Below are 112,375 nucleotides of genomic sequence, written 5' to 3' on the forward strand. Positions count from 1 at the left end.
ACCCGATCGAGACTCCCGTTCGACGCCCACCCCTCAAGATCGGAACGACAACAGCTACTCAGATATAGGTGGCCGTTGAGCTGGACGGGAGCGTACGCGTCCACGAGGGTCTGGTAGTCGGTCGGCAGCCGGATGCCGAGTTCTGCGTGGAGGCGGTCCCAGGCGGCGGGGTCCGCGTAGTGGTTCTGGGCCGGGCCGAGCATCGCCATGACTGCGGGCAGGTAGTCGGTCATGACGCTCCTCGCTGCTGTGTCGTTTTCTACAGCAGGATCATCCCAGTTCGGAGATCATGGATCAGGCTGTCAGCCTGCGATAGCAGATCAGGGCCGCGGCGATGCCGGCGAATGCCACGAACACGATGGCAGCCACCACATCTCGGTCCCGGAACGACGTCGCCCTCCGCCTTGCGGTCGCACCGGTGGCACCGGAACCACCCGTTGGAACAACTCGCAAAAAGCGTCTGGCACCAGCCGCTCCGCCATGGCCATCATGACGTTCAGCCTGGTTTCGGGTCAGTTGAGACGCCCCCTAAGCACCCGGACTCCAGGGCTCCATGGGCTCCACGGGCTCGACGTCTCGGGTCAGCCCTCCGGACGGGCGTTCGCCACCCGGTCGAGCCACTCCCTCATCAGTGCCGCCTCGGCGGTGCTCAGCCCAGCCCCGTGCTCCTTTCGCAGCAGGGCACTCAATCGGGCCGCCGCCGTGGGGACTTCGGCTTCCGCCGGGGCGCGCGGCGATTGTTCCTGCGGCAGTTCCGGCGTGAGCACCGTGGCGTGGAGCGCGTCACGCACCCGGTGGGACACCTCGATGTCGTCGAACGTCGCCGGGCGGGACACCAGCATCAGCGCCACGCCCACATTGGCCGACATGATCATCTGGGCGGCCAGCTCGGGCGCCACTCGCATCCGGCCCTGGGCGGCGGCCCGTTCGAGGTCTCCGGTCAGGATCCGGTGGGACTCCAGCGCCGCGGCGGGCGGCGTGCGCATCGCCGGCGAGTTCATCAGGCGGTAGAGATTGCGGTTGTCGAGAGCGAAGGCGACGTGACTGTCCCACCCCTGCCGCAGGTCCTCCACCGCGTCCGTCGTCTCGCCGCGCTCCCTCTTCGTCGCCAGGTACTTCTCGAAGCCGTGGTCGACGACGGCCGACAGCAGTCCCTCCTTGTCGCCGAAGTGGCGGTAGAGGGCCGGTGCGCCCACCTTCGCCGCCTCGCACACGGCGCGCGTGGAGATGTCGCCGTCGGGCGATTCCCTCACCAGGGCGGCGGCCACTTCCAGGATGCGTGTCCGGGTACTCGTGCTCACCGGACGGACGCTATCAAGCGCCACGGCGGCCCTCAGACGATGCCGCCGTTGGCCCGCAGCACCTGCCCGTTGACCCAGCGGGCCGGGCCGGCGAGGAAGGAGACCACCTCGGCTATGTCCTGCGGGGTCCCCAGCCGTTCCAGCGGCGGCTGGGCGGCCATCCGTGCGACCGTCTCCTCGTCCTTGCCGTCCAGGAAGAGAGCGGTGGCGGTCGGCCCCGGCGCCACGGCGTTGACCGTGATGTCCCGGCCGCGCAACTCCCGGGCGAGGATGAGGGTCATGGCCTCGACCGCGCCCTTGGTCGCGGCGTACGCGGAGTAGCCGGGCAGGGACAGCGACAGCACCGAGCTGGAGAAGTTGATGATGGCCCCGCCCGCCCGCAGCCGCCGCGCAGCCTGCTGGTCGACGACGAACGTGCCCCGGATGTTGGTGCGGTGCATCCGGTCGAGCGCGTCGAGTTCGAGCTCGGCCAGCGGGGCGAGCGCCATGACCCCCGCCGCATGCACCACCACGTCGATCCCGCCGAACTTCTCCTCGGCGGCGTCGAAGAGCGCGGCGACGGCCACCTCGTCGGCCACGTCCGCCTGCCGGGCGATCGCCTCCCCGCCCGCGGCGGTGATCGCGGCGACGGCGGCTTCCGCCTCGGTCCGGTTGCCCGCGTAGTTCACGACGACCGCGAAGCCGTCGGCGGCGAGACGTTCGGCGCTCTCGCGGCCGATGCCCCGGGACCCTCCGGTGACCACGGCGACCCGGCGAGGGGCGGAAGTCGAGGCGGACGTGGACTGCGTCATGGACTGTTCGGTCATGGCTTCGCTCCTGGCGACTGGGGTCGCGGCCGTTCCGTGAAACCCGGTGACATCAACGCTAACACCAATACGTTAGCGATGCTACCTCAGGATGGTAGCGTCGCTAATAAGCATCGCTACCCGCCTCCGCACCAGCCCGCACACGGCAGAACCCGCCGGGTACTCCCCGGCGGGTTCTGTCGTACAGGTCCCTAGGTGCGCGAAGTGCGCGCGTCGGTGAGCGCGGGCTCAGCTCATCGCACCCGCGGTGTGCGGTGCCGCCGCGCGCGTGGCAGGCGTCAGGAGCCGTTCCGTGAGATGGCCGAAGACGATGCCGAAGGTGCTCCACAGCGTCGCCTGGACCGCCAGCGTCGAGAGCCGGAACTCCCACAGCAGCGTCGCCGGGACGTCCTTGCCCACCTCGTCGAAGGAGGGCAGGAAGGCGTAGGCCAGACCGATCAGCACGACGAATCCGGCGACGGCCGCGATGCTCGCGTTCCAGTTGCCCAGGCGGGGTGCGAGCCGCTTGCCGATGATGACGGCGGCGACGGCCAGCAGCACACTGAGGGCGACCATCAGGAAGAACAGGGTGGTGCGCCGGCCGATGGTGTCCGGGTTGCCGACGGCGGGCGGGTTCGCCGGGTACTTGAGGAACGGTACGACGTAGACCGTGAGCAGGGCGGCGCCCGCGACCAGCGCCGCGGTGGCCCGGGGGCCGAAGGCGCCGATGCGGCCCAGGGCGTAACAGAACACGAGGGCGGCGATCCCGCCCGCCGCGACTCCGAAGACGAGGACGCCGGTGGCGAGTCCGCCGGTGGCTTGCATGGTGCGGCTGACCAGCTCTTCGCCGCCGCCGTGGTCGTGGCTGTGGGCCTCTTCGAGGGCGATGGCCGCGTCCACCTGGGACTCACCGAGGAAGTAGGCGACGACGAGCGCGAGCCCGCCCGCGACCAGGCCCGCGAGCATGCCGCGCACGAGCAGGGCTCTGACAGATAGGGAGTTCACAAGGGTTTCCTGACTTTTCTGGCTTGCCGCTGTCGGCCGCGCCGCCATTCCCCGGCGGGGCCGTTGTTCCTCAGGTGTCTCAGTGGCAGGGGAAGCCGAGCAGATGGCGGCCGTCGTGAACCCACTCGTGGACGCCTTCGCCCGAGATGAGTGCGGTGGCGCCCTGTTCGGCGCCGACGAAGTACAGCAGGACGAGCATGAGAATGCCGAAGAAGACCGCCCAAGGGGCCAGGGGCTTCGCCGAGATCGGAGTGATCCCGGACGCCTCCGTCGCGGGAACGGCGGACTGAGCCATGGCAGAACCTCCTGTGGGAACACGCGTCCCTGTCGTGGTGCCTCGGACGAAGGTGGCGGGTCTGACTTCCCCGCCCGGAGGCGGGTTCACAGTGGCGCGACCGTGCCGGACTCTCACCGGACTTCCGTCCCACCCTCGTCATGGTCGAGGTGACCATACCGCCTCTCCCCAGGCACCGCCATGGTCCAATGTGCAGCGTCACGGCGGACGGATCCCTTGGGGCGACAGGGCTGCGGGGCCCCTGGTGCGAAGGTGAGAGCAGGGACATGACAGTACGGGTGATGTTGATCTCACCGGCGATGAACGCCGCGCTGCGGGAGGCCCGTTTCGACGGCGACTCCCCTCTGGACCGTTCCGGCCGGGAGCGTGCGCGGGCCGCCGCCGGCGCGGTGCCGGTGGCCGGGCTCGCGCTCAGCGGCCCCTCCGGCCGGTGCCGCGAAACCGCCGGGGCCCTCGGTCTGGGGGCCCGCACCGAACCGGCCCTGGCCGGCTGGGACCTGGCGGGCTGGGCCGGCCGCCGTCTCGACGAGGTGGCCGCCGCCGAACCCGCCGCGGTGGCCGCCTGGCTCGGCGATCCGTCGGCGGCTCCGCACGGCGGCGAGTCGCTGCGCGACCTGGTGGCGAGGACCGGGGCGTGGCTGGACTCCCTCGGCGGACCGGACGCACCCGGCGCGAGCTTCCTGGCGGTGGCCGAGGCCGCGTCCGTCAGGGCGGCGGTCGTCCACGGCCTGCGGCTGCCCGCGGAGGCGTTCTGGCGGCTGGACGTCGCCCCGCTGACGCTGACCGAACTCAGCGGGCGCTCCGGCCGGTGGAACGTGGCGCTCGGACGCCCCCTCACCGCTCCCCCGCTCGGCTGACCTCCGCGGCCCGCCCTTACCCGGCCGACTGGCCGTCACATCCCTTCGCGCTCCCGCCAGTCGGGCCTGACCAGCACCGCTGTGACGACGATGTCGTCCTCGACCCGCCAGCGCCCGTGCAGCGTCGTCGGCAAGGCCGGGTCGGTGAGCAGCAGGCGGGCGGCGAAGGCGCCCTCGGCCGCGACCGGGCCCGGGGACCCCTCGCCACTCCCCGGAGCGTCCGGGCGATGGAACGTCAGATCCGCCTCGACGAAGTCGAGTTCCACACCGGTGACCGGATACCAGGCCTTGAAGACGCTCTCCTTGGCGCTGAACAGGATGCGGTCCCAGTGGATCTCGCCCGTGCCCTCCCGCGCGGGCGGGCCGATCCGCTCGCGTTCGGCGGGCAGGGTGACCAACTCCCTCACGCCGGTGGGGAGCGGGCCGTGCGGCTCGGCGTCGATGCCGAGCGACAGGACGTCCGTCGCACGGGCCAGCGCGGCCGCCCGGTATCCGGCGCAGTGGGTGAGGGTGCCGACGATTCCCTCGGGCCACAGAGGTCTCCCCCGGCGACCGCTGAGTACGGGCACGGGGGGCAGGCCGAGTCCCGCCATGGCGCGCCGGGCGCAGGCGCGGGCCGTCGCGAAGTCGTTCCGGCGTTTGGCCACGCTCTTGGCGACCAGCGCCTCCTCCTCCGGGAAGAGGGTTCCGTCCGGGACGGTCTCCGCGCGGGTGGCCGCCGAGGAGACGTCGGCGGGCAGCAGCAGTTCGATCACGACGCCCCTCCGGTGGTGCGCGGCTGGGCGGACGGTCCGGTACCGGCCCCCTCCGGTGGGGCGGGCTCACCCTCGTACGGGAGGATCTGCCGCAGCAGCCCGCGCGGGTGCCCCCGCTTGCGCCACTCCCTGGGATAGCCGATGGAGACCTCCTCGAAGCGCACCCCGTCGTACCAGGTCGTACGGGGGATGTGGAGGTGGCCGTAGACGACGGCGGTGACGTTGAAGCGGCGGTGCCAGTCGGCGGTCAGTTCGGTGCCGCACCACTGGGCGAACTCCGGGTACCACATCACCGACGTGGGTTCGCGGACGAGCGGCCAGTGTCCGGCGAGGACGAGGGGTATCCGCCGGTCGTGCTCCGCGAGCCGGCGGGCGGTCTCGGCGACGCGGGCGCGGCACCAGTCCTCCCGGGTCGGGTAGGGGTCGGGGTGCAGGAGGTACTCGTCGTTGCAGACGATGCCGCTCTCGTGCGCGACGGCGAGCGACTCCTCCTTCGTGTGCGTTCCCGGGGCGCGGAAGGTGTAGTCGTACAGGAGGAAGAGCGGCGCGATCGCCACCGGTCCGTCGGGGCCCGGCCAGAGCGGGAAGGGGTCTTCCGGAGTCGTCACGCCGAGCTCCCGGCACAGTGCGACGAGGTGGTCGTAGCGGGCCTGGCCGCGCAGTTGGACCGGGTCCTTGGACACGGTCCACAGCTCGTGGTTGCCGGGGGTCCAGATGACGTGTGCGAAGCGTTCCGCGAGGAGCCCGAGCGCCCACCGGATCTCCTCGGGCCGTTCCGCGACGTCGCCCGCGACGATCAGCCAGTCGGCGTCGGACGTCGGGTGGAGGGACTCGACGATCGGCCGGTTGTCGGTCACCGCCGCGTGCAGGTCGCTCACGGCCAGCAGACGGCCCCCGCCCCGCTGTTGGGATCCGGCCCCGGGGGACGGTACGTCGGCGGGGGCACCGTGCGGTGCCGGGGCGCTCGGAGGAGTCATGGGCACGGGCATCCTGATCTGTCGGCAGTCGTCCGGCTCCGTCCGCACGGTGAGGAGCCCCTGGGTACGTAGCCTCTCACGCCCCCTCCCCGGCCTCCCGGGGGTTTTGGGGTGCGGCCGCGTCGGCGGCGGCGCGGGGGCGGTTGCGTCAGTCGTCCTGTGTGCGGCGGGAGTTGAGTTCGTTCACCGCTCCGAGCGCGTCGCCGATCGTGGTGTAGTCGACGGCGATGAAGGTGACCGGGCTGCCGCGCTCCGCCTCGCAGGCCCGGGTTCGTTCCAGGACCCGGTCGCGGGTGTTGACACGTCCGGCGTCCAGGCGGCTGCCGCCGGCGTTCGTGATGAAGTGGTTGAGCAGGAAGAGCTGTTTCCCGGTGCCGCCCCGGTGGGGTGCGCAGGTCATCTCGGAGGGGCTCCGGAAGGCGAACGGGGTCTCCATGCCGTACCGGTAGAAGTTGCGGTACCAGGGGGCCGGGCCGTCGGCCTTCTCGGCGAACACCACCAGCCTGCGGCCGCTGTCGATCATCTCCTCCAGGGTGGGCCACGGGGCGTTCGGGTCCGCGTCGGGGGTGTACAGGAGGTCGTCCAGGCCGGCCGCGTCGAACGCCTCCTCGGTGTCCTCGGGGCTGATGTCGTCCTGGACGATGAGGGTCACGATCTCGGTGGGGTGGGCGCGCAGCCAGTCGCCGATGTCCTCCAGGGCCGGGACCAGCTGGATGGCCCCGGCGCGGCAGACGCCGTGGCAGAGCCACAGGCCCTCGCGGGGTGGATTCGCCTTGTCGATGGCGCCGGTGATCAGGCGCCGCTGCTCGGCGGTGAACTCGGGGGAATCGAGCCGTGCGGCGATGTCCTCGGGGCTCTCCCAGCGGTACGTGTCGAGCTGGAGGGCCCGGACCCCCGTGTTGAGCTGGGTGGTGATGTCGGGGTCCTGGAGGGGGCCGATGAACCGGTCCGCGGTGGTGGACATGGCGTTGTGCGAGGTGAGGTAGGCGGCTTCGTCGTAGCGTAGGTCGCACAGGCGGCTGCTGCCCTGGCACTGGCGGGGTGCGGACGGGCCGAACACGGGTGGAACGACCAGGACGCCGGCCAGTGCGGCACAGGCCACGCCCGCCGCCGCCGTCCGCACTGCCGTCGGGGTCGGCGTCGGCATCCGGTCCGGGCGCACCAGCAGCGCCCAGCCCGCGCCGGTGAGGAGTACGCCGCTGACGAGGCCCGTGAGGGCTGCGCCGAGACCCGTGGCCACCGCCTGGCTCACGGCGTTGCGCTGGAGATCGTCGACGAGGGAGGTGACGCTCGGGGCCCACGAGGCCGGTGTGCCGAAAAGGCGTCCGCCGGTGATCAGCCGAGCGAGAAGCACGACCGCGGCGGTCAGCACACCCGCGCAGGCCAGCGCCTGACCGAGCCGCATCAGTCTGCGGGCCGGGGTGGCGGGGCCGGTGAACCAGAGCGTCACGAGGGCGGCGAGCGCGAGGGTGAGGGCGAGGACCTCAAGGAGCGTCAGGAACCTGATGGTGTCGCGCGCCTGTTCCAGAGCGGTCAGGTCGGCCCCGGCGGCGGTCAGGGTGGCGGTGAGGTCCCACGTACCGTCCTGGAGGATGCCCCGGAGGTCGGCAGCGGCGCTGCGGGAGCCGTCGGAGAGCGCGGCGGCGGCGGTGGCGGCCAGGGCGGTCGCCACGTCCCCCTCGCCCAGCGCCACCTCGATCTCGGGGCGCAGCGCCGTCCGCTGTCGCTCCGGTACGGCCGTGAGGAGGGCGTCGGTGGCGCGGTCGGCCTGGTCCTCGGTGAGCGGCAGCCTGGGCAGTTCGGGGGCCCGGCCCTCCTTGAGGTCGTCGAGCCCCGCGGCCAGGTCGGCGGTGAACCGTTCGAAGTCCGGCCGGTCCCGGCCCTGGACGTCCGCCACCAGGTCGCCGAAGTAGACGCGGGCGAGATCGGCGAGGTTCTCCAGCACCGGGGCCAGGTCGACGGTCAGCCGGAGCTCGTCGCGGTCGCCGCGCAGATAGCCGGTCACCGCGTCGATCTGCTGGTCGGTGAGGGCCCGGACCGTGGCGGGTCCCAGCACGACCTTGATGTTCGAGGTCACCAGCGCCTCGGGCACGGGCAGATGGGCGAGGAGATCGCGGGTGACGGGTGAGATCTCCGGGTCGACGAGCACCTCGCTGTAGAGGCGGTCGTAGGCCGACTCCTCGTCCAGCACCGCCTGGTAGAAGCCGGGCGAGACGACCGTGGAGCGGAGGGTCGCGGTGAGCGCGACCGTGCTCACGCACAGCACGGCCAGCAGGAAGGCGAGCACCGGCACGAGGCGGCCGGACCGGCGCGGGGGCGTGGGGCCCCGCACGGGCCCGAGCGGGTTCGCGATCGGTTCGGCGCTCACCCACCCAGCCTATGCGGAATATCAGCTTTTATGCATGAATGATGAGACCTGAGGAGCTGAGGAGCCCGCCGTGCACTCCGTCCACCTGGCCGTGCTGATGACGAGTCACGACCACCGCGCGCGGACGCTGTCCGCCCTGCGCGCCCTGGAGGAGCAGCGCGCTCTCCCCGCCGGGACGACGCTGGGCGTGCATCTCGTGGACACCGGCAGCTCCGACGGTACGCCGGAGGCGGTGCGGCTGCGTCATCCCGCGGTGGAGGTCATGCCGGTGGGCGCCGACGTCTCCCGCAACCAGGCGCTGCGCATCGCGAGCCGGAACAGCCGCAGTGGCGGCGGGGGCGGCGGCCCGCTCGGCGGCATCCCGGGCGGACCGAGCCACGCGTGGACACATCAGCTGTGGCTCGACGACGGCGTGGAGCTGTTCCGGGACGCCCTCGCGACGTTGTTGCGCACCTCGGACGCGGCCGGTTCCGACGCGGTCGTCGTCGGCGCGGTGCGCAACGCGTACGGGGGCACCGTGTACTCCGGACGACGGGGCCGTTCCCTGACGCTCGTCGAGCCGGGCGCGCACCGGCCGGAGCGCTGCGACACGTACGACGGACGGGTTGTTCTGGTACCGCGTGCCGTGTACGACGTCGTCGGCGACCCCGACAAGGTCTTCCGTCATCGGATGGGCGACTACGACCACGGTCGGCGCGCGCGGCGGGCCGGGGTGGTCGCGCTCGTCGCCCCGGGCCACGCCGGCGCGTGCGTGGAGGGACCGGCGGCTCCCGGCAGCCAGGAGCCGGGCATCGGCGTCCGGGAGGCGCTGCGCCGGGTGACCTCCGTGCGGGAACTGCCGCCGCGCCAGTGGTGGGCGTACTGCCTGCGGCACACCTGGCCGTGGGCTCCGTATCTGATGGTCTCCCCGTACGCGCGCACCGCGGCCCGCGCCACGCTCGGGCGGCTGCGGGGGTGATCGCGGACCGGGCGGTGTCAGCCCCGTTCGGCCGCGGCCGTGGCGGCTTCGGCGGGGCGGCCGTTGGGCGGGGGCGGCACGGTGGGGCGCCCCGCGGCGGTCCTCGCCGTGGCGGCGGGCGCGCCGTTGCCGGGAGCAGAGCCCTTGGCACCGGTCGCGGGGGCCGCGGCAGGGATCGCGGCACCGGGGGTGGACGTCTCGGGGCGTCGGGCGGTGTTCGTACGGGCCTGGTTCGCGCGGGACGTGGCGGTACGGGACGGAGCCGCGCCGGACGGGGTCGTGCGGGAGGAGCCGGTACGGGTCGGTTGCGTGCGGGGCGGGGCGTACGGCGGGATCCTCAGCAGGGCGTACACGGCGGCGGCCGTCCCGGCCAGCGGCAGGAGGAGGAACGCCGGGTGCAGCAGCTTCGCGTACACGAGGGTCCCGGTGGCCACGGGCACCGCCGCCCACAGCGCGGTCAGGACCGCGGCGCCCGGCACGGTGACGCGGACCCGGCGCAGCCGGTGCGCGATGTGGTCGTCCGTGTCGCGCAGCGGGGAACGCGCCGCGCGGCGGCGGGAGATCAGGACCAGGGCGCTGTCGGCGAGGGCCACCGTGGCCAGGGCGGGCAGCGCGGCCCACGCGGCGCGGCCGGACGGGGCGGCCGCCAGGATCAGCGCACCGGAGGCCGCCAGGGCGAATCCGGTGAACTGCGCACCGGCCGCGCCGAGCCGGAGCCGCGCGGGGTGCCAGGTGTGGAGGAGGAAACCGGCCAGGCCCGCGACCAGGGTCGCCGGGAGCAGCGCGAGAGCGGGGTCCCCGCCGGCCAGGGCGCACGCGAGCAGTCCGGCGGCGGTGACCAGTCCGACGGCGGTGAGCAGCCCGTCGGCGTGGTCGAGCAGGGCGAACGCGTTGGTGACGAGGACGATCCAGAGCACGGCCAGGATGCTCCCCGCCGGTGAGAGGCCGGCCAGGCAGACGACGAGGACCGCGGCGGCGACCTGGACGGTGAGGCGCAGGGCGGCCCACAGCGGCTTCAGGTCGTGGACGAGACCGAGGGCCGCCACGAGCCCTGCCCCGGCGAGCAGCCCTGTGACGGAGCCCGCCGCGTCGGCCCCCGCGCCGAGCCACAGGGCCGCGCCGGTCGCCGTGCCGACGCCGAGCACGGCCGTCGCACCGCCGGCCCTGCGCAGCGCCTCGGCCCGTGGCGCACGCCCGCCCGGTTCGTCCGGGACGCGGGGGCGGAGCGCCACGCGGCGGACACTCTTGGCGAGTGCGACCGTGATGAACAGCGCGGCCACACCGGAGGCGATGATCCCCAGCACGTTCACCTGCCCTGCCTTTCCTCGTTCATGACCTGCGGCGCGGGTGCCGGGCGGCCGGCGGAACTGCGGCCGCCCGGTCTCCAACCTACGGGCCAATGCCCGGATTCCCCCTAAATAACACGAAAAGGGCGACGTATTGTTCTGTCGCCCGCTCGCGCGGCGACCCGCGCCGGTCAGTCGACGGACCCCAAGGGGACTCGGCTCGGCAGGGGTTGTGAGGCGATGTGGACAAAGGGGCCGTCAGCCGCCGGGACGACGTGCGGCGTTGCGCTCGGCGGCGGCGTGCCACCAGCGCGGCGGAGAGGGCGCGGTGATCACGGAGGTGGGCTGATCGGGGTGCAGGCCCAGGGCGTGCAGCGCGGCGGCGTCGACCCGGACGGCGTACCGGCCGCGCCAGTGGCCGTCCGCGCCGATGCCGCAGGCGAGATCGCAGCGGATCAGCTCCCCGGCGAAGGGCATCCAGTCGATCCCGCGGTCACGCAGTCAAGCGCGCAGCGCCGCCGGGGGCCGCGGGCAGCCCGGCAGGTTCTCGTACGACACGACGGTCACCCACGCGGTGCCCGGCCTGCTCCTCGCCGTCTCCCTGCTCTCCGTGCGCATGGCGTCGAGCGTAGCCGTCACCCCGCGGCGCGGGTGTCCCGGCCGTCCACGTAGGTCCGGACGATCTCGATGTCCCCGATCCGGGAGGGGTCCACGCGGTGCGGGTCGTCGCCCAGCACCACCAGGTCGGCGCGCATCCCCGGTGCGAGGGCACCCGCCGCGTCCTCCCAGCGGCAGGCGTGGGCGCCGGCGACGGTGTAGGCCCGCAGCGCCTCGTCGACGGTGACGGCCTCGTCCGGGCCGACGAGGCGGCCCGAGGCGGAGGCGCGTTCGACCATGAACTGGATCGCGCGCAGGGGTGCGCCGTCCGCGACGGGGCGGTCAGAACTGCCGACGAGCGCGACGCCGTGGTCCAGGAAGCCCCTCCCGCGGTACATCCAGCCCGCCCGCTCCCGGCCCATCACCGTCGCGTAGTCGTCGCCGAAGCAGCGCAGGAAGTTGGGCTGGATCACCGCGCTCACGCCGAGCGCGGCGAACCGGGGCAGCTGGTCGGGTCGGATCAGCCCGGCGTGTTCGATGCGGTGGCGCGCGTCCGGGCGGGGCCGTAGCTTCTGGGCCCGCTCCAGGGCATCCAGGGCGAGGTCGGCGGCGCGGTCGCCGATGGCGTGAACGGCGAGCTGCCAGCCGGCGAGGTGGCCGTCGACGATGAGGGCGGCGAGGCGTTCCGGGTCGTCCTGGAAGCGGCCGACGTTGTCGCTCGTGCCTTCGTACGGTGAGGTGAGCGCCGCCGTCCGGGCCATCATCCCGCCGTCGGTGTAGATCTTGAGAGCGCCGAGCGACAGCCAGTCGTCGCCGAAGCCGGTGCGCAGGCCGAGATCCAGGGCCTGGGTGAACCCGTCGTCGATGTGCGCCGCGCGGGGGCGCAGGGTGTCGCCGGAGGCCATGAGCTGGACCCGCAGGGGCAGTCGACCGCGGTCACGGAGGAGTTGGTAGGCGCCCAGTTCGACGGGGCTGTGACCGAGGAGTCCGCCACCGATGCCCGCCTCGGCACAGGCGGTGATCCCTTCGTCCAGGCAGGCGCGGGCGGCGAGTTCGATCGCGTCGGCCAGCTCTTGCTGGGAGTACGGGAGCCGCAGCCGGCGGGCGGTGGTCATGGCGCTCTCGGCGAGGAAGCCGTCCTCGTGCGGGGTCCCGTCCGGCAGCAGGTCCAGCACGGCGGTGTTGACGACGCAGGCGTGCCCGGAGTCGTGCATCAGGAAGACCTTGCGACCGTGGCTGACCCGGTCCAGTTCGGCGGCGGCCAGGTGCCGGCCCAGGGCCCGCTGGTCGTATCCGGCCACGTCGACCCAGGCGCCGGGAGGGGCGGGCCGCCGGGCCGCCGCGTCGACGACGGCGAGGATGTCCTCGATCCGTTCGCACGGGGCGACGCTCGGAGTGCCGGCCTTCAACCCGGCCCAGGCCAGGTGGACATGGCTGTCGATGAAGCCGGGCAGCACGGTCGCCCCGCCCAGGTCGACGACCTCGCGGGCGGGCAGGGAGGTCACGGCGTCGTCCACGCCGACGATCCGGCCCCGCCAGATCCCCAGGTCACGGGCGACGGGATGGCGGGGATCCATCGTGAGGACGCGCGCGTTCGTCAGTCTCGTGCAGAGCACGGGCGGTGCCTCCCCGTCGCGTTCGGACCCACGGCCCGCGGCCGGAGAGCGGGCCGGGTCAAGTTAACCCGCTCGCCCCCTCCTGTCGACGTCAGGGGATGTTTCCAGCCGTCTTCCGCTGTCAACATCCCGGTGAAGCATGGGGCGTTGTGTTATTAGGTAAGCCTTGCTTTACTGATGCGCGCCGGTCATCGCTTTCCAAGGAGGCACCTTCATGCGGGTCGTCATGTTCGGATACCAGACCTGGGGCCATCGCACCCTGCAAGCCCTGCTGGACTCCGAGCACGACGTGGTGACCGTGGTGACCCATCCCAGGAGCGAACACGCCTACGAGAAGATCTGGGGCGATTCGGTCGCCGATCTCGCGGAGAAGCACGGCGTCCCCGTGATCATCCGCAACCGGCCGGACGGCGAACTCGTGGACCAGCTCAGGGAAGTGGCCCCGGACATCATCGTGGCCAACAACTGGCGGACGTGGATGCCGCCGGAGATCTTCACCCTGCCGGTCCACGGCACGCTCAACATCCATGACTCGCTGCTGCCCGCCTACGCGGGTTTCTCGCCACTGATCTGGGCGCTCATCAACGGCGAGCCGGAGGTCGGTGTCACGGCCCACATGATGGACGAGGAGCTGGACGCCGGTGACATCGTCGTCCAGCGGGCGGTGCCCGTGGGACCGACGGACACCGCGACCGACCTCTTCCACCGCACGGTCGATCTCATCGCACCGGTCACCGTCGAGGCCCTCGGGCTGATCGCCTCCGGGCAACGGGAGTTCACCCCGCAGGACCGGTCGAAGGCGAGCTTCTTCCACAAGCGCGCCGAGGAGGACATCCGCATCGACTGGAACTGGCCCGCCGAGGACCTGGAGCGCCTGGTCCGCGCCCAGTCGGCCCCGTACCCGGCCGCCTTCACGTACCACCGGGGGCGCCGGATCGAGGTCGTCTCGGCCGTGGTTTCCGAGGGCCGCTACGGCGGCACCCCGGGGCGCGTCTTCTACCGCGAGGGCGACGGCGTCGTGATCGTCGCCGGAGCCGACGCCCGCACCGGCCGCAATCGCGGTCTGGCCATCACCCGCGTACGGACCGAAGACGGCCGCGAGCTGCCCGCGACCGAGTACTTCACCTCGATGGGCGGATATCTCACCAGCCGCCCCTGACGATCGGGACCCACCCCTATGCGTACCGCACGTGCCCGGCACTACCTCATGTGCCGGCCCACCTACTTCGACGTGGTCTACTCCATCAACCCGTGGATGGACCCGGCGAAGCCCGTCGACACTCCGCTGGCCATCGCCCAGTGGGAGCGGCTGCGCGAGGTCTACCTGAGCCTCGGGCACACCGTCGACACGATCGACCCCGTCCCCTCCCTCCCCGACATGGTCTTCGCCGCCAACGGCGCCACGGTCGTCGACGGGCGGGCCCTCGTGGCCCGGTTCCGCGACGCCGAGCGCATCGCCGAGGGCCCCGCCTACCACAACTGGCTGCGCGACAACGGCTTTCCGGCGCCGCGTACGGCCGCCTTCGTCAACGAGGGAGAGGGCGACTACCTCCTGGCGGGCGACTGGCTGCTGGCGGGCACCGGCTTCCGCAGCGACCCCCGCTCGCACGACGAGGCGCAGGAGTACTTCGGGCGCCCGGTGATCGGGCTGACCCTCGTCGACCCCGACTACTACCACCTGGACACCGCCCTGACCGTGCTCGACGAGACGACGGTCGCCTACTACCCGCCGGCCTTCTCCCCCGGCAGCCGGGCGGTCCTGGAGCGGCTGTTCCCGGACGCCCTCCTGGCCACCGCCGCCGACGCCGAGGTGTTCGGGCTGAACGCGACGTCGGACGGATACAACGTGGTCCTGCCGCAGAACGCGACGGAGTTGGCCGGGCAGTTGCGTGAGCGCGGGTTCAACCCGATCGGCGTGGACCTCTCGGAACTCCTCAAGGCGGGCGGCAGCGTGAAGTGCTGCACGCTGGAGCTGCGCCGGGACGCCTGACGCACGAACGGACGGCCTTCCCGCGGAAACTCCGCGGGAAGGCCGTCGGCGCGCCGTCGGCTCGGGCGCACGACCACCGGGCCGAGGACCTTCCCGCCCCGCCCCCTGACGCGAGGTCAGAGCAAGGAATCCGGGCCGCGGGCGCCCCGCCGCTGTGAAGTGGCTCACGATGTCGGGGACTTCAGGGCGGGCTACTCGATCATGACCGGATGGACACTCGATTCCTCGGCATCCCCGAGCTGACCGAAACGCCCTCCGTGGCGGTCGTGGTCGACGTCATGCGCGCCTACACCGTGGCCGCCTGGGCCTTTGCCCGGGGAGCGGAGAGGATCGTCCTCGCCGAGTCGCTGGACGACGCCCTGGCGCTCAAGGCACGTCATCCGGACTGGGTGGCGCTCAAGGACGGCGCGCCCGCGCCCGGCTTCGACGCCGTCAACTCCCCGGGCCTGCTGCGCTCCGCCCACCTGGGCGGACGGACTGTCGTGCAGAAGACCACGGCGGGGACGGTGGGCGCCCTCGCGGTCAAGGAGGCGTCACTGGTGCTGTGCGCCGGCTTCGTGGTGGCGGAGGCCACGGCGGAGCTCCTGCGCCAACGCGGGTGCGAAATGGTCACGTTCGTGGTCACCGGCGAGGACGGGAGCGCCGAGGAGGATCTGGCGTGTGCCCAGTACATCGCGGGGAGGGCCACGGGGAAGGGGACGGACGCGACCGCGTTCGTGCGCCGCGCCGCGAAGTCGCGCGCCGCCGCGGAGCTCGATGAGGGCATCCGCGAAGGAGCCCACCGCGACGACGTCGCCCTCTGCCTCGAAGTCGACCGGTTCCCGTTCGCCATGGTCGCGACCCAGGAGGACTCGCTGATGGTTCTCCGTCCGCACGGCGTACCCGCGTCGGCCGACGCGGGTACGCCGGCCTGATCGTCCGGCGAGGCGGCCCCCGGCCCGCTCCAGGACGGCAGACCGGCAAGCCGCAGGGAACTTGGTGTTGACTATCGTTTTCATATAGCGTTCGAGCTCAACGACGAAAGGTGGTCCCTCATGGCGGTTCCCAAGCGGAAGATGTCCCGCAGCAACACCCGTCACCGGCGCGCCCAGTGGAAGGCCACGACACCTCAGCTCGTCCCCGTGACGATCGAGGGAACCGTCCACCACGTGCCGCAGCGGCTGGTGAAGGCCTACGAGCGCGGGCTCCTGCGTCCGGAGGGCTGACCGGGCCCCCTCGGGCACACCGCGTTCCGCGCATCCGGGACAATGGGGCGTACGGCCGCGGCACACCGCTGCCGGCAGCGCACGCCACCAGGAGTCAGCGTCTTGTCCCAGCGCACCTCGTACGCCGCCCAGCCCGACCTGCAGTCCGACTGCGGGAGCTGCTTCGGGCTGTGCTGCGTGGCGCTGCCCTTCTCGCGCTCCTCGGACTTCCCGGTGGACAAGTCCGCCGGCACTCCCTGCGGAAACCTCCAGGAGGACTTCCGCTGCGGCATCCACCGGCGGCTGCGTGACACGGGGTACAACGGCTGCACGGTGTTCGACTGCTTCGGGGCGGGACAGAAGGTCTCCCAGGTCACCTTCAAGGGCGTCAGCTGGCGCGAGGAGCCGGATTCGGCCCGCGTGATGTATGAGGTCTTCCCCGTCGTGCGGCAGCTCCAGGAGCTTTTGAAGTACGTCGCGCAGGCCCTGGACCTGTCCGCGGCCGCGCGTGTCCACCGCGACCTGCGTCGCGCGTACGAGCGGCTGGACGCCCTCACCCGGGACCCGGCCGAAACCCTGCTCGCCGTCGACGTGGACGCGCTGCGCGGCGAGGTGAACCCGCTGCTCCTGCGGGCCAGCGAGCTGGCCCGGGCGGACGTGCCGGGGCGGAAGAACCACCGGGGCGCCAACCTCATGGGCTCCCGGCTGCGCGGTGCGAAGCTGCGGGGCGCCAGCCTGCGCGGTGCCCTCCTCATCGCGGCCGATCTGTCCGACGCCGACCTTCGCGACGCCGACCTGATCGGCGCGGACATGCGGGACACCAACCTGTGCGGGACGGATCTGCGCGGGGCGCTGTTCCTCACCCAGCCCCAGCTGAACGCCGCGCGGGGCGACGCCCGCACGAAGGTGTCCCAGCCCCTGGAGCGCCCGGCCCACTGGGCGGCCTAGAGTTTCCCTGCGCCGCTTGCCCGGCGGCGCCCTGCCGCTGGCTGCCGGCTGCCGGTGACCGCCGTCTCAGCGCGGCGGGGACGTCCCCATGGAGCGCGGCGGCCCCAGACGCAGACGGGCGAAGATCTCCGGACGGGCGATGCCCGGCATGACGAGCGCCCACATGGCGCTGACCTGCTGGTGCAGGGCGTCCCGCTCGGCCAGGGCGAGGGACAGCATCTGTACGCCGCTGTAGCAGCCGACGAGGGTGCGCGCGGTCTCCACGGGCTCGACGTGGTCCTGGAGTTCCTCGGCCTCGCGCGCGGATTCGAGGGCGGCGGTGACAGCGCCCAGCGAACCCGCGTAGCTCTCCGCGGTCTGGTACGGGCCCGGCTCGATCGAGAGGCGCACGGCGGCCCGCAGGACGGGGTCTTCCAGGAGGCCGGCGGTGTAGTGGTGGCTGATGTCCACCAGGGCCTGGAGCCAGATCTCGGGGGCCGGGCCCGCCGCCATCTGCTCGGAGACCTGCTGGAAGTACGTGTGCTGACGGGCCAGGATCTCGTCGCCGAGATCCTCCTTCGACGCGAAGTGGTGGTAGAAGCCACTGCGGGAGACATTGGCCAGCCGGAGGATCGCCGGGGTCGAGGCACCGGCGTAGCCGTCCCGGTCGATCACGATTCCGGCGGCCTGGACGATCCGCTGAAACGTCTGCTCCCCGCGATCCTGCGTCATGGCCAGCCACACCTTCCTCAGCCGCGTCCGACGTTACCCGGGGTCCCGGCGGTGCGCTCCCGGGACACGGCCGTATGCTCTCGGACCGGTCGCCGCCGAGCAGGTCGTCGCCGGGCGCGTACCCGCGCCGGGCCAGATGCCCGGCGCCGACGGCGTACGACGCCCGGTGGGGGGCGAGGCCGGCCGGGCGGAGGGTGAGGGGCTCGCCGCGCACGGTCGGGGCGGCGGTGGCCGCACCTCGATGGCGGCGGACATCTCGACGAAGGCCCGGTCGCCCCCGATGCGCGCGCCGGGCGGGAAGAGGCGGTGGACACGGGCGTCGCCCCGGTCGCGTCCTCGGCGTTGTGGCAGGACCATCTGGGTGACGACGTCGATGTCCGTCACGGGTTGCTCCTCGCTGAGCGCTGCTCGGGACCGGACCTCTTCCGGAAGGCGGGGGCGTGCCGGGTTCCCTCGGCCACGCGACGCTCGGCGAGTTCCCGCGAACGGCAGCCCGATCTTCGGCAGCCCGAGCCGCTGTCCGGTTCGCGCGAAACCCTCGGCCACCGGGGGGCGGGAGCTCACGGCACTGCCCCATCGGGGGCGGCCGTCGAACATCACGGGGGTGGCTGTGGACGGGAGTCCGGCGTACCGGCGGAGTGACGCGTCGGCGATGTGATCGACGGCCGCTACCGGGTCTCCCTGGTGCACGGGCGCGGCGGGACAGGAGGGGAGCCTCCACTTCTGGGACCTGCACAGAGCCCGGGCGCCGATGACGCTGGAGGCCGGGCGCGGACAGGCGGACACAGACGGAGCCAGCGACGGCCGGCGCCTCGTCGCCCGCCGGGGGACGCCGCGGATTCCGTCCGGTGGCGGTCCCGGACAGCGGCCAGGGCATGCTGACGCTGCGGGAGCACGCCGAGCGGCTGACCTCGGTGTGCCTGAGCGCCGACCAGCGGACCGTGCTCTCCGACGAGCGGACCATCCGGCTCTGGGACACGGCGAGCGGGCAGTGCCCACGGGTGTCGGACGAGCGGCCGGGCCGGGCGAACGCGGTCCGGCTCGGCGCGGACGGCCGGTTCGCGCTGTCCGGCCACAGCGGCTCCCCCGTCCGCCTGCGGGACGTCGGGAGTGGACGCCGCGTGCGCGTCCTCGACGGTCACCGTACGGGCGTGGTCGGCGTCGCCCGGACACCCGACGGCCGGAAAGAGGCGGCGGTGAGCGGCGCGGCGGCCCGGTCCTCCCCCGTCGGGTTCCAGGCGGCCGCGCACAGCGATTCGGACACGGCGGCCGAGTAGCGGGCGGCTGCCAGCCAGTACGCGGCGAAGCCGTCGGTGTCGGCGGGGAGCAGACGGCCGAAGTGGTCGCGGTCGCGCTGGGCGGCCGAGGCGCACAGGGCGGTGAGCAGTGCGGCGGCCGTGGGGAGACCGCCGCGGCGGATTCGGCGGGTCTCCCCGGTGATGTCGCCCAGCATGCCGAGGGCGGCGCGGCCCGCCGGAACCGTCTGCTCCACCCGGCGCTCCAGGAGGTACAGGGGCGATGATGCGCCGGGTCCCGCGGGCTGCGGCGCGGCGACGTGCGCCGGGGCGGCCGGGTCCGGGAGGTCGGCGCGGCGCAGCCGATCGAGGCCGAGGTCGATCGTGCCCTCGCCGGTCGGGTGCGAGCACGCGAGGAGCGTGAGCCGGGGGTGGTCTGCGGGGATCAGCCGGCCGATGATCCTCAGCCGGGTCCCCGGCGCCGCGGCCAGCAGGGACAGGTTGTCGCGGTGGGCCAGCGCGGGGTCGTCGTCGGCGGCGGTGAGCCGGACGGGCACGCCTCCCTCGCACAGCGCGAGCAGGCAGGTGCCGCCCGGTTCCCGTACGGCGCCGAGAAGTTCGATGTCCAGGAAGAGCAGGTCGCTGCCGCTGCCGTCCGGGTCCGCGTAGCGGGAGGTGGACCGCAGGGCGCGGGCGGCCTGCTCGGCCGGTGGTGTCTCCCACAGAGCGGCGAGGGGTGGCTCAGTCCACGCGGCACCCCGGGCGGTGACGGCCTTGACGCTCTTCCCAGCACCGAGTCTGCCGTCCGGCGAGACCGTCGCGCCCGAGACCGCCAGACCGGCCCGGCCCAGCTCCCGGTGGGTGAGCGCGCTGTCGCCCAGGCGCACGGCCCGGTCGGCCACGCCGAGGGCGCGCCCCGCCCCGCCGGGCGCCACGTCTCCGACCGTGAAGAGACGGCCGTCGGCTGCGGCGACCCAGGTGCGGACGCCGCCGTGCCCCGAGTCGGTGACCACGGGTTCGGTGAACAGGCCGTACAGGCGGAGCGAGCCGTCCGGGCTGTACGGGCGGCGCACCCGGCCTCGGACCGCGGCCAGCTCCGCCCCGGACGCCGTCGCCACGCGACGGGCGGTGCCGAGGAGTTCGGCCAGGACCGTGACGAGCTCGGCGGTGCGGTACGACGGATCTCCGGCGCGGGCGGCGCGCAGCAGCGTGACGACGGAGAGCGCGGCGCCCGCGGCACGGGGCAGGTGCCGGAGCCGGGCGGTGTGCGCGGCGCGCAGGAGGGCCGACTGGGCGACGGCCCCGGCCCCGTCGACCCCGGCTTCCAGCACGGCGGCGCCCGCCGCCCACAGGGCGTCGGCGGCGGCACGCTGGTCCGGGGTCGCGGTCTCCGGCGGGGTGGTGTCGGGGGCGTGGGCGGGGGTGGACTCGGCGTCGGGGGTGCGGCCGGGTGCGAGGCCCGGGCCGGGGGCCGGGCCCGTCGTTGAGGTCCGGTGCGTGGCCGGGGGCGGGTCTGTGGCCAGGGCCGTGGCCGGGGTCGTAGTCGGGTCCGTGACCAGGGTCGTGGCCGTGGCCGGAGTCGTGGCCGCGATCGACGCCGGATCCGTGACCGGATTCGTGGCCGGGCCGGGGGCTTTCGGGGCGGGCTCTCCGGCGGGCTCCGGCGCCAGGTCGGCCGTGGGAGCGGCGCAGGCGGCGGCCGCGCGGTGGACGCAGGCCGGGGCGAGGAGGCAGCCGCAGGTGATGTCCTCCACCTTCGCCACCACGCCGCCCGGAGCGTGCAGGCGCAGCTCGGTCTCCTCGTCGACCTCGATCGTCGTGGTGTCTGCGTCGCGGTGTGCCGGGCGGGCGGCGAGCTTGGTGACCGCGGCGTCGAGCCGCTTGCGCAGCCGGGGCGAGAGGCCCTCCACGAGCGTGGCCGTGACCTCGGGTGCGACGGGCGGCAACCGATCGGCGTTCATGCGGTCTTCTCTCCTATCCAGCGGGCCAGTTCCAGCGGGCTGAGGGCCGCCACGGGCATGCCGGCGGCCACGAGCTGCCCGGCGACGCCCGTCGAATAGCGAGGGCGGCCGGCGTCGTCGAGACTCGCGCACCCGAGGACATGGCAACCGGTGTTCACCAACGCCCGCACCTCGGCCAGCAGTCCGGCGAGCGGCGCCCCCTCCTCGAAGTCGCTGATGACGACGACGAGGGTGCGCGAGGGCACCTCGATCAGGCCGCGGGCGTGCCGGAGCCCGGCGGCGATGTGCGTTCCGCCGCCCACGCTCACTTCCAGCAGGAGCGAGAGCGGATCACGCACATGGCCGGTGAGGTCGACGACCTCCGTGGAGAACGCCAGGAAGTGGGTGCTCAGGGTCGGCACCCCGGCGAGCACGGAGGCGGTCAGCGCGGACCAGATCGTGGAGGCCTCCATGGATCCGGAGACGTCGGTGACCAGGATCAGACGCCAGTCGGCCGATCTGCGGGCGCGGCTGCGGAAGACGGGCTTCTCGGGGATCACCTGGACCGTGCCGTCGGCCGTCCGGCGTGCGGTGGCCAGATTGGCATGCAGGGTGCGCGGCAGGTCGAGCCGGCCGCCGGGGCGGCGGGTGGGCCGGGCCGTCGTCGTACCGGTCAGCGCGGGTCGCAGCCGGGTGGCGAGCTGCCGGGTCAGTTCGTCGACCAGGTGGCGCACGAGCGGGCGGAGGGCCGCGAGGCGGGCTTCGGGAAGGCCGCCTGCGTACTGCAGGATCGTCCGGAGCAGTTCCACGGAGGGGGTCGCCGCCGCCGGGTCGAGTTCGGCCAGGACGTCCTGGCGGCCCGTCACGGCCGCGGCGGCGAGGACCTCTTCGCGGACGCCGGGGCCGAACAGCGCGGCCAGCTCCTCCGACCATTCGCGGACGCCGGGGAACGACGGCTCCCGGCCGCCGCCCGCTCCGGAGCCGCCACGACCGGGGAGGCCGCCCCGGGAACCCTCGCCGTGTCCCGCGCCGTAGAGCTCGTCCAGCGCGGTCGCCAGACGGGCGGCACCGGGCGGCAGTCGGTCGGCGCTCCGGCCGAGCACGAGCCGCCAGCGGTCGGCGGGCGCGAGGGTGCGGGAGAGAGCCTGCGCGGGGGCAGCTTCGGCGAGGGGCGCGGACCCGGGTGCGGTGGGGTGGCCGGACGGCGGTGGGAGCCGGTCGTCGTCGTGGGCGGGCGCCGTGACCGGAAGGCCGAGTGCCGTCAGCAGCTCGCGGGCCGCGAGGTCGGCGGCCGTACGGCGGGCCAGTTCGGCCGGATCATCGGCGTCGAGGTCGTCCACCCGTTCGCCCAGCCGCTCCTCGACGGTGCCCAGCAGCCGTTCCCGGGCGGCCGGGCTCAGGGTGTCGAAACCACCGCGCAGGGCCGGCAGGCGGGCCAGGAACGCGGAGTCGTCCAGCTCGACGACCCGCTCCAGCAAGGGGTCCAGGGCTCCGACACCGACGGTCAGGAGCGGGCCCGCGACCGTCAGGACGCCGGAGAGGCGGGCGGTGAGCGTGGCCCGGGAGGCGCTGTCCACGGCTCCGTCCACCCAGGAGGCGACGCGCTCCCCGAAGGCCTCGGCCTCGTCGTGGCCGGTGAGCACCCTGACCGCTCCGGCGGCCGCGGCGATCAGCGGGGCGCCGTCGGCGGCCAGCCGGGCCAGGGCGTCGGTGAGCCGGATACCGCCCAGCCGGTCGGCCCGCTGGGCCAGTTCGAGCAGTGCGCGGGCGTCCTCCGGCTTCTCGGAGCCGGTGAGGCCCTCGACCTGGCGCACCGCGGCAGCGGTCAGCAGCTCCACCGCGTGCGCGATGCGGGCGGCCCTCGCGGTAGGAGCGGTGCCCGGGGCCGCAGCGCTTTCGGCGCTTTGGGGCAGGTCCCCGGAGCCGTCGGGCCGGCTGCCGGGGCCGTCGGGCCGGGTGTCAGGACCGTCGGGCCGGGTGCCGGGGCCGTCGGGCCGGGTGCCGGGGCCGTCGGGCTCGGTCAGGCCCGGCAGGTGGCCTGCGTCGATGCGGTCCAGCAGGTCGAGCCCGGCGAGGAGTTCGGGAAGGGTGCCGCTCGCGGGGAGCACGGCCGCGAGTTCGGTCAGCCGTTCGTCGGCCGGGGCGGGCAGTCCGCACGCGGCGGCCGCCGCGAGGCCGCGCACGACCTGGGCGGCCGTCGGACCGCCCTCCGCGCGCTCGGCCGCGTGGCGCTGCCGCAGCACGCCCTCGGCCGCCTGGGCCGGGGTGACGCCACGGGCACCGGCCGCGGTGAGCATCGCGGCCGTCGCCGGGGTCCACCGCACCTGCCAGCGCGTCGTCAGCCCTTCGCCGCCCGCCGCGCCGGTGACCTCCTGCTCCTGCCCGTAGGGGATACCGCACACGGTCAGCCTGCGCAGCAGCAGTTCGCGGCGGCTGTCCAGTGCCGAGCGTGCCGGGTCGAGCCGGAGGTCGCGCGGTGCCTTCTCGTGTGCGTCCCCCGGGCCGGGGAGCCCCAGCGCCGCGGTCTCGGCCTCGACGGCCGGGCTCAGTCCGCTGCGCGGAGCGGCGGGTGCGGGCCGCCCGGTGCGCGCTCCGACGAGGACGCGTTCGAGGGCCTGGGCGACGGCACGGCCCGTGCCGTAGGTCTCGCCGCGCCCCAGCACGGTCTGCACGGCTTCCAGGAGTTCGCCGCGGCCCGGCGCGGGCAGATCGCGCAACCGGGCCAGGTCACCGGCGACCCGGACGATCTCCCGGCCGTCCGCCGGGCCGTAGGGGTGGCCCTGTTCGCGCAGGGCGGCGCAGAGGCGTACGGCGGTGCGGACCAGCGCCTCGTGGATCACCTCCGGGTCCCCGGCGGCCTCCAGGACGGTGTGCTGCCACTCCGGGTCCCGGATACCGGCCGGGTAGCCGGAGCGGGAGTCGAGCAGGGGGTACGTGTACGGGATCAGGGAGACCGTGCACGTACCGGTCCCGGGAGCGGCGTCGGCGCGCTTGCCCGCGCCCGGCTCCGGCACGGCGGCCGGGTCGGGTGCTTCCTGTTCCCGCGCGGTGGCCGGAGCCGGGTCGGGTGCTTCCTGTTCCCGCGCGGTGGCCGGAGCCGGGGCTGCCGGCTCCGGCTGTCCGGCGCTCCCGGCGGGCCCGGCCGCCCCCGCAGCTGACGGCAGCAGCGCCGGGGTGTGGAAGGCGCCCACCACCACGGCGGGCCGCCGTCCGTTCGCGAGGGCCTCGGCGACGTGCCCGCGCATGCACGCCTCGCGGACCAGGTCCGTGCGCTGCACCCCGCCCCGCGCCTCGGCCTCGTAACGCAGGGCCCAGCCGGTGAGCAGGGCGGCACGGCGCAGCGCCTCGGGGGTCGAGCCGGGCGCCCGGGCCTCCACCAGCCGGTCCCACAGGTCGTCGCCGTCCCGGCCGGTGAGCCGGGACCGGAGTGCGGTGGACAGCCCGAGTCCCTCGCCCGGCACGGGTGCGGAGGCGGCGCCCGGAGCCGGGGCGGGGGTGACGCCGCCCTCCGCCCACGCCCGGTCGGCCAGGGGCAGATCGCAGGCCACGGCCGGGATGCCGTTCTGCGCCGCCCAGCGCAGCGCGACCAGTTCGGGCGAGAAGTCCGCGAACGGGTAGAAGGCCGGGCCCCGTTCACCTCCCGGTCCGGCTCCGGGGCCGTCGGGCACGGCGGCCAGCGCCACCGGGGCCTCGGTCTCCTCGTGGGCGAGCCAGCCCAGCCAGGGCTGGAACTCGGCGGGCAGTTCGACGAGGAGGAGGTCGGGGGCCGCCGCGTCCAGCAGCGCGGGCAGGGCCGCCGCCAGCGAGGGCGCGTGGTGGCGCACCCCGATCAGGAACGGCTCCCCGGGACCGGACGCCGCGAGGGCCGCCACCGCGGCCTCCGCGGTGGCGGGTCCGCCCGCCGAACCCCGCACCGGGGTGGCGGCGGGAGCGCCGGCGGCCGACGGCGCCTCGGCGGCGTCGGCCTCCGCCGTCGTCCCCGCTCCCGTCCCGGCACCGGCCTTGTTCGTTTCGTTCATCGGTCAGCTCTCCAGCACCGAACGCAGGTCCCACAGCGCGCGCCAGGTGGCCGAACCCTGCTCCGCACGCCTGCGCACCGGCCCGTCCCAGTACCCCAGCAGCCGTGCCGCGTCGGCGGGGTCGTCCTTGCGGACGACGCCGAGCAGATGGCCGGGCAGCAGGGAGAGCACGTCCCGGTCGCCGGGGAAATAGGCGGCGGCCAGGCCCAGGGAGCCCGCGACGGAGACGGCCTCCGCCGTGCTCATCACCGTGGAGGGGCGCTCGACCTCCCAGCCCTCGACGGAGCGGCCGTCGCGCAGGTCCCGGAAGGCGGTGACGAGGGCTTCGAGGACCGCGTCGTCCACCTGGTAGGCGGCGCCCACCCGTTCGACCGCGGCCCGCGACTGGCGCCGGACGAGCGCGGTCTCGGCGTCCACGTCGCCGATGGGGCCCACCGTCTCGAAATTGAAGCGCCGCTTCAGTGCGGCGGACATCTCCGAGACGCCCTTGTCCCGGAGGTTGGCGGTGGCGATGAGGGTGAAGCCGGGGGCCGCGTGCACCTGGGCGCCGTCGCCGCCGGCCAGCTCGGGAACCGCGATCCGCCGTTCGGAGAGCAGGGACACGAGAGCGTCCTGGACCTCCGGCAGGCAGCGGGTGACCTCCTCGACACGGGCTACGGCGCCCCGGGTCATGGCGGTGAGGACCGGGGAGGGCACGAGGGCCTGCTCGGTGGGGCCCTGGGCGAGCAGCAAAGCGTAGTTCCAGCCGTACTTGAGCTGGTCCTCGGTGGTGCCCGCGGTGCCCTGCACGGTGAGCGCGCTGGTCCCGCAGACGGCCGCCGACAGCAGCTCGGAGAGCATGGACTTGGCGGTGCCCGGTTCGCCGACGAGGAGCAGTCCGCGTTCCCCGGCGAGGGTGACCACGCACCGTTCGACCAGGGCGCGTTCGCCGACGAACTTCTGCTCGATCACCAGACGGCGCGGCACCCCGGCTCCGGGCCGGGCGCCCTTGGGCAGGCTCAGTGCGTCACCCGCGCTGCCCATCACGAAGGTGACGACGGCACGGGGGGTGAGCAGCCAGCCGGGCGGGCGGGGCCCGGAGTCGTGCGCGGCGAGGAAGGCCAGCTCGGTGGCGTACCGGTCCTCGGGCGGGGTGATCTGCCGGGGCCCGTGACCGGGCGCGGTCGCCTGGCCCGGGACCCCTCCCGCGGTGGTGCCGGCCGGGGCGGTGCTGCCGGGAGCGGGGCTGTCCGGGGTGGTCGTGGTGTCGTTCGTCATCGGCGGCGGCCCTTCCGGGTGGCGCGGGTGTTGAGTTCTTCGAAGGCGGGGGCGTCGCCGCCCCGGACCCGGGCCCAGGCGGCTGCGTACAGCGCGGGGACGGGAAGGTGGGGCAGGGTCCGGGCGGAACCCTCCACGGGGTACAGGCTTTCCTTCCAGGTCTCCAGCGGCAGCCCGGGGGCGCCGCGTTCGAGCCAGCCGCAGGGAAGGAACAGGGTGCGGCCGGCGCGCGAGCGCTTCGCCTCCACGACGAGGTCGGTGGCGGCGAGTTCCGCGCGGGCCTTCTTGATCCGGGCCGGCTTCCACCCGGTCCAGCGGACGCAGTTGCGGTCCGTGGGGTCGGGCAGGGTGAGCAGCATCAGATAGAGGGCGGCGGCGTCCTCGCTCAGGGCGAGGGCGTCGGCGGCCTCGGCCACCAGGTCCGGCACCGCACGCGTCGGGTCCTGGGCCGGGTGGTGCGCCGAGCCGTCGGGGGCGCCCGCCGAGGCCAGGGCGTCGGCCTCCGGGCCCAGCAGGGCGCGCAGGGCGAGGAAGTCGCCGGTGCGGTGCGGGCTGACGGTGCCCTCGACCAGGCCGAACGCCGGGTCGTCGGGGCCCGCCAGGCCGGCCGGGCGGATCAGCAGCCTCTCGCTGTCGCCGTAACCGGGGGCGAGGAGCAGGGCCGATCCGGCACGGACCATGCCGTCGGCCTCGGCGCCGCCGGACTCCGGGAGGCCGTGCGCGGCGCGGATCGCGGTGCCGAGGGAGACCCCCGACTCGGTCCAGTCCAGACCGAGGTCCAGGACCAGTGAGGGGTCCGTGACGCGGCTGCGCAGGGCCGCGAGGCCGACGGGCAGGCGGGCCCGCAGAGGGTGCCCGTACGGCAGCGTGTACGCGAGGGTGCGCAGGGCGGTCAGGACGTTGGAGATCGCGCCGCGCCCACCCACCCGGAGGAGGGCGGGGCGGGTGCTGCCGTCCGGTACGGGCGTGCCGTGGGCCAGCCAGCCCTTGGTGCCCGCGTTGAGGAGCAGGTCGACGGAGGCGGCCGTGGCGCCGCTGAGGTCGAGGTCCAGTTCCTCGGGGACGCGGACGAGGGAGCCGAGGTGTTCGCGCCACGCCTCGGCCGCGGCCCGGACGTCGGGGCCCGTGGTCCACAGCTCGGCCGGGTCCGCGGGCAGCAGCGCCCGCAGCACGGTGTGCCGGTCGTCGCGGGGCAGGGCGTCCAGCCGGTCCTGGGCGCTCTCGAAGGCGCGGGTCTTCGCGCCGAGGAGGGCCAACGCCTCGGCGTCGGGCTCCTCGACGGCCGCCGACAGCAGCGCGGTGGCCTGGAGGGGGCCGACTCCGGTGGCCGTGTGGAACGCCTCGGCGGCTTCCGGGCGCCAGGGCGCGGGGCCCTTCTCCCGTACGAGGGCGGTCAGCCGGGTGAGCCGGTCGCGGGTGATGCCCTGCCGGTAGACGTGCTCGCGGTCGAGGGTGAAGCCGGGGACGGGTCCGAAGGCTGCGGTCGGATCGTGGTCGAGGGCGAGCCAGCGGGCGGAGTCGTCCCGGGAGTTGCGGCCGTGGTCGGAGAGGACCACGACGGTGCGGGAGCCCTTGCGCAGGACCTGGCCCAGGCGGTGCACGGCCTCGGGGCGTCCGTTCCGCCCGGGGTCGGCCGTGTCGAGCGGTTCGACGAGTTCCACCCGCCGGACCGTGCCCGCGGGGTCGGCCAGCGGGCCCGCGGCGAACGCTTCCAGCAGCACGAGGAGCCCGGCGCGGTGCTCGGCGGAGGTGGCCTCCGAGGCGGCCCGGTAGGCCAGTTCGGGCAGCTTGTCGAGGAGGGTGGTCCAGGCGGGGGACTCGCCGGGCACCGTGTACGCGTCGCGCTGCCAGCCGTCCACGGGGGTGAAGGGCACCTTCGACGGCGTGGCCGGGCCGAAGGCCGGCTCACCGCCGAGGACGTGGTTGACGGCGAGGATCTGCCGGATCGCCGTCCACCGGGACCCGCCTCCCCACCAGGAGCCGCGCATCTTCTCGGCGCCCCAGGCGGTGGCGGCGCGCAGGGTCGCGTCGTCGCCGTGCTCGGGCTCGTGGTCGAAGAACATGCCCTGGGTGCGTGCCGTGTTCCTGGGCGTGACCGGCTGCGCGGGTGCGGGTGGTTCCAGGTACTGGGCGACCGCGACGGCCCGGTCGACAGCGGTCCGCACGAGCGCGGTGACGCCCGCGAGGAGGCGTGCGTCGGACACCTCGGGCAGGACCCGGGCGACGGCTTCCTCGCTCATCTCCCGCGACGAGGGCCCGGTGTACTCCTCGGCCGCCCGGAACGCCTTCAGGTGGCGGGCGACCGCGGTGGCGACCTCGTCGAACAGCTCCTGGGCCCGGGCGTCCGTCAGCTTCCGCAGGGCGGCGGAGCCCTGCTCGTCCCTCGGGCGCAGGGCGTGCCAGTAGACGGCGGGAGGAACGTAGGGGGTGCCCGCCGCGTCATTCCCGCCGGAGGAGTCGGTGCCGACGGACCACAGGCCGCCGCCGGTGCCGTCGGTGTCCGCCGGGTGCGCTTCGACGGACCGGTGGCGCAGGACCGCGACGGGCCGGGACCCGCCGGGCAGGGTGAGGGCGCCGAGCGGCACCACGGTCGCGCCGTCGGGCAGCGGGTGCGGCAGGGTGACCGTGTGGCCGTCGGGGGTGCCGGCGACGGTCCGGTCCCCGTCGGCGGGAGCGGCCGTGCCGGGCTCGGTGGCGGTGCGGCGGACCCAGCGGCCGAGGACCGTGCCGTCCGTGCCGAAGGGGGTGGTCTCCAGGCCGGGCTGGAGGGGCAGCACCTGGCAGTGTTCGGCGAGCAGCCGGGTGCCGTCCCGCACTCCGGAGCGGAGGAAAGCGGGGAGGGAGGCGCGGCCGTGGGTGCCGTTGGCCGGGTCGTACTCCAGCCATACTTGGCGGGTGCCCTGGTGGCCCTCCCGCCAGTACCCGGTGCCGTCCGCGAGGACGGCGCGCTGGGGCGGGAGAGTGGTGTCGCCCGCGTGCAGGGCTTTGCCTCCGGTGGCGCGGCCGCCGCCGGGCAGCGGTACGCAGACCTCGTCCGACAGACTGGGGCGGCCCCAGCGGGGGACCTGGTCGCCTCCGACGGTGAAGACCTCGGCGGGGCGGTGCGACCAGTAGCCGCGCTGCTTGCCGTCCTCCCACCAGATCACCAGCAACTCGCCGTCGACGAACCGGAAGGCGGGTGTCCGCCACTGGTCGGTGCTCGGGGGCAGCCGCAGGGTGTGCCGCAGCAGCACGCCTTCCGGCCCGACGACGACCGCCCGCTCCAGGGTGTTCAGGATCAGGGCGGGCCAGGCGCCGGTGACGCCGACGTTCTGCGACCGGTTGTTCCCCCGCCGCGCAGCGGTGGCGGCCTCGGCGGCCAGTTCGGCGTAGGTCTCGTCGAGCGCGGGCCAGCCCAGTTCGTCGAGGACGCCCGTGCGCAGGGTGTCGGCGAGCAGGGGGACGACGTCGTGCTCGTCGAGCAGGCGCGCGGCCTTGGGGGCCACGTCCGCGACGACGGCGCGGAACGGCGAGAGCTTGTTGAGGGCGATGCGCAGCCCGGGCAGTCCCCGCGCGGCGGTGTACTGCTCGGCGCAGCCGGTCAGCCACTCGCGCAGGAGGACGGAGAGCACCGGGTGTGCGGCCAGCTTCGCCGTGCCGGCGTCGCTCAGCCGCTGATGGTGCCCGTTGCCGAGACCGCCGACGTTCCGGCGCAGGAGGTCGCGGAAGCCCGGGTGCCCGGCGATGGCGGCGAGGTCCCGCCGCCCGGGCGCGTCGTCGGCGAGCCACTGGCCCAGCGCGAAGCCGTGCGACCGCGCGTGGCCGCGGCCCGTGACCTCGTCGTCCGGCTCGGCCACGGGGACTCCGGAGGCGAGGCAGAGGTCGAGGAGGTCCAGGTCGGCGGTGGGCTGCCAGCGGCCCTGGAAGAGTTCGACGGGGCGTCCGTCGGCGCGCAGCCGGTCCGTCATCCGGGCGGTGAGGTCCAGGGTGCGGGGGCTGCGGCCCGAGGTGGCCCGGTTGCGGCGTCGGTACGCCTCCCAGCGGGCGAGCCAGTCCGCCGGGGAGACGGCCGCCTCGCGGATGCCGGTCGAATCGGAGGAGGCCGGGTCGTCGGCCGGGAGGGCGGTCAGCAGTTCCTCGGCGCCGGACTCGGCCAGCAGCCCGAGCCAGCCGGATTCGCCGTCCGTGTCCCCGCCGCTCTCGCTGAAGGTCTCCGGGAAGAATCCGAGGAGCCGGGCCCTCACGGACGCGTCCGCCCGGGCGAGAGCGATGAGCGCGGCGCCGTAGGTCGCCCAGAACGAGGCGGGAGCACGGACGACTCCGGGAGAGCCGATCAGGTCGGCCACCAGCTCGCGTTCGGCGCTCTCGCGGTCCAGCCCGGCGGCCTTGACCAGCGTGCGTACGTCCTGCGGAAGCGCCGCGTACGGCGGCATCCCGGCGGCGCACCGCTCGACCAGCAGCCGGCGGAACTGCGCCCAGGCGTCCGCCGGGGCGAGCCGGGCCACCAGGTCGCGTACGTACTGGCGCAGCGCCTTGACGGTCAGTGCGCCGGCGAGGGCGAACTCCAGGAAGACGGCGCGCTGCCGGTCCTCGTCCACGACCAGGCCGTGGACCCGCTCGGCCTCACGGGCCTTGCCGAAGAAGGAGGCGGCGTAGGTGGCGTTCTCGGCCTGGAGGAAGAGGCGGGCCACCTGCTCGTAGTAGGTGGGGAGGAAGTGCGGGACGGCCCGGCCGAGGCGGGTGCCGAGCTCGTCGAAGCCCTCCTTGGCGGCGCCGGCGCGGGTCTTGGCCTGTCGGCCGAGCCGCTCGATGTCCTTGACCAGGGCGAGGGCGTGGTGCCCGTTGGCCGGGTCGTTGACCAGTGCCCAGGCGGGGAAGCCCAGCGTCTCGCGGCGGACCTGTCCGACGACGGGAGCCTCCGCCGTCCGGGCCAGCCCGAGGAACTCCAGGGCGAGGTCCTCGGCTTCGCCGAGCGTGCCGGGGACGAGCCGGACCACCGGGCGGTCCCCGAGGACGGTGTGCGTGTAGGTGCGGGCGGTCAGCGTGTCGGCGTCGTCCCGGTCGGTGGTCCCGGCCGGGAGGATCGCGCCCGCGTCCAGCAGGCTCGCCGCGCGGGCCTCGGCGGCGGGGTCGAAGGCGCCGCGGCCCCGGTTCTGGGCGGGCAGGGCCGTCGAGCCCGCTGCCGCCGTGTTCGCTTCGGTGTTCGTCGTGATGCTCATGCCGCCCGCTCCTCGTCCTCGACGTCGCGGCCGGCGTAGAGCGCCGCCGCCATGCGCATGCCCTCGGACCACGCCACGGGGCCGACCTCGGCCGCGGTCAGGGCGCGTCCCGAGGCGTCGGTCCAGCCCAGCGGACCCGTCTCGGTGTCGTACGCGTCGTATCCGTCGTGTTCGCCGATCCAGATGCGCGCCTCGACACCGGCTCCGTCCTCGACGACCGGGCAGACCGCGTATCCGCCGCGCGACCGGTACCCGAGTTGGGTGACGCGGCCGTGCAGGAAGCGCAGTTCCTTGAAGACGCCGCCGGCGTAGGTGTCCACGGAGGTGGTGTCCGGGGCGAGGCCGGCCGGGCGGTGCCACACCTCGCGGAACAGCTGCTCGACGTTCTGGCGGACTTCCAGCTCGACCGCGAACTCCCGCAGTTCGTCGAGGTCCTCCAGCAGGACGGGGTGGGGCACGTGGACGATGCCGGGGGTGATGCGGACCGTGTCGCCGTCCAGGTCGACGAGGCCGAGGCCGCGCTCGGGATCGACGTCGCGCAGGAACCCGGCGACCCCGCCGTCCGCGCCGGTGACGACCACGTCCCGCAGGGCGGCCTGCCACGCCGGGTCGGGCCAGACCCGGGCGAGCACGGCCGTGGGGACGGGCAGCGAACGCACCATCCACTGCTCGACGTCGCTCAGGCACCGCTTCTCGTGCCGGTCCAGCCACTCGGTCAGCTGCCGGAGACCGACGACCGCCGGATCGTCCTTCACCTTGGCCGGAACGGACTTCAGCCGCCGGCCCTTCCCGTTGCGGCAGACCACCTTGCCCGCCTCCAGAGCGACTTCGTAGTCGCCCGCCGAAACCCACCCCATGCGCTGTTCTCCCCGTCGTGCCGGACAGTTGCCGCCGTGGCGGCATGCTGATGAATCCCGTCGACGGCAACGCACCGTGACGATTGAAGGAGACTCTAGGCGGCACCAGTGACAATGGGTTCGGAGCCCCGGGAGAACCGCGGCCGCGGTGACCCGAGGACGGCCCGCGACGCGATGGTTCCGCCGTACGAGCAGCCGTTCCGCGCCCCGCGGCGTTTCCGGACGGACCGTCCCACGGCATTTCCTGACGGACGGAGAAGGGGAAGACTGGGCCCATGAGAGACATCGTCTTCACCCGCCGGAGCGGCTGGATCCCGAGCGTGATCCGCGAGGACGGCGGGCTGAAGCTGATGCTGGGCGCCGGGGCCGACGCCAACCGCGAGCCCCGCACCTTCACGTTCCCCATCGGGGAGGCCCATCTCGCGGTGATCCAGGAGGATCTGGCCAGACACCTGCTGCTGTGGAGCGCCGTCCTCCCCTTGTGCGACGCCGCCGGAACCCGGGGCGAGCTCGACGAGAACGCCGCCGTCGCACTCCTGGACCCGGTCCTCCTCTCCGCCCCCGCGGACGTCGACGCGCTCTTCCGGCGCATCCCGTGGGACAGGGGCCGGCTCATCTCCCACGGGGCCGACATCGGTCTGCTGGAGCGAGGTCAGCTCTGCGCGGCCCTGCGCACGGCGACGGAGATGTCCGACGCGAAACGCGCCCAGGAGTACCGCGCGAACCGCCGCCGCGCCGAACGCGGGACAGTGCTCGGTCCCCTCGACACCGCGATTCTGCGGTACACGGGCCAGTACCTGCACGGCGCGACGATTCCGAGGCGGACCCCCGACGCCGTCACCCCCGCGCTGCTGTCCGAAGTCCTACGGGTGGTCGCCACCGCCGAACGGGCGTGCGCCGGGATGCGGATCGGCCGCGACCCACGAAGGGGGAAGCGCGCCACGGACAAGCGTGCGTGGAACCGGATGGCGACGACGGTGGAGGCCGCCGTACGCCGTGCATACCCTGAGTTCGCCGATGACACGGTGCGCACCCTGAGTTTCCTGATGTGCTCGGAGGCCGCGGAGCGCTCCAGGAACACACCCCTGGAGGATGACGAGGAGGCTGCCGGCGTCGGCGGGAGCGCGCGGAAGACGGCCCTGTCGTTCACCGACGACAAGGACGTCGAGAAGAAGTGGCGCCGGGACGGTCCCCGCACGGCCGTCGCGGAGTTCTGGGAGTTCGTCGGCGACCGCTCCGCCGCGGACAACGAAGTGTTCACCATCGAGGACGAGGAGATGGGCGAGGGGATCCAGCTCCACTTCTACGCGGACTCCATCGCCCGGGTCACCACGGTACGAGAGGGTGTCGGCGGGGCGGATCCGGAGTACCGGGTCGAGTACGGCCTCGTCGACGGGATCGACGGGTACCGGAAGCTGGTGAGCGCCTTCGTCCTCGGCGGCTGCGCCGCACTCGACGGGCACGGGCCCTGGATGTCGGATGTCGCGGAGTTCGAACGCGCACGTCGACAGCGCCGCGCCGAGTAGTCCCGACCGGTCTCGCGCAGTCCCGACCGGTCTCGTGTCGCCCGTTCGACGCGTTCGGGCGCCGGCCTGGAGGCGCGCCCCCGCGGGCACCGGCTGACCAGGAAAGGGGAGGGGGCGCCCGTCCGTGCGGGCACCCCCGGGGTGGTTCGGCCGCGATCGCCCGACGGCGATCGAACAGTGGTGGTTCGCGGCGTCAGAGCGTGCGGGCGGCCGAGGCGATGGCGGACGCGAAGGTCGAGACCTCGGCGTAGACACCCGGGTAGCCGGGCCGGGCGCAGCCGTAGCCCCAGCTGACGATGCCGACCTGGATCCACTCACCGGCGTTGTCCCTGCGGAACATCGGGCCGCCGGAGTCGCCCTGGCAGGTGTCGACGCCACCGGTGTCGGGGTATCCGGCGCAGATCTCCTCGTTCGCCACGAGTTCGTTGCCGTAGGCGGCACGGCAGGCGGCGTCGGACACGAACGGGACGTTGGCCTTGAGCAGGTAGCGCTGCTGGCTGCCGCCCTCGCGGTTGGCACCCCAGCCGGCGACGGTGAACGTGCCCTGGTTGAAGGCGGTGGTGGTGGCGATCTTCAGCGTGGGCTGGTTGATGGGCTGGGCGAGCTTGATGAGCGCCCAGTCCTTGCCGGCGCCGTTGTAGCCGGGGGCCCGGAGAACCTTGGTGGAGCGGACCTTGACCGCGCTGGACGACTGGAGATCGACGACGCCGCCGGTGGCGGTGATCGATGTGTTGTTGCCCGACGCGCCCACGCAGTGGGCGGCGGTGAGGACGATGTCCTGGGCGTACAGGGCGCCGCCACAGCCCATGGAGAGCCGGACCATGAAGGGGAACTCGCCCTGGGCGGCACGGGTTCCGCCGACCACGGGGTTGGGGGCGGCCGAGGCCGTGACGGGCTGGAGACCGACGACCGCGACAGCGACGGTGGCGACGACGACGGAGCATCTCTTGAGCGCACGCAGGAGTTGCTTCACGGACTGCCTTCTTTCGTGGGGGGCTGCTGGGAGGACCACGCCAGGGGCACGACGCAGCACTAGCCATGCACCTGTCAAGGTGAATCGATTGTCAGGACCGGTCCCCGCTGCCACAAGGCACACTTTCCGGCCAGCCTCAGCCGGTCAGACAGGCCCCTCGCCCTCGGCTTCGCCCGCAAGGCCGTCGGCCCCGCTCTCTTCGGCGGACGACCCCTGCCCCACGAGCGCAGTCGGCGGCCGCCCTCTCCGCCCCGCCCTGCTCGCCGGATTCATCGGCGTAGCCGTACCGGGCCCCGGCTGGACCGCCCTGGGCCGGGCCAGGACCGCGGCGATGGCCGCGGCCGCACCGGCCATGCCCCCCCCGTCCGCGCTGCGACGGCCTCCGAGTCCCCCAGCCCATCGAGGCGATTCCCGGTGTGCGTACGCGACGGCGGTTCCTACCCCCTCAAAGTCTCCAGCAGCCGCAGCCACACCTCGCTGATCGTCGGGTACGCCGGAACCGCGTGCCACAGGCGGGCGACGGGCACCTCCCCCGCGACCGCGACCGTCGCCGAGTGCAGGAGTTCGCCGATGCCCGGGCCGACGAAGGTGACGCCGAGCAAAATCTCGCGGTCCAGGTCCACCACCATCCGGGCGCGGCCCCGGTAGCCGTCGGCGTAGAGGCCCGAGCCGGCGACGGAGGCGAGGTCGTAGTCGACGGCGCGGACCCGGTGACCCGCGCGTTCGGCCTCGGCGAGGGTCAGGCCGACGGACGCGGCCTCGGGGTCGGTGAAGACGACCTGGGGAACGGCCGCGTGGTCGGCGGTGGCCGCGTGAGCACCCCACGGGGCGGTGTCCAGCGGGTCCTTCGCCGCGCGGGCGGCGATCGCCGCTCCCGCGATCCGGGCCTGGTACTTGCCCTGGTGGGTCAGCAGAGCGCGGTGATTGACGTCCCCGACCGCGTACAGCCAGTCCGTGCCCTCGACGAGGCAGCTGTCGTCCACGGAGAGCCAGGAGCCGGGTTCCCGTCCGATCGTCTCCAGGCCCAGTTCGTCGGTGCGCGGGGCCCGGCCGGTGGCGAAGAGGATCTCGTCGGCCTCGACGCGGCCGCCGTCGTCCAGCTCGACGGTGACCGGACCGTCGGGTGCGGGGCGGTGGAGGGCGGTGACGGAGACACCCGTACGGATCGTGGCTCCGGCCTCCGTGAGCGCGTCGGCGACCAGCTCGCCCGCGAACGGCTCCATCCTCGGGAGCAGGCCCGCGCCCCGGATCAGCAAGGTCACCTCGGAGCCCAGCGCCTGCCAGGCGGTGGCCATCTCCACGCCCACGACTCCCCCGCCGACGACCACGAGCCGGCCGGGAGCCTCCTTGGCGCTGGTGGCCTCGCGGCTGGTCCAGGGGCGGGCCTCCGCGATGCCGGGGAGGGCGGGGACGACGGCCCGGGTGCCGGTGCAGACGGCGACGGCGTGCCGGGCGGTGAGGCGGTGCTCCGTACCGTCGGGGGCGGTGACGGTGACCTCCCGGGGGCCGGTGAGCCGGCCCGTACCGCGGTACACGTCGGCTCCGACGCTCTCCAGCCAGGCGACCTGGCCGTCGTCCTTCCAGTGGCTCGTCTCCTCGTCCCGTTTGGCGAGGACGGCTCCCACGTCCAGCGGGCCCCGGACGGCGGCGCTCAGTCCCGGCACCCGGCGGGCGTCGGCACGGGCGACGACGGGGCGCAGCAGCGCCTTGCTCGGCATGCAGGCCCAGTAGGAGCATTCGCCGCCGACCAGTTCGGATTCCACCACCGCCGTGGTCAGCCCGGCGGCGCGGGCCCGGTCCGCCACGTTCTCGCCCACGGGCCCCGCGCCGATGACCACCACGTCGTAGGGCGAGCCTTCGGGGATCTTGCCTGCGTCAGTCATGGAAACAGTCTCCTCGTGGGTGTGCGCACCGGCCACATGGGCAGGCGGAATAGCGCAAGTGCAGTCACCGTTGTGCCGGACAGGACCGGACAGGACCCCACGGGCACAGGAAGAGGTACCCCAGAATGAGCACCGTCGAGCTCACCAAAGAAAACTTCGATCAGGTCGTCAGCGACAACGATTTCGTCCTGATCGACTTCTGGGCTTCCTGGTGTGGCCCCTGCCGGCAGTTCGCGCCGGTCTACGACTCGGCCTCCGAGCGCCACCCGGACCTGGTCTTCGCCAAGGTCGACACCGAGGCGCAGCAGGAGCTGGCGGCGGCTTTCGACATCCGCTCCATCCCGACGCTGATGATCGTCCGGGACAACGTCGCGGTGTTCGCGCAGCCCGGCGCCCTGCCGGAGGCGGCCCTGGAGGACGTCATCGGACAGGCCCGGAATCTGGACATGGACGAGGTCCGCAAGTCGGTCGAGGAGCAGCAGCGGGCGGCGGAAGCGGGGCAGGCACAGCCCGAGGCCCAGTAGTCACGCGGCCGGGCGGTCGGCCTAGGCGCCCGGCCTGGCCTCACCCTCCGCCCCGGCGACGCGGACCGACATACCGTAGTCGAGTTCCTCGCCGTCGATGAGTACGGCCTCCACCGTCCGGGTCTCCGGATCGACGTCCGCCTCCATGCCCTCGCCGGCGTACCGGGGGTAGCCGGAGGCCCCCGTCTCGCCGGTGGCGGCGACGACCGCGGACCGGATCGGCCGACCGGGGGCTCCGGACCGCGTCCTGCTGTGGTCGGGGATCAGGAGCAGCTCGTAACTCTGCGGATGGCTCATGCCTCCGACGCTAGACATGCGCCGTGCACCACGCACGTCCGGCGTCGGAGGCGTTCAGCTGGATTCCCGGTGGACGGCGCTGGTGCGGAGCAGGTCGTGGTGGACCGGTGGCCCGCCCGGGTGCTGGACCATGCGGTCGATCGTCTCCGCCAGCGGCTGCGGCATGGCCAGCTCCATCCGGACGGTGCTCAGCCGGGGGCGCAGCAGCCTGCCGATGAGGGAGTCGTCCGCGCCGATCACCGCTGTGTCGGCGGGCACGGCCACCCCGGCGTCCTGGAGGGCCCGCATCAGCAGCATGGCGTACTCGTCGTTGTACGCGAACACCGCGTCCAGCCCCAGTTCCCCCCAACGGGCGGCGAGCCGCTGCGCGGATTCCTCGTCGTACCCCAACGGCAGCGGGCAGACGCGGGCCCTCACGGATTCGGCGGCGCGCCGGGCGCCGGCGAGGCGGGTTTCCGAGAAGGACTCCCGGCAGGGTTCCTGGGGCATGACCACACCGATGTGGCGGCGGCCGCGGGCCACCAGGTGTTCCACGGCGCTCTCCCCGACCCGGCGCTGGTCCATGACCAGGCCGTGCGCCCCCGGCACCGGGTCGGGCCCCAGGGTGATCACCGCCTTGGCGCCGGACCGGGTCAGGATGCCCGTGCCGTGGGGGGTGAGGGTGATGCCCGGCGGGACGACGACGGCGACGGGCCGCAGTTCGGCCCAGGCCGTGGCCGCCTCGTCGGCGGTGAGGCCGACGCTGCCGTACTGGACGACGGTGTAGTCCAGCCGGCGCAGCCCCGACTGGAGTTCTTCGAAGAAGTACTGGTGCAGGGGCCCCCCGGGTATGTGGCCGGAGGGCAGCAGGACCATGCGGCTGTGTCCGGCGCGCAGGCTGCGGGCGGCCGCGTGCGGCACGTAACCGAGTTGGAGGGCGGCCTCCCTGACCCGGCGTCGGGTGGGATCGCTGATCCGGACGGTGGCGTTGTTGTTCAGCACGTAGGACACGGTGGCCCGGGACACTCCGGCGAGGCGGGCCACATCGGCGCTGGTCGGGACGGAGACTTCGGCGGGCTGCTTGGGTAACTGGCTCATGGCGTCGGGCAGTCTTCCAGACCCGTGGGAGCGGGTTTCGGCCCGGGGCCCGCAGCCCCGGTCACGGTGGCCGGAACACCGCCCCGCGCCCCCGCTCCGACGCCCCCCTCCCGGGATCCGGAGGCAGGGGTTCTACGGTGTGGTGATGACGTTCCACGACAGCGCCTACCGTTCCGACAACCCCTCTGACGTGCCCGGCAGCAGCGGGCCGAGTGCCACGGTGCAGGCCGATCCCGCCGAGGTGGGATCCGTGCGCACCTCCTACGCCCCCGATCGCGACGGCGATCCCGACCCCGGCGAGATCGTCTGGACCTGGGTGCCCTTCGAGGAAGGCGACGGGCGCGGGAAGGACCGCCCGGTGCTCGTCGTGGCCCGCGAGGAGGCGGGCACGCTGCTCGCCGTCCAGCTCTCCAGCAAGCAGCACGACCGGGACCACGCGTGGGTGGCGCTGGGCGCGGGTCCCTGGGACAGCTCGGGGCGGCCGTCCTGGGCCGATCTGGACCGGGTGCTGCGGGTCCACGAGGACGGGATGCGCCGGGAGGCGTGCGCGCTGGACCGGGACCGTTTCGACCGGGTCCTCGAACGGCTGCGTGAGCGGTACGGCTGGAGCTGAGCGCCGGGGGCGGGTCGGCCGGTCAGGACCTGGGGCGCGATGCCTGCGAGGCACCCCGCAGCGGAGCCCGGCGGGCTCCGGGTCAGGCGAAGGTCCGGGTGAAGGCGGCCCGGACGGCGGAGTCGGGGTTCCGGTCCAGGATCCCGAAGACGATCTGCTCGAAGTGGCCGCCGAACCGGCCGCCCTCCCCGATCAGTGCCCGGAACGCCTCCGCCACCTGCCCCGGATCGTTCTCGAAGACTCCGCAGCCCCAGGCGCCCAGGACGAGCCTGCGATAGCCGCGGACGGCCGCGACCTCCAGGACCCGTTCGGCGCGGGACGCGAGGGCGGCCGGGATCAGGTGGGCGTCCTCGGGGGTCTGCCGTCGGATCACTCCGGCGTTCGGCGCGGGCGAGGTGAGGAATCCCGCCGCGTACGGGGCGTCCAGAAAGCGGCCGCGGTCGTCACGGAAGACCGGCACGGCGGGCGAGTGGATCACCCGGTCGGTGTAGAAGGCGCTGCGTTCCGCGCGGTGGTGCGCGTAGTACTCGGGGGCGCGCAGGAGGGTCGTGTGGAGGGCCGATCCACGGCACAGGGCCTCTTCCTGGGCCTGGGCGCCGTTGAGGTAGCCGCCGCCGGGGTTGCGGGCCGAGGCGTAGCTCAGGACGGCGACCCGGCCGGGGCCTTCGCCGGTCATCCGGCGGGCCGCGGCGAGGCTGCTCTCGGCGGTGACCTCGATGTGCGGGGTGCGGTCGGTGTCCAGGGCGGCGACCGGCACCGGATCGGGGCCGTAGAGCCGGGTGCCGGAGCGCGCGGCGGCCACCGCCCGTTCGATGGACACGTCCTGACCTGCCGCGTTGCGGTATCTCCCGGTCTCGACGACCGCTTCTGTCTCGCGCGCGATGCCGCGCAGCCGCGCGCTCACCGGCGCTCCCCCGTGTGGTGCATACGGGGCATGCTGGCGGGAAACCCGGCCTGGGCGCAATCGGATTTTCCTGGCTCGGGGGCACCCTTGTGCGATCTCCGGGTACGGGTTTGGCTGGGAGGCAGGCAGCTGAGGAGGAGACCCCATGGCCTTGGACATTCCCGGCGCGACCGGCTCGCGCCCGGACGCCACCCCGCTCGACGAGAGCGGGGCGGAGGACTTGCTGCGCGGCATATGTTTCAAGACGGGTCCGCCCCGGACCGTGGGCGTGGAACTCGAATGGCTCATCCACGACCGGGAACGTCCGCACGTTCCGGTCGGCCAGGAGCGGCTGGACAGCGCCGTCGAGGCGGTCCGCGCGCTGCCCCTGAGCGCCGCGCTGACGTTGGAGCCGGGCGGGCAGCTGGAGCTCAGTTCGCAGCCGGCCGGCTCGTTGATGGAGTGCGTCGCGACGACCGCGGCCGATCTGGCGGCGGTCCGTGCGTCGCTCGGCTCGGCGGGGCTCGCGCCGGTGGGGCTCGGCGTGGATCCGTGGCAGACCGCGCACCGCAGGCTGCGGGAGCCGCGTTACGAGGCGATGGAGACCGCGCTGGACCGGGCGGGGCCGGCCGGGCGGGCGATGATGTGCACCTCCGCCTCGGTCCAGGTCTGTCTGGACGCGGGCGAGGAGGAGCCGGGGCCGCTCGGTCACGGGCGGCGCTGGCAGCTCGCGCACCTGCTGGGCGCGGTGTTGGTGGCGGCGTTCGCCAATTCGCCGTTCCAGCAGGGCCGCCGGACCGGCTGGTCCTCCACCCGGCAGGCGCTGTGGACCGACCTCGATCCGGGGCGGACCCTCGCCCCGGGCACCGGGCACGCGCCTCGCGAGGCCTGGGCGGCTCATGTCCTGGACACGACCGTGCTGTGCATCCGGTGCGAGAGCGGCCCGTGGGACGTCCCCGAGAATCTGACCTTCCGCGAGTGGATCCGCACCGGTTCGCCCCGGCCTCCGGTGCGGGCCGATCTCGACTACCACCTCACCACGCTGTTCCCGCCGGTCCGGCCGCGCGGCCATCTCGAACTGCGCATGATCGACGCGCAGAGCGGGCCCGACGGATGGCTGGTGCCGCTCGCCGTCACCACGGCCCTGTTCGACGATCCGGAGGCCGCCGAGACCGTCTACCGGGCCGTGAAACCGCTGGCCGAGACGGCCGGCTCGTCGGCCGCCCCGCGCAATCCGCTCTGGACCGCCGCCGCGCGCGAGGGTCTCGCCGATCCGGAGTTGCGGGCCGCGGCCGTCGCCTGCTTCGGAGCGGCGCTCCCGGCGCTGGAGCGGATGGGCGCGAGCGACGCGGTGCGCGACACGGTGGCCGCCTTCACCGACCGCTACGTCGCCCGGGGCCGATGTCCGGCCGACGATCTGCCGGAGCCGGACGACCTCACCGATCTCAGCCTGCTGACCGAGCGGAAGGCGGCCTCCGCATGACCGAGCACCGTGGACCCCAAGAGCACCGCGCAGAGTCCGAGCCCCGTGAGCTGTCCGACGCGTTCGATCCCGCCCAGGTCTCCGGCCCCGCCGCCGGCGGCTTCCCCTTCGCCGCCGGTGTCGATCCGGAGGTCCTGCGTCGGCGTGCCCTGGCCGCGCTGCTGGCCGCGCGTGAGCGCACCACCCTGCTCACCGACAGCGTGGACGACGGTGAACTGACCGCTCAGCACTCGCCGTTGATGTCGCCGCTGGTCTGGGACCTGGCGCACATCGGCAACCAGGAGGAGCAGTGGCTGCTGCGCGCCGTCGGCGGCCGGGAGGCGCTGCGCCCGGAGATCGACGGGCTCTACAACGCCTTCGAGCACTCGCGCGCCTCCCGCCCCTCGCTGCCGCTGCTGGCCCCCGCCGAGGCCCGGACGTACGCCTCCGACGTACGGGGCCGGGCACTGGAGCTGCTGGAGGGCACCCCTCTACACAAGGGCGGAGGCCCGTTGGAACGGGCCGGGTTCGCCTTCGGGATGATCGCCCAGCACGAACAGCAGCACGACGAGACCATGTTGATCACCCATCAGCTTCGGGCGGGGCCGGCGGCCCTCACCGCGCCGCCGCCTCCCGCGCCCCCCGAGCCCGTCGGCGCCGAAGCCGTTGCGGCCGAAGTGTTCGTCCCCGGGGGCCCGTTCACGATGGGGACGTCCGCCGAACCGTGGGCGCTGGACAACGAACGCCCCGCGCACCGGCGCGACGTGGCGGCGTTCCACCTGGACTCCTCGCCGGTCACCTGCGGCGCCTACCTCCGCTTCATCGAGGACGACGGGTACGGCGACGAGCGCTGGTGGGCCCCCGAGGGCTGGGCCATGGTCCGTGAACACGGCCTCTCCGCACCGCTGTTCTGGCGCCGCGACGCGGGGCAGTGGCTGCGCCGCCGGTTCGGGGTGACCGAGCCGGTGCCGCACGACGAACCGGTGCTGCACGTCAGCTGGTACGAGGCGGACGCGTACGCCCGCTGGGCCGGGCGGCGGCTTCCCACGGAGGCCGAGTGGGAGAAGGCCGCCCGGCACGACCCCGCCTCCGGCCGCTCGCGGCGCTATCCGTGGGGCGACGAGGACCCGACGCCGGAGCGGGCCAATCTGGGGCAGCGCCATCTGCGCCCGGCGCGGTCCGGGGCGTATCCGCTGGGCCGGTCGCCGGCCGGGGCGGGGCAGTTGATCGGCGATGTGTGGGAGTGGACCGCCAGCGACTTCCTGCCCTATCCGGGGTTCGTGGCGTTTCCCTACCGCGAGTACTCGGAGGTCTTCTTCGGGCCCGGGCACAAGGTACTGCGGGGCGGCTCGTTCGCCGTGGACCAGGTCGCCTGCCGGGGCACCTTCCGCAACTGGGACCTTCCGGTGCGGCGGCAGATCTTCGCCGGTTTCCGTACGGCGAGGGATGCCTGATGTGCCGCCATATCGCCTATGTGGGCGAGCCGGTGGCGCTGGGCGAGGTCCTCCTGCGGCCTCCGCACTCCTTGGTACGGCAGTCCTGGGAGCCGCGCCGCCAGCGCCACGGCACGGTCAACGCGGACGGCTTCGGCGTCGGTTGGTACGCCGACGGGGACCCGGCCCCCGGACGCTACCGCCGCCAGGGCCCCATATGGGGCGACGAGACCTTCACCGATCTGGCCCGGGTGGTCCGCAGCACCGCGCTGCTCGCCGCCGTACGGGATGCCACCGAGGCGGGTGCGGACGGGGAGGCCGCGGCCGCGCCGTACGCCGCCGGGCGGCTGCTGTTCAGCCACAACGGGGCGGTGAGGGGCTGGCCCGCGTCGCTCGCCGGCCCGGCCGCCGCCCTGCCCGCCGAGAGGCTCCTGTCGCTGGCCGCCCGGAACGACTCGGCGCTGATCTGGGCGCTGATCCGGCACCGGACCGACGCCGGGGACGAGGTGCCGCGCGCCGTCGCGGAGACGGTCCGCGAGGTCGCGTCCGCCGCCCCCGGCTCGCGGCTGAATCTGCTGCTCACCGACGGCGCCACCATCACGGCGACCGCCTGGGGCGACACCCTCTGGTACCGCACGGAACCGGGCCGCCGCACCGCGGTCGCCTCGGAACCGTATGACGACGACCCGCTCTGGCACGAGGTCCCCGACCGCACCCTGCTGGTCGCGACCGCTTCGGACGTCCTGCTCACCCCGCTCAAGGAGCCCCTCGCGTGAGTCCCTATTCCCTGACCCGCACCCTGCCGGTGGACGCGACGGAAGCCGCGCTGCGCGCCGATGTCCTCGGCGGTCTGACCCGGCATCCCAAGACGCTGCCGCCGAAGTGGTTCTACGATGCCCGCGGCAGCGAGCTGTTCGAGGAGATCACCCGGCTGCCGGAGTACTACCCGACCCGCGCGGAGCGGGAGATCCTGCAGACCCGGGCCGAGGAGATCGCCGCCGCTTCGGGGGCCCGGACCGTGATCGAGCTGGGTTCGGGGTCGTCCGAGAAGACCCGCCATCTCCTGGAAGTCCTCCCCGAGTTGCACTCCTACGTCCCGGTGGACGTGAGCGAGAGCGCGCTGACGGGGGCGGCCGAGTCGCTGCTGGCCGAACACCCCGGCCTCTCCGTCCACGCACTGATCGCGGACTTCACCACCGGCCTGGTCCTGCCGGGGACGCCGGGCCCCCGGCTGGTGGTGTTCCTGGGCGGCACGATCGGCAACCTGCTGCCGGAGGAACGGGCGGCGTTCCTGCGGTCGGTGCGCGCGCTGCTCTCGCCCGGTGACGCGCTGCTGCTGGGCACGGACCTGGTGAAGGAGGAGGAGACGCTGGTGGCCGCGTACGACGACGCGGCCGGGGTGACGGCGGCCTTCAACAAGAATGTCCTGAGCGTCGTCAACCGTGAGTTGGGGGCCGATTTCCCGCTCGACGGCTTCGACCATCGCGCGGTGTGGAATCCGCAGGAGCGGTGGATCGAGATGCGGCTGCGGGCCCGGCGGGCGCTGAGCGTCAAGATCCGGGAGCTGGATCTCGTGGTGCCGTTCGAGGCCGGTGAGGAGCTGCGTACGGAGGTGTCGGCGAAGTTCCGCCAGGAGGACGTCCGCGAGGAGCTGGCCGCCGCCGGGATGCGGCTGGCTCAGTGGTGGACGGACTCGGCGGGCCGGTTCGCCCTGTCGTTGGCCACGGCGGTCTGACCGGGCCGGCCGGACGGGCCGGCCCCGCGGGGCCCTCCGGGCCCGAGGACGGCCGCTCGTGCCCTGCGGGCCAGGGCACGGCGGCCGGCCCCGCCGTCCGCGGCGATCGGCGCGAGCACGTCGACACGGGCGGTGAGCCCGGCCGCCCGCACCACCCGCCACAGGGAGGCGGCGAGCGGGTCGGTCCCGACGAACGCGACCGCGCCCGCGGGCCGGTCCGAGCAGTGCGCCGCGACACCGTGCGCCGCGGCGCGGTAGGTGATCCGGACCGGCCGGACCGTCGCGCCGGAGTCGATCGCCGCCTGGAACACGGCGGGCCGGAACACGCCGCCGCCCCGTCCGCACCAGGTGCTGCCCTCGGGGAAGACCACGACCCGGGAGCCGGAGCGCAGGGCCGTCGCGATGTCCCGTACGGCGGCGGGCAGGGCGCGCAGCCGGTCGCGGTCGATGAACAGGGTGCCGCCGAGCGCGGCGAGAGGCCCCAGGAGCGGCCAGCCCCGGATCTCGCGCTTGGCCACCGTGCGGCCGGGCAGCACGGACGCGACCAGCGGTATGTCGAGCCAGGAGATGTGGTTGGCGACGACCAGTTCGCCCCCGTCCGGGGCGCGGTCCGGCGCGTGCCGCCGGACCAGGACGCGTACGCCGAAGGCCCGCACGACGGCGCGCGCCCAGCGCCGGGTCAGCCGGAGTCGCGGGCCGGTCCCCAGCGGCCGGACCAGCGGGACGCAGGCCACCCCCAGCAGGACGAGGGCGCAGCCGGCCAGCAGGAGGAGGGCGGCGGGCAGCGGAGCGCGTACGGCTCCGGTGTGCCGGGCGCAGCCGTCCGGGGTGCACGGGGCGACGGGCAGCCAGCCGGTCATCGCAGCGGGGCCAGGGACAGGAAGTGGCGCAGATAGCGAGGGTCGGTCCGGCGCAGGGAGAGCAGGACGTACAGGTCGGCGACGTTGAAGTCGGGGTCGTACGCCGGGGCGCCGCAGATCTGGGCGCCGAGCCGGAGGTAGCCGCGCAGCAGCGGCGGGAGGTCCGCCCGGGAGCCGGCCTCCGGGCCGTGCGCGGAGGAGTCCCAGAGGCGGTGCGGGGTGACCCAGTACTCCTGGGGGGCGAGGTGTCCCGCGCGTACGGTGTTCCAGCTGCGGGCGGCCGAGGCGCCGCCGTCGGCCAGCGGCAGGGAGCAGCAGCCCGCTATCCAGGTGTGGCCGGTGCGCTCCATGTAGCGGGCGAGTCCGGCCCAGACGAGGGCGATGACCGCGCCGTCGCGGTGGGCGGGGTGGACGCAGGAGCGGCCGACCTCGACGAGGTCGTCGCGGATCGGGGCGAGCCTGCTGAGGTCGAACTCGCTCTCCGCGTAGAGGCGTCCGGCGATCCGGGCCCGGTCCGGCGGCAGCAGCCGGTAGGTGGCGACGACATCGCCGGTGGCGGTCTCCCGGACCAGCAGGTGGTCGCAGTAGGCGTCGAAGGCGTCGCTGTCCAGGCCGGGTTCGGGTCCCTCCAGCCGGGCTCCGAGCTCCCCGGCGAACACCAGGTGGCGCAGCCGCTGCGCCGCGCGTACGTCCTCCTGGCAGGTGGCGAGGGAGACCCGGTAGGCCGGTTCGGGGGCGGTGGCGGTCTCGGGCGCGGGGCTCGGGGCGGCGGCGGGAGGAGCGTGGTGCGGGGCGACGGGCAGCACGGTCATGGCGGTCTCCGGGGACGGAAGAGGTCTGGGGCCGGACCGTCGCGGGTGCGACGCACCGACCCCTTACTTCTTCCGTCACCGGCTGGATTCGACGTGACCGCCGTGGGGAGCGCGGATGTGCGACGGCTGAATCCCCAGGGACGGGGCGTCCGGGCCCGCCGCCCGCCGTCCCCGGGTGCGCGGGATCAGCCGGTGCCGGTGAGCAGAGCGGTGATGCGCTCGGAGGCGGCCCTGGCCTCCCGTGCGGGATCGCCGCCCTGGAGCACGGCCGTCATGTAGGGCTTGATCGGGTTCTCCGCCTCGACCCTGGCCCACTGGGCAGAGTTGGGGGTGGCGCGGCCGCGGGTGGCGCCTTCCGCCATGGCCGCGGTGCCCTCGTCGCCCTCGATGACATGGGCGAGGTTCGGCTTGTTGGGGACGTAACTCATGCCCTGGGCCAGCTCCGTCTGCCACTTCTCGCCCGCCAGCGCCTTGACGACGGCGATGCCCGCGCTGCGCTCGTCGGCGTTCTTCGGGACGATGAGGTCGGATCCGCCGGTGAATACCGAACCGGGCTCCTTCGCGGTCTTGCCGGGAATGGGGAAGTAGCCCAGCTTTCCCTTGAGTTCGGGATTCTTCTGCTCGATGAGCGCGGCGCTGCCCGGCACCGAGATGATCTGGGCGACGTCGCCCTTGGCGAATACGTCGGTCTGCGGGGGCTTCTCCTCGTCGGCGTCCTTGGGGCCGTCGCCGAGCGCCTGGAGTTTCTGGTAGAACTCCATGCCCGCGAGGGCCTCAGGGGTGTCCAGGGCGCCCTGCCAGTCGCCGCCGTTCTCGTCGGCGAGCTCGCCGCCCTCGTCCCAGATGAATCCGGCGAGCACGTACCAGTTCTGACCGGCCAGGTAAATGCCTTGGTTTCCGCTGTTGTTGAGCTTCTCGGTGGCGGCGATCCACTCGGCGCGCGTCTTCGGGACGGCGTCGATGCCCGCCTCCCGGAAGATGTCCTTGTTGTAGATCACCACCCGGTTGGCCGCGTACCAGGGGATGCCGTACTGGACGCCGTTGATGCTGCCGGGCTGGGCCAGGCCGGGCAGCCAGTCCTCACTGCCCAGATCACGCATCGATTCGAGGGTCAGATCCCGCAGGCCGCCGCTCTCCGCGTACTGCGCGACCTGGGTGTTTCCGACCTCGATCACGTCCGGGGCGTCGTCACCCTCCAGCGCGGCGATGACCTTGGGACCGATGCCGCTCCACTCCTGGATCTGGAAGTCCAGCTCGATCGAGGGGTTCTCCTCCTCGTACGAGCGGGTGAACTTGTCCAGGAAGCCGGGCGAGACGCTGTCCTTCATCAGCCAGACCGTCACGGTCCGGTCACCGCCGCCCGCCCCGGATATCAAGCCGCATCCGCTGAGTGCGACGGTCGAGACAAGCGCGACGGCTCCGGTCAGGATGCGGTTCTTCACGTAGTCACCTTCTGCGAAACGGCACAACGAAATCGGGACCCGGTGTGGGGGGATTGCGGGCGGCGCTCGCACGGGTGGTTGGCTGAATTTTGGTATGGACCAATGGGTAGGTCAAGGCGGACGCCTGTGCCGATTCGCCCCACTCTCCCCCTCGCGGGACGCCCGGGATTGGGGCACGGTGGTCACAGGAGAGGAGACAAACAATGGCGAACCACACCTATCGGGTCACCGAGATCGTAGGAACCTCCGACGAGGGCGTCGACGCGGCGATCCGGAACGGCGTCGCAAGAGCCGCGGAAACGTTGCACAATCTCGATTGGTTCGAGATTAATCAAGTTCGCGGCCATATCGAAGATGGCCGAATCGCGCACTATCAGGTCGGCCTGAAGGTGGGCTTTCGGCTCGACGAAAACACCTGATCACGTACGCCCCTCGCGCTCCTGGGCGTCCTTCAGGACGGCCGACGGATCGGCCCAGCGGGCCCGCACCACGGCAAATCCGGCCACCTCGGCCGCATCGCAGACCAACTCGTCGTCGTCCACGAGCATGCGCACCCGCCCCGTCCGCCCGAGCCGCCGGAGGATGTCCAGCTTCGTCCGGCGGGCGGGGCGCCGGTCGTCGTCGCGCCGCATGAACAGCGTGCCCTCGGGCAGCCCCTGGCGGCTCAGCCAGCGCACGGTGTCGCGGCGGCACCGCTCGGGGCGCCCGGTCAGATAGACGATGCGGCACTCCTCGGCACTCGCGTGCACCATCCGTACGCCTTCGGGGAGCGGCGGGTCGTCCACGGCCGCGGCGAAGAAGCCCGCCCAGTCGCGCTTGGCGCCCTCCAGGAAGTGCTGGCGGTGGGCGGTGCCCGCGAGTGTGTTGTCCAGGTCGAATACGGCCAGCGGCCGTGCGTCGTTCTCCACTCCCCCAGCTTAGGAAGCGCCTCGGCTCAGGAAGTGCCTCGGCTCAGGAAGTGCCTCGGCTCAGGGTGCGCCTCGGGAATCCCTGCGGAGCCGGCGCGTTGAACAGATCGTGAGCTCTGTGATCGCGTCGACCCGCTTCTCCGTCCTGGACCGTTCCCGCACCCGCGAGGGGCACGAGGCACCCCGGGCGCTGCGCGACACCGTGGATCTGGCCCGGGAGGCGGAGGCGCTCGGCTTCCACCGCTTCTGGGTCTCCGAGCACCACGGCGTGCCGGGGGTCGCGGGGTCCGCGCCGACGGTGCTGGCCGCCGCCGTCGCCGCGGCGACCTCCACCATCCGGGTCGGCACCGGCGGAGTGATGCTGCCCAACCACCGGCCGCTGGTCGTCGCGGAGCAGTTCGGGGTGCTCGCCTCCCTCTTTCCCGGCCGGATCGACATGGGGCTCGGCCGCTCGGTGGGCTTCACCGACGGCGTCCGCCGGGCCCTGGGCCACGGCAAGGAGGACGCCGAGGACTTCCCCGGACGGCTGGCCGAACTGCTCGGCTGGATCGACGGCACCCAGCAGGCCCACCCCCGGGTGCACGCCCGTCCGGCGGAGGGCCTGCGGATCCCCGCGTACGTGCTCGCGACCGGCGAGGGCGCGTCGGTCGCGGCGGCCGCCGGTCTTCCCCTCGTCATCGGCGACCTGCGCGGCCGGGAGAAGGTGCTGCGGGCCATCGAGGTGTACCGCCGCGATTTCCGCCCGTCCGCGCGCGCCGAGCGCCCCGAGGTGATCGTCGCGGGCACGGTGGCCGTCGCCGGCACCGAGGAGGCGGCCCGTCGGCTGCTCGTACCGGAGGCGTGGGCCATGGCGTACTCCCGTACGCACGGAGACTTTCCGCCGCTCGCCCCGGCCAGGGAGATCGAGCGCCGCACGATGACCGCGAAGGAGCGGGAGCTGTACGAACGGGGGCTCGACGGTCACATCCACGGCACCGAGGAGCAGGTCACCGAGCAGCTGGAGCGGGCGATCAAGGAGACCGGGGCGGACGAGGTGCTCGTGACGACCAGTACGTACGACCGTGAGGCGCTGGTGGATTCGCTGCGGCGGCTGGCGGGGATCGCCCGCACGCCGTGAGGCGGGCTGCCGGGTCCCGGGCGGCCACCGAAGGCGCCGACGCCTAGAATCAGACTGTTTGTCCCCCAGGCGGTCCGCCGGACGCCCACACCCCACCCGTACGGAGCCGAGCCCCATGCACTCCCCCCACGATCCGTACGTCCGGGTGCGCGGTGCCCGCGAGCACAATCTCCAGGACGTGAACGTCGACCTCCCGCGCGACACCCTGACGGTCTTCACCGGGGTGTCCGGGTCCGGCAAATCGTCGCTGGCGTTCGGCACCATCTACGCCGAGGCCCAGCGCCGCTACTTCGAGTCCGTCGCCCCCTACGCCCGGCGGCTGATCCACCAGGTGGGCGCACCCGCCGTCGGGGAGATCACCGGGTTGCCACCCGCCGTCTCGCTGGAGCAGCGGCGCTCCGCCCCCGGGGCCCGGTCGTCCGTGGGGACGGTGACCACGCTCTCCAACTCGCTGCGGATGCTGTTCTCCCGCGCGGGCGACTATCCGCCGGGGGCCGAGCGGCTGGATTCCGACTCCTTCTCCCCCAACACGGCCGTCGGGGCGTGTCCGGAGTGCCACGGCCTGGGGCGGATCCACCGGACGGACGAGGAGCTGCTCGTCCCGGATCCCTCGCTGTCCATCCGGGAGGGGGCGATCGCCGCCTGGCCGGGGGCGTGGCAGGGGAAGAATCTGCGGGATGTGCTGGACGCGCTGGGCCACGACGTCGACCGGCCCTGGCGGGAGCTGGATCCGCGGGACCGTGAGTGGATCCTGTTCACCGACGAGCAGCCGGTGGTGACGGTGCATCCGGTACGGGACGCGGGCCGGATCCAACGCCCTTACCAGGGCACGTACATGAGCGCGCGGCGCTATGTGCTGCACACCTTCGCCGACACCAAGAGCCGGTCGCTGCGGGCGAAGGCGGAGCGTTTCCTGACCAGCGCCCCGTGTCCGGTGTGCGGCGGGAGCCGGCTGCGGCCCGAGGCGATGGCGGTGACCTTCGCCGGGCGGACCATCGCGGAGCTGGCCGGGCTGCCGCTGTCCGACCTGGCGGAGGTGCTGTCGGGCGCCGGGGCCGGCGGTGCGGGGGCGGGCGGCGAGGAGACGGCCCGGGTGCTGACGGCCGATCTGCTGGCGCGGATCGGGACGGTGACGGAGCTGGGCCTCGGCTATCTGAGCCTGGACCGCACGGCCCCGACCCTGTCCTCGGGTGAGCTGCAACGGCTACGGCTGGCCACGCAGTTGCGGTCGGGGCTCTTCGGTGTCGTGTACGTCCTGGACGAGCCGTCGGCCGGGCTGCATCCGGCGGACACCGAGGCGCTGCTCGGGGTGCTGGCCCGGCTGAAGGAGGCCGGGAACTCGGTCTTCGTGGTGGAGCACCAGATGGACGTGGTGCGGCGGGCGGACTGGCTGGTGGACGTGGGCCCGCTGGCCGGGGAGCACGGCGGGCGGGTACTGCACAGCGGGCCGCCGGAGGGGCTGGCCCGGGTGCCGGAGTCGGCGACGCGCCGCTTCCTGTTCCCCGAGGACGCCCGCGACGCCTCGCCGGTGCGTGAGCCGCGCACCCCGTCCGGGTGGATCCGGCTCACCGGCGTGGAGCGGCACAACGTGCGGGGTGTCGACGCGGCGTTCCCGCTCGGGGTGTTCACGGCGGTCACCGGGGTGTCCGGCTCGGGCAAGTCGACCCTGGTCGGCCAGGTGCTCGCGGGGGTGCTCGCGGACCGGCAGGCGGGCGAGGAGGCGGCCGGGGCGGGCGTCGAGCAGTTCTGTGACTCCGCCACCGGTCTTGAGGCCGTGGACCGGCTCGTCCAGGTCGACCAGAAGCCCATCGGGCGTACGCCCCGGTCCAATCTGGCCACGTACACCGGACTGTTCGACGCCGTGCGGAAGCTGTTCGCCCGGACGGAGACGGCCCGGGAGCGCGGCTACGGAGCAGGGCGGTTCTCGTTCAACGTGAGCGGCGGGCGGTGCGAGACCTGCCAGGGCGAGGGCTTCGTCTCGGTGGAGCTGCTGTTCCTGCCCAGCACCTACGCGCCCTGCCCGGACTGCCATGGTGCGCGCTACAACCCGGAGACGCTGGACGTCACCCTGGACGGCCTGACGATCGCTCAGGTCCTGGATCTGACGGTGGAGTCGGCGGCGTCGTTCTTCGCCGGGACACCCGCCGCCGAGCGCGCGCTGCGGACCCTGCTGGACGTGGGGCTCGGCTATCTGCGGCTCGGGCAGCCCGCCACGGAGCTGTCCGGCGGTGAGGCGCAGCGCATCAAGCTGGCGTCGGAGCTCCAGCGCACCCGGCGCGGGCACACGCTGTATCTGCTGGACGAGCCGACGACAGGGCTGCACCCGGCCGATGTGGAGGTGCTGATGCGGCAGTTGCACGCGCTCGTGGACGGCGGGAGCACGGTGGTGGTCGTGGAACACGACATGGCCGTCGTGGCGGGTGCGGACCATGTCATCGACCTGGGCCCCGGGGACGGGGACCGGGGCGGGCGGATCGTCGCTGCCGGCACCCCGGCCGAGGTGGCGCGTGCCGCCGGGAGCCGTACGGCGCCATATCTGGCGAAGGCACTGAGCGCAAGCGGGAGTTGATCCCGTACGACTCCGGACGTGATCGGAGCCGTACGGGATCGACTCTCGCGTCAGCGGCGGACTTTGCGGGTCGCCCGCAGCCACTCCTTGTTCATCGCGGCGATCGACGGCAGCGGAATGCCCTTGGGGCAGGCCGTGGCGCATTCGCCGGTCAGGGTGCAGCCGCCGAAGCCCTCCTCGTCCATCTGGGCCACCATGTCCAGGACGCGGGTCTCCCGTTCGGGGGCGCCCTGCGGCAGGACGTTGAGGTGGTTGACCTTCGCCGAGGTGAACAGCATCGCCGAGCCGTTGGGGCAGGCGGCGACGCAGGCCCCGCAGCCGATGCACTCGGCGTGCTCGAAGGCGAAGTCGGCGTCCGGCTTGGGCACCGGGGTGGCGTGGGCGTCCGGCGCGGTGCCGGTGGGGGCGGAGATGTAGCCGCCGGACTGGATGATCCGGTCGAACGAGGAGCGGTCCACGACCAGGTCCTTGATGACCGGGAAGGCGGAGGCGCGCCAGGGCTCGATGTCGATCGTGTCGCCGTCCGCGAACGACCGCATGTGGAGCTGGCAGGTGGTGGTGCGCTCCGGCCCGTGGGCGTCACCGTTGATGACGAGGCTGCACGCGCCGCAGATGCCCTCGCGGCAGTCGTGGTCGAAGGCGACGGGCTCGTCCCCGGCGAGGGTGAGTTCCTCGTTGAGGGTGTCGAGCATCTCCAGGAACGACATGTCCTGCGAGATGTTGTCGACTTCGTAGGTGGCCATGGCGCCGGGCTCTTCGGCGTTGCGCTGACGCCAGACGCGCAGGGTGAGCTTCATGCGTAGCTCCGCTGGGTGGGGTGGACGTACTCGAAGACGAGGTCTTCCTTGTGCAGGACGGGGGCGCCGCCGGTGACGGTGAACTCCCAGGCGGCGGCGTAGGAGAACTCCTCGTCGCGCCGTTCGGCCTCGCCGTCCGGGGTCTGGGACTCCTCGCGGAAGTGGCCGCCGCAGGACTCGGCGCGGTGCAGGGCGTCGAGGCACATGAGCTCCGCGAGCTCCAGGTAGTCGACGATGCGGTTCGCCTTCTCCAGCGACTGGTTGAACTGCTCGCCGGTGCCGGGGACCTTGATCCGCCGCCAGAACTCCTCGCGGATCTCCGGGATCTTCGCCAGCGCCTTGCGCAGGCCGTCCTCGGTGCGGGCCATCCCGCAGTACTCCCACATGAGTTCACCGATCTCGCGGTGGAAGGAGTCGGGGGTGCGGTCGCCGTCGACGGAGAGCAGCAGGTTGATGCGGTCCTCGGTCTCCGCCACCACCTCGGCGACGGCGGGGTGCTCGGCGTCGACGTTCCCGGTGTGCGGATTGCGGGCGAGGTAGTCGTTGATCGTGGAGGGCAGGACGAAGTAGCCGTCGGCGAGGCCCTGCATCAGGGCCGAGGCACCGAGGCGGTTGGCCCCGTGGTCGGAGAAGTTGGCCTCGCCGATGGCGAAGAGGCCGGGGATGGTGGTCTGGAGGTCGTAGTCGACCCAGAGGCCGCCCATCGTGTAGTGCACGGCGGGGTAGATCCGCATGGGGACCGTGTAGGGGTCCTCGTCGGTGATCCGCTGGTACATGTCGAAGAGGTTGCCGTACTTGGCCTCGACGGCCTTGCGGCCCATGCGCTGGATGGCTTCGGCGAAGTCCAGGTAGACCCCCTGCCCGCCCGGGCCGACGCCGCGCCCCTCGTCGCAGACGTTCTTCGCGGCGCGGGAGGCGATGTCGCGGGGCACCAGGTTCCCGAAGGCGGGGTAGATGCGCTCCAGGTAGTAGTCGCGCTCGTCCTCGGGGATCTGGTTGGCGGGGCGGGTGTCGCCCTTGGCCTTGGGGACCCAGATGCGGCCGTCGTTGCGCAGCGACTCGCTCATCAGGGTCAGCTTGGACTGGTGGTCGCCGGTGCGCGGGATGCAGGTGGGGTGGATCTGGGTGAAGCAGGGGTTGGCGAAGTACGCGCCGCGCCGGTGGGCCCGCCAGATGGCGGTGGCGTTGGAGTTCATGGCGTTGGTCGACAGGTAGAAGACGTTGCCGTAGCCGCCGGTGGCCAGGACGACCGCGTCGGCGAAGTAGGTGTCGATCTTCCCGGTGACGAGGTCGCGGGCGACGATGCCCCGCGCCTTTCCGTCGACCACGATGAGGTCCAGCATCTCGGTACGGGCGTGGAGTTCGACGCCGCCGGTGGCGATCTGCCGGGACAGCGCCTGATAGGCGCCGAGGAGGAGTTGCTGTCCGGTCTGGCCGCGCGCGTAGAACGTACGGGAGACCTGGACGCCGCCGAAGGACCGGTTGTCGAGGAGGCCGCCGTACTCGCGGGCGAAGGGGACGCCCTGGGCGACGCACTGGTCGATGATCTCGACCGAAATCTGCGCCAGCCGGTGGACGTTGGACTCCCGGGCGCGGAAGTCGCCGCCCTTGACGGTGTCGTAGAAGAGCCGGTGGATGGAGTCGCCGTCGTTGCGGTAGTTCTTCGCGGCGTTGATGCCGCCCTGGGCGGCGACCGAGTGGGCGCGCCGGGGCGAGTCCTGGAAGCAGAACTGGACGACGTGGTAGCCCTGTTCGGCGAGGGTGGCGCCGGCAGCGCCGCCGGCCAGGCCGGTGCCGACGACGATGACCGTGTGTTTGCGCCGGTTGGCGGGGTTGACGAGTCTGGCTTGGAAGCGGCGGGTGTCCCAGCGTTCGTTGACGGGGCCCTCGGGGGCCTTCGTGTCGACGGCGGGCTCGCCCGTGCGGTACTGCGTGTAGTCGGGCATGTCAGCTCACCACTCCGGTCATGACGGCGACGGGTACGGAGACGAAGCCCAGGGTCAACACCGCCGCGAGGAGGTTGGCGAGGGTCTTCAGGATGCGGTCGCGGGTCGCGTTGCCGACGCCGAGCGTCTGCGCGGCACTCCAGAATCCGTGCTGGACGTGCAGGCCCATGGCGAGCACCGCGACGATGTAGATGACGTTGCCGTACCAGGTGGAGAAAGTGTCGATGACGTTCTGGTACGGGTGCCCGGCCTCGAAGCTCGTGTGCACGGTGCCGGTCGTCAGGTCGAGGATGTGCCAGACGATGAAGAGCGCGAGGATGACGCCGCCCCAGCGCATGGTCCGGGTGGCGTAGCTCGCGCGGGGCTTCTTGTGGACGTACTTGGCGGGGCGCGCCCTGATGTCGCGGCGGCTCAGCTGGTACGCCGAGACGCCGTGCAGCACGACGGCGGCGACGAGCCCCACGCGGACGATCCAGAGCGCCCACTCGTAGTGCAGGACCGGTTCGCCCAGGGTGCGCAGCCAGTGGGCGTACCCGTCGAACTCACCGGGTCCGAAGAAGATCTTCAGGTTGCCCACCATGTGGGCGACGAGATATCCGAGCATGACCAGACCGGTCACAGCCATGATCGTCTTCTTGCCGACGGTCGAGTCCCAGAGCGTACGCGTCATCGACGGCCGTCGGTCCGTCCGCGTTGCCAATGCCATGGACACGACGGTAGGGGCGGAGGGCCCGATCAGTCCAAGACATGGTCCGGCTGATCTCCATAGGCAGCACCTATCAGTGAGCTTTATCGTCGGTGTATGCACTTCCAGCAGCTCACCTACTTCGTGGCCGTCGCCGAGACCAGGCACTTCACCCGGGCCGCCGAGGCGGTGCATGTGTCGCAGCCCTCGCTCTCCCAGCAGATCCGGGCGCTGGAGGCGGAGTTGGGCGCGGATCTGTTCAGCCGCGCCCGGGGCAACATCACCCTCACCGACGCGGGCGAGGCGCTGCTGCCGCTGGCCCGGCGGATCCTCGCCGACGCGGAGACCGCGCGCCACGAGGTCCAGGAGCTGGTCTCGCTGCGCAGGGGCCGGGTGCGGCTGGGGGCGACGCCCAGCCTGTGCACGGGGCTGCTGCCGGACCTGCTGCGCGCCTTCCACGACCGGCATCCGGGGGTGCGGCTGCTGCTGGAGGAGGGCGGGTCGCACGACCTCGTACGTCAGCTGGCGCGCGGGGCGCTCGATCTGGCGCTGGTGGTGCTGCCCCTGCCGGCCGCGTCCCCCGCGCTTACCACGGTGGAGCTGCTGCGGGAGGACCTGGTGGTGGTGTCCGCGGCGACGGAGCCGCCGCCCGGCCGGGACGGCTCGATCCGGATCGCGGATCTGGAGGGGGCGCCGCTGGTGATGTTCCGGCACGGGTACAACCTGCGGGAGCTGACGCTCGCCGCGTGCCGCGCGGAGGGCTTCGAGCCGACGTTCACCGTCGAGGGCGGCGAGATGGACGCGGTGCTCGGTTTCGTACGGGCGGGGCTCGGCGTCGCCGTGGTGCCGAGCATGGTCGCCGCCCGGGCGGGCCACGATCTGCGCAGGACCGCGCTGGCCGGGAGCGGACTGCGGCGCACGATCGCGCTGGCGCACCGCAGCGACGTGGACCCGCCGCGGGCCGCGCGCGAGCTCCAGCGGATGCTGCTGGAGCACCGGCCGGTCCCCGGCTGACCCGGACCCCGCACGCCGGGCGGGGGCTCCGCCCGGCGTGCGGCTCAGACCGCGTCCGCCAGCAGCAGGGAGTGGATGCGGTCCGGGGCGCCGGGGCGGGCGTAGTACCAGCCCTGGGCGGTGTCGCAGCCGATCCGGCGCAGTTGCTCGGCCTGCGCGCCGGTCTCCACGCCCTCGACCGTGACGGCCAGCTCCAGGCTGTGCGCCAGCGACACGATGCCCTCGACGATCTTCAGGTCGACCGGGTCCGCCGGGTGCTGTTGCATGCCCCGGGTGAAGGAACGGTCCAGCTTGAGCACGCTCACCGGGAGCCGGCGCAGGTTCGCCAGGTTCGAGTAGCCCGTACCGAAGTCGTCGAGCGCGATGTCGACGCCCATCTCCGCGAGCTGCCGCAGCGGCTTGAGGAGATCGTCGTCGGCGCCGATCAACGCGGACTCGGTCACCTCCAGGCAGAGCGCCCCCGGCTCCAGACCGGAACGTTCCAGTACGTCGACCGTCTCCGCGACCAGCCGGGGGTGGTGCAGCTGGGTCGGCGACAGGTTGACGTTGATCCGCAGCGGGCCGCCGTCGCTGTGCCGCTCCTGCCAGAAGTTGGCCTGCCGTACGGACTCCTCCAGCACCCAGCGGCCGAGCGGCACGATGAGGCCGGTGTGCTCGGCGAGCGGGATGAACCGGTCGGGGCCGAGCACCCCGTGCTGCGGGTGGCACCACCGTACGAGCGCCTCCGCGCCGTGCACCGTGCCGTCGCCCAGGTGCACGAGCGGCTGGTACTCGATGAAGAACTCGCCCCGGTCCAGGGCGGCCGGGAGCGCGGTGGTCAGCCCGTGGCGGGTGATGGCGCGCTCGTCGGCCTCCGCGTCGGCGAGCTGGAAGCGGTTGCCGCCCGCCGCCTTGGCCCGGTACATCGTGATGTCGGCGCTGCGCAGCACCTCGGCGGCGCTGCGCTCCCCGGCGGGCCCCTCGACGATGCCGATCGAGCCCCGGACGGAGAGCTCACGGCCGTCGAGGCGGATCGGGGTGGCGAGCGCGTTCAGGATGCGGCCGGCCAGTTCGTGGACCTCTTCGGCCGTGTCCGGTCCGGTGGTCAGCGCCACGAACTCGTCGCCGCCGAGCCGGGCGACCATCTCGCCGGGCGCGGTGGCGCAGCTCTGGAGCCGGTCGGCGACCTCGACCAGGAGGCGGTCGCCGGCGGCGTGGCCGAGGCTGTCGTTGATGGCCTTGAAGCCGTCGAGGTCCAGGTAGCAGAGGCCGAAGCGGCCGCCTTCCCGGGCGGTGAGGGCCTTCTCCAGGCGCTCGAAGAACAGGGTGCGGTTGGGCAGCCCGGTGAGCGCGTCGTGAGTCGCCTCGTACCGCAGCCGCAGATTGAGCAGCCGGCGTTCGGTGGTGTCCTCCATCAGCGCGAGCTGGTATTCGGGGCGGCCCTCGGAGTCGCGCAGCAGGGAGACGGTGAGGTTGGTCCACAGGACGGTGCCGTCGTTGCGGTAGTAAGCCTTCTCGACCCGGTAGTGCTCGCGTTCGCCGCGTACCAGCTCCTCGTAGTACTTCCACACCTGGGGCGAGTCCTCGGGGTGGACCCACTCGTTCACCCTGTGGCTGCGGACGTGGTGTTCGAGACCGCCGAACATCCTGGTCAGCGTGTCGTTGATCTCCAGGATGTTGCCGTCCAGGTCGGCGATGCCGATGCCGATGGCGGCGTCCTTGAAGACCGCGCGGAAGCGGGCCTCGGTGGCGTGCAGGGCCTCTTCGGCGTGCGAACGGGCCGTCAGCGCCGAGCGGGCGATGGCCTCCTGCTCGGCGAGCGTGCGCTCGCGCAGGGCCCCGGTGAACCCGGCGGCCAGCGTGTGCTGGATCCGGGCGCAGCGGGCCCGGCCGTCCTCCGTGGACAGCGTGCCGGGTCCGTTGCCGCCGCAGTAGAGGACGAGATAGGAGTCGACGACGCCGAGCGTGGAGCTGAGGGCGTCCGGATCGGTGCAGTGCGCGTCGATCAGGGCCGCGCCGATCCGCTGGGCGGGCGAGGCGTCGAAGGGGTGGGCGTGCAGGATGCCGTTCAGCTCGCGTGCCAGGGGCAGCAGATGCTGTTCGAACTCCGGCCGGGTCAGGGAGGTGGCCGTCAGGGGGAAGATGGCCCGGCTCCAGATTCTGGCGAATCGCCGGAGCCGGCCCTCCGGGCCGTCGGGTTCCGCGTCCGGCTCTCCGGACGCCTGGGCGGGAATGCTCACGCCTTGCGCCCGACCCCGCCGAAGCCCGAGAAGGCGTACGGGTCTTCCTGCTCCGGCGACTGCGGGGTCTCCGGCCGCCATTCGGGCATCGAGACGAGTCCCGGTTCGACCATCTCGTAGCCCTTGAAGAACCGGCCGATCTCCTCGCGCGAGCGCATGATCAGCGGGTTGCGGATGTTCTTGTAGACGCCGACCGTGCCGGCCGCCTCCGCCTGGGGCAGCGGGATGCCCTCGTACGAGGCGTGGGTCAGGACGATGAGGCTGCCGGGGGCCAGCGCCTCGCGCAGTTCGGCGACCGCGGCGTACGGCTCGTCGGCGTCCTCGAGGAAGTGGAGCACCGCGACGAGCAGCAGAGCCACCGGCCGGTCCAGGTCGAGCAGTCCGGTGATCTCCGGGTTCGCCAGGATCTCCTTGGGGCGGAGCAGGTCGGCGGCGGCGATGACCGCGCGGTCGTTGCCCTCCAGCACGGCCTGGCTGTGGGCGACGGCGACCGGGTCGTGGTCGACGTAGGCCACCTTGGCGCCGGGGTCGGCGGCCTGGGCGACCTCGTGGACGTTGCCGAACGTCGGGATGCCGGAGCCGATGTCCAGGAACTGGTCGATGCCCGAGTCGACGGCGTGGCGGACGGCCCGGCGCATAAAGGCGCGATTGGCCTGCATGATCTTGGGAAGGCCCGGGAGGAACTCCATGGCCTTGCGCGCGGCTTCCCGGTCCACCTCGAAATTGTGCGATCCGCCCAGATAGAAGTCGTACATGCGGGACACGCTCGGCACCGAAATATCTATGCCCTGCGGTGCCCAGGCGGGACGCTCCATCGATGTCTCCAACAAGTTCGCCACGGCGATCCGGCCATGTTCATGGTCAGTGTTGACCAGAGGCTACTGATCGGCCGCCAGGAGAGCGAGTGGAAACGGAAATTAGCGATCCGTTATTGGTCACACTCAGGTGGCATACCCGGCCGGTCCGTCGCTGCGCGTATGCGGACAGCGACGGACCGGCACTCCGGATGCCGTTTCCCGGTGGTTCGGGGCCACTTGGGGCTCCTGGGCGATTGTTCTCAAGCAGTCCGTGATTACTTGGCCGCGCCGACGAGTTCGGAATCCGGCGAAACGGCGTACCAGGTTCCGCCGACACCCTGCCCGTTGGTGTCTCCGGGCCTCTTGTCGCCCGCGAAGGTGTAGATCGGCCAGCAGTCGATGGTCTGCTGCTTGATGCCGTCGGGGCGGTCGAAGGTGACGAATCCCTTCGTCGTGACACCGTCCACCGCGTTTTTGGCCATAGGGGCGACTACCGGCCACTTCTTGAGGCACTCGCCGGTACAAGCGGTCTTCATCGGCCAGGCGGAGTCCTTGGTGAAGCGGTAAACCGTCATGCCCCGGCCGTCCACCACGATGTCGCCGAGTTCCGGGTCCTTGCGGACCGAGAGCCCCGCGGGATCGGCCGGTTCGGCGACCCCCTCGCTGTCGGCGTTCTTCGCCGCCTTCTTCCCGTCGGGGGCCGCGGCGAACCAGGTGCCGCCGACCCCCTGGCCGTTGATCTGGCCCGGAGCGGTGTCCTTCGCGTACCGGTACATCGGCCAGCCGTCGACGGTGAGTTGGCTGGTGCCGTCCGGGCGGGTGACCTCGCCGAGCAGTTCCTCGTCGGTGCCGGCCGCGGCGGTCGTGCTGCCCGAGGCCACCACCGGCCAGATCGCGGCGCACTCGCCCTCGCAGTTCGACTTCGGCGGGTTCGCGGTGTCCTTGTCGAACCGGTAGAGCGTGAACCCCTCGCTGTCGGTGAGTACCTTTCCGAGCTGCTTGGTTTCCTGGACGGCGAGTTGACCGGCCTCCTTCGGCTCCGCCGCCTCCTTCTCCGCCCCGGATCCGTATCCCCCGCCGGCCGATCCGTACCCGCTCTCGGCGGGCTGCCGGGCCGGGGCGGCGTTGCCGACCGCCTGGCCGTTCGGCGATGTGCCGCCCTGCTCCTGACCGCACGCCGTCGTGAGCGTCAACAGAGCCGCGGCGGTGACCGCGAGCGAGGCGTTGCGCCAGGTGTTCATGTCGACTCCCGTGGTGCTTCGTCGTAACGCTGGTGATGCCGGCGCGGGACCGCGCCGTTCATGGCCCTAGGTACGGGACGCCGACGGGGTCGTGTTCAAAGGGAGGCCGAGAAGAATGCGGCGGGCCGGGGTGAGCGGGCAAACACGAATGGCCCATCAACCGCCCGATCGGGCGAATCGACTGCGCCAACCGCGTGTTCTCCGGCGGTGTGGATCATGCTTCCCGTCGTGCACGGATCACGCATCGCGCGGCTCACGGCAGTCGCCGCACTTCTCTGGCTGACAGCCGTACCGCCGCCCGCGACCGCCGACAGCTGCGCGGTGGCCTCGATCGGGGAGGACGGGAGCGTTTCCTCGGTCGCCGTGGCGGGCGACGGGGGCTGCGTCGCGGTCTCCGAGCCGGAGCCCCCTCCCCCACCGCCCCCGCCGAAACCGGTCCCTCCGCCTCCACCCCCACCGCCCCCGCCACCTCCGCCGCCCCCGCCACCTCCGCCGCCCCCGCCGCCTCCTCCCGTGGTCGCGGAACCACCGCCCCCACCACCCCCGCCGCCCGCACCCCCGCCCTCTCCGCCGCCGACTCCGCCGCCACCGCCCCCGAAGCCCTCACCGAAGCCCCCGGTGCGGACCGAGCCGCCGGCCCCCCGGCCCGTCGCGCTGCCGACGTACCGCAAACCGACCCGTAAAGAGCCGCGGAGCGGGCCGACACTGGTGTCGCTGACGCTGCTCATCACCGCCCCGGCGGTGTTCGCCGTTGCCGTGCTGCGGCCTCGGTCACACCGCTGACCAGGAGAGATACATGTCCGAGTGGCTCGTACTGAGCATTGCCATGGCGTCCGCCTGCACGGTCGTCCTGATCATCGTCGTGCTGAACAACCGGCGGGTCGCGGACGACGACGATCCGTCCGAGACCCCCGACGTCATCGAGTACATGACGATGATGATCGGGGTGGTCTACGCGATCGTCCTGGGGCTCGCCATCGCCGGGGTCTGGGAGGGGCGCAGCGCCGCCCAGGAGTCCGTACGCATCGAGGCTCAGGCGCTGCACGAGGTGCAGGCACGGGCGTCCGTCTATCCGGCGGAGGTCCGCGACCGCATCCGGGCGGACGTCGACGCCTATGTCCGCCATGTCGTCGACGACGAGTGGAAGGTGATGTCGGAGCGGAACACGCTCACCGAGCGCGGCACCGAACTGCTGGACAAGGTGCGGGCGGACGTCACCGATTACGAACCGAAGACCGATCACGAGGGGCAGGCCTACCAGCCGCTCGTCGACCAGGTGGCGGCGGCGGACGACGCCCGCAGCGCACGGGGGCAGAACGCCGGGGCGACGATGCCCGGGGTGGTCTGGTTCGGGCTGATCATCGGGGCGCTGGTGACCGTGGGGCTGATCTTCACGCTCCAGATCCGCAGAACGTTCCGCGAACTGCTCCTGGCAGGCCTGTTCAGCGCGTTGATCGCCTTTCTGCTCTTCCTGATCTGGGACTTCGACGCGCCCTTCGGCCGGGGCATGTCGGCCACCGCCGAGCCGTTCCTCGACACGTTCCCGGGCATCACCGGCTGACCGCCGCTCCCCCGGCCGGCGAGCAGGCCCGTGCGCCGGTCGGGGGAGAGCGTGACCCATTCGCCGGACCCCGATCGCGGGCCGGGAGGACCCCTCCTAGCGTGTCGGGCATCGAGGTGCATTTTTCCTGCTATGTGGAAATTGGTTCCGCAGCTGCCCCTCGGGGAACCCGGAGGATCCACCATGCGCGCGATACGTGTCGCACCGCTCGCCCTGCTCGGCGCCGGTGCCCTGACGCTCATCGCCCCGTCCGCCGCCTTCGCCGCGCCGGACGGGGCCTCCAGCACGTTCAACCCGACGATCACCCCCTCGGTGATCGCCCCGGGCGGCCGGGTCACCCTCGGCGCCGGTGGCTGCACGGGCGAGACGACCGTCAGCTCCGGCATCTTCGACACCACCACCATCCCGAGCGGCAGCACGACGGCCACCGCCACCGTCGACTCCGACGCGCGGCGGGGCGCCGTCTACGCGGTGACGTTCACGTGCGGCTCCACCGGCACCTCCCGGAACGTCAACCTGACGATCACCGGCGGCGCGACGAGCAGCCCCACGCCGGCCCCGACGCCCACCACGGTCCCGACCGCCAGCTCGACGGCGCTCGTGCCGGGCGGGGTGCGCGGCGGCCTCGGCGGCAGCACCGGCACCACCGACACGGTGGAGGTCGCCGCCGGCGGGGCCCTGGTGGTCACGGCGGCCTCGGGCGCCCTCTACTTCGCGCGTCGCCGTAACGCCGACCGCCGCCACTGACCGCGAGCATGCGGCGCACGGCAGTCGCCCCGGGTCCTGATCCAGGACTCGGGGCGACGGGCGTATCGGGCCGGGCGGGAGGTTCGCCGCCTTAGAACGCCGCATGACTCGTCCGCCGACGCCGGACGAGGAAGACCGCGCCGCCGACGGCCGCGGCCGCCACCAGACCGCCGCCGACCTGCATCTCGACGGAGCTCGGACCCATCGAACCGCCGAGCCCGCCCTGCGCGCCGTTGCCGGCGAGCACGGTGAACTTGTGCGTCGCGATCCGGTTGTTGTCGCTGCACTTCACGGACAGGTGGTACTGCCCCGGGGTGGTGTTGTCCCGGACCCGGGCGTGGGCGTGGTTGGTGCCGTCACTCGCGGAGAGGGTGGTCGTCGGGAACGCGTTCGACCAGACCTTGCCGCCGTGGCCGCAGCCCTGCGCGGTGATCTTCAGCGTGCCACCCTGGTGGACGGACTGAGGATTGACGGCGACGTTGACCGGGCCGTTGGTGGCGGCGGCCATGGGGGCCGCGAGCCCGACGGCCGCGAAAGCGGTCGCGGTGACCGCGAGAGCGCGTGAAGCACGCATCGTGTGAACCTCCAGCGAGAGACGCCCCCGGGGGCTGGTCCCCCGGTGGATCGACGAGAACGTCTCCCATGACGAACACTCACCAGTCGACCGGTGGCTCGCACGTCGGCGCTGCTCCACCCCGGTGACGCGACACGCCGTGCGGAGACCGCCGAATCTGACGGATCCGCAGGTCACGGGCCATCAGAACTTTTATCCGCTCATTACTCCGATGGGCAGTCAGCCATCAGGGGCACCCGCCGGGGAGCGGACCGGCCGCCACCCGTTCGCCGCTCCCTGATCGCCGACCGGACACCACGCACTTAACGTTCACAGCGTCGCGACGAAGGGAGAACCATGGGCCGGGACTACACCGGGGGCGAGCGGACCAGACGGGTGCCATGGGGTGCGATCGCTCTGGTGATGCTCAGCGGCCTCGCCCTCATGCGCAACGGCACGGAGTTCTCGGAGGCGGGCCCTCCGCAGCCCGCGGCCGCCGCCTCGCTGGATCTCAGCAAGGACGCGCCGGGCCCGCCGGTGGAGGGTGAACCGGTGCAGCCGCTGCCGTACGCCCCGGCCTCCCGGGTGAAGATCGGCTCCATCGACGTGGACGCGCCGATCATCGACGTCAACCTGGACGCCAACGGGTGGATCGACGCCCCGCCCGCCGAGGACCCCAACCTCGCCGGCTGGTACCAGAACGGCATCGCCCCGGGCCAGCGGGGCACCGCCGTGGTGGTCGGCCACGTCGACAACATGTCGGGCCCCGCGGTCTTCTACGGGCTCGGCTCGCTCCAGAAGGGGCACCGCGTCGAGGTCTCCCGCTACGACGGCCGGGTCGGGATCTTCGAGGTGTACGGGGTGGAGGTCTTCGCCAAGAACGACTTCCCGGGCCCCCGGGTCTACGGCGACACCGGCCACGCGGAGCTGCGCGTGATCACCTGCGGCGGGGGCTACTCCAAGGCGGGCGGCTACGACGGCAACGTGGTGGTGTTCGCCCGGCTCGTCGACACCCGCTGACGCGACGCGTTCCCTTCCGTGGTGGTGTCCCCGGCGGATCGCCGGGGACACCACCACGCGCACGCGTGCTCAGACGCGGTGCGGCACCGTGATGCGGTAGCCCTCCTCCAGGAGCCGGGGAAGGTACCGGCGCAGGGCGGCGACGCTCTGCGAGCGGTCGCCGCCCGCGTCGTGCGAGAGGACGACGACACCGGGCGCCGCCCCGTCCAGCACCCGGCGGACGATCGTGCCGGTCCCGGGCTCCTTCCAGTCGAGCGTGTCCACGGTCCAGGCCATCGGTTCCATGCCCAACTCGGCCCCGATCTCGAAGGAGTTGCGGTTCCACGCACCGTAGGGGGCGCGGTACCACAGCGGCGGGGCGCCGAGCGCCCGCTCCACCACGTCGCTGGTACGCCCCAGCTCGTCGCGGATCTCGGGGCGGGAGAGCTTCGGGATCAGCGGATGGGACCAGGAGTGGTTGCCCACCACATGCCCGTCGTCGGCCATCTCGCGCAGCAGGCCGGGGTTGCCCTCGGCCATCTCGCCGCAGACGAAGAACATCGCGCGGACCCGGTGGGCGCGCAGGGTGGCGAGGATGTCCGGGGTGTACCGCGGATCGGGGCCGTCGTCGAAGCTGAGGACCATCGAGTGCCCGAGGTCGGGAAGGTGCTCGAAGGGGCGGGTGCGCACGGGCGGTCTGGCCGGTCTGAACCGGGCCGGGGCGCCCGCGGTCATGGGCTCCAGGCGGTACGGGGAGGGCCTGCCGCGGACGGTCGCCGGGGGTCCGGCGGCCGCGGCGGGTGGCGTGCGGGCGGGACGGCCGGGCGTCGAGGCCGGATCGGCGACGGCCAGGTGCACGGCGGTGGCGGCTCCGAGACCGAGGACGGCCCTCAGGAGGGTGCGGCGCTCGGGTCCGGTGTGATCACGTGTCATGGCCAACTGCTCGCACGGCCGGACGTCCGCCCCGGCCGCCGACACGGAGGCCGACACGGACGCCGAACGTTTTGTACCCGATCGACGCACTATGTTCCTATTCGCCGGAGGTATCTGCCGACCGGGACGGCCCCTCTCCGGGCGAGCCGATAGCCTCGGAGCCGTGACAGAGCAGCAGCCTCATCAGTTCGAACGCGGTACGGACGGCCCCAAGGTGATCGTCGCGGGGCTCGACGGCTCCGATTCGTCGATGCGCGCGGCGGCCTACGCCGCCGGACTGGCCCGTCGGCAGCACGCCGTGCTGGCCCTGGTGTACGTGCAGCCGGTCCTGACGGCGGGCGCCGCCCTGGGCGTACCGGTCGGCGATACGACGGGTGAGGTCGCGGACTCCCTGGTCTCCGAGATCCGGGAGGCGACGGAGCGCTTCAAGGACGCGTGGGACGTGCGCTGGGAGTTCCACACCTTCCGCGGCGACCCCTACAACGGGCTGGTGACGGCGGCCGACGAGCTGACGGCGGACGCGGTGGTGGTCGGGGCCTCGGAGTCGGCCGGGCACCGCTTCATCGGTTCGGTGGCCGTACGCCTGGTGAAGGCCGGGCGCTGGCCGGTCACCGTGGTGCCGTAGAACCCCGCCGCCGACCGCCGCCTGACCCTACTTGCCCATGCGAAGCCCGTCCGCCTCCGCGCCCCGGCCGAGGACGACGGTACGGATCCGGTCGCGGACCTCACGGAGGTGCCCGGCCCCGCCCTCGGAAGAGTCGAGGGCGGCGTTGAGGTTGACGGCCCGCCCGGTCGCGGTGTCGTACCACTGCGGCACGAACTCGGCCTTCCTCACCTTCCAGCGCTCACCGCGTTTCACGGGCGGCGCGAAGGTGAAGCGGCCCATCGAACTCTGGTTGCCGCGCGGGTCCCGCGCGCCCTCGTGGTTGATCATGTCGCCGGCGATCTGGTCGCCCATGCCGTACACGACCCAGGTGCCGTTGACCTTCTCGTACGCCTGGGGCACATGGGCGTGGGTACCGATGATCAGGTCGATGTCGGGGCGGCCCCGGTCCGTGGAGGCGGTGAGCCGCTCGGCGAGGTCCAGTTGCCCCGCGTCGGGCTCGTCCTGCCATTCGGTGCCCCAGTGGGCGGAGAGGACGACGACGTCGGCGCCCGCCCGGCGGGCCGCCCTGGCCTCCTCGATGATCTTCCGCTCGTCGGTGACGTTCACCGTCCAGGGGCGGTCGGCGGGGAGCGGGATGTCGTTGGTGCCGTAGGTGTACGCGAGGTGGGCGACCCGGGCCGCACCCTTCCCCGGGCCGGCGGGCAGGATCGTCGGGCGGGCGGCCTCGGCGGCGGTGCGGGCGGAGCCTGCGTGCCGGATGCCCGCCCCGTCCAGCGCGTCGAGGGTGCGCCGGACCCCCTCGGCACCGTCGTCGAGGGTGTGGTTGGAGGCGGTGGAGCAGGAGTCGAACCCGGTGGTGCGCAGGGCGGAGGCGATCTCGGGGGGCGACTTGAAGTTCGGGTAGCCGGTGTAGGGGCCGCCCTCCTTCCCGTACACGGTCTCCATGTGGCAGAACGCCAGGTCAGCGCCGGAGACGACCGGAGCGGCACCGGCCAGCATCGGGGCGAAGTCGTAGCCGGCGCCGCCCGCGTCGGCGGCGGCCTGGTCGATGACGGAGGAGTGCGGCAGGACGTCGCCCGCGGCGAGGAGTGTGAACGGGCGGGGTCCGCCCGCCCCCTGGCCGCCCGCGCCCCGGGCGGCGGCGGGCGATCCGCTCGGCGCGGAGGTCCCGGGCTGCGGCCCGGTGCAGCCGGTGGCCGCGGCGAGCATGAGGGCGAGGGCGGCCACGGCGCCCGGTCGGATGCGCTGCGTCATCTGCTCGACTCCACGTTCGGATGATTACGACTATCCGACTACATAGATCCTCATATCGCATAAGCAAGGAGCATTGCCGCATATCTAGCTGAACTGGTCGTACCGGCCGACCCCGACGGCCCCTCGACCGTTCACCGCACCATTCGCCGCACTGAGCGACCGCTCGTCGCACGCCTCGGCGCACCGGGTGTTCCCACGCCGCCGAATGCGTTCGTATACGCCAGTCGGCAACGCGGCCGTCAGGGGCCTCGGCGGGAGAGGACGTTCATGAAGACCACCACGACGACCGACGAACGGACCCTGGCGGAGCTGCAGCGGGAACACGGCCCCGCCCTGTTCCACTTCCTCCTCGGCCTCACCTTCGGGGACCGGCAGCGGGCCGAGGACCTGGTGCAGGAAACCCTCGTACGCGCCTGGCAGCACCCCGAGGCGTTCGACGCGCCCTACGACTCGATGCGGCCGTGGCTGTTCACCGTCGGCCGGCGCCTCGCCATCGACGCGCGCCGCTCCCGCCAGGCCCGCCCCGTCGAGGTCAGCGACACGGTGCTGGAGAGCACTCCGGACACCCTGGACACCGCGGACCGCGCGGTGCACACCCTGGATGTGCGGGAGGCGGTCCGGACGCTGAGCCCCGAGCACCGCGCGGTGCTGGTGCAGATCTACTTCCGCGGGCTGAGCGTCGGCGAGACGGCGGAGGTGCTCGGGATCCCGGCGGGGACCGTCAAGTCCCGTTCGTACTACGCCCTGCGGGTCCTCTCCCGCACGCTTCCCGGCTACTCCCGCAGGTCCTCCGCCCGGAGCAGCGCCAGCAGGGCGGAGGCCTCGGCCACCTCCACATAGACCTGGGCGCAGCCGTCGCAGCCCTGGAGGTGACGGGCGACCCGGCAGGTCTCCTCCGCGTTCAGGGCGTCCAGGACGTACGCACCCAGCAGCAGGCGCACATGCGGGTCGTCGCCGGGGTCGGCACTCATTCGCAGCCTCGCATCTTCTGGGCGATCCTCCCCTTCTGCCCACGCGGGGCACCCGCCCCCGGTTCAATGCTGCGTGAAGCCCGGTACCGAGCAAGGAAAGAGGCGAGACGGGATGCGTCCCGAGGATACGGATGAGGCCGGTGGGAACGGGCTCCGGGTGCCGATGACCTGGCTGACCACCGAGTATCTGGCCGACGAGCTGTTACGGACCGGCGATCTGATGGAGCCGACGACGCTGGAGTTCCGGGCGGGGCGTGACGCCCTCGCGCTGACGATGTTCCTGTGCGAGTTCCCCCGCGACGCCCCCGCCCCTCGGGCCCTGCCCGAGCCGCGGGTCGACGAGCTGCGCGTGCTCACGGCGTACGAGGGCACCTGGCGCAGCTGGATCCGCGAGCGGCTGGCGACGTCGGAGCGGTGCGCCGAGCCGGGCGACCCCGATCTGGCGCTGGCCCGGTCTGCCTGGCGGTGGCTGGAGGAGACCGAACTGCTCGCGGCGGACCTGGACGCGATCGGCCCCGCGTCCTGGGAGGCCGCGCCGGACGGGGCGGGCGGCGACCAGGAGGTCCGGGTCTGGACGCCCGCGTGGCAGTTGGGGCTGCCGCTGGGGCATCTGGCCGTCCATCTGTGCTGACGGCCCCTCCTTCGAAGCTTGAGCTCCCTCCTCAGGAACCGTGCACGCCCGCGCGGTACTTGGGCAGCCGCAGCGTGATCTTCATGCCCGCCCCGACCCCGGTCTCGATGACGAGCCCGTAGTCGTCCCCGTAGACCTGGCGCAGCCGCTCGTCCACGTTGAGCAGGCCGATGCCGGTGGAGGCGCCGCCCTCGCCGCGCAGGATCTGCCGCAGCCGCTCGGGGTCCATACCGGTCCCGTCGTCCTCGATGACCACCTCCGCCTCCGAACCGGCGTCCAGGGCGCTGATGGTGATCCGACTGCGGGTGACCGCGCCTTCGAGACCGTGCTTGACGGCGTTCTCCACCAGTGGCTGGAGACACAGGAACGGCAGCGCGACCGGCAGCACTTCGGGGGCGACCTGGAGGGTCACGGCGAGGCGTTCGCCGAAACGGGCGCGGACAAGGGCCAAGTACTGGTCGATGGAGTGCAGTTCGTCAGCCAGGGTGGTGAACTCCCCGTGCCGGCGGAACGAGTAGCGGGTGAAGTCGGCGAACTCCAGCAGCAGTTCACGGGCCTGTTCGGGGTCGGTCCGGACGAACGAGGCGATGGCGGCGAGTGAGTTGAAGATGAAGTGCGGGGAGATCTGCGCCCGCAGTGCCTTGATCTCGGCCTCGATCAGCTGCGTGCGGGAGCGGTCCAGCTCGGCCAGTTCCAGCTGGACGCAGACCCAGCGCGCCACCTCCCCCGCCGCCCGGGCCAGCACCGCCGACTCGCGCGGGGCATAGGCGACGAGCGCGCCCAGGACCCGGTTCTCGACGGTGAGCGGGACGGCCACGGCCCAGCGCAGCGGGCAGTCGAGGTCGCCGCAGCCGCTGTCGAACGCGGTGTCGCGGCCGTTGTCCAGCAGCGCCTTCAGGTGCTCCATCACGTCCTTGCCGTGGTGGTGCCCGGCCCCGTCCCAGACCAGCACCCGCTCCCGGTCGGTGAGGCAGAGGGCGTCGGTGCCGAGGAGGGAGCGCAGCCTGCGGGCGGCCCGCCGGGCGCTCTCCTCGGTGAGCCCGGCCCGCAGCGGCGGGGCCGCCAGCGACGCGGTGTGCAGGGTCTCGAAGGTGGCGTGCTCGACGGGCGTGCCGACGTCGCTGGGGCGCACCGGGCGGGCGGTGCGGCGCCCCAGCAGATAGCCTGCGCCGAGCAGCAGCCCGGCGAGGACGACGACCACGGCGACGGCGGCCCCGGTCATCGCTCCCTCCCCACGGCGGCCCGAGCGGACGAGAGGGCTTCGGGGAGGTGGAAGCGGGTCATGGCGGCGTTGGTGCCCGGGGGGATGCGTCCCGGGGTGGCGAGCGAGACGAGGATCATCGCGAGGAAGCCGACGGGGACGGACCAGACGGCGGGCCAGGCGAGCAGGGCGTGCGGCCAGCCCGGCGGGCGTACGGCCCCGCTGACGGTGATGGCCACGGCGAGGAGCGCGGACCCGCCGCCGAGCAGGAGCCCCGCGACGGCCCCGGGCGGGGTGAGCCGCCGCCACCAGATGCCGAGGACGAGCAGCGGGCAGAAGGAGGAGGCGGAGACGGCGAAGGCCATGCCCACCGCGTCGGCCACCGGCACCCGGCTCACCAGCAGGGACCCGGCGAGCGGCACGGCGATGGCGAGGACGGTGGCGAGCCGGAAGTGGCGTACCCCGCGCGAGGGCAGGACGTCCTGGGTGATGACCCCGGCGACGGCCATGGTGAGCCCGGAGGCGGTGGACAGGAACGCAGCGAACGCCCCGCCGGCGATCAGCGCCCCGAGGAAGTCGCCGCCGAGTCCGCCGATGACCCGGGCGGGCAGCAGCAGCACGGCGGCGTCGGCGTCTCCCCCGTACCGCAGTTCGGGGGTGTAGAGGCGGCCGAGCGCCCCGTAGATCGGGGGCAGCAGGTAGAAGAGGCCGACCAGGGCGAGGACGGCCACGGTGGTGCGGCGGGCGTCGCGGCCGTTGGGGCTGGTGTAGAAGCGGACGACGACATGCGGCAGGCCCATGGTGCCGAGGAAGGTCGCCACGATCAGCCCGTACGTCGCGTACAGCGGGTGGTCGGCGCGGAAGACGGCGAGCTGGTCGTGGAAGCTGACCCGGGGGCGGCCGTCGCCCTGCCAGGCGAGGACCAGGAAGAGGGCGGGGACGAGGAGGGCGGTGAGCTTCAGCCAGTACTGGAAGACCTGGACGAAGGTGATGGAGCGCATGCCGCCCGCGGCGACGGCGGCGGTCACGACGGTGGCGACGAGGACGTCACCGAGCCAGCCCGGCGCGCCGGTGAGGATCTTCAGCGTCAGCCCGGCGCCCTGGAGCTGCGGTACGAGGTAGAGCCAGCCGGCCCCGACGACCAGGGCGCTGACGAGGCGGCGGACCTGCCGTGATTCGAGCCGGCCCTCGGCGAAGTCGGGCAGGGTGTAGGCCCCGGAGCGGCGCAGCGGTGCGGCGACGAAGATCAGGAGCACCAGATATCCGGCGGTGTAGCCGACCGGGTACCAGAGCATGTCGGGGCCGTGGACGAGGACGAGTCCGGCGACGCCGAGGAAGGAGGCGGCCGAGAGGTACTCGCCGCTGATCGCGGCGGCGTTGAGGCGGGGCCGAACGGTGCGGGAGGCGACGTAGAAGTCGGAGGTCGTACGGGAGATGCGCAGGCCGAAGCCGCCGACGAGGACGGTGGCGAGGACGACGAGGGCGACCGCCACCCAGGACGCCATGTGGTCGGGGGTGCTCACGGGGCGGGGCGGCCCTCCACCAGCCGGGCGAAGTCGCGTTCGTTGCGCTCGGCCCGGCGGACGTACCACCAGGCGGCGAGGGTGAGCGGCGGGTAGGTGGCGAACCCGAGGACGGCCCAGACGAGGGCGGAGCTGTTCAGCGCCTCGAACAGGAGCGGCAGGGTGCCCGCGACGAGGGCGAGGACGCCGAAGACGGTGAGCCCGGCGCGGAGCTGGCCGCGCATCAGCGAGCGTACGTAGGCGCCGCCGAGGGCGGTCTGCTCGTCGATCTCCGACTGGGTGCGGTAGCGGGGCAGCGGGCGCACTCGCCGCGGCTCTCCCGTGACCACTTCGCGCCGGGGGGTTGGCTCTGCGGACATGGGCTCGGAGTGTAGGCGTCGCCGGGTGGTGCTGGGAAGGGCTTCCGGCAGGTCTCCCCAGGTCAGCGGCGACCTGGCGGCCTGGGTCAGCGGCCGCCCTGGCGCATCAGGAGGTCACGCAGGGCGCGGGTGTGGCGGCGGCTGACGGCGAGCTCGGCCCCCCCGATGCGCACGCTCATGCTGCCCGCGTCCAGGCGCAGCTCGTCGATCCGGTTCAGCGCCACGAGGTGGCGGCGGTGGATCCGGACGAAGCCGCGGGAACGCCAGCGCTCCTCCAGGGTGGACAGCGGGATGCGGACGAGGTGGCTGCCGCCGGCGGTGTGCAGGCGGGCGTAGTCGCCCTGGGCTTCGGCGTAGGCGATCTCGTCGATGGGGATGAAGCGGATGACGCCGCCGAGTTCGACCGGGATCTGGTCGCTCGCACCGTCGTGGACGGGTGCGGACCGGTCCCCCACCTGTTCGGCGACGCGGCGGACGGCTTCGGCGAGGCGTTCGCGGCGGACCGGTTTGAGGACGTAGTCGACGGCCTTGAGGTCGAAGGCGTGGACGGCGAAGCCCTCGTGCGCGGTGACGAAGACGATGAGCGGGGGCGCGGCGAACCCGGCGAGGAGCTGGGCGACGTCGAGACCGGTGAGACCGGCCATGTGGATGTCGAGGAAGACCACGTCGATGGCGGACGGGTCGTCGGGGCCCGCCTCCACGGCGCTGCCGATGCGGCGCAGTGCCTCGGTCGCCCCGGTGGCGCCCTCGGCGCTGCGGACCCGGGGATCGGCGCGCAGGAGGTAGAGGAGTTCCTCCAGGGCGGGTTGTTCGTCGTCGACGGCGAGTACGCGCAGCATGGGCCGGAGTTTAGGACCTGTGGCGGCCGATGGCGTGAGTGATGCGCGGCTTGTTCCCGTACCGCAGTACATGCAGACGACCGAACCCCACGTCCGGGTGGGGGCCTATGCGCTGGGTGTGCTCGGGAGCGCCGACACCTTCCGCTTCGAGGAGCACCTGGCGGACTGTCCGGGGTGCCGGCTGCGGGCCGGTGAGTTCGCCGGGGTACGGGAGGGCCTGGCGGAGGTGGGGCCGCCGGTGGGCCCGGGGTCCGGGCTCGCGGAACGTCTGACGGCCGCGGTGGCGGCGGGGCGGCGCAGGGCGGGCCGGCGGCGGCTCGCCCTGGGGGCGGCCGCGGTGGTGCTGGCGGTGGGCGGCCCGGCGGCGGTGGCCGGAGTGTCGGGCGGGCCGGCGGACGGTGCGGGCGCGCAGCGGTGGTCCGGGACGGACGGGGCGTCGGGGGCGGCGGCGGTGGTGACGGCGGCGGGGCACGAGTGGGGGACGGCGGTGGCGCTGGAGGTGGCGCGGGTTCCGGTGGTGGGGGCGTGCGCGCTGGTGGCGGTGGGCCGGGACGGCAGCGAGGAGACGGTGGGCGGCTGGTCGGCCGGCGGCGCGGAGGACGGTCCGGTGGAGGTGTCGGGCGGGGCGGCGCTGAGGCCGGAGGGCATCGACCGTTTCGAGGTGCGCACGGCGGACGGGCGGCGGCTGGTGACGGTGACGCGGTGAGCCGGAGGCCCACTGCGGGAACGCGGGTCCGCCGCTACTTGAGGAACTTGGAGAGCCTGCGGTCGGCCAGCGGTTTTCCGCCGGTCTGGCAGGTGGGGCAGTACTGGAGCGCGGAATCGCTGAAGGAGACCTCCAGGATGGTGTCCCCGCAGACCGGGCAGGCCTCGCCGGTCCGCCCGTGGACCCGCATCCCGGTCTTCTTCTCCGCCTTGAGTCTGCCCGCCTCCACCCCGCGGGAGCGGTCCACGGCCTCCCGCAGGGTGGTGCGCAGCGCCGTGTACAGCCGGGTGACGTCGTCCTCGGTCAGGTCGGCGGTCCGCTTGAACGGGGACATCTTCGCGACGTGCAGGATCTCGTCGCTGTAGGCGTTGCCGATGCCCGCGATCAGCGACTGGTCGCGCAGCGCTCCCTTGATCTGGCGACGTGCCCCGGCGAGCAGCGCGGCGAACGCGTCGCGGTCGAAGGCGTCGGCGAGGGGGTCGGGGCCGAGGGTCGCGATACGGGAGACGTTCACGGGGTCGTGGACGAGATGGACCGAGAGGCTCTTCTTGGTGCCCATCTCGGTCAGGTCGAAGCCGTCGCCGTCCGTGGTGACCAGGCGGAGGGCGAGCGGTCCCTTGCCGGGGCGGGGCGGGGCGGCGGGGAAGGAGTCCTTCCAGCGGAGCCAGCCGGCCCGGGCGAGGTGGGTGCACAGGTGGAGTCCGCCCGCCTCGATGTCGAGGAACTTGCCGTGCCGGGCGACCGAGGTGACCCTCGTGCCCTCCAGGGCGGTCAGTGGGGGGTCGTACGTCTTCAGGACGCTGATCGCCAGCGGGAGGACGCGGGCGATCTCCTTGCCGGCCAGGTGGTCGGCGAGGAAGACCCGCAGGGCTTCGACTTCGGGCAGTTCGGGCATGGTTCAAGCCTGCCGCAGCCGGTACGCCGCTGCCTGTCAGGACACCGGTGCGCGGTCCGGGCCGGTGACGAGGGCGGACAGCTCCGTGAACTCGTCCTCGACCGCGGCGGCGAGCCGGTCCACGTCGGGCAGCGCCTTGCCGTCGGCCACCAGGCCCACGTGCACCCGCCCGCCGTAGGTGGACAGGGCGACCGCCAGGGACTGGCCCCGGGCCAGCGGCGCCATGGGGTAGAGGGCGGTCAGCGGGCAGCCGCCCAGCGAGAGCGCCGAGCGGGGCAGCGGCACGCTGGTGACCAGGACGTCGAAGAGCAGGCGGGCGGCGTTGGCCGCGAGCGGTGCACCGAACCGGTGGGCCAGCGGCGGCAGTTGGTCGGCGAGTACGGCGACGGCCCCGGCGCCCTTCAGGGGGCCCGCCGCCTTGTTGCGGTCCATCGCGGCCCGGACCGCCCGGAGCCGTCTTTGCGGGTCGGCCGCGGTGACCGGCAGACCCAGCAGATAGGCGGAGAGCCGGTTGCCGGAGGCGGCGGTCCCGCCCGGGCGGCGCCGGGAGACGGGGACCAGTGCGCGCGGGTCCGCGGCGGGCAGGGGCTCGCCCCGCTCGGTCATCCAGCGGCGCAGCGCCCCGGCGACGACGGCCAGGAGGACGTCGTTGGCGGTGCCGCCCTCGGCGCGCCGGATCCGCTGGAGGTCCCCGGCATCGAGGTGGGCGGTGGCCAGGCGCCGGGTGCCGCTGGAGGGAGCGGTGAGCGGGGAGGGGCCCCACAGGTCGAGGCGGCCGGCGCGGACGACGGAGGCCCCCACGCCGAGTGCCCGGCCGACCTCGCCGAGCCGCCCGAGCGCCATGCCCGCCATCTCCCTGGGGTCGGGCAGCCAGGAGCGGGGCGGGACGGCGGTGCGGCCCCGGGCGGTGGTGCGGGCCCCGGTGACGGCGGCGATCTCGTCGAAGATGCCGGCCCCGATGGCGACCGCCCGCATCCCGTCGGCCAGGGCGTGGTGCAGTTTGACCAGGACGGCGAAGGGCCCGTCGGCCGCGCCGCCGATCAGGTACATCCGCCAGGGCGGCAGCCCGCGCCCGAGCGGCCGCTCCATCAGTTCGCCGGCCAGCCGGGTGGCCCCCGCCATGAAGTCGGCGTCGGGCACGACGACCCGCTCGACGTGCCGGTGCACGTCGAAGTCCTTGTCCACCGTCCAGGCCTTGCCGCCGACCGGCAGCAGGACGTCCCGTACGGACATGCGCAGCCGGGGAATCGCGGCTGCGCGGGTCCCGAGCAGTTCGAGGATCCGCTCCGGGCCGGCGCCGGGCACCGGGGCGAAGACGGCGAGCGCGCCCAGGTGCATCGGGTGGGCGTCCGATTCGAGGTGCCAGAACGCCAGGTCGAGCGGGGCGAGAAGCTCGGTACTCAACAGGGGCCTCATGTCGTCGAAGCGGCGGGGCCGGGGTGGGCAGGCCCCCTCGCAGTCAATCGTTTGCAGTCAGTCACGGTCAAGCACAGACATATTACGTACTGTTACATCGGTGCGTCGGTCACGGTCGTACGGGCTGCGCCGGGCCGGCCTTCAGCGGGTCGGGATGAGGAACTCGCACCACACGCATTTGCCGCTCCCCCGCGACTCCACGCCCCAGACGTCGGCCAGCCGGTCGACCAGCATCAGGCCGCGTCCCGACACCCCGTCCTCCCCCGCGTCGCGGCGCCGGGGCAGGGCGCTGGAGCGGTCCTCGACGTCGACGCGCAGCCGCCGCTCGGTTCCGGCGAGCACCCGGATCGTCACGACGGCACCGCCGTCGGTGTGCATCAGCGCGTTGGTGATCAGCTCGTCGGCCGCGAGCTCGATCTCGTCGGCCCGGTCCTTCGCCCCCCAGGCCCGGACCGCGGCCCGGATCATGTGCCGGGACGAGCTCAGCGCCTCGGGGTCGTTCTGGGCGACGTGCTGCTGGAGCCGGCCGCCCGGCTGCGGGGCGTGGGCGGCCCGGCGGCGCAGCAGCAGGACCGCGACATCGTCCTGGCCGCCGCTCCCGTCGACCGCGTCACAGAGTTGATCGGCCAGTTTCTGGAGGTCCTGGGGGCCGTTGGCGACGAGGGCGGTGAGCCGCTGCATGCCTTCGTCCAGGTCGGATCCCGGCAGTTCGACGAGGCCGTCGGTGAAGAGGATCATGGTCTGGCCGGGGTCCAGCTCGACCGTGGAGACCGGATACTCCAGCCGGCCGAACTCCGCCGAGAGGCCGAGCGGCAGACCTCCCTCGGACACCACGCGGCGGCAGCTCCCGTCCACGTCCCGCACCACCGGGTCCACATGCCCGGCGCGGACGACCTGCACCACCCCGGTGGTGAGGTCGGCCTCGGCATAGGTGCAGGTGGCGAAGCGGTCGGTGTCCAGTTCGTGCAGGAAGACGGAGGCGCGCGCCATGACCGTGGCGGGGCTGTGCCCCTCGGCGGCGTACGCGCGCAGCACGATCCTGAGCTGCCCCATGACGGCGGCGGCGTGGGTGTCGTGCCCCTGGACGTCGCCGATGACGGCGCCGACCCGGCCGCCGGGCAGCGGGATCAGGTCGTACCAGTCGCCGCCGATGTCCCGGCCGAGGCGGGCCGAGCGGTAGCGGACGGCGACCTGCGCACCGGGGACGGACGGGATCCGGCGCGGCAGCATGGCCTGCTGGAGGCCTTCCGCCAGGTCGTGCTCCTGTTCGTAGAGCATCGCGCGCTGGAGGCTCTGGGCGATCGAGGTGCCGAGCGCCATCAGCAGATTGCGTTCGTCGGCGGTGAAGCCGTCCTTGTCCCGGTAGAGCAGGCCGAGCGCGCCGATCGGGCGGGCCTGGGCGATCAGCGGCATATAGGCGGCGGAGGTGATCCCGAGGTGGCTGATGTTGCGCCACAGGATCGGGTAGGAGGCGGCGAAGTCCTCGGCGGACTCGATGAAGCGCGGAGACAGCGTGCGGACGACTTCGCTCATCGGGTACTGCTCGTCCACCCGGGTGTACCGGGTGCCGGGGACGTACGCGCCTTCGGGGCCGTCGGCCACCAGGTGGATGCGGCCGGATTCCAGCAGCCCCATGACGAGGCTGGTGGCTCCGAGGTGGGCGAGGCCCTGGGAGTTCTTGAGGACGGCGATGACGTCCTTGACCGTACGGGCGTGGGCCAGGGCGGCGGTGGTGCCCTCGACCAGGCTGGTGCGCCGGCGGCGCTCCTCGTCCAGTTCGCGCCGGGCGGTGGAGTCGGCCAGTTCCTGGGTGGCGTCGCGGACGATCCCGATGATGCGGCGGGGGCGTCCGCTCCCGTCGCGGCGGACGAACCCCTGGGTGTGCGTCCAGCGCAGGGTGCCGTCGCGCCGCTGGACGCGGAAGTACGCCCCGTAGTCGGTGCGCCCGCTCTTGAGGGCGTGCGAGACCAGCGCGTCCAGGCGCTGAGCCTCGTCTGTCGGCACGCGCGGCGCCAGCGAGGCCGGCCGGCCGTCGTATTCGTCCGGGGTCAGATCGAACACGTCGAGGGCGGTCCGGTCCATGTGCATCAGGCCGGTGTCGAGGTCCCAGTCGAAGCTGCCCATACGGTTCAGGGCGAGGCTGAGGTCCGGGCGGGCGGGCCAGTCGTCGGGGAGTGACAGGGCACCCGCTACCCGATCATCCATGTGGGCCACTCTGCCACCATTTTCCCGATTCCTCTTGTCCGCTTCCGCCGGTCGGACATCGCCCGGTCAACCGGCGAACACGTCGCCGAGGTCCGCTTCCATGGGCGCGTCCGGCTCCGCGGGCACATCCGGCTCCCCCGGCTCGGCGGGGAAGACCTGGGTCGGCTCGGGCACCACCTCCTCCGGGTCACCCTCCTCGTACTCCCACGGCTCCTCGGGCAGCGGGTCGCCGAAGTCGTCGGACGACTCGTCGGGGCCGGGGTCCGTCGGCGCTTCCGGCTCGGAGGGGGCCGGGTCGGACGGGGCGGGGTCCGGGGGCTCGGAGGGGCGGCCCGGGGACGGGAAGAGCAGGTCGGCGTCGGGTTCGAAGGGCGGCGGGTCGTCCGGGTCCCGGTCCCGGCCGCCGCTGTCGCCCATGGCCCGCTCGATCCAGGTGTTGTCGTCGGCGTTCACGATGATCAGGCTCGTGGCCGCCTTGACACCGGGCTCGACGGCCACGATGCGCGCGGGGTCGTAGCCGGGCCAGCGCTCGCCCCGGTGGGCGACCTTCCCGTCGGCGACCACGGGCGGCCCCAGCGGGTTGCCGCAGGCGCAGCGGACCCGGGGCATTCCGCGGCTGTCGACCAGGACGGCGGTGCCCGCCTGGAGCACGGCCTGGAAGGCGGTGGCCGATCCGGCGCTGTAGCCGTGGTTGGTGACCTGGGCGTCGGCGCGCAGGACGACCGGGGTCAGGGACCTCAGATAGCCCGGGATCTGCACGGCCTCGATACCGGCCGCCTCGGCGAAGGCGCCCGCCTTGGCCTTGTCGTCGGTCAGGAGGGTGGTCTGGCGCTCGACATCGCAGGCGGCGACCGATCGGGTGCCGCCGTAGAGCCCGGGGACGGCGCCGGAGACCGGATGGACCGTACGGGTGGCGGAGCCCGGTTCGCCGTCCGGTGCGCCGGAGGGGGACGGGGCGTCCGCCGCCCGCGCCGTGGACGCGGTGAACGGCCCGGGGCCGGGGGACGCGAGCGGCTGGAGCAGGACGTCCTTGGCCTCCGCGGTGCCCGTGGTGCCCTTCGCCGTGCGGTCGCCGCCCTGGCCGCAGCCGGCGACGGCGAGCAGCACCCCGGCGGACAGCGCGGTGAGCGCGGTACGCCGGAAACGTCCTTGTGAGCGCACAGAGGTCTCCTGCCTGTCCCGGGGATGCGGATCGGTGTCACCATCTGTGCCGCACCGGGCACGGACCCGCAAGCGGACGGACGCCCCCACCCCCGCCTTGAACGCGTTCAATTAATCCTCTACGCTCATGACCAGAAGTTGAACACGTTCAAACGATGGAGGGGGAAGCATGTCCGTACTGGTCAACGCCATCGTCATGCTGGGCATGCTCGTCGTCGTGCCGGTGGGTCTGCAGCTGACCGGGCAACCGGAGCTGGAGCGGATCCGCCGCCTCTGGCCCCTCTTCGCCGCGCCGGGAGCGCTCGCCCTCTGGCTGCCGCGCGGTGCCACGGCCACGGCGCTCGCCGGCGTCTACGCCGTAGGGGCCGCGCTGCTCGCCCTGCACGCCCCGCGCCGCGTGGCCCGGGGCCGGGACCTCGACCCGGCCGGGATCGCCCTGCTCACCGCGCTGGTCACCCCGACGGTCGCCGCGACCGCCCTGGTCGCCGAGCGTTCGGGGCACGAGCTGTTCGGGTTCGGCCTCGGCATCCTGGCGCTGACCGTGCCGCACTTCCACTTCGCCGGATTCGCCGCCGCCCTGATCGCCGGACTGGTCTGCCGGGTCTGCGACGGCCCCGCGGGCCGCTTCGCCGCGCTGAGCGTGCCGCTGGGCACCCTGCTCGTCCTCGTCGGCTACTTCATCGGGGACTGGGCCGAACTCACCGGGGCCGTCGTCCTGACGGCCGGAATGTGGACGGTGGGCCTGCTGACCTGGCGGATGGGGCACGAGGAGGGCCGGGACCGGACGACGCGGCTCCTCCTGCTCGCCTCCGCCGCCGTCCTGGTGGCGACGATGCTGCTCGCGCTGAGCTGGGCGCTCGGCGAGGCGACCGGGCTCCCCCACCTGACCCTGACCTGGATGGCCGCCACCCATGGCCTGGGCAACGCGCTGGGCTTCGCGCTCTGCTCACTCCTGGCCTGGCGGCGCATCCACACCCACGATGCCGCCCGCACCGAAACCCGCACCGCCGTCCACACCCACACCGAAGGCAGGACCGCATGAGCACCCTCAGCTACCCGGAGGTCGGCGCGACCCGCCTCGGCCCGCTCCCCCGCGGCTACCACCACCTCCACCACCGCACCCGGGTCGGCCGGGGCGCGGCGGACTTCGCGGCCGCCGGCGCGGCGATAACCGAGTGGCGGATGCACCGGGCGTCGGGCGCCCGGGTGGAGGCTTCGGCACGGCGCGCGGAGCCCGGCGGCGGCGTCCGGGTCTCCCTGGGCCTGGGCCCGCTGCGGTTCACCGCCCCGTGCGAGGTGATCTGGACGGCGTACGGGGAGGACAGCCGTACCGGCTTCGGCTACGGCACCCTGGCCGGGCATCCGGAGCGCGGCGAGGAGTGCTTCGTGGTGGACCTCGCGGACGACGGCACGGTCTGGTTCACCGTCCTGGCGTTCTCGCGGCCCGCCTCCTGGTACACCCGGCTCGCCGGGCCGCTGGTGCCGGTCGCGCAGCACTGGTACGCGCGCAGGCTCGGCCGGACGCTCCGCCGGATCGTCGCCGCGGGCTGACCCGCCCGGCCCGCGAGCGGAGGGGCCCGGGAACCGCCGGTATCGGCCGGCGGAAAGCCCCGGGCCGCCCGACGGCCGATACTGGCAGGGATGGAATGGTTCACCGCGGACGGCTACTGGCTGAGCCGGCTGATCTTCCAGCGGGCGCTGGCCGTGGTCTATCTGGCCGCCTTCCTCTCCGCCGCCCTCCAGTTCCGGGCGCTGATCGGCGAGCGCGGCATGCTGCCCGCCCCCGAACTGCTGCGGCGCACTCCTTGGCGAGCCGCTCCGGGGCTCTTCCGGCTGCACTACTCGGACCGCCTCTTCGCCGCCGTCGCCTGGGGCGGCTGCGCCGTCTCGGTGGCGCTGATCGCCGGTCTCGACGGTCTGCTGCCGCTGTGGGGCGGGATGCTGCTGTGGGCGCTGCCGTGGGCGCTGTATCTGTCGATCGTCCAGGTGGGCCAGGTCTGGTACGGGTTCGGCTGGGAGTCACTGCTGCTGGAGACGGGGTTCCTGGCCATCTTCCTCGGCACCGGGGACACCGCCGCGCCCGTGCTGGTGCTGTGGCTGCTGCGGTGGCTGCTGTTCCGGGTGGAGTACGGTGCGGGGCTGATCAAGATGCGCGGCGACGCGTGCTGGCGGCGGCTGACGTGCCTGGACTTCCACCACGAGACCCAGCCGATGCCGGGACCGCTGAGCTGGTTCTTCCACCATCTGCCCCGGCCCGTGCACCGGGTGGAGGTGGCGGCCAACCATGTCACCCAGCTCCTGGTGCCCTTCCTGCTGTTCACCCCGCAGCCGGTGGCGAGCGCGGCGGCCGGACTGATGGTCCTCACCCAGCTCTGGCTGGTCCTGTCGGGGAACTTCGCCTGGCTGAACTGGCTCACCATCGCGCTGGCGCTCTCCGTGATCGACTGGACTCCCCTGGCCGGGCCGCCGCCGGCCCGGACCGCGCCGCCCCTCTGGTACGAGGTGGTCGTCATCGCCGTGACCGCCCTGGTGCTGGTGCTCAGCTACCGCCCGGCGCGCAATCTGCTCTCGCGACGGCAGGCGATGAACCGGTCCTACGACCCCCTGCACCTGGTGAACACCTATGGCGCGTTCGGTTCCGTCAGCCGGATGCGGCTGGAGGTCGTGGTGGAGGGCAGCGCCGATCCGGTGGTGCGCGAGGGTTCAAAGTGGCGGGAGTACGGCTTCCGGGGCAAGCCGGGAGATCCGCGCAGGCTGCCGCGTCCGTTCGCCCCGTACCACTTGCGGCTCGACTGGATGATGTGGTTCGCCGCGCTCTCCCCCGCGTACGCCCGCTCCTGGTTCGGCCCCTTCGTCGACCGGCTGCTGGAGGGCGACCGGGACACGCTCCGGCTGCTCGCCCACAACCCGTTCCCCGACGCACCGCCCCGCCACGTGCGCGCCCGGGTGTTCCACTACCGGTTCACCGGGCTCCGGGAGCTGCGGGCCACCGGATGCTGGTGGCACCGCACGTACGTCCGGGAATTCCTGCGGCCCGTCTCCCGGCCGCTGCCGCCGGAGCGGGAGGGCGGGGAAACGGGCCGCGGGGCGCGCCGGTAGATCCTCGGGGGTCAGTCGATGCCGGGCAGGATGTGCGGCTCGGCGAGGTCGTCCTCGTATCCGGCGAGGCGGATCGGGGCGGACCTGGCCCAGACCTCGATGTTCCGCAGCTTCTCGGGGCCGCCGGGCCGCCCGTGGGTCCGTTCGGCGGGGCGCATTTCGCGTTCGGTCAGTTCCGGTGTCGTCACCGCGCACTCCTCTGTGTCGCGTCACCCAGGGCGTCGCCGACGCTCCGGCACCGATGCCGGAGCGCGACCGCCCCGAGCGGGGCAGGGATGGTGATATTTCGGTCGCGGTGGCGCCGGTTGGGGGCGGAACAGCGGCCGGGTTACCGACGGTGTCCCAGGACGGTCGAGGAACCTTCGTGGGCCCCTCGATGGCGTCCGTTCGCCTCAGCCTAACCAAATGAGCGCCGCCGCGCTCGATAGAACGTGTGCGGTAGGTCACTTTCGGCCACCGGGGACAGCGAAAACCCGGCCCAGGAACATCCTGGGCCGGGTTCTTTGCCGCAGCGCGGAGAACGTCGGGCCGGTTGGGCCGTTCGGACTACCAGTTGGCCGGGGCGTAGTCCTTGAGGAAGCAGCCGTAGAGGGCCTCGCCACCCTCACCGCGCACGATCGGGTCGTAGACCCGGGCCGCGCCGTCGACCAGGTCGAGGGGGGCGTGGAAGCCCTCCTCGGCGAGGCGCATCTTGTCCGGGTGCGGGCGCTCATCGGTGATCCAGCCGGTGTCCACGGCCGTCATCAGGATGCCGTCCTTCTCGTACATCTCCTGGGCGCTGGTGCGCGTCAGCATGTTGAGCGCGGCCTTGGCCATGTTGGTGTGCGGGTGGCCCGCGCCCTTGTAACCACGGCTGAAGACGCCCTCCATGGCGGAGACGTTGACGACGTACGCGTGCTGGGCCGCGGTGGCCGCCATCGCCGGGCGCAGCCGGCTGATCAGGATGAACGGAGCGGTGGAGTTGCAGAGCTGGACTTCGAGGAGCTCGATCGGCTCGACCTCGTCGACCGTCTGGATCCAGCTGTTGGTGTCGTGCAGGTCGGGGACGAGGCCGCCGGCGTCGATCGCGGTGCCCGCGGCGATCCGGGCCGGCGAGGCGGAGCCGGTGACCAGGGCGAGGTCGGTGACCTCCTGGGCGCTCAGGCCCTCCTTGCGGGCGGAGGGCAGGGCGGCGACCCGGTCGACCGAACCGCTGTTGAAGGTGCCGATGACCTCGGCGGCGGGCAGCTCGCCCGCCGGCAGCGGCGCCGACTCCGCGCCGACCAGCTCGCTGTAGGCCCCCGGGGAGCGGCGCACGGTCTGGGCGGCGTTGTTGATCAGGATGTCCAGCGGGCCCTCGGCGGCGACGGAGTCGGCCAGCGCGACGACCTGGGCCGGGTCGCGGAGGTCGATGCCGACGATCTTCAGCCGGTGGATCCACTCGTCGCTGTCCTCCATCGCCTTGAAGCGGCGGATCGCGTCGTTGGGGAAGCGGGTGGTGATGGTGGTGTGAGCGCCGTCCCGCAGCAGCCGCAGCGCGATGTACATGCCGATCTTCGCCCGGCCGCCGGTGAGCAGCGCCCGGCGTCCGGTCAGGTCGGTCCGGGCCTCGCGGCGGGAGCGGTTCTCCTTGGCGCAGGGCTGGCAGAGCTGGTGGTAGAACGCGTCCACCTCGACGTACCGCGTCTTGCAGATGTAGCAGGACCTCGGGCGCTGGAGAATGCCCGCGATCTCGGCCGTGGCCGAGGAGGAGGGCAGCACGCCCTGCGTCTCGTCGTCGATGCGCTCGGCCGAGCCGGTCGCCGTGGCCTCGGTGACGGCCCGGTCGTGGGCGGTCTTCGCGGCACGGCGCTCCTGGCGGCGGCGCTGCTTCACGGTGCGGTAGATCCCGGCGGTGGCGCGGCGGACGAGGATGGCGTCCGGGTGGTCCACCTCGATCTTGTCGAGCTCGTCGAGCACGCTCAGGCAGACGGCCAGCCGCTCCGGGTCGATCCCGGGACCGAACTCCTCGATTCCGGGAGCGAACTCCGGGCTGTCCTCTGTCACCGTCATTGCCGTTCCTCTGTCATCCTCATCGCCGCGGGTCGTGGATCACCGCAGGCCGAAACACCCCGCTCAAGTTTGCCATGCGTGGGCCACTGCTCCGTTCGGGCGAAGAAAAGCGGAAGACGACAGGCATGACTTCGCGAGAACCGGGCAGGCGACCGTCCGACACATTGGGCAGCAGGGAGGGTGACACCATGACGGCGATGTCAGCGCGAGCCACCGGGACGACGCCGCTGAGCGGCGACCGCACCGGCGTGCGGACGGCGGACGTCTCCGGAGAGCTGCCCTGGGTCGAGGACGCCGGAAAGATCGCCCCGCAGGACGCCCGGGCCCTGTCGAAGATCTTCTTCGACCGGCTCCAGGTCCTGGAGGAGGGCACGCACGAGCACCAGTACGCGCGCAACACGCTGATCGAGATGAACCTCTCCCTGGTGCGCTTCGCCGCGTCCCGGTTCCGCAACCGCGGCGGTGACGACACCGAGGACATCATCCAGGTCGGCACGATCGGCCTGATCAAGGCGATCGACCGGTTCGACCTGTCCCGCGAGGTCGAGTTCGCCACCTTCGCCGTCCCCTACATCGTCGGGGAGATCAAGCGGTTCTTCCGTGACACCACCTGGTCGGTGCATGTGCCGCGGCGCCTCCAGGAGCTGCGCGTGGACCTCGCCAAGGCGAAGGAGCAGCTCTCCGCCCGGCTCGACCGCGACCCCACCGTCAAGGAGCTGGCCGCCCACCTCGACCTTCCCGAGGAGGAGATCATCGAGGGGCTCGTGGCCGCCAACGGCTACTCGGCCGGTTCCCTCGACACCCCCTCCGCGGACAGCGACTCCGGCCAGGAGCAGCGGGCGTACGCCGATGTCCTCGGCGAGCCGGATCCGGGCATGGAGACCGTCGAGAACCTGCACACCCTGGCCCCGCTGCTGGAGCAGCTCGACGACCGGGAGCGCCGGATCGTGCAGATGCGGTTCGGGGCGGAGATGACGCAGTCGCAGATCGGCGAGGAGCTGGGCGTGTCCCAGATGCATGTGTCGCGACTGCTCAGCAGGATCGTCCAGCAGTTGCGCAAGGGCATGAGCGTCGAGGCTTGAGCCTGCCCGAACCTTCCGCGCTGCGCACGGAATTCAGCCGTCCTCCCCTCCGGGCGGGCGGCTTCGTGCCGTCGGCCCGGAGGCCCCGTCCGCCACGAGGTCCGTCGCTCGCCTATGCTTCCTGAAGATCAGGCCGGACGAACCGCGCCGTCGAACGAGGGGGTGGAGGGTTGACCGAGTCGCCCGTGGGCACTGCGCCGATTCCTGTGGGCATCTCCGGAATTCCCTCCCAGCAGGTCGGCGCCTCGCAACCGGCCGAGCCCCCGCTGTGGAATCTCGACGCGGCGATCCTGCTCGTGGAGGACGACGCGGGTGACGCGCTCCTCGTCGAGGAGATGCTCACCGACAGCGAACTGGACTCCGCCCTCACCTGGTGCAAGACGCTGGCCGAGGCGCGCGCCTTCCTGGCCGCCTCCACCGCCCCCGTGTGCGTGCTTCTCGACCTGCACCTTCCCGACGTCCACGGCCTGGACGCCGTGCGACAGATACTGGCGTCCGACAGCGACGCCGCGATCGTCGTCCTCACCGGTCTCGAGGAGTCCGGCACCGGGCTCCGCGCGGTCGCCGGAGGCGCCCAGGACTACCTGGTCAAGGGCCGCCTGGACCCCGAGGTGCTCGCGCGCGCGATCCGCTACGCCCTGCAGCGCAAGGAAGTGGAACGGGCCGCGGCGGCCCTGCGCGCCAACCAGCTGATCGCCCAGGAGAACGCCCGGCTGGAGCGCGGCCTGCTGCCCGTTCCCCTGCTGCGGGACGACCGCTTCCGGGCCCGCGCCCGCTACGAGCCGGGGCGTGTCCACGGGCTGCTGAGCGGTGACTTCTACGATGTCGTGCAGACCGCGGACGGCACGGTGCACGCGGTGATCGGCGATGTCTCCGGGCACGGGGCCGCCGAGGCCGCGCTCGGCGTGTGTCTGCGGGTGGCCTGGCGTACCGCCGTGCTGTGCGGCACGTCCCACCCGGAGCAGATCGCCCTGCTGGAGGAGATCCTGGTCGCCGAGCGCTCGGACTCGCATGTGTTCGCCACCGTCACCTCGCTGGCGTTCCCGCCCGGTCAGCAGCACGTCCAGGTCCTGCGGGCCGGCCACCCGGGCCTGCTGCTGCGCCAGGGCACGGACGTCAGCTGGGTGGAGCCCCGGGGCGGTATGGCGCTCGGGCTGCTGCCGGGGGTGGGCAGCTGGCCGACGGTGGACGTCCCGCTGCCGCCCGGCGCGGCTCTGGTGCTCTTCACGGACGGGCTCTTCGAGGGGCGCGACGGGCCGGACAGCCGGCTCGGCGAGGAAGGGCTGCTGGCGATGGCACGGGCCAACGGACATCTTCCGGCTCGCGCGTTCGTGGACGCCCTGGTGGCGGGAGCCTCCGAGGGAGCCGCGCCCTACGGCGGCCTCGCGGACGACGTGGCCGTACTGCACCTGGGCTGGGGATCGGACGACGATGAGCACTGACAGGGCCGAAGCCATACCGGACAAGGGCCTCGCCGCCCGGCTGTCGGTGCAGTCCTGGGTCCACCTGATACTCGGCGGTTTCGTCGTGGTCGTCTGCGGCTGCCTGGTGATCGGCGGTCTGGTGCTGTCCCGGATGTCGGAGCGCACCGACGAGCTGGTGGACCGTATCCAGCCGGCGCGATCGGTCTCCTTCCAGCTCCAGAACGCCCTGCTCGACCAGGAGACGGGGGTCAGGGGGTTCGCCCTGACCGGTGACCGGTCGTTCCTGGAGCCGTACGAGGCCGGGAAGAGCGCGGAGCGGGAGCGGCTGGCCCTGGCGCGGGAGCTGGTCGGCGACGACGGGCGGCTCGCGAAGGACCTGGACGTCATCGAGGCCGCCGCCGGCCGGTGGCGGCAGGACAAGGCCGAACCGTTGATCGCGGCGGTGAGGGACAGCGGTCCCAGCCGCTCCGGCACCACCGCACAGCTCCAGAGCAGCAAGGCGGAGTTCGACCGCCTGCGGCGCGCGTACACCGCCCAGCAGGGCCACCTGGCCGAGGCCCGTGACCGGGCGCGGGCCGACCTGAACGACGCGCGCTCCACCCGGGACTGGGTGGTGGGCACTCTGCTCGGCGTCCTCGTGCTCACCATCGTGGCGCTGAGCGTACTGCTCCACCGGGTGGTGGGCGTCCCGCTGAACCGGTTGCGCGACGCGTCGGACCGGGTGCGGGCCGGAGCCTTCGGCAAGCGGATCGAGGTCAAGGGACCCTCCGACGTGCATGCCGTGGCGGGGGCGGTGGAGGACATGCGGCGGCGGCTGGCCGACGAGCTGGCCGAGGCACAGGACCGCGAGTCCCTGCTCTCGGAGCAGACCGAGGAGCTGCGCCGTTCCAACGCGGAGCTGGAGCAGTTCGCGTACGTCGCCTCGCACGACCTCCAGGAGCCGCTGCGCAAGGTCGCCTCGTTCTGCCAGCTGCTGGAGAAGCGGTACGGGACGGAGCTGGACGACCGGGGCAAGCAGTACATCGCCTTCGCGGTCGACGGCGCCAAGCGGATGCAGGTCCTCATCAACGACCTGCTGACGTTCTCCCGGGTGGGCCGGGTCCAGGAGAGCTGGAAGCCCGTCGATCTGGGGCGGTCCCTCGACCGTGCGCTGGGCAATCTGGCCGCGGCGGTCGAGGAGTCGGGGGCGGTCGTCGAGCGGCCCGAGGAGCTGCCGGAGCTCGTCGGGGACGCCACCGCCCTTACCATGCTCTGGCAGAACCTCATCGGCAACGCGGTGAAGTTCCGCCGGCCGGAGGTCCCCTGCCGGATCGTCGTCGACTGCATGCGCGAGGACGAGAACTGGCACCTGACCGTCTCGGACAACGGGATCGGGATCGCGCCCGAGTTCGCGGACAAGGTGTTCGTCATCTTCCAGCGGCTGCACGCCCGCGACGAGTACGACGGCACCGGCATCGGCCTGGCGCTCTGCCGGAAGATCATCGAATTCCACGGTGGCCGGATCTGGCTGGAGCCCGAACCGGGCGAAGGCACCCGGATCCACTTCACCCTGCCCGTGGCGCCCGAGGCGCCCGCGCACACCACGGCGGAGCTGCTCGCTCCCGCCCTGCTCACCAGCCAGCCGGGAGACGCTTCGTGAACACCCCTGTCCAGCCCATCGAGGTCCTGCTCGTCGAGGACGACCCCGGCGACGAGCTGATGACCCGTGAGGCCTTCGAGGACAACAAGATCCGCAACACCCTGCATGTCGTGCGCGACGGGCAGGAGGCGCTGGACTTCCTCTACCGGCGCGGCGAGTACACCGAGGCCCCACGGCCCGACCTGGTGCTCCTGGATCTCAACCTGCCCAAGTACGACGGCCGGCAGGTGCTGGAGCAGATCAAGGGCGACCCCGAGCTCTCCCTCATCCCGGTGGTCGTGCTCACCACGTCCTCGGCCGAGGAGGACATCCTGCGCAGCTACAAACTGCACGCCAACGCCTACGTGACGAAGCCGGTGGACCTCGACCAGTTCATCGCCGCGGTGCGCCAGATCGACGAGTTCTTCGTGACCGTGGTGCGACTGCCCGGACGTGCGTAGGATCGGTCCGGATCTCCTGGAGTGGGATCCTTCGCCACGGGTAGACGATTGGCGGAAAAGGTCTCCGACCTCACTGCGGCGCCCTGGCTGGAGCACATGAACGAACAGGTCACCTCCCCACCGGAAGAACCGGGTCAGGGGCCGGCTCTCGTCGAGGTACCCCCCGCCACCGAGGTCCTGCTCAGCGCCGAGGTCTTCGACGGCGAGCCGGGCTGCATCGCGCTGGCCCGTGCGCTCGCCGACCGCTTCCTGACGAGGCTCGCGGTGGAGTGCCTCGCCCCGATCGGCGAACACACGCGCAGCGATCTGATGCTGGCCGTCAGCGAGCTGGTCACCAACGCCGACCGCTACAGCCACGGCCCCTACCTGCTGGAGCTGGAGGGCAACGCGCAGCTCATCAGCGTCACGGTCTACGACAGCAGCACCGCGATGCCCGTGCTGTACGCCCCCGACCCGTCCCGACTCGGCGGCCACGGCATGGAGATCGTCGTGGCGCTGTGCGACCGGCTCACCGCCGAGCGGGTGCCGGTGGGCAAGCGGATCCGCGCGGAGTTCCAGCTCAGCACCTGAGCTACGCCGGCCCGCCCGGCCGCAGCTCCCCTCAGGAGTCGAGCACGGCGGTGGCCTCGACCTCGACCAGGTGGTCGGGGATGTCCAGAGCCGCGACGCCGACCAACGTGCCGGGCGCCACGGGAGTGGTCCCCAGTCGCGCGGCGGCCCGGGTCACGCCTTCCACGAACAGCGGCATCTTCTCGGGCGTCCAGTCCACGACGTACACGGTCAGCTTCGCCACGTCGTCGAAGGTGCCGCCGACCGCGGCGAGGGCCGTGCCGACGTTGACGTAACACTGCTCGACCTGCGCGGCGAGGTCGCCGGCACCGACGGTGGCGCCCTCCTCGTCCCAGGCGACCTGTCCCGCGACGAAGACCAGCTTCGAGCCGGTCGCGACGGACACCTGTCGATAGGCGCCGATCTCCGGCAGTCCGCTCGGGTCCACCAGGGTGATGGCCATACCTCTCGCCTCCTCGTTCCGGGGGCCGTGCCCCCGGTTCTCCACCGGACCGGAGGGTTACCGGTCACTTGTGGTTACTCAGGAACCGTAGGAGAGTGTAGGCCGACAGGGAAGAACGCACTTTTCGGTGACAGGGGAACCTGATGGTGACCAAGCAGTTCAGCGGCTCGCCCGAGGACGCGGATCTGCGGCGCGCGGACTCGCTGGCGCGCGAGATCTTCTCCGACGTCGCCAACAAGTGGGCACTGCTGATCATCGAGGCCCTGGGCGAGGGCACCCTCCGCTTCAGCGAGCTGCGGGGCGAGGTCGAGGGCATCAGCCACAAGATGCTCACCCAGAACCTGCGGATGCTGGAGCGCTACGGACTCGTCGAGCGGTGCGTGCACCCCACCGTGCCGCCGCGGGTCGAGTACACGCTCACCGAGCCGGGCCAGGGCCTGCGCCGGACGGTCCATGTGATGTGCGACTGGACCCATGAGCACATCGGCCACATCGAGACCTCCCGCCGCGCCTTCGACGCTTCCTAGCCGGTGCGAGTCCGGCCGGCCCCCCTTCCCGGTCAGTCCTTCTGCCGGCCGAACCAGTCCAGGCACAGCACGAGCGCATCGTCCAGCGTCTCCGTGACCCGGTAGTCCGCCAGCTCGCCGAGTATCGCGCGCGGGACGGTGGCGGCGGGCAGCAGCCGGGTCGACTGGATGGCGCGGGCCAGCATGCGGTCCCCGTACGCCTCGCCGAGCGGGGACACCGCGTCGTACACGCCGTCGCTCAACAGCAGCAGCCGGTCGCCGGGCTCGACCTGGAACTCCTGGACCGTGTACTGCGACTCCTCGAACATGCCGAGCGGCAGTTGAGCCTCCAGCTCCATCCGGCGCACCGAACGCCCGCGCTGGATCCACAGCTGCGGCGATCCCGCGTCGACGACGCCGACCCGCCCCGTCGCCAGCTCGAAACGGAGCAGCAGGGTGGAGACGTGCGAGGCGCCGCGGTGCTGGTCGTAGAGCGCCTGGTCGGCGAGGGCCGCCTGGTCCGCGATGCCGATGCCGGCCCGACGGGCGTTGCGCAGGGCGTTGACGGCGAGGTTGGTGAGGAGGGAGGCCTGTATGCCCTCGCCCATGCCGTTGGTCACCGCGAGGGTCAGCTCCTCGCCGTCGGCGGCCCAGTCGAAGTTGTCGCCGTGGATGGCGTACGCGGGCTCCAGCTGGGCCCCGATGGCGAACTCGGCGGCGGTGCAGGCGCGGGCCGGCAGCAACTGCCACTGCATCTCCGCGGCGAGGGTGAGACGGCTGGTGCGCCGGGCGCGCTGGTACAGGTCGGTGTCCCGCTCAGCCACCAGGATCTCGTGTCCCAGCAGGTCGGCGACGTGGGCCAGTTCGCCGACCAGCTCAGGGGTGGACAGCGCCCGGGGCAGCCGGACGGTGAGGATGCCGAGCCGCTCGCCCCGTACGGTGACGGGGAGGTAGTGATCGACGGCGTCGTTGTGCCGGACCTGCTGTTCGCGGGGCTCCTGGCTGTCGAACGCCCGGCCCTCGGGGCTGTGGTGGAGGGACAGCGGCTCGTTCTCGGCGTCGGGCCGGTCCAGCGACTTCAGGACCCGCAGACTGTAGTCGGCGAGGTGCAGCTCCACCGCGAGGGCCCCGTACGCGGCGCTGAGCTGGGTGCGCAGGGTCGCCAGCAGGGCGTGCGGTGCTGCGGCCCGCACGGCGGCCTCGATGTCCGTTCGTCTGTTCACGGTCTCTCGCGCAATCTTCTTCCTGCGACGTGGTAAGGGCCGGGCTCGGGCTGACAAGCGGGGGTGGCGGGTGACACAGTGGCTGAATGCCCCATCGAGGATTCCGCCCGAGCAGCAGCGAACAGGCGTCCGCCTACGCCGTCGCCGCCTCGGAGCTGCTGGAGGTGCTCTGGGGCCGGGGCCAGGAATCCGCCGCCTCGGGAACCGTATCGCCCTCCCAGCTTCGGGCCCTGCTCGTGATCGAGAGGCAGGAGGGCACCAACCTGCGGGCCCTGGGTGAGGCCCTGGGCTCGCGCGCCCCCTCCGTCAGCCGGCTCTGCGACCGGATGGAGGCGATGGGGCTCGTCCTGCGGGCGCCCAGCCCGACCAGCCGGCGCGAGGTGGAACTGCGGCTGAGCCTGCGCGGCCGCGCCCTTCTCGAAGAGTACCGGGCCCTGCGCGCCGCCGAGCTGAACGCGGTGCTGGAGCGGATGGCTCCCGCCGACCTCGCCGCGCTCACGGACGGTCTCGCGGCCTTCCACGCCGCTGCTTCGGAGCGCCTTTCTCCGCAAAGGGGTACGGACGCCTCCCCGCTCCGCAGAAATGTCGCCGACAGCGCCTAGCCTCATCCAGCCCCTGCTTCCGCATCCATCGGCACTGCGCCGTCGACAGCCGGACGATCAACCGTCGGCGATCAGATTGTTACCCGATGGAGAATGTTGTCAAATGGCAACTGTTACTTCTATCGTTATCCCGTTACCCCGCCGCGACCAGGGACGGAACAATGCCGACCCGTCCGGCGCCACGGCTCCCCGCTCCCTTCCGATCCCGCCCGAGGTGCCTTCCGTGCTTTCATCGCCCAACGAGGACCGAGCCGTCAGAATCACCACCCGGCGGGAGCGGGAAGCCCTGGTTCTCTCCGTGTCGGGAGACCTCGACATCGACAGCGTCACCCCCCTGGGCCTGGCCCTGTCCTCCGCGGCCGACAACGGCTCGGGCCCGGTCGTCGTGGATCTCTCCGGTGTGGGTTTCGCGGATTCGACGACGGTGAACGTGCTCCTCCAGGGGCACACCGCGCTCGGCGACCGGTTGCGACTGGCGGCCCCCTCCCCGTTCATGCAACGCCTGATCGGCATGATCGGCCTCGACAGCGCCCTGCCCGTCCTGCCGTCCGTGGACGACGCCATCGACGCCGTACCGCCCTCCTGACCGCGTTACGCTCCGGCCCGCGCGGAGCCGGGCGCCCGGTCGAACACGCAGTCGCCGCACAGCCCGCCGTCGGGACAGCGCCAGTACAGGCAGCAACTGCGCCGCCGGAACGCCGGGCCGTGCGGGGAACCCGTGTCGCGCAGCGCCTCGTCGGCGAAGAGCTCGGCCGCCAGCGCGCGGGCCCGTGCGGCCACGTCCGGCCGGTCCTGGGCACGCGCGAAGGCGACGAGTTCGCGTACGGCCCCGGCGAGCGCGGATCCCGCGTTGCCCCGCAGCAGTCGCGGCGAGATGTTCCCGTCCCGCCGGAACGCCTCGGCCAGCGGGGCCAGATGCCCGTACTGGACCTCCTCGCGGATCCGGGCCGCCGTGCCGGGCCGTTCGGCCGTCCCCGCCAGCCACAGGTCGTCCGGGGAGGTGGACGCCGGGTCCCAGTGCAGATCGCCGGGGGCCAGGGCGGGGATCCGCCCGAACAGCGCGGCCGGGCCCAGGGCGATGGACCAGAGCCGCGCGGCAAGCCCGAGATGGGCGATGGAGGCGGCGACCCGGCGCTCGGGGGTCCGGAGGCGCGCCGCGACCCGGTCCACACGCGCGGCGAGCGGCGCGTTCTCGCCCGCGTACAGGCGTTCCAGCGGCCGGTGCCCGCCCTCCGGCACCGGGGTGGTCCGCAGCGCGAAGAATCCCCCGACCGAAGCCAGTGGTGCCAGGTCCATGGCCTGCTCCCCCTCCGTTTCCGGTCCGTCCCCGGCCCTGCCCGGTGACCGGTCCCGCGCACACCGGCTGTGGCGCCCCGGCGGCTCACCGTATCCGCCGCGCGACAACTTCTGACGGCCGGGGGAGGCAGGACTACCGTCGGGAGGAGGACGTCGGTCCGAAGGGCGTACTACTGGGGCAGTAGGCCGAAGTGAAGACTCAAGGACGACGACGTGGGGCCCCGGACGGGACATCGTGGTGTACATGAGCTCCCTTGCGTTGTCCGTGCTGCTGTCACTGATCTCCGCGGTCGCCTACGCGGCCGGGGCGATCATCCAGGAGCGCGTTGCCGCGACCGATGACAACGCCTGGCACGCCCTGCTGCGCAACGGCGTGTGGTGGATCGCCGTCGTCCTCAACGGAATCGGCGCGGTCCTGCACGTGGTGGCGCTCGCTTACGGTCCGCTCAGCCTGGTCCAGCCCCTCGGGGCACTGACGATCGTCTTCGCCCTGCCGATGGCGGCCCTGTTCGTCGGACGGCGGGCGGGGGCCATGGCGTGGCGCGGGGCGCTGATGGCGACGGCCGGGCTCGGCGGACTGCTGGCGCTCACGGGGAACGCCGAACCGCACACCCTGAACGGCCCGGAGCAGGCGCTGCTGGCCTCGGTGACGTTCGGGGCCGTCGCCGCCCTCGTCGTCCTCTCCCGTACGCTGCGCCGGCCGGTCCTGCGCAGCATCGTCCTGGCCACGGGCGCGGGCGCGGCGTTCGGTATGGCCTCGGTGTTCACGAAGACGGTGGCCGTGGAGTGGACGTCCGGTTCGGTGCGCTCGGGTGCGTTGCCGCTGCTGGTGATCGCCGGGCTCGCCGCGGCGGGCCTGTTCCTGTCCCAGGCGGCGTACCGGGGCGCCGGGCTCACGGCGCCGCTGGCGACGGTGACGGTGGTCAACCCGGTGGTGGCCGCCGCCATCGGCATCACCCTGTTCGGCGAGCACTTCCGGCTCGGCGTCCCCGGCACCGTCCTGGCCCTGTCCTGCGGGGCGTTGGCCGCGGCCGGCCTGATCATGCTGACGCGGGAGCGGATGAACCGGGAACATGCCGAGGAGGCGGAGCCGGCGGGCTCCGGCGCCCGGCTCGCGGTCCCGGCTGTTCCGGAACCGGCGTCCGGTCAGCTGCCCAGGGCGGCCACGTCGTCGCCCCTGCCGCCGGGGCGCGCCGTGCCGCAGGTGGAGTTCGGCACGCCGGACCGGCTCGGGGAGCAGCAGCGGCGCGGCGGAGCCACCCTGCGGCGCTCCCGCTCCGAGCGGAGGGTCGAGACCCTGACGCCGCCCGCCCGGAGGTAGGCGGGAGGCAGGCGGACAGCCGGACCCGACGCCGCCGCTCGCAGGCGGGCAGGCAGGCAGAGGGTCAGACCCTGACGCCGCCTGCTCGCAGGTAGGCGAGCGGGTCGACGTCCGAGCCGTAGCCGGGGCCCGTGCGGATCTCGAAGTGCAGGTGGGGCCCCGTGCTGTTGCCCGTCGAGCCGGAGCGGGCGATGCGCTGCCCGCCGGAGACCGACTGCCCGGCGCGCACGTGGAGCGCGGAGAGATGGGCGTACTGGCTGTACTTGCCGTCGCTGTGCCGGATGACGACCTCGTAGCCGTACGCTCCGGCCCAGCCGGCCGAGACGACGCGGCCCGGGGCCACCGACTTCACGGACGTCCCGGTGGGCACGGGGAAGTCCACACCGGTGTGGTAGCCGCTGGACCAGGAGCCGGCCTGGCGGTACGGGGTGCCGGTGCCTGCGGCGACCGGGGCGCTGAAACCGGAGTGCCGCACGGCCCGTTCCGGGGCGGGCCGCTCCTTCTTGGGGGCGGCCTTCTTCGGCGCCTCCTGCTTCGGCGCCCGCTGCTTGGGCGCTTCCTTCTCGGGCGCCCGCTGCTTGGGCGCTTCCTTCTCGGGCGCCCGCTGCTCGGGGGCTTCCTTCTCGGGCTCGGCCCGGCGCTGGTCCGCCTTCTTCGTCCCGGAGGCGGCGGCCGAGGGCTTCGGAGCGGTCTGCCGCGCGGGCTTCCCGGCCTTCGTCCCCTTCTCCGTCTTCGGCGCCCGGCTTCCGTCCAGGCTCAGCCGCTGGCCGGGGAAGATCAGATTCGGGTCGTCCCCGACGACGGTGCGGTTGGCGGCGTAGAGGCCCTGCCAGCCGCCGGGGACCCGCCGGTCGGCCGCGATCCCGGAGAGGGAGTCGCCGCTCGCGACGGTGTACGCCTCGCGCTTGCCCGGCACATGGGTGGGCGTCGTCGCGGCGGGACGGGTCTGCGCCTTCCTGGGCGGTGCGCTCTGCGGCGCCACCGCCGCCTGGGCCGTCCGGCCGCCCGCGCTCTGCGGGGCGGTCCCGGTCTCCGGGGCGGTCTCGGGTGCGTCGCCGCCGCGCGTGAGCCCCGCCCGTACGGAACAGGTGGGCCAGGCCCCGGGCCCTTGGCCGTCCAGCACCCGTTCGGCGATGGCGATCTGCTGGTCCCGGGTGGCGAGGTCGGCGCGTGGGGCGTACTGCGTGCCGCCGAAGGCGGCCCAGGTGGAGGCGCTGAACTGGAGCCCGCCGTAGTAGCCGTTGCCGGTGTTGACGGCCCAATTGCCGCTGGACTCGCAGGCGGCGACCTTCTCCCAGACCGCGCCCGAGGCGGCCCCGGCCGAGGCCGCGGTGATGAGCGGGAGCGCGATGCCCGCGCCGCCCGCCGTCACCGTGAGCGAGGCACGGTTGATCCGACTGGGCTGATATCTGCGGTGCCGTCCGGTCGCGGCCATACGTGGCTCCCCCACTGGCTTCGGTACATCTCGCAAGGGGCAACGTAGGTCCGCACCGTGACTGATCACAAGCAAATCGTGATACTCGGCCGCCCCCGGCCGGTCCATGGCCGAATACCGACGCCCTGAACTTCCCCCTCGCCCGGATGCGTTCAGCCCCCGGGGACTCTTCCGGCCAGGCCCCTCCCCGGCCTGGGACGCGACGTCGGCGCCTCGGGGGACCGCAGGGGCGGCGGCCGCCCGTGGAGAGCGCTCTCCGTTAGTGCTATAAAGACGCCCATGACGGATGATCGGCGGGCGGCCGGAGCACCCACCCTGGAGGACGTGGCGCGGGCGGCCGGGGTCTCGCGCGCCACCGTCTCCCGGGTCATCAACGGAATACGCAATGTCGACCCGGTGATCCAGGAGGCCGTGCGGCAGGCGGTCTCCGTCACGGGCTACACCCCGAACCGGGCGGCCAGGTCCCTGGTCACCCGGCGGGCCGACGCCGTCGCCCTGGTGGTGTCGGGCGCGGGCGTCGAGCCGGAAGCCGCAGAGGAAGCCGAAGGCGCCGCAGCGTCCGGCGACAGGGGCTCGTTCACCGCGCAGGTCTTCGCCGACCCGTTCTTCGGCCGGGTGGTGACCGGAGTGGTCGGCTACCTGCGGCCGCGCGGGATGCACCCGGTGCTGATGTTCGCGGAGTCCTCGCGGGCGCGCGAGGAGGTGGTGGCGTACCTGCGGCAGGGCAGTGCGGACGGCGCCCTGGTCGTCTCGACGCACGCCGAGGACCCACTGCCCGCCCTGATCGCCGAAGCCGGCCTGGCAGCCGTCCTGTTCGCGCGCCCGGCGCGGCCGGTCCCGGTCAGCTATGTCGATCTCGCGCACCAGGACGGCGCACGGCTGGCGGCGGAACATCTGCTCGCCCGGGGCTGCCGCCGCACAGCGACGATCAGCGGTCCGCTGGACGTCCCGGCGGGGCAGGCGCGCCTGACGGGATTCCGGGACACCATGGCACGCCACGGGCACGCGTACGTCCCCGTCGCCGAGGGGCAGTTCACCCAGGAGAGCGGCGAGGTGGCGATGGAACGGCTGCTGGCCCAACACCCGGACCTGGACGGGGTCTTCGCCGCCAACGACCTGATGGCGCTGGGGGCCTGCCATGTACTGCGGGAGCACGGCCGCTCGGTGCCGGGGGACGTGGCGGTGGTCGGCTTCGACGACAGCAGCGCGGCGCCTGCCTGCCGTCCGCCGCTGACCACGGTCCGCCAGCCGGTGGAGCAGATGGCCGCGGAGATGACCCGCCTGCTGCTGGACCGGTTGGCGCGACCGGACGGCCCGGTGACCTCCGTGATCTTCGAGCCGGAGCTGGTGGTGCGGGATTCGGCCTGAACGGCGCACGCCCCGGGCCCGGGACCACGGACGTGCCGACCGGGCGGGTGGCCAGGGGGCGGCCTGAACGGCGTTCCCTTCGGGTCCTGTTGGGCGGGGGCTCACCGGCGTACGCCAGGATGCGGTTCATGGCCTCCTCTCCTCCCTTCTCTTCGCCCTCTTCTCCGCCCTTCTCTCCTCCCTCCTCTTCGCCCACTTCTCCGCCCTCCTCTTCGCCCTCTCCCCCGCCCCGCCTCCGGGTCGCCGCCTATGTGATTCGACGTCACCCCTCTCCCGCTCTACTGGTGTTCGACCATGTCGACTTCCCCGAGGCCGGCACCCAGGTGCCCGCGGGCGGGGTCGCGCCCGGCGAGGATCCGGAGCGGGCCGTTCTGCGCGAGGTCGCCGAGGAGACCGGGCTGCGGGGAGCCCGTGTCGTCCGGCGGATCGCGGTGGACGGGCGGCCGCATCCCGGGACGGGGCGGCCCCGGCTGACCACCTATCTGCTGCTCGACGCCCCGCCGGAGGGCCCCGTGGAGTGGGAGCACCGGGTCCGTGGCGACGGGGGCGACGCGGGGATGCGGTTCACCTGCCGGTTCGCGCCGCTTCCCCTGGCGCACCCGCTCGCCGACGCCCAGGACGCACACCTGGGCCGGGTGGACCCGCGCTGGGTCGCGCGGGGCGGCGCGGCAGGCCGGCCCGAGGGGGCGCGCCCTCTCAGGTGACCCAGGTCCGGTGCCGTTCCCGTACCGCCTCGACGGCCGTACGCGGTGGGGTGCCCGACCCGCCCGCCTCCGGGCGGCTGCCGCCCCGGGTCAGGAAGTCGGCGAGCGGGAGCGTGGCAGCCCCCACGGTGACCGCGTCCGGGCCGAGGCGGCCCATCTCGATGGTGGTGCGGGCCGCCGCATGACTCAGCGCGTACTCGTTCGCGTACCGGCGGATCTCCGGCAGCAGGCGGGGGCCGAGGAGCAGGCCCGCCCAGCCGCCGATCAGGATCCGCTCGGGCAGGAAGAGGTTCACCAGGTCGGCGAGGGCCGCACCGAGGCATTCGGCCGTCTCGTCGAGCAGCGCGAGGGCCACCGGGTCCGGGGTGCCACGGCGCCCCGGGTAGGCGGCGGCGAGCAGGGCGGCGAGAGCGGTCTCGTCGTCGGCGTCCTCGGGCAGCGGGCCGCCCGCCTCCCGCCAGCGCTCGCGCAGGGCTTCCGCGCCCGCGTACGCCTCCAGGCAGCCGATGGAGCCGCAGCGGCACCGGCGGCCGCGGAGCTGAACGGTGGTGTGGCCCCATTCGAGGGCGAGGCTGGTGCGGTCCTCGTCGAGGATGTCGCCGTGGTCGACGCAGGCGCCCACACCCGAGCCGATCAGGGCGATGGCGGCGGCGCCCGCGCCCCGGCCGCCGCCGAACCACATCTCGGCCTGGCCGAGCGTCTTGGCGCCGTTGTCGATGAAGAGCGGCACCTCGGGCGGTACGTCGACCGCCTCGCGCAGCAGCTGTTCGAAGGGGACCGCGCGCCAGCCGATCGTCTGGCCGTGCACCACCGCACCCCGGGTGCCGTCGGGGCCTTCGGGGCCGTCCCGTTCGATGATGCCGGGGACCCCGATCCCGATGCCGAGGAGCCGGCGCGGATCGGCGCCCGCGTCGCGCAGCACGTCCGCGACGCCGGTGCGGACATGGGCGACGATGCGCTCGACGTCGTAACCGTGCTGGGCCAGCAGCCGTTCCGTGCGGGCCAGTTCGGTGAGGGAGAGGTCGAACAGCTCGACGCGGACGCGGGTCTCGCCGATGTCGATGCCGACGAGGAGGCCGCCGTCCGGAGCGACGCGCAGCAGCGTACGGGGGCGGCCACCGTCGGAGTCGACGACGCCCGCCTCCTCCAGCAGGCCCTCGGCGGCCAGCTCCGTGACGACGTTACTGATGGACCCTGAACTCAGGCCCGTGACCGGGCCGAGCTCCTGACGGCTCAGCGGGCCGTCGAAATACAACCGTTGCAATACCCGCGCCCGGTTGCCCCGCCGCAGGTCACGCACGGTTCGTCTGTTGCGCTCGGCCATGGTGCTCCTTCCCGTCCAGGAACATACCCCGGCCCAAGGCCTTGACGCGACCTTCTCTCACCTCTTAAATCACGGCATAAATTAAGTCATGGAGGCCGTTCGGTTCCCGAACGCAGCCATCCCCGGAAAGGGGCCACCTCTCATGCGTCACCTCAGAGCCGCAAGCGCCGTCACCCTCGCCCTCTCCATCGCCGTGGCCGCCACCGGCTGCGGCGGGGGAACCACGTCGGGCGGCAGCAACGAGTCGCCGAAGACCCTCACGTACTGGGCGTCCAACCAGGGCCCCAGCATCGAGGCCGACAAGAAGATCCTCACTCCCGAGCTGAAGAAGTTCGAGAAGGAGACCGGGATCAAGGTGAAGCTGGAGGTCGTGCCGTGGGCCGACCTGCTGAACCGGATCCTCGCCGCCACCACCTCCGGTCAGGGCCCGGACGTGCTGAACATTGGCAACACCTGGTCGGCCTCGCTCCAGGCGACCGGTGCACTCCTGCCGTGGGACGACAAGAACTTCGAGGCGATCGGCGGCCGGGACCGCTTCGTCGACTCGGCGGTGGCCTCGGCCGGCAAGGCGGGCGAACCGCCCGCCGCCGTGCCGCTGTACTCGCTGGCGTACGCCCTCTACTACAACAAGAAGATGTTCGCCGAGGCGGGCGTCGAGAAGCCGCCGGCCACCTGGGACGAGCTGGTCGCGACCGGCAAGAAGATATCCAAGAACGGCAGGTGGGGTCTTGGCGCCGAGGGCGGCAACCTCTCCAACAACATCCACCAGACCTTCGTCCTGGGCCAGCAGCACGGCGCCGACTTCTTCGACCAGGACGGCAAGGCGACCTTCACCTCGGACGGTGCGGTCGCGGCGGTGAAGCAGTACATCGACTTCATGGCCAAGGACAAGATCATCGCGCCGGGCAACGCCGAGTACGCCCAGAACCAGTCGCTCACCGACTTCGCCAAGGGGAAGACGGCGATGGTGCTGTGGCAGGCGGCCGCCTCCACCTTCGCCGCGCAGGGCATGAAGCCGGAGGACTGGGGCGCGGCCCCGGTGCCGGTCCCCTCGGGCGCCCCGGGCACCGGCAAGCAGGTCAACTCCATGGTCGCGGGCATCAACATGGCGGTGTTCAAGAACAGCAAGAACATCGACGGCGCGAAGAAGTTCGTCAAGTTCATGACGAGCGACGCCGAGCAGAAGCTGCTCAACAAGACCTACGGCTCCATCCCGCCGGTCAAGGCCGCCCAGGCCGACGACGCGTTCGCGGCCCCCGACCTCAAGGTCCTGCGCGACACCCTCGCCACCAGCGCCGCCCCGCTCCCCCAGGTCCCCAACGAGTCGCAGTTCGAGACGGCCGTGGGCACGGCCGTCAAGGAGCTGTGGGCGGACGCGGCGGCCGGACGCCCCGTGACCGAGGAGTCCGTCAAGGCACGCCTCGAAAAGGCCCAGCAGACGATGCAGCAGTGAGGCCCTGATCCATGACCGCCACCGTCATCACGGACCCCGAGGTCGACAAGTCGACCAGCAGGGGCACGAACCGGGGCACCGGGGGTGCGCGCGGGAGACTGCCGCGCATCCCCGACCGGATCCGCCAAGGCGGACTGCCCTATCTCCTGCTTCTGCCCGCCGTCCTGCTGGAACTCCTCGTCCACATCGTCCCGATGGTCATCGGGATCGTGATGAGCTTCCGGCAGCTCACGCAGTTCTTCATCGGCAACTGGGGCGCCGCGCCCTGGTCCGGCCTCGACAACTACAAGATCGCCGTCGACATCAACGCGCCGATCGGTGAGGCCCTGCTCCACTCGTTCCTCGTGACCTGCGTCTTCACGTTCTTCTCCGTGGGTCTGGCCTGGCTGCTCGGCACAGCAGCCGCGATCCTGCTCCAGGAGAGCTTCCGGGGCCGGGGCGTCCTGCGGACGATCTTCCTGGTCCCGTACGCCCTGCCGGTCTACGCGGCTGTCATCACCTGGGCGTTCATGTTCCAGCGGGACAACGGGATGATCAACCACGTCCTGCACGACCAGCTCGGCCTGACGGACGAGCCGTCGTTCTGGCTGATCGGCGACAACAGCCTCTACACCCTGATCATCGTCTCGGTGTGGAAGGGCTGGCCGTTCGCCTTCCTCATGCTGATGGCCGGGCTCCAGAACATCCCGCGCGAGCTGTACGAGGCCGCCTCGATCGACGGCGCGGGCATCTGGCAGCAGATCCGCCGGATCACGCTGCCCTCGCTGCGCCCGGTCAACCAGGTACTGGTCCTGGTGCTCTTCCTGTGGACGTTCAACGACTTCAACACCCCGTTCGTGCTGTTCGGGAAATCGGCGCCGGAGAACGCGGACCTGATCTCGATCCACATCTACCAGTCGTCGTTCGTCACCTGGAACTTCGGCACCGGATCGGCGATGTCCGTCCTGCTGCTGCTCTTCCTGCTGCTCGTGACGGCCGTCTATCTGTTCTTCACCTCGCGCGGAAGGAAGGGCGCAGATGTCTAGCCTCACGCGGCCGGCCCGCACCGCCCGGTCGCGGGCCCGCTCGCCGATGGCGGCCCCGCAGTCCTTCCTGTGGACCCGGCGCATCATCCTGACCCTGCTCGCCGGCTTCGTCCTGCTGCCGGTCTACGTCATGGTCAGCAGCTCGCTGAAGCCGCTCCAGGACGTGTCGGGGAAGTTCCAGTGGCTCCCGTCGACGCTGACGGTCCAGCCGTACTTCGACATCTGGGAGACCGTCCCGCTCGCCAAGTACTTCGTCAACTCGCTGATCGTGGCGGTCTCGGCGACGGTGCTGTCGGTGACGATCGCGGTGTTCTCGGCGTACGCGGTGAGCCGCTACCGGTTCCGGGGCAAGCGGGTCTTCACCGTCACCGTGCTCTCCACGCAGATGTTCCCGGGGATCCTCTTCCTGCTCCCGCTGTTCCTTATCTTCGTCAACATCGGCAACAGCACCGGTGTCGCGCTGTACGGATCGCGCGGCGGACTCATCCTCACCTACCTCACGTTCTCGCTGCCGTTCTCCATCTGGATGCTGATCGGCTACTTCGACTCCATCCCCCGCGACCTGGACGAAGCGGCCCTGGTCGACGGCTGCGGACCGGTCCGCGCCCTCTTCCGGGTCGTCGTACCGGCGGCCGTCCCCGGGATCGTCGCGGTCTCCGTCTACTCCTTCATGACGGCCTGGGGCGAAGTCCTCTTCGCCTCCGTCATGACGAACGACGCCACCCGGACCCTCTCCGTCGGCCTCCAGGGCTACGCGACGCAGAACGACGTGTACTGGAACCAGGTGATGGCCGCCTCGCTCGTCGTCAGCGTCCCGATCGTCGTGGGCTTCCTGCTGCTCCAGCGCTACCTGGTGGCCGGCCTCACCGCGGGAGCCGTCAAGTGACCTCCACAGAAAGGCAGTACGTGTCCGATCTCACCGCCCTTCCGGCCGACTTCACCTGGGGCGTCGCCACCGCCGCGTACCAGATCGAGGGAGCCGTCGCCGAGGACGGCCGCTCCCCCTCCATCTGGGACACGTTCTCGCACACCCCGGGCAAGGTCGACGGCGGCGACACCGGTGACATCGCCTGCGACCACTACCACCGGGTGCCCGAGGACATCGGTCTGATCAAGCGGCTCGGTGCGGACGCCTACCGCTTCTCGATCGCCTGGCCGCGCGTCGTGCCCGGCGGTGACGGGCCGGTCAACAAGGCGGGCCTGGACTTCTACGACCGGCTCGTGGACGGTCTGCTGGAGGCGGGCGTCACCCCGTTCGCCACGCTCTACCACTGGGACCTGCCGCAGGTGCTCCAGGACCGGGGCGGCTGGACCGTGCGGGAGACCTCGGAGCACTTCGCGGCGTACGCCTCCCATGTGGTCGAGCGCCTGGGCGACCGGGTCAAGGACTGGGCGACGCTCAACGAGCCGCTGTGCTCGGCCTGGATCGGGCACCTGGAGGGCCGGATGGCGCCGGGGCTCACCGACCTGACCGCCGCCGTGCGCGCCTCCTGCCATCTGCACCTGGGCCACGGTCTCGCCGTCCGGGCGATCCGGGCGGCCTCCTCGGACGCCCGGGTCGGCATCGTCAACAACCTCAGCCCGATCGAGCCGGCGAGCGGGAGCGAGGCCGACCTCGCCGCCGCCCGCCGCGCCGACGGCCACATCAACCGCTGGTGGCTGGACCCGATCCTGGGCCGCGGCTACCCGCAGGACATGGTCGAGGAGTACGGCGTCGAACTCCCGCTCCAGCCGGGCGACTTGGAGACGATCGCGGCGCCGCTGGACTGGCTGGGGCTCAACTACTATTTCCGCCAGGTCGTCACCGCCGACCCCGACGGGACCGCACCGCACGCCCGGCAGGTATCCGTCCCCGGCGCCCGGCTCACCCACATGGACTGGGAGGTCCACGCGGAGGGCCTGGAGCAGCTGTTGCTGCGGCTGACCGAGGAGTACGGCGTCGGGCGGATCTACGTCACCGAGAACGGATCGGCGTACGAGGACGTCGTCGCGGCGGACGGCTCGGTGCACGACCCGGAGCGCGTGCGCTATCTGGAGGAGCACCTCGCCGCCTGCGCCCGCGCGGTCGCCGAGGGCGCACCGCTGGCCGGGTACTTCGCCTGGTCCCTGATGGACAACTTCGAGTGGGCGTACGGCTACGACAAGCGGTTCGGGCTGGTCCACGTGGACTACGCGACCCAGCGCCGTACGGTCAAGAGCAGCGGGCTCCGGTACGCGGAGCTGATCCGGGAGCATACGGAACGCCGCGACGGCCGGACGGTCGCCTGACCCTCCCCACCGGCACCTGCCGGCCCCTCCGGCCGCGGCGAATCTCGCCGCGGCCGGACGAGCACTGCGGCCCGTCCGGGGCGTACGGTGGGCCGCCGCCGCACGGGAAGGCCCGGTCGGCTCCCCGGGGCGAACGGCTTCGTCCCGCGCGGTGAGCCGTGGCCGGCCGGCCACGGCTCACCGGTCACATCGCGAACACGCCTACGGTGCCCACGGCTTCAGCATGTCCTTCATCGCGTCCGCCAGCGCGAACTGCAGCAGTGGACCGTAGGTGATGCGGCCGACACCGAGGCGGCGGAATCGCTCCAGGTCGTGCTTCACGGGATGTGCCGTGGTGTTCACCGGGACGGCGACGGCCGCGGTCACCGCCGCGAGCAGTTCGTCGTCGTCCTGGATGCGCACCGGATAGACGCTGTCGGCGCCGGCCTGCTCCAGGGCCCGCAGTCGCCCGATCACCTCGTCGAGGACGTCGGAGGGCTTCTCCGCGTGCACGAAGAGATCGGTGCGCCCGTTGACCCAGACCGGGACGCCCGCGTCGTCGGCCGCCGCGCGCAGACCCGCGACGTAGCTCGCGTGCTCCTGCGTGGTGCGCACGCGTCCGCCCTCGGAGTGCACGGTGTCCTCGATGTTGAGACCGACGCCGCCGGCCTCGATCAGACCGGCGACGAGATCCGCGGGCTTCTGGCCGTAGCCGGACTCCAGGTCTACGGAGACGGGCACGTCGACCGCCGCGATGATCGGCCTGACGGCGGCGAGCACCTCCTCGAAGGTCTGGCCCTCCTGGTCCTCGGCCCCGCGGGAGTCGGCGAGCGGGTGGCTGCCGATGGTCAGCGCGGGAAAGCCCGCGGCGACCGCGGTCCGCGCGGACCAGACGTCCCAGACGGTGGGCAGCACGAGCGGCTTGTGGTCGGCGTGCAGTTGCTTGAGGCGCTCAGCGCGCTCGACAGTAAGGCGAAAGTCCATGACGAGGACGCTACCCCGCGTCCCCCGTCGGCGGCACGACGAGCCCGCGTCGGCCACGGATGTCCGTGGCCGACGCCTGCTCCCGCCGCGCCGACGGCGGGGTTGGGACGGCGTGGTGGCCTTGCGGGCCCCACCGGATCAGCTCCGGTGGACGCCGAATCCGCAGAGCGGGCAGCCTCACGGAGTGCCGCGCTCTCAGGCGCTCACGCGGACACAGCGCGCGTTGCCGGTGGCCTCGAAGGTGCCGTCACCGCGGTCGGTGAAGTCCGCGTCCGTCAACTGACCTCTGTCGTCATGTGCTTGGAGCTGACCGGCACCTGGTGGGTGAGCGCGTCGCCGTCCGGGCCGGAGACGGACGCCTTCAGCGTGAACGGCTTGCCCGCCTCGGCTGCGGAGGCGTTGTCGGTGGTCGTGCCGCTGATGACCGGCGGGGTGTTGGCACCACAAGGAAGCGGCCCCGCACACCGGCGGGGCCGCTCACTGGTCCTGCGTCGTACCGCCGGGGGCCGCTCCGCCGAGGAGGACGGCGGGACGGCTCCCCCGGGTCACGCGGTGTGCAGCCTCAGTCCGTACCGGTTGAGGATCTCGTTGATCGGCTGGTACCAGGTCTCGCCGCCGCTGGAGCAGTTGCCCCAGCCGCCGGAGGTGACGCCCTGTGCCTGGTCGCCGCTGATGAACGAGCCACCGGAGTCGCCGCCCTCGGCACAGACGCTCGTCTTGGTCATCTGGTGGACCGCACCCTGGCTGTAGTTGACGGTCTCGTTCTTGGCGAGGACGCGGCCGCAGTGCCAGCGCGTGGTGGAACCGGAGCGGCAGATCGAGGCGCCGATCGGGGCCTCGTTCGAGCCACGGACGAGCTGGTCGGGAACGGTGCCCCAGCCGAGCACGACCGGGACGGTCCACCAGCCGCTGCCGACGTTCACCCAGGCGTAGTCGTTACCGGGGAAGGACGAGCCCTGGAAGTTGCCGATGTAGGAGTTGTCCCAGCCGCGGACCTGCTGGCCGGTGCCGCCGCAGTGCCCGGCGGTGACGAAGCCGCCGTGCACGGAGAACCCGATGGAACAGCGGACGTTGCCCGTGTAGTACGGGTCGCCGCCGACCGTTCCGGCGGCGAAGGTCTGCGGGGCCTGGGCAGTCGTCCGGACCGTGACGGGACCGGCCTTGCGGGCCTTCGCGACGAAGGCGCGGACATCGTTGTCAGCCTGCTCTGCGGCGACGACGTTCACGACGACACGGCTGGCGGCCGGATCGACGTGCCAACTGCTCACACCGGACGGGGCTTCGAGGGCGTCGATCCGCGCCTTGGCGGCATCGAGGCTCTTGGCCGAGTGCTCGACGAGCCGGGTGTCGGCACCGGTCGCCCGTACGGCTCCGGTCTTCTCCGTGGTGGTGACCGCGACGGTGAGCTTGCCGGTCTTCGCGTCGAGCCAGGAGCCCCCGAAGGCGGAGCCGGCGGCGCGCTGCGCCTTCTTCTCCAGGGCAGTGGCGGCCTTCTCGTCGGCGAGCCGGGTGAGGGCCTGCTTCTCGGTGAGGCCGAGGTCGCGCTGCATCGCGGAGAGCAGGGCGGCGGAGGCGGGAGGTTCGGCGGGGGCGGGCGCGGCGGAGGCGGACACCGGACCGGCGGCGGTCCAGGCTCCGAGCACCAGGAGCGCGGACAGACCGGTCCGCAGCAGGGTTGCGTGTCTCAAGGGAGTGACCCTTCCTGTTGTTCCAACGACGTGGGGGTGGAACGGGAGGCGTCCGGGAGCGCTGTCCGATCGTGCTTTTGAGAGCGCTCTCAGATGTGCCGTTCCCGGACTGTAGCGGAGTTCAAGAGTCAGGTCCATGCCAATGACAGGAGGGGTGCGCGAGGGGTTCGGGGCGCTGTGCGCACCGGGGTTGAGTAGGCGTACTCATCCGGCCCGCCGAGACTGGCCCTACGGTCGCAGAAACACGGGGCAGCACCCGACGGCAGGACCAGGTGGAGGAGCAGATCATGGCCGGATCACGCCGCAGACGGTGGAGAGCCGCGCTCACCGGCGCACTGGCGGGTTCGCTGGTCGTCCTGGTGGGCGCATGTGGCGTGGTGGACACGGAGGACGACCGCCGGGCCGCCGAGGAACTGGCCGAGAAGCACTTCCCCGGGCAGCTCAAGGCGATCGGGGCGCGCACGCTCTTCCCGGGTTCCGGCGGCTCGGAGGTCACGTTCGCGGTGACCGGCGACCGCGACGCCGTGGTCCGGCTCCGCATCGACACGGACGAGGCGGACCGGGGCATGTGCGACCGGAAGGAGTGCGCGGGCGCGCTGGCCGAGGCCGTACGGCGGGGGCGGCAGCAGGCGGAGGACTTCCGTACGCTCCGGGACGCCTTCGACGCCTGCGGCTACGACGTCGTCGCCCTCGGCCCGACCGGCACCCCGCCCTACGTGGTGGCCGAGCTGACGAACGCCACCGTGACGAAGGTGCTCGGCGAGATCGGGGAGTGCGTCCAGCGGTGGGTCACGGCGAGCGGGGCCGGCAGCGCGTTGGCGAAAGCGCGGGCCTCGTATGTGAACGTGGTCTCCCCGTCGGTCGCCGGCCGGCGTGACCGGGGCGAGGACTCCTGGCCGACGGTGATGCGGCTCACCCGGTCGGATCTGCTGGCCTCGCTCACCAAGCACGCCTACTTCTCGGCGAGTTACGAGATCGAGGCGGGCCGGGTCGACACAACGGGCAGCGCCAGAGTCGTCCGCCCGTTCCGGGAGAGGCAGGAGTTCGGCGACACCGTGCAGAACGCGGTGAAGGAGCAGCTGCGTGCCACGTACCCCCACGTGGTCGTGAGCGACTACCAGTGGATCTGGCGGCTGGAGCCGGGCCGGGTGGACCGGCAGACCGGCTATGTCCTGTTCTGCCCCGAGCCGGGGGCGCGCGGGCGGTGCGTCAACCCCGACGACGCGGCGCTGGTCACGACGGACGAGCGGGGCCATCCGGTGGGGAAGGTCCGGCTCGTCCATGACGTCCGCGAGGGCTCGGGAGTTCTGCGGCTGCCGCCGTACTGACGGCCGACCGGGCACCTTCCCGCCTGCCGGGACCGGGACAACGCTTAGGATCGGAGGCATGACGACGCCCCTTGCAGGCAGTGCTTTCGACTCACTCCGCCTCGACGCCGTGATGGACCAGGAGGCGCTGCGCCGGGCCTACGAGCTGCCCGGGGCCGCGGCCATCCGCAAGCAGATGACCGAACTCACCGAGCAGACACAGCGGTTGATCGGATGCTCGTCACTGGTCCTGGTCGCCAGCGCGGACGCGGAGGGCAACTGCGACGTCTCGCCGCGTGGCGGCCCGGCAGGTTTCGTCTCCGTCCTGGACGCGAAGACGGTGGCGATACCGGACGCGACCGGCAACAAGCGGCTGGACACCCTGCAGAACGTCATCGCCACCGGGCGGGCCGGGCTACTGTTCTTCGTCCCGGGGCGCAACACGACGCTCCGGGTGAACGGCCGGGCCTGCGTCTCGACCCGCCCGGAGCTGCTGTCGCAGCTCACCGCCGTCGGGAAGCCGCCGGCGAGCGCGCTGGTGATCGGGATCGAGGAGGTCTACCCGCACTGCCCCAAGTCGCTTCTGCGCAGCGGGGCCTGGAAGCCCGAGCAGTGGCTGCCGGCGGACGCCCAACCGACCTCGGCCGAGGTGACGCTGGCGCAGCTGCGGATGCCGGGGCTGACGATCGCCGACATCGAGCAGCGGGAGGCGGAGTCGCTGAAGTACCGGTACGAGTAGGAGGAGGCCCTTTGTCGCCCTGACCTGCCCTAGGCGAGGTCAGGGCGGGCCCACGGCCGCAGCTTCTCCGGGTTGCGGACCGCCCAGATCCGGGCGACGCGGCCCTCGGTGACGTCGAACGAGGCCACGGTCACGACCACGCCGTCGCGCCGGGCCACCAGGCCCGGCGCGCCGTTGACCGACCGCTCCAGGAGTTCGAGCCCCGGAGCCTTGTCGGCCAGGGCGACCATGTACTGGGCGATGCGCGCGCCGCCCTCGATCGGCCGCAGGGCGGTTCCGGCCAGGCCGCCGCCGTCGGCGGTCATCACCGCGGCCGGGTCGAGGAGGCCGACGAGGGCGGCGATGTCCCTGCTCTCCCACGCCTCTTTGACCTGCCGCACGGCATCGGCCTGCCCGGCCGTCGCCACCGACACCGGAGCCCGTGCGGCGCGCACCCGGCGCCGGGCGGACGCGGCCAGTTGCTTGCAGGCCGCGGGGGTGCGGCCGAGGACGGCGGCGATCTCGGCGAAGGGGTAGCGGAAGACGTCGTGCAGGACGAACGCGACGCGCTCGGCGGGGGTCATGGACTCCAGGACGACGAGGAAGGCCATGGTCACCGATTCGTCCAGGACCAGGAGGTCGGCGGGGTCGGCGGGGCCCGCGCCCGGGCCGTGGCCCCACTCGGTGCGGTCGGGCAGCGGATCGGGCAGCCACGCGCCGACATACCGTTCCCGCCGGGCTCGCGCGGAGCCGAGCACGTCCAGACAGATGCGGCCGGTGACCGTCGTCAGCCAGGCGCCGGGGGAGGTGATCTCGTCCCGCCGGCCACGCGGCAGCGCGTACCAGCGGGTGTAGGCCTCCTGCACGGCGTCCTCGGACTCGGCGACCGAGCCGAGCAACCGGTAGGCCACATTGAACAGTTGGCGCCGCTCGCCGGGTGCACCGTCGGCGCTCGTCCCCGCGGTCCCCCTGCTCACGTCCGCCCCCTCGCCTTACCTTTCGCGGGCCCGTCTCGTCGGACGGGTGAAACCTTATCGATCTACCGCCCACGGGCGGGAAATGGGGGCGTGGCATGACCACCCGAGTGACGGCCCGGCACAGCGGCTTCTCGTTCCTGCGGATCGCGATCGCCCTGCAGACCCTGACCATCTTCCTTCAGGCGGTCTCCTCCGGACTGCTGATGACCACGGCCTACGGCGAGGTCCTGCACAGCGTCGGGGCACGCGTGATGTACGGGGCCTCCATGCTGTACGTGCTCGCCGCCGTGCTGGCGTGGAAGCCGGGCGGCGGCTCGCCCCGGCCCGTCGGGCACGCCGTCGGCTTCCTGGTCCTCGCCTCGGTCCAGGTGGCGGTCGGCATCGCGCACATACCGTCGGTGCACCTACCTCTGGGCGTCCTGATGTTCGGGTTGAGCGTGCTGGCGCTGGCGCGGCGCTGAAGTCCGCGGCGCCCCTGCGCCGCAGTGCCGGTCCTCCGATTCCACGATGCAGTCACCCACTCGGATAAATGCTATCTACAGCTACCCTTGGTGCGGTGAACACCGACGCGAAGAAGCCGACCGACGCCGTGGACGGGAACACCGGCACCGGTCACGGGCGCGTGGTCGCCGCCCTCGACGGCGTGAGCCTGCGCCGCCACACCGGCGGCCACATCATCCTGGACGCCGTCGACTGGACCGTCCGGGCCGGTGAGCACTGGGCGCTGCTCGGTCCCAACGGGGCGGGAAAGACCAGCGTCCTGCGTCTCGTCGGCGCCACCGCTTTCCCGACGGCCGGCACGGTCGAGGTCCTCGGCCACCGGCTCGGACGCGTCGACGTGCGGGATCTGCGCGCCCTCATCGGCCACGTCTCCACCTCGCAGCGCGTCCCGGGCGACCTGACGGGCCACGGCGTCGTCCTCACCGGCCACACCGGCACGGTCCAGCCGCTGTGGAGGAAGTACGACGGTGAGGTGCGCGACCGGGCCGAGGCGCTGCTCGCCGAACTCCAGATCAAGGACCTCGCCGACCGTGAGTACGGCGTCTGCTCGGGTGGCCAGCGCGCCCGGATCCTCATCGCCCGCGCCCTCATGGCGGACCCGGCGCTGCTGCTGCTCGACGAGCCGTTCAACGCGCTCGACCTGCCCTCGCGCGAGGACCTCATCGACACCATGCGCCATCTCGCCTCGGCCCGGCCCGAGTTGTCGACGGTGACCGTCACCCACCATCTGGAGGAGCTCTCTCCGGCGATCGGCCACGCCCTGCTTCTGCGCGAGGGGCGCGTTCTGGCGCGAGGGGCGATCGAGGGCGTTCTCACGGCCGAGCGCATGACCGCCTGCTTCGGCCGCCCCATCGAGGTGACCCGGCACGCCGGCCGCTGGCTGGCACGCGCCGACGGGCACGCGTAGGGCACGGCACGGCCCGCGCGGAGGGGGCTGCGGGCCCGGGACGGACGGGTCGTGCTCGGGCCCGACCGGGCACGACCCCGCCCGGTCGTCCGGCTCAGGGAGCCAGCAGCGGCAGTCCAGCCGTACGCCACAGGTCACGGAAGCCGTCCTGGGCCCCGGGCGGCGGGTTCCCGGCCGGTCCGGCCGCCGCCCGCCGGGCCGCGCCCGCTGCCTGCTCCTCGCCCTCTTCCGCCGCCGTACGCCAGACCCGTACCGCCGCCCCGCTCCCGGCCGGTCCGTCCAGGGGGTCCCAGCCGGGATCGCCCTGGGCGGCGAATCCGGCCCAGGCAGCGGCCATACGCCGCGAAAGCTCCTCGTCGGCCTCACCGGGCGGGCCCCCGACGAGGAAGTGGACGCTCTCCTCGTGGAGGTTGCCGAAGGCGAACGGGATGTCCGCGCAGTGCCAGGCGCGCACCCGCTGCCCCGCGCGGTCCCGGCGGCGGTCGAAGCGGGCGAGGAAGGCCCGGCCGCCTGCCCGCGCATGGGCCTCCGCGAGACGGGAGCTGTACT

At 72.9% G+C, this 112,375-nt stretch carries 101 protein-coding genes, 3 pseudogenes and 1 riboswitch (1 of these 105 cut by a window edge); of the genes and pseudogenes, 48 read left to right on the forward strand and 56 right to left on the reverse strand.

Annotated features, from left to right (window positions below; all coding sequences use genetic code 11):
• The 6 genes and pseudogenes from IE145_RS22345 to IE145_RS22365 all read right to left on the reverse strand — a co-directional run.
• Positions 1-233 (reverse strand): annotated as a pseudogene (locus IE145_RS22345) (hypothetical protein); the annotation flags it as partial.
• Positions 234-336: 103 nt separating this feature from the next.
• Positions 337-491 (reverse strand): annotated as a pseudogene (locus IE145_RS33985) (IS5/IS1182 family transposase); the annotation flags it as partial.
• Positions 492-581: 90 nt separating this feature from the next.
• Complete coding sequence (locus IE145_RS22350; protein ID WP_229825739.1) at positions 582-1,301, reverse strand: TetR/AcrR family transcriptional regulator; 720 nt, start codon at positions 1,299-1,301, stop codon at positions 582-584.
• A gap of 32 nt (positions 1,302-1,333) precedes the next feature.
• Positions 1,334-2,107, reverse strand: a complete 774-nt coding sequence (locus tag IE145_RS22355; protein WP_189527231.1) for an SDR family oxidoreductase — start codon at positions 2,105-2,107, stop codon at positions 1,334-1,336.
• A gap of 228 nt (positions 2,108-2,335) precedes the next feature.
• Positions 2,336-3,091, reverse strand: coding sequence for a CbtA family protein (locus tag IE145_RS22360; RefSeq protein WP_189527232.1), 756 nt, complete (start codon positions 3,089-3,091; stop codon positions 2,336-2,338).
• Positions 3,092-3,170: 79 nt separating this feature from the next.
• Positions 3,171-3,386, reverse strand: a complete 216-nt coding sequence (locus IE145_RS22365) for a CbtB domain-containing protein (protein WP_189527233.1) — start codon at positions 3,384-3,386, stop codon at positions 3,171-3,173.
• A 45-nt stretch (positions 3,387-3,431) separates the two neighbouring features.
• Positions 3,432-3,526: riboswitch (adenosylcobalamin (AdoCbl) riboswitch) on the reverse strand.
• Between the two features lie 126 nt (positions 3,527-3,652).
• On the opposite strand from IE145_RS22365, the gene IE145_RS22370 reads away from it, so the two are divergent.
• On the forward strand, positions 3,653-4,243 hold the full coding sequence (locus IE145_RS22370; protein ID WP_189527234.1) for a histidine phosphatase family protein: 591 nt from the start codon (positions 3,653-3,655) through the stop codon (positions 4,241-4,243).
• A gap of 35 nt (positions 4,244-4,278) precedes the next feature.
• Here the strand turns inward: IE145_RS22370 and IE145_RS22375 are convergent, their stop codons facing one another.
• From IE145_RS22375 to IE145_RS22385, 3 genes are all read right to left on the reverse strand, one after another.
• Positions 4,279-4,998: a 4'-phosphopantetheinyl transferase family protein gene (locus IE145_RS22375; protein WP_189527235.1), complete on the reverse strand. Its 720-nt coding sequence runs from the start codon at positions 4,996-4,998 to the stop codon at positions 4,279-4,281.
• Positions 4,995-5,975: a metallophosphoesterase family protein gene (locus IE145_RS22380; RefSeq protein ID WP_189527236.1), complete on the reverse strand. Its 981-nt coding sequence runs from the start codon at positions 5,973-5,975 to the stop codon at positions 4,995-4,997. The genes IE145_RS22375 and IE145_RS22380 overlap by 4 nt, the downstream gene beginning before the upstream one ends.
• Before the next feature lie 148 nt (positions 5,976-6,123).
• Positions 6,124-8,343 carry a PI-PLC domain-containing protein gene (locus IE145_RS22385; RefSeq protein WP_189527237.1) on the reverse strand — a complete coding sequence of 740 codons (2,220 nt, stop codon included), beginning with the start codon at positions 8,341-8,343 and terminating at the stop codon, positions 6,124-6,126.
• Between the two features lie 70 nt (positions 8,344-8,413).
• On the opposite strand from IE145_RS22385, the gene IE145_RS22390 reads away from it, so the two are divergent.
• A complete protein-coding gene (locus IE145_RS22390) occupies positions 8,414-9,301 on the forward strand; it encodes a glycosyltransferase family 2 protein (protein ID WP_189527238.1) in 888 nt (295 codons plus the stop codon).
• A gap of 17 nt (positions 9,302-9,318) precedes the next feature.
• On the opposite strand, the gene IE145_RS22395 is transcribed toward IE145_RS22390, so the two are convergent.
• The 3 genes from IE145_RS22395 to IE145_RS22405 form a co-directional block, all read right to left on the reverse strand.
• Complete coding sequence (locus tag IE145_RS22395; RefSeq protein WP_189527239.1) at positions 9,319-10,611, reverse strand: MraY family glycosyltransferase; 1,293 nt, start codon at positions 10,609-10,611, stop codon at positions 9,319-9,321.
• A 234-nt stretch (positions 10,612-10,845) separates the two neighbouring features.
• Positions 10,846-11,064, reverse strand: a complete 219-nt coding sequence (locus tag IE145_RS22400) for a hypothetical protein (protein WP_189527240.1) — start codon at positions 11,062-11,064, stop codon at positions 10,846-10,848.
• 158 nt (positions 11,065-11,222) lie between these two features.
• The gene (locus IE145_RS22405; RefSeq protein ID WP_189527241.1) at positions 11,223-12,800 is read right to left on the reverse strand and encodes an amidohydrolase; all 1,578 of its coding nucleotides are present in this window, start codon (positions 12,798-12,800) and stop codon (positions 11,223-11,225) included.
• Between the two features lie 214 nt (positions 12,801-13,014).
• On the opposite strand from IE145_RS22405, the gene IE145_RS22410 reads away from it, so the two are divergent.
• The 5 genes from IE145_RS22410 to IE145_RS22430 all read left to right on the forward strand — a co-directional run bounded on the left by IE145_RS22410 (position 13,015) and on the right by IE145_RS22430 (position 16,922).
• On the forward strand, positions 13,015-13,959 hold the full coding sequence (locus IE145_RS22410; protein ID WP_189527242.1) for a methionyl-tRNA formyltransferase: 945 nt from the start codon (positions 13,015-13,017) through the stop codon (positions 13,957-13,959).
• A gap of 18 nt (positions 13,960-13,977) precedes the next feature.
• The gene (gene ddaH, locus IE145_RS22415) at positions 13,978-14,790 is read left to right on the forward strand and encodes a dimethylargininase (RefSeq protein ID WP_189527243.1); all 813 of its coding nucleotides are present in this window, start codon (positions 13,978-13,980) and stop codon (positions 14,788-14,790) included.
• Between the two features lie 209 nt (positions 14,791-14,999).
• On the forward strand, positions 15,000-15,704 hold the full coding sequence (locus IE145_RS22420; protein WP_189527244.1) for a 2-phosphosulfolactate phosphatase: 705 nt from the start codon (positions 15,000-15,002) through the stop codon (positions 15,702-15,704).
• A gap of 120 nt (positions 15,705-15,824) precedes the next feature.
• Positions 15,825-15,995: a 50S ribosomal protein L32 gene (gene rpmF, locus IE145_RS22425; protein WP_189527245.1), complete on the forward strand. Its 171-nt coding sequence runs from the start codon at positions 15,825-15,827 to the stop codon at positions 15,993-15,995.
• Between the two features lie 102 nt (positions 15,996-16,097).
• Positions 16,098-16,922, forward strand: a complete 825-nt coding sequence (locus IE145_RS22430; RefSeq protein ID WP_189527246.1) for a pentapeptide repeat-containing protein — start codon at positions 16,098-16,100, stop codon at positions 16,920-16,922.
• Between the two features lie 66 nt (positions 16,923-16,988).
• Here IE145_RS22430 and IE145_RS22435 read toward each other — a convergent pair whose 3' ends face one another.
• Complete coding sequence (locus tag IE145_RS22435) at positions 16,989-17,633, reverse strand: ScbR family autoregulator-binding transcription factor (protein WP_189527247.1); 645 nt, start codon at positions 17,631-17,633, stop codon at positions 16,989-16,991.
• An 875-nt stretch (positions 17,634-18,508) separates the two neighbouring features.
• Here IE145_RS22435 and IE145_RS33460 point away from each other — a divergent pair.
• A pseudogene (locus IE145_RS33460) lies at positions 18,509-18,565 on the forward strand (hypothetical protein); the annotation flags it as partial.
• A gap of 206 nt (positions 18,566-18,771) precedes the next feature.
• Here the strand turns inward: IE145_RS33460 and IE145_RS22445 are convergent.
• Genes IE145_RS22445 through IE145_RS22465 form a run of 5 tightly spaced genes read right to left on the reverse strand, consistent with a single transcriptional unit; the run spans position 18,772 to position 32,139 of the window.
• The gene (locus tag IE145_RS22445) at positions 18,772-20,829 is read right to left on the reverse strand and encodes a hypothetical protein (protein ID WP_189527248.1); all 2,058 of its coding nucleotides are present in this window, start codon (positions 20,827-20,829) and stop codon (positions 18,772-18,774) included.
• Positions 20,826-24,827 carry a vWA domain-containing protein gene (locus IE145_RS22450; RefSeq protein WP_229825741.1) on the reverse strand — a complete coding sequence of 1,334 codons (4,002 nt, stop codon included), beginning with the start codon at positions 24,825-24,827 and terminating at the stop codon, positions 20,826-20,828. The genes IE145_RS22445 and IE145_RS22450 overlap by 4 nt, the downstream gene beginning before the upstream one ends.
• Positions 24,828-24,830: 3 nt before the next feature.
• Positions 24,831-26,084 (reverse strand): ATP-binding protein, encoded by a 1,254-nt coding sequence (locus tag IE145_RS22455; protein ID WP_189527249.1) that lies wholly within the window; start codon positions 26,082-26,084, stop codon positions 24,831-24,833.
• Entirely contained in the window at positions 26,081-31,282 is a 5,202-nt protein-coding gene (locus tag IE145_RS22460; protein ID WP_189527250.1) for a hypothetical protein, read from the reverse strand. The genes IE145_RS22455 and IE145_RS22460 overlap by 4 nt, the downstream gene beginning before the upstream one ends.
• Positions 31,279-32,139 carry a DUF4132 domain-containing protein gene (locus tag IE145_RS22465; RefSeq protein ID WP_189527251.1) on the reverse strand — a complete coding sequence of 287 codons (861 nt, stop codon included), beginning with the start codon at positions 32,137-32,139 and terminating at the stop codon, positions 31,279-31,281. Before IE145_RS22465 ends, IE145_RS22460 begins: the two co-directional genes overlap by 4 nt.
• 275 nt (positions 32,140-32,414) lie before the next feature.
• Here IE145_RS22465 and IE145_RS22470 point away from each other — a divergent pair, with 275 nt between their 5' ends.
• Positions 32,415-33,665, forward strand: coding sequence for a DUF6357 family protein (locus tag IE145_RS22470; protein ID WP_189527252.1), 1,251 nt, complete (start codon positions 32,415-32,417; stop codon positions 33,663-33,665).
• A 193-nt stretch (positions 33,666-33,858) separates the two neighbouring features.
• On the opposite strand, the gene IE145_RS22475 is transcribed toward IE145_RS22470, so the two are convergent.
• Together IE145_RS22475 and IE145_RS22480 are read right to left on the reverse strand one after the other, a co-directional pair.
• Positions 33,859-34,638, reverse strand: coding sequence for a S1 family peptidase (locus tag IE145_RS22475; RefSeq protein ID WP_189527253.1), 780 nt, complete (start codon positions 34,636-34,638; stop codon positions 33,859-33,861).
• Positions 34,639-35,075: 437 nt separating this feature from the next.
• On the reverse strand, positions 35,076-36,521 hold the full coding sequence (locus IE145_RS22480; protein ID WP_189527254.1) for a dihydrolipoyl dehydrogenase family protein: 1,446 nt from the start codon (positions 36,519-36,521) through the stop codon (positions 35,076-35,078).
• 125 nt (positions 36,522-36,646) lie between these two features.
• Between IE145_RS22480 and trxA the strand changes: the two genes are divergently transcribed.
• On the forward strand, positions 36,647-37,045 hold the full coding sequence (gene trxA, locus IE145_RS22485) for a thioredoxin (protein ID WP_189527255.1): 399 nt from the start codon (positions 36,647-36,649) through the stop codon (positions 37,043-37,045).
• Positions 37,046-37,066: 21 nt separating this feature from the next.
• Here trxA and IE145_RS22490 read toward each other — a convergent pair whose 3' ends face one another.
• Positions 37,067-37,342 (reverse strand): hypothetical protein, encoded by a 276-nt coding sequence (locus tag IE145_RS22490; RefSeq protein WP_189527256.1) that lies wholly within the window; start codon positions 37,340-37,342, stop codon positions 37,067-37,069.
• A gap of 54 nt (positions 37,343-37,396) precedes the next feature.
• A complete protein-coding gene (locus IE145_RS22495) occupies positions 37,397-38,419 on the reverse strand; it encodes a LacI family DNA-binding transcriptional regulator (RefSeq protein ID WP_189527257.1) in 1,023 nt (340 codons plus the stop codon).
• A gap of 145 nt (positions 38,420-38,564) precedes the next feature.
• On the opposite strand from IE145_RS22495, the gene IE145_RS22500 reads away from it, so the two are divergent.
• Entirely contained in the window at positions 38,565-39,032 is a 468-nt protein-coding gene (locus tag IE145_RS22500; RefSeq protein ID WP_189527258.1) for a type II toxin-antitoxin system PemK/MazF family toxin, read from the forward strand.
• Positions 39,033-39,114: 82 nt separating this feature from the next.
• Here the strand turns inward: IE145_RS22500 and IE145_RS22505 are convergent, their stop codons facing one another.
• A complete protein-coding gene (locus IE145_RS22505) occupies positions 39,115-39,936 on the reverse strand; it encodes a TIGR02452 family protein (RefSeq protein ID WP_189527259.1) in 822 nt (273 codons plus the stop codon).
• A 145-nt stretch (positions 39,937-40,081) separates the two neighbouring features.
• On the opposite strand from IE145_RS22505, the gene egtA reads away from it, so the two are divergent.
• Genes egtA through egtD form a run of 4 tightly spaced genes read left to right on the forward strand, consistent with a single transcriptional unit; the run spans position 40,082 to position 44,545 of the window.
• Positions 40,082-41,398 (forward strand): ergothioneine biosynthesis glutamate--cysteine ligase EgtA, encoded by a 1,317-nt coding sequence (gene egtA, locus IE145_RS22510; RefSeq protein ID WP_189527260.1) that lies wholly within the window; start codon positions 40,082-40,084, stop codon positions 41,396-41,398.
• The gene (egtB, locus tag IE145_RS22515) at positions 41,395-42,831 is read left to right on the forward strand and encodes an ergothioneine biosynthesis protein EgtB (RefSeq protein ID WP_189527261.1); all 1,437 of its coding nucleotides are present in this window, start codon (positions 41,395-41,397) and stop codon (positions 42,829-42,831) included. Before egtA ends, egtB begins: the two co-directional genes overlap by 4 nt.
• Entirely contained in the window at positions 42,831-43,586 is a 756-nt protein-coding gene (egtC, locus tag IE145_RS22520; protein ID WP_189527262.1) for an ergothioneine biosynthesis protein EgtC, read from the forward strand. Before egtB ends, egtC begins: the two co-directional genes overlap by 1 nt.
• The gene (egtD, locus tag IE145_RS22525) at positions 43,583-44,545 is read left to right on the forward strand and encodes an L-histidine N(alpha)-methyltransferase (RefSeq protein ID WP_189527263.1); all 963 of its coding nucleotides are present in this window, start codon (positions 43,583-43,585) and stop codon (positions 44,543-44,545) included. Before egtC ends, egtD begins: the two co-directional genes overlap by 4 nt.
• Here egtD and IE145_RS22530 read toward each other — a convergent pair.
• From IE145_RS22530 to IE145_RS22540, 3 genes are all read right to left on the reverse strand, one after another.
• Positions 44,488-45,405, reverse strand: a complete 918-nt coding sequence (locus IE145_RS22530) for a lysophospholipid acyltransferase family protein (protein ID WP_189527264.1) — start codon at positions 45,403-45,405, stop codon at positions 44,488-44,490. The two genes, egtD and IE145_RS22530, sit on opposite strands and share 58 nt — an antisense overlap.
• Complete coding sequence (locus tag IE145_RS22535) at positions 45,402-46,217, reverse strand: GNAT family N-acetyltransferase (protein WP_189527265.1); 816 nt, start codon at positions 46,215-46,217, stop codon at positions 45,402-45,404. Before IE145_RS22535 ends, IE145_RS22530 begins: the two co-directional genes overlap by 4 nt.
• A gap of 185 nt (positions 46,218-46,402) precedes the next feature.
• Complete coding sequence (locus IE145_RS22540) at positions 46,403-47,659, reverse strand: extracellular solute-binding protein (protein ID WP_189527266.1); 1,257 nt, start codon at positions 47,657-47,659, stop codon at positions 46,403-46,405.
• A 203-nt stretch (positions 47,660-47,862) separates the two neighbouring features.
• Here IE145_RS22540 and IE145_RS22545 point away from each other — a divergent pair, with 203 nt between their 5' ends.
• The gene (locus tag IE145_RS22545; protein ID WP_006129191.1) at positions 47,863-48,078 is read left to right on the forward strand and encodes a dodecin; all 216 of its coding nucleotides are present in this window, start codon (positions 47,863-47,865) and stop codon (positions 48,076-48,078) included.
• Here IE145_RS22545 and IE145_RS22550 read toward each other — a convergent pair whose 3' ends face one another.
• Complete coding sequence (locus IE145_RS22550) at positions 48,079-48,567, reverse strand: phosphatase domain-containing protein (protein ID WP_189527267.1); 489 nt, start codon at positions 48,565-48,567, stop codon at positions 48,079-48,081.
• 118 nt (positions 48,568-48,685) lie between these two features.
• On the opposite strand from IE145_RS22550, the gene IE145_RS22555 reads away from it, so the two are divergent.
• Together IE145_RS22555 and uvrA are read left to right on the forward strand one after the other, a co-directional pair.
• A complete protein-coding gene (locus IE145_RS22555) occupies positions 48,686-49,684 on the forward strand; it encodes an LLM class flavin-dependent oxidoreductase (protein ID WP_189527329.1) in 999 nt (332 codons plus the stop codon).
• A 115-nt stretch (positions 49,685-49,799) separates the two neighbouring features.
• Positions 49,800-52,253, forward strand: coding sequence for an excinuclease ABC subunit UvrA (uvrA, locus tag IE145_RS22560; protein ID WP_189527268.1), 2,454 nt, complete (start codon positions 49,800-49,802; stop codon positions 52,251-52,253).
• Between the two features lie 50 nt (positions 52,254-52,303).
• On the opposite strand, the gene IE145_RS22565 is transcribed toward uvrA, so the two are convergent.
• The 3 genes from IE145_RS22565 to IE145_RS22575 are packed head-to-tail and all read right to left on the reverse strand — an operon-like array spanning position 52,304 to position 55,666.
• A complete protein-coding gene (locus IE145_RS22565) occupies positions 52,304-53,050 on the reverse strand; it encodes a succinate dehydrogenase/fumarate reductase iron-sulfur subunit (RefSeq protein WP_189527269.1) in 747 nt (248 codons plus the stop codon).
• Positions 53,047-54,996 (reverse strand): fumarate reductase/succinate dehydrogenase flavoprotein subunit, encoded by a 1,950-nt coding sequence (locus IE145_RS22570; protein ID WP_189527270.1) that lies wholly within the window; start codon positions 54,994-54,996, stop codon positions 53,047-53,049. Before IE145_RS22570 ends, IE145_RS22565 begins: the two co-directional genes overlap by 4 nt.
• 1 nt (position 54,997) lies before the next feature.
• Positions 54,998-55,666, reverse strand: coding sequence for a succinate dehydrogenase (locus IE145_RS22575; protein WP_189527330.1), 669 nt, complete (start codon positions 55,664-55,666; stop codon positions 54,998-55,000).
• Between the two features lie 132 nt (positions 55,667-55,798).
• Here IE145_RS22575 and IE145_RS22580 point away from each other — a divergent pair, with 132 nt between their 5' ends.
• A complete protein-coding gene (locus tag IE145_RS22580; RefSeq protein WP_189527271.1) occupies positions 55,799-56,695 on the forward strand; it encodes a LysR family transcriptional regulator in 897 nt (298 codons plus the stop codon).
• A gap of 44 nt (positions 56,696-56,739) precedes the next feature.
• Here the strand turns inward: IE145_RS22580 and IE145_RS22585 are convergent, their stop codons facing one another.
• From IE145_RS22585 to IE145_RS22595, 3 genes are all read right to left on the reverse strand, one after another.
• Entirely contained in the window at positions 56,740-58,914 is a 2,175-nt protein-coding gene (locus IE145_RS22585; RefSeq protein WP_189527272.1) for a putative bifunctional diguanylate cyclase/phosphodiesterase, read from the reverse strand.
• Entirely contained in the window at positions 58,911-59,729 is an 819-nt protein-coding gene (locus IE145_RS22590; protein ID WP_189527273.1) for an SAM-dependent methyltransferase, read from the reverse strand. Before IE145_RS22590 ends, IE145_RS22585 begins: the two co-directional genes overlap by 4 nt.
• Positions 59,730-59,986: 257 nt before the next feature.
• Positions 59,987-60,952: an SCO0930 family lipoprotein gene (locus tag IE145_RS22595; RefSeq protein ID WP_189527274.1), complete on the reverse strand. Its 966-nt coding sequence runs from the start codon at positions 60,950-60,952 to the stop codon at positions 59,987-59,989.
• 796 nt (positions 60,953-61,748) lie between these two features.
• Between IE145_RS22595 and IE145_RS22600 the strand changes: the two genes are divergently transcribed.
• Both IE145_RS22600 and IE145_RS22605 read left to right on the forward strand, forming a co-directional pair.
• Positions 61,749-62,513, forward strand: coding sequence for a bestrophin-like domain (locus IE145_RS22600; protein ID WP_189527275.1), 765 nt, complete (start codon positions 61,749-61,751; stop codon positions 62,511-62,513).
• 183 nt (positions 62,514-62,696) lie between these two features.
• Positions 62,697-63,260, forward strand: coding sequence for a hypothetical protein (locus tag IE145_RS22605; RefSeq protein ID WP_189527276.1), 564 nt, complete (start codon positions 62,697-62,699; stop codon positions 63,258-63,260).
• 91 nt (positions 63,261-63,351) lie between these two features.
• Here IE145_RS22605 and IE145_RS22610 read toward each other — a convergent pair whose 3' ends face one another.
• Positions 63,352-63,834, reverse strand: a complete 483-nt coding sequence (locus tag IE145_RS22610) for a hypothetical protein (RefSeq protein ID WP_189527277.1) — start codon at positions 63,832-63,834, stop codon at positions 63,352-63,354.
• Between the two features lie 336 nt (positions 63,835-64,170).
• On the opposite strand from IE145_RS22610, the gene IE145_RS22615 reads away from it, so the two are divergent.
• The gene (locus tag IE145_RS22615) at positions 64,171-64,833 is read left to right on the forward strand and encodes a class F sortase (protein WP_006129168.1); all 663 of its coding nucleotides are present in this window, start codon (positions 64,171-64,173) and stop codon (positions 64,831-64,833) included.
• A 69-nt stretch (positions 64,834-64,902) separates the two neighbouring features.
• Here the strand turns inward: IE145_RS22615 and IE145_RS22620 are convergent, their stop codons facing one another.
• The gene (locus IE145_RS22620; RefSeq protein WP_189527278.1) at positions 64,903-65,745 is read right to left on the reverse strand and encodes a polysaccharide deacetylase family protein; all 843 of its coding nucleotides are present in this window, start codon (positions 65,743-65,745) and stop codon (positions 64,903-64,905) included.
• A gap of 163 nt (positions 65,746-65,908) precedes the next feature.
• Between IE145_RS22620 and IE145_RS22625 the strand changes: the two genes are divergently transcribed.
• Positions 65,909-66,370, forward strand: a complete 462-nt coding sequence (locus tag IE145_RS22625; RefSeq protein WP_189527279.1) for a universal stress protein — start codon at positions 65,909-65,911, stop codon at positions 66,368-66,370.
• Positions 66,371-66,397: 27 nt separating this feature from the next.
• Here IE145_RS22625 and IE145_RS22630 read toward each other — a convergent pair whose 3' ends face one another.
• Positions 66,398-67,606: a CapA family protein gene (locus IE145_RS22630; protein ID WP_189527280.1), complete on the reverse strand. Its 1,209-nt coding sequence runs from the start codon at positions 67,604-67,606 to the stop codon at positions 66,398-66,400.
• A 267-nt stretch (positions 67,607-67,873) separates the two neighbouring features.
• Here IE145_RS22630 and IE145_RS22635 point away from each other — a divergent pair, with 267 nt between their 5' ends.
• On the forward strand, positions 67,874-68,446 hold the full coding sequence (locus IE145_RS22635) for a sigma-70 family RNA polymerase sigma factor (RefSeq protein WP_189527281.1): 573 nt from the start codon (positions 67,874-67,876) through the stop codon (positions 68,444-68,446).
• Here the strand turns inward: IE145_RS22635 and IE145_RS22640 are convergent.
• Positions 68,380-68,577: a zf-HC2 domain-containing protein gene (locus tag IE145_RS22640; protein ID WP_189527282.1), complete on the reverse strand. Its 198-nt coding sequence runs from the start codon at positions 68,575-68,577 to the stop codon at positions 68,380-68,382. The two genes, IE145_RS22635 and IE145_RS22640, sit on opposite strands and share 67 nt — an antisense overlap.
• A gap of 112 nt (positions 68,578-68,689) precedes the next feature.
• Between IE145_RS22640 and IE145_RS22645 the strand changes: the two genes are divergently transcribed.
• Positions 68,690-69,208: a hypothetical protein gene (locus IE145_RS22645; protein ID WP_189527283.1), complete on the forward strand. Its 519-nt coding sequence runs from the start codon at positions 68,690-68,692 to the stop codon at positions 69,206-69,208.
• Positions 69,209-69,239: 31 nt separating this feature from the next.
• On the opposite strand, the gene IE145_RS22650 is transcribed toward IE145_RS22645, so the two are convergent.
• From IE145_RS22650 to IE145_RS22665, 4 genes are all read right to left on the reverse strand, one after another.
• Positions 69,240-70,430, reverse strand: a complete 1,191-nt coding sequence (locus IE145_RS22650) for a sensor histidine kinase (RefSeq protein WP_189527284.1) — start codon at positions 70,428-70,430, stop codon at positions 69,240-69,242.
• Positions 70,427-71,932, reverse strand: a complete 1,506-nt coding sequence (locus IE145_RS22655) for a sodium/solute symporter (RefSeq protein WP_189527285.1) — start codon at positions 71,930-71,932, stop codon at positions 70,427-70,429. Before IE145_RS22655 ends, IE145_RS22650 begins: the two co-directional genes overlap by 4 nt.
• Complete coding sequence (locus IE145_RS22660; RefSeq protein ID WP_006129159.1) at positions 71,929-72,291, reverse strand: hypothetical protein; 363 nt, start codon at positions 72,289-72,291, stop codon at positions 71,929-71,931. The genes IE145_RS22655 and IE145_RS22660 overlap by 4 nt, the downstream gene beginning before the upstream one ends.
• A gap of 86 nt (positions 72,292-72,377) precedes the next feature.
• The gene (locus IE145_RS22665) at positions 72,378-73,130 is read right to left on the reverse strand and encodes a LytR/AlgR family response regulator transcription factor (protein ID WP_189527286.1); all 753 of its coding nucleotides are present in this window, start codon (positions 73,128-73,130) and stop codon (positions 72,378-72,380) included.
• A 70-nt stretch (positions 73,131-73,200) separates the two neighbouring features.
• On the opposite strand from IE145_RS22665, the gene IE145_RS22670 reads away from it, so the two are divergent.
• Positions 73,201-73,836 carry a zf-HC2 domain-containing protein gene (locus tag IE145_RS22670; protein ID WP_189527331.1) on the forward strand — a complete coding sequence of 212 codons (636 nt, stop codon included), beginning with the start codon at positions 73,201-73,203 and terminating at the stop codon, positions 73,834-73,836.
• Between the two features lie 34 nt (positions 73,837-73,870).
• Here IE145_RS22670 and IE145_RS22675 read toward each other — a convergent pair whose 3' ends face one another.
• The 4 genes from IE145_RS22675 to IE145_RS22690 all read right to left on the reverse strand — a co-directional run bounded on the left by IE145_RS22675 (position 73,871) and on the right by IE145_RS22690 (position 79,513).
• On the reverse strand, positions 73,871-74,731 hold the full coding sequence (locus IE145_RS22675; protein ID WP_189527287.1) for an Fpg/Nei family DNA glycosylase: 861 nt from the start codon (positions 74,729-74,731) through the stop codon (positions 73,871-73,873).
• 36 nt (positions 74,732-74,767) lie between these two features.
• Positions 74,768-76,135: a wax ester/triacylglycerol synthase family O-acyltransferase gene (locus IE145_RS22680; RefSeq protein WP_189527288.1), complete on the reverse strand. Its 1,368-nt coding sequence runs from the start codon at positions 76,133-76,135 to the stop codon at positions 74,768-74,770.
• Positions 76,136-76,288: 153 nt separating this feature from the next.
• Positions 76,289-78,352, reverse strand: coding sequence for a SpoIIE family protein phosphatase (locus IE145_RS22685; RefSeq protein ID WP_189527289.1), 2,064 nt, complete (start codon positions 78,350-78,352; stop codon positions 76,289-76,291).
• A gap of 66 nt (positions 78,353-78,418) precedes the next feature.
• Positions 78,419-79,513: a DUF6777 domain-containing protein gene (locus IE145_RS22690; protein WP_189527290.1), complete on the reverse strand. Its 1,095-nt coding sequence runs from the start codon at positions 79,511-79,513 to the stop codon at positions 78,419-78,421.
• Between the two features lie 169 nt (positions 79,514-79,682).
• Here IE145_RS22690 and IE145_RS22695 point away from each other — a divergent pair, with 169 nt between their 5' ends.
• From IE145_RS22695 to IE145_RS22705, 3 genes are all read left to right on the forward strand, one after another.
• Positions 79,683-80,555, forward strand: coding sequence for a YndJ family protein (locus tag IE145_RS22695; protein ID WP_189527291.1), 873 nt, complete (start codon positions 79,683-79,685; stop codon positions 80,553-80,555).
• On the forward strand, positions 80,552-81,064 hold the full coding sequence (locus tag IE145_RS22700) for a DUF1990 domain-containing protein (protein ID WP_189527292.1): 513 nt from the start codon (positions 80,552-80,554) through the stop codon (positions 81,062-81,064). The genes IE145_RS22695 and IE145_RS22700 overlap by 4 nt, the downstream gene beginning before the upstream one ends.
• A 90-nt stretch (positions 81,065-81,154) precedes the next feature.
• Positions 81,155-82,612, forward strand: a complete 1,458-nt coding sequence (locus tag IE145_RS22705) for a lipase maturation factor family protein (protein WP_189527293.1) — start codon at positions 81,155-81,157, stop codon at positions 82,610-82,612.
• A gap of 11 nt (positions 82,613-82,623) precedes the next feature.
• Here the strand turns inward: IE145_RS22705 and IE145_RS22710 are convergent, their stop codons facing one another.
• Together IE145_RS22710 and IE145_RS22715 are read right to left on the reverse strand one after the other, a co-directional pair.
• A complete protein-coding gene (locus IE145_RS22710) occupies positions 82,624-82,800 on the reverse strand; it encodes a hypothetical protein (RefSeq protein ID WP_189527294.1) in 177 nt (58 codons plus the stop codon).
• A 358-nt stretch (positions 82,801-83,158) separates the two neighbouring features.
• Positions 83,159-84,643: an SDR family NAD(P)-dependent oxidoreductase gene (locus IE145_RS22715; RefSeq protein ID WP_189527295.1), complete on the reverse strand. Its 1,485-nt coding sequence runs from the start codon at positions 84,641-84,643 to the stop codon at positions 83,159-83,161.
• Between the two features lie 188 nt (positions 84,644-84,831).
• Between IE145_RS22715 and IE145_RS22720 the strand changes: the two genes are divergently transcribed.
• The 5 genes from IE145_RS22720 (at position 84,832) to IE145_RS22740 (ending at position 89,798) form a co-directional block, all read left to right on the forward strand.
• Positions 84,832-85,725, forward strand: a complete 894-nt coding sequence (locus IE145_RS22720) for an RNA polymerase sigma factor SigF (RefSeq protein WP_189527296.1) — start codon at positions 84,832-84,834, stop codon at positions 85,723-85,725.
• A gap of 206 nt (positions 85,726-85,931) precedes the next feature.
• Entirely contained in the window at positions 85,932-87,167 is a 1,236-nt protein-coding gene (locus IE145_RS22725) for a PP2C family protein-serine/threonine phosphatase (RefSeq protein ID WP_189527332.1), read from the forward strand.
• Positions 87,157-88,788: a sensor histidine kinase gene (locus IE145_RS22730; RefSeq protein WP_189527297.1), complete on the forward strand. Its 1,632-nt coding sequence runs from the start codon at positions 87,157-87,159 to the stop codon at positions 88,786-88,788. Before IE145_RS22725 ends, IE145_RS22730 begins: the two co-directional genes overlap by 11 nt.
• Positions 88,785-89,228: a response regulator gene (locus IE145_RS22735; protein WP_030089012.1), complete on the forward strand. Its 444-nt coding sequence runs from the start codon at positions 88,785-88,787 to the stop codon at positions 89,226-89,228. Before IE145_RS22730 ends, IE145_RS22735 begins: the two co-directional genes overlap by 4 nt.
• A gap of 96 nt (positions 89,229-89,324) precedes the next feature.
• On the forward strand, positions 89,325-89,798 hold the full coding sequence (locus IE145_RS22740; RefSeq protein ID WP_189527298.1) for an ATP-binding protein: 474 nt from the start codon (positions 89,325-89,327) through the stop codon (positions 89,796-89,798).
• Between the two features lie 31 nt (positions 89,799-89,829).
• On the opposite strand, the gene IE145_RS22745 is transcribed toward IE145_RS22740, so the two are convergent.
• Positions 89,830-90,240 carry a RidA family protein gene (locus IE145_RS22745; protein ID WP_189527299.1) on the reverse strand — a complete coding sequence of 137 codons (411 nt, stop codon included), beginning with the start codon at positions 90,238-90,240 and terminating at the stop codon, positions 89,830-89,832.
• A 143-nt stretch (positions 90,241-90,383) separates the two neighbouring features.
• On the opposite strand from IE145_RS22745, the gene IE145_RS22750 reads away from it, so the two are divergent.
• Positions 90,384-90,767, forward strand: a complete 384-nt coding sequence (locus IE145_RS22750; RefSeq protein WP_189527300.1) for a winged helix-turn-helix transcriptional regulator — start codon at positions 90,384-90,386, stop codon at positions 90,765-90,767.
• Between the two features lie 32 nt (positions 90,768-90,799).
• Here the strand turns inward: IE145_RS22750 and IE145_RS22755 are convergent, their stop codons facing one another.
• Complete coding sequence (locus IE145_RS22755) at positions 90,800-91,969, reverse strand: PP2C family protein-serine/threonine phosphatase (RefSeq protein ID WP_189527301.1); 1,170 nt, start codon at positions 91,967-91,969, stop codon at positions 90,800-90,802.
• Between the two features lie 86 nt (positions 91,970-92,055).
• Here IE145_RS22755 and IE145_RS22760 point away from each other — a divergent pair, with 86 nt between their 5' ends.
• Positions 92,056-92,571 (forward strand): MarR family winged helix-turn-helix transcriptional regulator, encoded by a 516-nt coding sequence (locus IE145_RS22760; RefSeq protein WP_189527302.1) that lies wholly within the window; start codon positions 92,056-92,058, stop codon positions 92,569-92,571.
• A gap of 223 nt (positions 92,572-92,794) precedes the next feature.
• Complete coding sequence (locus IE145_RS22765; RefSeq protein WP_189527303.1) at positions 92,795-93,157, forward strand: STAS domain-containing protein; 363 nt, start codon at positions 92,795-92,797, stop codon at positions 93,155-93,157.
• 5 nt (positions 93,158-93,162) lie between these two features.
• Here the strand turns inward: IE145_RS22765 and IE145_RS22770 are convergent, their stop codons facing one another.
• Positions 93,163-93,867, reverse strand: a complete 705-nt coding sequence (locus tag IE145_RS22770; protein ID WP_189527304.1) for a (2Fe-2S)-binding protein — start codon at positions 93,865-93,867, stop codon at positions 93,163-93,165.
• Positions 93,868-94,111: 244 nt separating this feature from the next.
• Between IE145_RS22770 and IE145_RS22775 the strand changes: the two genes are divergently transcribed.
• Positions 94,112-95,188, forward strand: a complete 1,077-nt coding sequence (locus tag IE145_RS22775; protein ID WP_189527305.1) for a DMT family transporter — start codon at positions 94,112-94,114, stop codon at positions 95,186-95,188.
• Positions 95,189-95,252: 64 nt separating this feature from the next.
• Here IE145_RS22775 and IE145_RS34105 read toward each other — a convergent pair whose 3' ends face one another.
• Positions 95,253-96,623 (reverse strand): transglycosylase family protein, encoded by a 1,371-nt coding sequence (locus IE145_RS34105; protein WP_189527306.1) that lies wholly within the window; start codon positions 96,621-96,623, stop codon positions 95,253-95,255.
• 279 nt (positions 96,624-96,902) lie between these two features.
• On the opposite strand from IE145_RS34105, the gene IE145_RS22785 reads away from it, so the two are divergent.
• Together IE145_RS22785 and IE145_RS22790 are read left to right on the forward strand one after the other, a co-directional pair.
• On the forward strand, positions 96,903-97,991 hold the full coding sequence (locus tag IE145_RS22785) for a LacI family DNA-binding transcriptional regulator (protein WP_189527307.1): 1,089 nt from the start codon (positions 96,903-96,905) through the stop codon (positions 97,989-97,991).
• Between the two features lie 251 nt (positions 97,992-98,242).
• Positions 98,243-98,695, forward strand: a complete 453-nt coding sequence (locus IE145_RS22790; RefSeq protein WP_229825744.1) for an NUDIX hydrolase — start codon at positions 98,243-98,245, stop codon at positions 98,693-98,695.
• Here IE145_RS22790 and IE145_RS22795 read toward each other — a convergent pair.
• Complete coding sequence (locus IE145_RS22795) at positions 98,688-100,019, reverse strand: ROK family transcriptional regulator (RefSeq protein ID WP_189527309.1); 1,332 nt, start codon at positions 100,017-100,019, stop codon at positions 98,688-98,690. The genes IE145_RS22790 and IE145_RS22795 overlap by 8 nt on opposite strands.
• 142 nt (positions 100,020-100,161) lie before the next feature.
• On the opposite strand from IE145_RS22795, the gene IE145_RS22800 reads away from it, so the two are divergent.
• Genes IE145_RS22800 through IE145_RS22815 form a run of 4 tightly spaced genes read left to right on the forward strand, consistent with a single transcriptional unit; the run spans position 100,162 to position 104,765 of the window.
• The gene (locus tag IE145_RS22800) at positions 100,162-101,472 is read left to right on the forward strand and encodes an ABC transporter substrate-binding protein (RefSeq protein ID WP_189527310.1); all 1,311 of its coding nucleotides are present in this window, start codon (positions 100,162-100,164) and stop codon (positions 101,470-101,472) included.
• 11 nt (positions 101,473-101,483) lie between these two features.
• Positions 101,484-102,497 (forward strand): carbohydrate ABC transporter permease, encoded by a 1,014-nt coding sequence (locus IE145_RS22805; RefSeq protein WP_189527311.1) that lies wholly within the window; start codon positions 101,484-101,486, stop codon positions 102,495-102,497.
• Positions 102,490-103,383, forward strand: coding sequence for a carbohydrate ABC transporter permease (locus tag IE145_RS22810; RefSeq protein WP_189527312.1), 894 nt, complete (start codon positions 102,490-102,492; stop codon positions 103,381-103,383). The genes IE145_RS22805 and IE145_RS22810 overlap by 8 nt, the downstream gene beginning before the upstream one ends.
• A gap of 20 nt (positions 103,384-103,403) precedes the next feature.
• Positions 103,404-104,765, forward strand: coding sequence for a GH1 family beta-glucosidase (locus IE145_RS22815; protein ID WP_189527333.1), 1,362 nt, complete (start codon positions 103,404-103,406; stop codon positions 104,763-104,765).
• A gap of 201 nt (positions 104,766-104,966) precedes the next feature.
• Here the strand turns inward: IE145_RS22815 and IE145_RS22820 are convergent, their stop codons facing one another.
• Both IE145_RS22820 and IE145_RS22825 read right to left on the reverse strand, forming a co-directional pair.
• Positions 104,967-105,728, reverse strand: a complete 762-nt coding sequence (locus IE145_RS22820; protein WP_189527313.1) for an isocitrate lyase/PEP mutase family protein — start codon at positions 105,726-105,728, stop codon at positions 104,967-104,969.
• Between the two features lie 545 nt (positions 105,729-106,273).
• Positions 106,274-107,416, reverse strand: coding sequence for a S1 family peptidase (locus IE145_RS22825; protein ID WP_189527314.1), 1,143 nt, complete (start codon positions 107,414-107,416; stop codon positions 106,274-106,276).
• 287 nt (positions 107,417-107,703) lie between these two features.
• On the opposite strand from IE145_RS22825, the gene IE145_RS22830 reads away from it, so the two are divergent.
• Both IE145_RS22830 and IE145_RS22835 read left to right on the forward strand, forming a co-directional pair.
• Entirely contained in the window at positions 107,704-108,744 is a 1,041-nt protein-coding gene (locus IE145_RS22830; RefSeq protein ID WP_189527315.1) for an SCO7460 family lipoprotein, read from the forward strand.
• 58 nt (positions 108,745-108,802) lie between these two features.
• Positions 108,803-109,462: an MSMEG_1061 family FMN-dependent PPOX-type flavoprotein gene (locus tag IE145_RS22835; RefSeq protein WP_189527316.1), complete on the forward strand. Its 660-nt coding sequence runs from the start codon at positions 108,803-108,805 to the stop codon at positions 109,460-109,462.
• A gap of 29 nt (positions 109,463-109,491) precedes the next feature.
• Here the strand turns inward: IE145_RS22835 and sigJ are convergent, their stop codons facing one another.
• Positions 109,492-110,418, reverse strand: a complete 927-nt coding sequence (gene sigJ / locus IE145_RS22840; protein WP_189527317.1) for an RNA polymerase sigma factor SigJ — start codon at positions 110,416-110,418, stop codon at positions 109,492-109,494.
• Between the two features lie 95 nt (positions 110,419-110,513).
• Here sigJ and IE145_RS22845 point away from each other — a divergent pair, with 95 nt between their 5' ends.
• Both IE145_RS22845 and IE145_RS22850 read left to right on the forward strand, forming a co-directional pair.
• Positions 110,514-110,879, forward strand: coding sequence for a hypothetical protein (locus tag IE145_RS22845; protein WP_189527318.1), 366 nt, complete (start codon positions 110,514-110,516; stop codon positions 110,877-110,879).
• A 128-nt stretch (positions 110,880-111,007) separates the two neighbouring features.
• Positions 111,008-111,826 carry an ABC transporter ATP-binding protein gene (locus IE145_RS22850; protein ID WP_189527334.1) on the forward strand — a complete coding sequence of 273 codons (819 nt, stop codon included), beginning with the start codon at positions 111,008-111,010 and terminating at the stop codon, positions 111,824-111,826.
• Between the two features lie 94 nt (positions 111,827-111,920).
• Here the strand turns inward: IE145_RS22850 and IE145_RS22855 are convergent, their stop codons facing one another.
• A protein-coding gene (locus IE145_RS22855) for a carboxylesterase/lipase family protein (RefSeq protein WP_189527319.1) crosses the window boundary here: on the reverse strand, positions 111,921-112,375 show its final stretch. It continues 1,126 nt past the right edge of the window; the window shows 455 of its 1,581 coding nt (coding positions 1,127-1,581); its start codon lies off the right edge, out of view — the gene reads right to left on this strand; its stop codon occupies positions 111,921-111,923.

It is taken from the genome of Streptomyces sindenensis, assembly GCF_014649035.1.
GTDB classification, from domain to species: domain Bacteria; phylum Actinomycetota; class Actinomycetes; order Streptomycetales; family Streptomycetaceae; genus Streptomyces; species Streptomyces sindenensis.

What these genes read in the sequence shown, in the direction of transcription:
- IE145_RS22355 (WP_189527231.1), bottom strand. Translation starts at nt 2,107, where the DNA reads ATGACCGAACAGTCCATGACGCAGTCCACGTCCGCCTCGACTTCCGCC.
- IE145_RS22365 (WP_189527233.1), bottom strand. Translation starts at nt 3,386, where the DNA reads ATGGCTCAGTCCGCCGTTCCCGCGACGGAGGCGTCCGGGATCACTCCG.
- IE145_RS22370 (WP_189527234.1), top strand. Translation starts at nt 3,653, where the DNA reads ATGACAGTACGGGTGATGTTGATCTCACCGGCGATGAACGCCGCGCTG.
- IE145_RS22380 (WP_189527236.1), bottom strand. Translation starts at nt 5,975, where the DNA reads ATGACTCCTCCGAGCGCCCCGGCACCGCACGGTGCCCCCGCCGACGTA.
- IE145_RS22400 (WP_189527240.1), bottom strand. Translation starts at nt 11,064, where the DNA reads ATGCCCTTCGCCGGGGAGCTGATCCGCTGCGATCTCGCCTGCGGCATC.
- IE145_RS22410 (WP_189527242.1), top strand. Translation starts at nt 13,015, where the DNA reads ATGCGGGTCGTCATGTTCGGATACCAGACCTGGGGCCATCGCACCCTG.
- ddaH (WP_189527243.1), top strand. Translation starts at nt 13,978, where the DNA reads ATGCGTACCGCACGTGCCCGGCACTACCTCATGTGCCGGCCCACCTAC.
- IE145_RS22420 (WP_189527244.1), top strand. Translation starts at nt 15,000, where the DNA reads ATGGACACTCGATTCCTCGGCATCCCCGAGCTGACCGAAACGCCCTCC.
- rpmF (WP_189527245.1), top strand. Translation starts at nt 15,825, where the DNA reads ATGGCGGTTCCCAAGCGGAAGATGTCCCGCAGCAACACCCGTCACCGG.
- IE145_RS22435 (WP_189527247.1), bottom strand. Translation starts at nt 17,633, where the DNA reads ATGACGCAGGATCGCGGGGAGCAGACGTTTCAGCGGATCGTCCAGGCC.
- IE145_RS22445 (WP_189527248.1), bottom strand. Translation starts at nt 20,829, where the DNA reads ATGAACGCCGATCGGTTGCCGCCCGTCGCACCCGAGGTCACGGCCACG.
- IE145_RS22450 (WP_229825741.1), bottom strand. Translation starts at nt 24,827, where the DNA reads ATGAACGAAACGAACAAGGCCGGTGCCGGGACGGGAGCGGGGACGACG.
- IE145_RS22455 (WP_189527249.1), bottom strand. Translation starts at nt 26,084, where the DNA reads ATGACGAACGACACCACGACCACCCCGGACAGCCCCGCTCCCGGCAGC.
- IE145_RS22460 (WP_189527250.1), bottom strand. Translation starts at nt 31,282, where the DNA reads ATGAGCATCACGACGAACACCGAAGCGAACACGGCGGCAGCGGGCTCG.
- IE145_RS22465 (WP_189527251.1), bottom strand. Translation starts at nt 32,139, where the DNA reads ATGGGGTGGGTTTCGGCGGGCGACTACGAAGTCGCTCTGGAGGCGGGC.
- IE145_RS22470 (WP_189527252.1), top strand. Translation starts at nt 32,415, where the DNA reads ATGAGAGACATCGTCTTCACCCGCCGGAGCGGCTGGATCCCGAGCGTG.
- IE145_RS22480 (WP_189527254.1), bottom strand. Translation starts at nt 36,521, where the DNA reads ATGACTGACGCAGGCAAGATCCCCGAAGGCTCGCCCTACGACGTGGTG.
- trxA (WP_189527255.1), top strand. Translation starts at nt 36,647, where the DNA reads ATGAGCACCGTCGAGCTCACCAAAGAAAACTTCGATCAGGTCGTCAGC.
- IE145_RS22490 (WP_189527256.1), bottom strand. Translation starts at nt 37,342, where the DNA reads ATGAGCCATCCGCAGAGTTACGAGCTGCTCCTGATCCCCGACCACAGC.
- IE145_RS22495 (WP_189527257.1), bottom strand. Translation starts at nt 38,419, where the DNA reads ATGAGCCAGTTACCCAAGCAGCCCGCCGAAGTCTCCGTCCCGACCAGC.
- IE145_RS22500 (WP_189527258.1), top strand. Translation starts at nt 38,565, where the DNA reads ATGACGTTCCACGACAGCGCCTACCGTTCCGACAACCCCTCTGACGTG.
- egtA (WP_189527260.1), top strand. Translation starts at nt 40,082, where the DNA reads ATGGCCTTGGACATTCCCGGCGCGACCGGCTCGCGCCCGGACGCCACC.
- egtB (WP_189527261.1), top strand. Translation starts at nt 41,395, where the DNA reads ATGACCGAGCACCGTGGACCCCAAGAGCACCGCGCAGAGTCCGAGCCC.
- egtC (WP_189527262.1), top strand. Translation starts at nt 42,831, where the DNA reads ATGTGCCGCCATATCGCCTATGTGGGCGAGCCGGTGGCGCTGGGCGAG.
- IE145_RS22530 (WP_189527264.1), bottom strand. Translation starts at nt 45,405, where the DNA reads ATGACCGGCTGGCTGCCCGTCGCCCCGTGCACCCCGGACGGCTGCGCC.
- IE145_RS22535 (WP_189527265.1), bottom strand. Translation starts at nt 46,217, where the DNA reads ATGACCGTGCTGCCCGTCGCCCCGCACCACGCTCCTCCCGCCGCCGCC.
- IE145_RS22545 (WP_006129191.1), top strand. Translation starts at nt 47,863, where the DNA reads ATGGCGAACCACACCTATCGGGTCACCGAGATCGTAGGAACCTCCGAC.
- uvrA (WP_189527268.1), top strand. Translation starts at nt 49,800, where the DNA reads ATGCACTCCCCCCACGATCCGTACGTCCGGGTGCGCGGTGCCCGCGAG.
- IE145_RS22565 (WP_189527269.1), bottom strand. Translation starts at nt 53,050, where the DNA reads ATGAAGCTCACCCTGCGCGTCTGGCGTCAGCGCAACGCCGAAGAGCCC.
- IE145_RS22570 (WP_189527270.1), bottom strand. Translation starts at nt 54,996, where the DNA reads ATGCCCGACTACACGCAGTACCGCACGGGCGAGCCCGCCGTCGACACG.
- IE145_RS22575 (WP_189527330.1), bottom strand. Translation starts at nt 55,666, where the DNA reads ATGACGCGTACGCTCTGGGACTCGACCGTCGGCAAGAAGACGATCATG.
- IE145_RS22580 (WP_189527271.1), top strand. Translation starts at nt 55,799, where the DNA reads ATGCACTTCCAGCAGCTCACCTACTTCGTGGCCGTCGCCGAGACCAGG.
- IE145_RS22590 (WP_189527273.1), bottom strand. Translation starts at nt 59,729, where the DNA reads ATGGAGCGTCCCGCCTGGGCACCGCAGGGCATAGATATTTCGGTGCCG.
- IE145_RS22595 (WP_189527274.1), bottom strand. Translation starts at nt 60,952, where the DNA reads ATGAACACCTGGCGCAACGCCTCGCTCGCGGTCACCGCCGCGGCTCTG.
- IE145_RS22600 (WP_189527275.1), top strand. Translation starts at nt 61,749, where the DNA reads ATGTCCGAGTGGCTCGTACTGAGCATTGCCATGGCGTCCGCCTGCACG.
- IE145_RS22605 (WP_189527276.1), top strand. Translation starts at nt 62,697, where the DNA reads ATGCGCGCGATACGTGTCGCACCGCTCGCCCTGCTCGGCGCCGGTGCC.
- IE145_RS22610 (WP_189527277.1), bottom strand. Translation starts at nt 63,834, where the DNA reads ATGCGTGCTTCACGCGCTCTCGCGGTCACCGCGACCGCTTTCGCGGCC.
- IE145_RS22615 (WP_006129168.1), top strand. Translation starts at nt 64,171, where the DNA reads ATGGGCCGGGACTACACCGGGGGCGAGCGGACCAGACGGGTGCCATGG.
- IE145_RS22620 (WP_189527278.1), bottom strand. Translation starts at nt 65,745, where the DNA reads ATGACACGTGATCACACCGGACCCGAGCGCCGCACCCTCCTGAGGGCC.
- IE145_RS22630 (WP_189527280.1), bottom strand. Translation starts at nt 67,606, where the DNA reads ATGACGCAGCGCATCCGACCGGGCGCCGTGGCCGCCCTCGCCCTCATG.
- IE145_RS22635 (WP_189527281.1), top strand. Translation starts at nt 67,874, where the DNA reads ATGAAGACCACCACGACGACCGACGAACGGACCCTGGCGGAGCTGCAG.
- IE145_RS22640 (WP_189527282.1), bottom strand. Translation starts at nt 68,577, where the DNA reads ATGAGTGCCGACCCCGGCGACGACCCGCATGTGCGCCTGCTGCTGGGT.
- IE145_RS22645 (WP_189527283.1), top strand. Translation starts at nt 68,690, where the DNA reads ATGCGTCCCGAGGATACGGATGAGGCCGGTGGGAACGGGCTCCGGGTG.
- IE145_RS22650 (WP_189527284.1), bottom strand. Translation starts at nt 70,430, where the DNA reads ATGACCGGGGCCGCCGTCGCCGTGGTCGTCGTCCTCGCCGGGCTGCTG.
- IE145_RS22660 (WP_006129159.1), bottom strand. Translation starts at nt 72,291, where the DNA reads ATGTCCGCAGAGCCAACCCCCCGGCGCGAAGTGGTCACGGGAGAGCCG.
- IE145_RS22665 (WP_189527286.1), bottom strand. Translation starts at nt 73,130, where the DNA reads ATGCTGCGCGTACTCGCCGTCGACGACGAACAACCCGCCCTGGAGGAA.
- IE145_RS22670 (WP_189527331.1), top strand. Translation starts at nt 73,201, where the DNA reads ATGCAGACGACCGAACCCCACGTCCGGGTGGGGGCCTATGCGCTGGGT.
- IE145_RS22675 (WP_189527287.1), bottom strand. Translation starts at nt 74,731, where the DNA reads ATGCCCGAACTGCCCGAAGTCGAAGCCCTGCGGGTCTTCCTCGCCGAC.
- IE145_RS22685 (WP_189527289.1), bottom strand. Translation starts at nt 78,352, where the DNA reads ATGGATGATCGGGTAGCGGGTGCCCTGTCACTCCCCGACGACTGGCCC.
- IE145_RS22695 (WP_189527291.1), top strand. Translation starts at nt 79,683, where the DNA reads ATGTCCGTACTGGTCAACGCCATCGTCATGCTGGGCATGCTCGTCGTC.
- IE145_RS22700 (WP_189527292.1), top strand. Translation starts at nt 80,552, where the DNA reads ATGAGCACCCTCAGCTACCCGGAGGTCGGCGCGACCCGCCTCGGCCCG.
- IE145_RS22705 (WP_189527293.1), top strand. Translation starts at nt 81,155, where the DNA reads ATGGAATGGTTCACCGCGGACGGCTACTGGCTGAGCCGGCTGATCTTC.
- IE145_RS22715 (WP_189527295.1), bottom strand. Translation starts at nt 84,643, where the DNA reads ATGACGGTGACAGAGGACAGCCCGGAGTTCGCTCCCGGAATCGAGGAG.
- IE145_RS22720 (WP_189527296.1), top strand. Translation starts at nt 84,832, where the DNA reads ATGACGGCGATGTCAGCGCGAGCCACCGGGACGACGCCGCTGAGCGGC.
- IE145_RS22730 (WP_189527297.1), top strand. Translation starts at nt 87,157, where the DNA reads ATGAGCACTGACAGGGCCGAAGCCATACCGGACAAGGGCCTCGCCGCC.
- IE145_RS22740 (WP_189527298.1), top strand. Translation starts at nt 89,325, where the DNA reads ATGAACGAACAGGTCACCTCCCCACCGGAAGAACCGGGTCAGGGGCCG.
- IE145_RS22745 (WP_189527299.1), bottom strand. Translation starts at nt 90,240, where the DNA reads ATGGCCATCACCCTGGTGGACCCGAGCGGACTGCCGGAGATCGGCGCC.
- IE145_RS22750 (WP_189527300.1), top strand. Translation starts at nt 90,384, where the DNA reads ATGGTGACCAAGCAGTTCAGCGGCTCGCCCGAGGACGCGGATCTGCGG.
- IE145_RS22760 (WP_189527302.1), top strand. Translation starts at nt 92,056, where the DNA reads ATGCCCCATCGAGGATTCCGCCCGAGCAGCAGCGAACAGGCGTCCGCC.
- IE145_RS22770 (WP_189527304.1), bottom strand. Translation starts at nt 93,867, where the DNA reads ATGGACCTGGCACCACTGGCTTCGGTCGGGGGATTCTTCGCGCTGCGG.
- IE145_RS22775 (WP_189527305.1), top strand. Translation starts at nt 94,112, where the DNA reads ATGAGCTCCCTTGCGTTGTCCGTGCTGCTGTCACTGATCTCCGCGGTC.
- IE145_RS34105 (WP_189527306.1), bottom strand. Translation starts at nt 96,623, where the DNA reads ATGGCCGCGACCGGACGGCACCGCAGATATCAGCCCAGTCGGATCAAC.
- IE145_RS22785 (WP_189527307.1), top strand. Translation starts at nt 96,903, where the DNA reads ATGACGGATGATCGGCGGGCGGCCGGAGCACCCACCCTGGAGGACGTG.
- IE145_RS22795 (WP_189527309.1), bottom strand. Translation starts at nt 100,019, where the DNA reads ATGGCCGAGCGCAACAGACGAACCGTGCGTGACCTGCGGCGGGGCAAC.
- IE145_RS22800 (WP_189527310.1), top strand. Translation starts at nt 100,162, where the DNA reads ATGCGTCACCTCAGAGCCGCAAGCGCCGTCACCCTCGCCCTCTCCATC.
- IE145_RS22805 (WP_189527311.1), top strand. Translation starts at nt 101,484, where the DNA reads ATGACCGCCACCGTCATCACGGACCCCGAGGTCGACAAGTCGACCAGC.
- IE145_RS22810 (WP_189527312.1), top strand. Translation starts at nt 102,490, where the DNA reads ATGTCTAGCCTCACGCGGCCGGCCCGCACCGCCCGGTCGCGGGCCCGC.
- IE145_RS22820 (WP_189527313.1), bottom strand. Translation starts at nt 105,728, where the DNA reads ATGGACTTTCGCCTTACTGTCGAGCGCGCTGAGCGCCTCAAGCAACTG.
- IE145_RS22830 (WP_189527315.1), top strand. Translation starts at nt 107,704, where the DNA reads ATGGCCGGATCACGCCGCAGACGGTGGAGAGCCGCGCTCACCGGCGCA.
- IE145_RS22835 (WP_189527316.1), top strand. Translation starts at nt 108,803, where the DNA reads ATGACGACGCCCCTTGCAGGCAGTGCTTTCGACTCACTCCGCCTCGAC.
- IE145_RS22845 (WP_189527318.1), top strand. Translation starts at nt 110,514, where the DNA reads ATGACCACCCGAGTGACGGCCCGGCACAGCGGCTTCTCGTTCCTGCGG.